108 protein-coding genes and 11 pseudogenes (2 of these 119 only partly in view) are annotated in these 115343 nt (G+C 36.9%); 90 read left to right on the forward strand and 29 right to left on the reverse strand.

The window, feature by feature from the left end; genetic code table 11:
* The 5 genes and pseudogenes from RCG17_RS18330 to RCG17_RS18350 form a co-directional block, all read left to right on the forward strand.
* Positions 1–1068, forward strand: the 3' portion of a protein-coding gene (locus RCG17_RS18330) for an MFS transporter (RefSeq protein ID WP_308171538.1). 219 nt of this gene lie to the left of the window's left edge; only the last 1068 of its 1287 coding nucleotides appear in the window; the start codon falls outside the window, past its left edge; its stop codon occupies positions 1066–1068.
* 179 nt (positions 1069–1247) lie between these two features.
* On the forward strand, positions 1248–2189 hold the full coding sequence (locus tag RCG17_RS18335; RefSeq protein WP_308171539.1) for a DMT family transporter: 942 nt from the start codon (positions 1248–1250) through the stop codon (positions 2187–2189).
* 244 nt (positions 2190–2433) lie between these two features.
* Positions 2434–3381 carry an amidohydrolase family protein gene (locus RCG17_RS18340; RefSeq protein WP_308171540.1) on the forward strand — a complete coding sequence of 316 codons (948 nt, stop codon included), beginning with the start codon at positions 2434–2436 and terminating at the stop codon, positions 3379–3381.
* Between the two features lie 113 nt (positions 3382–3494).
* Positions 3495–4343, forward strand: a complete 849-nt coding sequence (locus RCG17_RS18345) for a DODA-type extradiol aromatic ring-opening family dioxygenase (protein WP_308171541.1) — start codon at positions 3495–3497, stop codon at positions 4341–4343.
* A 127-nt stretch (positions 4344–4470) separates the two neighbouring features.
* Positions 4471–5107 (forward strand): annotated as a pseudogene (locus RCG17_RS18350) (SpoVR family protein); the annotation flags it as partial.
* Between the two features lie 98 nt (positions 5108–5205).
* On the opposite strand, the gene RCG17_RS18355 reads toward RCG17_RS18350, so the two are convergent.
* Positions 5206–6510 carry an ABC transporter substrate-binding protein gene (locus tag RCG17_RS18355; protein ID WP_308171542.1) on the reverse strand — a complete coding sequence of 435 codons (1305 nt, stop codon included), beginning with the start codon at positions 6508–6510 and terminating at the stop codon, positions 5206–5208.
* 239 nt (positions 6511–6749) lie between these two features.
* On the opposite strand from RCG17_RS18355, the gene RCG17_RS18360 reads away from it, so the two are divergent.
* The 18 genes and pseudogenes from RCG17_RS18360 (at position 6750) to RCG17_RS18445 (ending at position 26444) form a co-directional block, all read left to right on the forward strand.
* Positions 6750–8609 (forward strand): sensor histidine kinase, encoded by a 1860-nt coding sequence (locus RCG17_RS18360; protein WP_308171543.1) that lies wholly within the window; start codon positions 6750–6752, stop codon positions 8607–8609.
* Positions 8606–9376: a response regulator transcription factor gene (locus RCG17_RS18365; protein WP_308171544.1), complete on the forward strand. Its 771-nt coding sequence runs from the start codon at positions 8606–8608 to the stop codon at positions 9374–9376. The genes RCG17_RS18360 and RCG17_RS18365 overlap by 4 nt, the downstream gene beginning before the upstream one ends.
* A gap of 203 nt (positions 9377–9579) precedes the next feature.
* Positions 9580–10890 carry an ABC transporter substrate-binding protein gene (locus tag RCG17_RS18370; RefSeq protein ID WP_308171545.1) on the forward strand — a complete coding sequence of 437 codons (1311 nt, stop codon included), beginning with the start codon at positions 9580–9582 and terminating at the stop codon, positions 10888–10890.
* A 234-nt stretch (positions 10891–11124) separates the two neighbouring features.
* Positions 11125–11979: a carbohydrate ABC transporter permease gene (locus RCG17_RS18375; RefSeq protein WP_374120970.1), complete on the forward strand. Its 855-nt coding sequence runs from the start codon at positions 11125–11127 to the stop codon at positions 11977–11979.
* The gene (locus RCG17_RS18380; protein WP_308171547.1) at positions 11979–12815 is read left to right on the forward strand and encodes a carbohydrate ABC transporter permease; all 837 of its coding nucleotides are present in this window, start codon (positions 11979–11981) and stop codon (positions 12813–12815) included. Before RCG17_RS18375 ends, RCG17_RS18380 begins: the two co-directional genes overlap by 1 nt.
* Positions 12816–12958: 143 nt before the next feature.
* On the forward strand, positions 12959–13681 hold the full coding sequence (locus RCG17_RS18385; protein WP_308171548.1) for a ThuA domain-containing protein: 723 nt from the start codon (positions 12959–12961) through the stop codon (positions 13679–13681).
* Positions 13682–13706: 25 nt separating this feature from the next.
* Positions 13707–14779: pseudogene (locus RCG17_RS18390) on the forward strand (Gfo/Idh/MocA family protein).
* 34 nt (positions 14780–14813) lie between these two features.
* Positions 14814–15899 carry a Gfo/Idh/MocA family protein gene (locus RCG17_RS18395; RefSeq protein ID WP_308171549.1) on the forward strand — a complete coding sequence of 362 codons (1086 nt, stop codon included), beginning with the start codon at positions 14814–14816 and terminating at the stop codon, positions 15897–15899.
* A gap of 34 nt (positions 15900–15933) precedes the next feature.
* A pseudogene (locus tag RCG17_RS18400) lies at positions 15934–16903 on the forward strand (sugar phosphate isomerase/epimerase family protein).
* 273 nt (positions 16904–17176) lie between these two features.
* Positions 17177–18847 carry a glycoside hydrolase family 13 protein gene (locus tag RCG17_RS18405; protein WP_308171550.1) on the forward strand — a complete coding sequence of 557 codons (1671 nt, stop codon included), beginning with the start codon at positions 17177–17179 and terminating at the stop codon, positions 18845–18847.
* A gap of 104 nt (positions 18848–18951) precedes the next feature.
* A pseudogene (locus RCG17_RS18410) lies at positions 18952–19919 on the forward strand (ROK family glucokinase).
* Positions 19920–19960: 41 nt separating this feature from the next.
* A pseudogene (locus tag RCG17_RS18415) lies at positions 19961–20113 on the forward strand (stage V sporulation protein R); the annotation flags it as partial.
* Positions 20114–20340: 227 nt separating this feature from the next.
* The gene (locus tag RCG17_RS18420) at positions 20341–21399 is read left to right on the forward strand and encodes a MupG family TIM beta-alpha barrel fold protein (RefSeq protein WP_308171551.1); all 1059 of its coding nucleotides are present in this window, start codon (positions 20341–20343) and stop codon (positions 21397–21399) included.
* Between the two features lie 11 nt (positions 21400–21410).
* Positions 21411–22304 carry an N-acetylmuramic acid 6-phosphate etherase gene (gene murQ, locus RCG17_RS18425; RefSeq protein WP_308171552.1) on the forward strand — a complete coding sequence of 298 codons (894 nt, stop codon included), beginning with the start codon at positions 21411–21413 and terminating at the stop codon, positions 22302–22304.
* Positions 22305–22318: 14 nt separating this feature from the next.
* Positions 22319–23779, forward strand: a complete 1461-nt coding sequence (locus RCG17_RS18430) for a PTS transporter subunit EIIC (protein WP_308171553.1) — start codon at positions 22319–22321, stop codon at positions 23777–23779.
* A 12-nt stretch (positions 23780–23791) separates the two neighbouring features.
* Entirely contained in the window at positions 23792–24652 is an 861-nt protein-coding gene (locus RCG17_RS18435) for a MurR/RpiR family transcriptional regulator (RefSeq protein WP_308171554.1), read from the forward strand.
* A 92-nt stretch (positions 24653–24744) separates the two neighbouring features.
* Positions 24745–25236: a PTS sugar transporter subunit IIA gene (locus RCG17_RS18440; RefSeq protein ID WP_308171555.1), complete on the forward strand. Its 492-nt coding sequence runs from the start codon at positions 24745–24747 to the stop codon at positions 25234–25236.
* 420 nt (positions 25237–25656) lie between these two features.
* A pseudogene (locus tag RCG17_RS18445) lies at positions 25657–26444 on the forward strand (Cof-type HAD-IIB family hydrolase).
* 189 nt (positions 26445–26633) lie between these two features.
* Here RCG17_RS18445 and RCG17_RS18450 read toward each other — a convergent pair.
* Positions 26634–27200, reverse strand: a complete 567-nt coding sequence (locus RCG17_RS18450; protein ID WP_308171556.1) for a Uma2 family endonuclease — start codon at positions 27198–27200, stop codon at positions 26634–26636.
* Positions 27201–27311: 111 nt separating this feature from the next.
* Between RCG17_RS18450 and RCG17_RS18455 the strand changes: the two are divergent.
* From RCG17_RS18455 to RCG17_RS18480, 6 genes and pseudogenes are all read left to right on the forward strand, one after another.
* Positions 27312–27561, forward strand: a pseudogene (locus RCG17_RS18455) (SpoVR family protein); the annotation flags it as partial.
* A gap of 294 nt (positions 27562–27855) precedes the next feature.
* A complete protein-coding gene (locus RCG17_RS18460) occupies positions 27856–28152 on the forward strand; it encodes a rhodanese-like domain-containing protein (RefSeq protein ID WP_308171557.1) in 297 nt (98 codons plus the stop codon).
* 107 nt (positions 28153–28259) lie between these two features.
* Positions 28260–29396: an MBL fold metallo-hydrolase gene (locus RCG17_RS18465; protein ID WP_308171558.1), complete on the forward strand. Its 1137-nt coding sequence runs from the start codon at positions 28260–28262 to the stop codon at positions 29394–29396.
* A gap of 102 nt (positions 29397–29498) precedes the next feature.
* Positions 29499–30275, forward strand: coding sequence for a sulfite exporter TauE/SafE family protein (locus RCG17_RS18470; protein WP_308171559.1), 777 nt, complete (start codon positions 29499–29501; stop codon positions 30273–30275).
* A gap of 393 nt (positions 30276–30668) precedes the next feature.
* On the forward strand, positions 30669–32345 hold the full coding sequence (locus tag RCG17_RS18475; RefSeq protein WP_308171560.1) for a CoA-disulfide reductase: 1677 nt from the start codon (positions 30669–30671) through the stop codon (positions 32343–32345).
* A 32-nt stretch (positions 32346–32377) separates the two neighbouring features.
* Positions 32378–32737 carry a rhodanese-like domain-containing protein gene (locus RCG17_RS18480; RefSeq protein ID WP_308171561.1) on the forward strand — a complete coding sequence of 120 codons (360 nt, stop codon included), beginning with the start codon at positions 32378–32380 and terminating at the stop codon, positions 32735–32737.
* A 777-nt stretch (positions 32738–33514) separates the two neighbouring features.
* Here the strand turns inward: RCG17_RS18480 and RCG17_RS18485 are convergent.
* On the reverse strand, positions 33515–33691 hold the full coding sequence (locus RCG17_RS18485; RefSeq protein WP_308171562.1) for a hypothetical protein: 177 nt from the start codon (positions 33689–33691) through the stop codon (positions 33515–33517).
* Positions 33692–34036: 345 nt separating this feature from the next.
* Here RCG17_RS18485 and RCG17_RS18490 point away from each other — a divergent pair, with 345 nt between their 5' ends.
* From RCG17_RS18490 to RCG17_RS18575, 18 genes and pseudogenes are all read left to right on the forward strand, one after another.
* The gene (locus RCG17_RS18490) at positions 34037–34420 is read left to right on the forward strand and encodes a DUF302 domain-containing protein (RefSeq protein WP_308175883.1); all 384 of its coding nucleotides are present in this window, start codon (positions 34037–34039) and stop codon (positions 34418–34420) included.
* 169 nt (positions 34421–34589) lie between these two features.
* Positions 34590–34916 carry a rhodanese-like domain-containing protein gene (locus tag RCG17_RS18495; RefSeq protein WP_308171563.1) on the forward strand — a complete coding sequence of 109 codons (327 nt, stop codon included), beginning with the start codon at positions 34590–34592 and terminating at the stop codon, positions 34914–34916.
* Between the two features lie 22 nt (positions 34917–34938).
* Positions 34939–35205, forward strand: coding sequence for a metal-sensitive transcriptional regulator (locus RCG17_RS18500; RefSeq protein ID WP_308171564.1), 267 nt, complete (start codon positions 34939–34941; stop codon positions 35203–35205).
* A gap of 77 nt (positions 35206–35282) precedes the next feature.
* Complete coding sequence (locus RCG17_RS18505; RefSeq protein ID WP_308171565.1) at positions 35283–35510, forward strand: sulfurtransferase TusA family protein; 228 nt, start codon at positions 35283–35285, stop codon at positions 35508–35510.
* A gap of 74 nt (positions 35511–35584) precedes the next feature.
* Positions 35585–35695, forward strand: a pseudogene (locus tag RCG17_RS18510) (rhodanese-like domain-containing protein); the annotation flags it as partial.
* A 63-nt stretch (positions 35696–35758) separates the two neighbouring features.
* Positions 35759–36325 (forward strand): sulfurtransferase TusA family protein, encoded by a 567-nt coding sequence (locus tag RCG17_RS18515; RefSeq protein WP_308171566.1) that lies wholly within the window; start codon positions 35759–35761, stop codon positions 36323–36325.
* 19 nt (positions 36326–36344) lie between these two features.
* Positions 36345–36740 carry a DsrE/DsrF/DrsH-like family protein gene (locus RCG17_RS18520; protein WP_308171567.1) on the forward strand — a complete coding sequence of 132 codons (396 nt, stop codon included), beginning with the start codon at positions 36345–36347 and terminating at the stop codon, positions 36738–36740.
* A 152-nt stretch (positions 36741–36892) separates the two neighbouring features.
* Positions 36893–37507, forward strand: a complete 615-nt coding sequence (locus tag RCG17_RS18525; protein WP_308171568.1) for a peroxiredoxin family protein — start codon at positions 36893–36895, stop codon at positions 37505–37507.
* A gap of 322 nt (positions 37508–37829) precedes the next feature.
* Positions 37830–38765, forward strand: a complete 936-nt coding sequence (locus RCG17_RS18530; RefSeq protein ID WP_308171569.1) for a ubiquinol oxidase subunit II — start codon at positions 37830–37832, stop codon at positions 38763–38765.
* A gap of 17 nt (positions 38766–38782) precedes the next feature.
* Positions 38783–40753 (forward strand): cbb3-type cytochrome c oxidase subunit I, encoded by a 1971-nt coding sequence (locus RCG17_RS18535; RefSeq protein ID WP_308171570.1) that lies wholly within the window; start codon positions 38783–38785, stop codon positions 40751–40753.
* A gap of 28 nt (positions 40754–40781) precedes the next feature.
* The gene (cyoC, locus tag RCG17_RS18540; RefSeq protein WP_308171571.1) at positions 40782–41387 is read left to right on the forward strand and encodes a cytochrome o ubiquinol oxidase subunit III; all 606 of its coding nucleotides are present in this window, start codon (positions 40782–40784) and stop codon (positions 41385–41387) included.
* A 1-nt stretch (position 41388) separates the two neighbouring features.
* A complete protein-coding gene (locus RCG17_RS18545) occupies positions 41389–41691 on the forward strand; it encodes a cytochrome o ubiquinol oxidase subunit IV (RefSeq protein WP_308171572.1) in 303 nt (100 codons plus the stop codon).
* A 58-nt stretch (positions 41692–41749) separates the two neighbouring features.
* Positions 41750–42664 carry a heme o synthase gene (locus RCG17_RS18550; RefSeq protein ID WP_308171573.1) on the forward strand — a complete coding sequence of 305 codons (915 nt, stop codon included), beginning with the start codon at positions 41750–41752 and terminating at the stop codon, positions 42662–42664.
* Between the two features lie 13 nt (positions 42665–42677).
* Positions 42678–43613, forward strand: a complete 936-nt coding sequence (locus RCG17_RS18555; protein WP_308171574.1) for a COX15/CtaA family protein — start codon at positions 42678–42680, stop codon at positions 43611–43613.
* A gap of 967 nt (positions 43614–44580) precedes the next feature.
* A complete protein-coding gene (locus tag RCG17_RS18560; RefSeq protein WP_308171575.1) occupies positions 44581–45705 on the forward strand; it encodes a DHA2 family efflux MFS transporter permease subunit in 1125 nt (374 codons plus the stop codon).
* A gap of 2 nt (positions 45706–45707) precedes the next feature.
* The gene (locus tag RCG17_RS18565) at positions 45708–46025 is read left to right on the forward strand and encodes an MFS transporter (protein ID WP_308171576.1); all 318 of its coding nucleotides are present in this window, start codon (positions 45708–45710) and stop codon (positions 46023–46025) included.
* A 182-nt stretch (positions 46026–46207) separates the two neighbouring features.
* Complete coding sequence (cysK, locus tag RCG17_RS18570; RefSeq protein ID WP_308171577.1) at positions 46208–47131, forward strand: cysteine synthase A; 924 nt, start codon at positions 46208–46210, stop codon at positions 47129–47131.
* Between the two features lie 177 nt (positions 47132–47308).
* Positions 47309–48547 carry a YeeE/YedE family protein gene (locus tag RCG17_RS18575; protein ID WP_308171578.1) on the forward strand — a complete coding sequence of 413 codons (1239 nt, stop codon included), beginning with the start codon at positions 47309–47311 and terminating at the stop codon, positions 48545–48547.
* Between the two features lie 54 nt (positions 48548–48601).
* Here the strand turns inward: RCG17_RS18575 and RCG17_RS18580 are convergent, their stop codons facing one another.
* Positions 48602–49363, reverse strand: coding sequence for a SagB/ThcOx family dehydrogenase (locus tag RCG17_RS18580; RefSeq protein ID WP_308171579.1), 762 nt, complete (start codon positions 49361–49363; stop codon positions 48602–48604).
* 397 nt (positions 49364–49760) lie between these two features.
* Here RCG17_RS18580 and RCG17_RS18585 point away from each other — a divergent pair, with 397 nt between their 5' ends.
* Positions 49761–50183 (forward strand): PaaI family thioesterase, encoded by a 423-nt coding sequence (locus RCG17_RS18585; protein WP_308171580.1) that lies wholly within the window; start codon positions 49761–49763, stop codon positions 50181–50183.
* 128 nt (positions 50184–50311) lie between these two features.
* Here the strand turns inward: RCG17_RS18585 and RCG17_RS18590 are convergent, their stop codons facing one another.
* Complete coding sequence (locus RCG17_RS18590) at positions 50312–50764, reverse strand: Lrp/AsnC family transcriptional regulator (protein ID WP_308171581.1); 453 nt, start codon at positions 50762–50764, stop codon at positions 50312–50314.
* A 379-nt stretch (positions 50765–51143) separates the two neighbouring features.
* On the opposite strand from RCG17_RS18590, the gene RCG17_RS18595 reads away from it, so the two are divergent.
* The 5 genes and pseudogenes from RCG17_RS18595 to RCG17_RS18615 all read left to right on the forward strand — a co-directional run bounded on the left by RCG17_RS18595 (position 51144) and on the right by RCG17_RS18615 (position 57257).
* Entirely contained in the window at positions 51144–52283 is a 1140-nt protein-coding gene (locus RCG17_RS18595) for a Leu/Phe/Val dehydrogenase (RefSeq protein WP_308171582.1), read from the forward strand.
* Between the two features lie 32 nt (positions 52284–52315).
* Positions 52316–53384: pseudogene (gene pdhA, locus RCG17_RS18600) on the forward strand (pyruvate dehydrogenase (acetyl-transferring) E1 component subunit alpha).
* A 2-nt stretch (positions 53385–53386) separates the two neighbouring features.
* Positions 53387–54406, forward strand: a complete 1020-nt coding sequence (locus tag RCG17_RS18605) for an alpha-ketoacid dehydrogenase subunit beta (protein WP_308175884.1) — start codon at positions 53387–53389, stop codon at positions 54404–54406.
* A gap of 12 nt (positions 54407–54418) precedes the next feature.
* Positions 54419–55711, forward strand: coding sequence for a dihydrolipoamide acetyltransferase family protein (locus tag RCG17_RS18610; protein WP_308171583.1), 1293 nt, complete (start codon positions 54419–54421; stop codon positions 55709–55711).
* A 175-nt stretch (positions 55712–55886) separates the two neighbouring features.
* Entirely contained in the window at positions 55887–57257 is a 1371-nt protein-coding gene (locus RCG17_RS18615) for an amino acid permease (RefSeq protein WP_308171584.1), read from the forward strand.
* Between the two features lie 112 nt (positions 57258–57369).
* Here the strand turns inward: RCG17_RS18615 and RCG17_RS18620 are convergent, their stop codons facing one another.
* A complete protein-coding gene (locus RCG17_RS18620) occupies positions 57370–58380 on the reverse strand; it encodes a DUF3231 family protein (protein WP_308171585.1) in 1011 nt (336 codons plus the stop codon).
* A 165-nt stretch (positions 58381–58545) separates the two neighbouring features.
* Between RCG17_RS18620 and RCG17_RS18625 the strand changes: the two genes are divergently transcribed.
* From RCG17_RS18625 to RCG17_RS18660, 8 genes are all read left to right on the forward strand, one after another.
* Positions 58546–59235, forward strand: a complete 690-nt coding sequence (locus RCG17_RS18625; protein WP_308171586.1) for a C39 family peptidase — start codon at positions 58546–58548, stop codon at positions 59233–59235.
* A 150-nt stretch (positions 59236–59385) separates the two neighbouring features.
* Positions 59386–60393 carry a biotin/lipoyl-containing protein gene (locus RCG17_RS18630; RefSeq protein ID WP_308171587.1) on the forward strand — a complete coding sequence of 336 codons (1008 nt, stop codon included), beginning with the start codon at positions 59386–59388 and terminating at the stop codon, positions 60391–60393.
* Positions 60393–61103, forward strand: coding sequence for an ABC transporter ATP-binding protein (locus tag RCG17_RS18635; protein WP_308171588.1), 711 nt, complete (start codon positions 60393–60395; stop codon positions 61101–61103). The genes RCG17_RS18630 and RCG17_RS18635 overlap by 1 nt, the downstream gene beginning before the upstream one ends.
* Positions 61072–62247, forward strand: coding sequence for an ABC transporter permease (locus RCG17_RS18640; protein WP_308171589.1), 1176 nt, complete (start codon positions 61072–61074; stop codon positions 62245–62247). The genes RCG17_RS18635 and RCG17_RS18640 overlap by 32 nt, the downstream gene beginning before the upstream one ends.
* Positions 62248–62322: 75 nt before the next feature.
* The gene (locus RCG17_RS18645) at positions 62323–62541 is read left to right on the forward strand and encodes a hypothetical protein (protein ID WP_308171590.1); all 219 of its coding nucleotides are present in this window, start codon (positions 62323–62325) and stop codon (positions 62539–62541) included.
* A 73-nt stretch (positions 62542–62614) separates the two neighbouring features.
* Positions 62615–64015: a S1C family serine protease gene (locus RCG17_RS18650; protein ID WP_308171591.1), complete on the forward strand. Its 1401-nt coding sequence runs from the start codon at positions 62615–62617 to the stop codon at positions 64013–64015.
* A gap of 131 nt (positions 64016–64146) precedes the next feature.
* Positions 64147–65115: an ROK family glucokinase gene (locus tag RCG17_RS18655; RefSeq protein WP_308171592.1), complete on the forward strand. Its 969-nt coding sequence runs from the start codon at positions 64147–64149 to the stop codon at positions 65113–65115.
* Positions 65116–65242: 127 nt separating this feature from the next.
* Positions 65243–65677 (forward strand): cell wall hydrolase, encoded by a 435-nt coding sequence (locus RCG17_RS18660; RefSeq protein WP_308171593.1) that lies wholly within the window; start codon positions 65243–65245, stop codon positions 65675–65677.
* Between the two features lie 89 nt (positions 65678–65766).
* On the opposite strand, the gene RCG17_RS18665 is transcribed toward RCG17_RS18660, so the two are convergent.
* On the reverse strand, positions 65767–67086 hold the full coding sequence (locus RCG17_RS18665) for a sensor histidine kinase (protein WP_308171594.1): 1320 nt from the start codon (positions 67084–67086) through the stop codon (positions 65767–65769).
* Positions 67083–67751: a response regulator transcription factor gene (locus RCG17_RS18670; protein WP_308171595.1), complete on the reverse strand. Its 669-nt coding sequence runs from the start codon at positions 67749–67751 to the stop codon at positions 67083–67085. Before RCG17_RS18670 ends, RCG17_RS18665 begins: the two co-directional genes overlap by 4 nt.
* 281 nt (positions 67752–68032) lie before the next feature.
* On the opposite strand from RCG17_RS18670, the gene RCG17_RS18675 reads away from it, so the two are divergent.
* From RCG17_RS18675 to RCG17_RS18725, 11 genes are all read left to right on the forward strand, one after another.
* Entirely contained in the window at positions 68033–68872 is an 840-nt protein-coding gene (locus RCG17_RS18675; protein WP_308171596.1) for a DUF4405 domain-containing protein, read from the forward strand.
* Between the two features lie 362 nt (positions 68873–69234).
* Positions 69235–69573 (forward strand): hypothetical protein, encoded by a 339-nt coding sequence (locus RCG17_RS18680; RefSeq protein WP_308171597.1) that lies wholly within the window; start codon positions 69235–69237, stop codon positions 69571–69573.
* Positions 69573–70454: an FAD:protein FMN transferase gene (locus RCG17_RS18685; RefSeq protein WP_308171598.1), complete on the forward strand. Its 882-nt coding sequence runs from the start codon at positions 69573–69575 to the stop codon at positions 70452–70454. The genes RCG17_RS18680 and RCG17_RS18685 overlap by 1 nt, the downstream gene beginning before the upstream one ends.
* A gap of 1 nt (position 70455) precedes the next feature.
* A complete protein-coding gene (locus RCG17_RS18690) occupies positions 70456–70983 on the forward strand; it encodes a ferric reductase-like transmembrane domain-containing protein (protein ID WP_308171599.1) in 528 nt (175 codons plus the stop codon).
* Positions 70984–71132: 149 nt separating this feature from the next.
* Positions 71133–72503 (forward strand): sensor histidine kinase, encoded by a 1371-nt coding sequence (locus RCG17_RS18695; protein ID WP_308171600.1) that lies wholly within the window; start codon positions 71133–71135, stop codon positions 72501–72503.
* A complete protein-coding gene (locus tag RCG17_RS18700; RefSeq protein WP_308171601.1) occupies positions 72500–73174 on the forward strand; it encodes a response regulator transcription factor in 675 nt (224 codons plus the stop codon). Before RCG17_RS18695 ends, RCG17_RS18700 begins: the two co-directional genes overlap by 4 nt.
* 9 nt (positions 73175–73183) lie before the next feature.
* A complete protein-coding gene (locus tag RCG17_RS18705; protein ID WP_308171602.1) occupies positions 73184–73432 on the forward strand; it encodes a hypothetical protein in 249 nt (82 codons plus the stop codon).
* Positions 73433–73574: 142 nt separating this feature from the next.
* Positions 73575–73925 carry a hypothetical protein gene (locus tag RCG17_RS18710; protein WP_308171603.1) on the forward strand — a complete coding sequence of 117 codons (351 nt, stop codon included), beginning with the start codon at positions 73575–73577 and terminating at the stop codon, positions 73923–73925.
* Positions 73926–74115: 190 nt separating this feature from the next.
* Positions 74116–74904, forward strand: coding sequence for a hypothetical protein (locus RCG17_RS18715; RefSeq protein WP_308171604.1), 789 nt, complete (start codon positions 74116–74118; stop codon positions 74902–74904).
* A gap of 6 nt (positions 74905–74910) precedes the next feature.
* Positions 74911–75369, forward strand: coding sequence for a hypothetical protein (locus RCG17_RS18720; RefSeq protein WP_308171605.1), 459 nt, complete (start codon positions 74911–74913; stop codon positions 75367–75369).
* Between the two features lie 109 nt (positions 75370–75478).
* A complete protein-coding gene (locus tag RCG17_RS18725) occupies positions 75479–78190 on the forward strand; it encodes an EAL domain-containing protein (protein ID WP_308171606.1) in 2712 nt (903 codons plus the stop codon).
* 161 nt (positions 78191–78351) lie between these two features.
* Here RCG17_RS18725 and RCG17_RS18730 read toward each other — a convergent pair whose 3' ends face one another.
* Together RCG17_RS18730 and RCG17_RS18735 are read right to left on the reverse strand one after the other, a co-directional pair.
* Positions 78352–79638 carry an ATP-binding protein gene (locus RCG17_RS18730; protein ID WP_308171607.1) on the reverse strand — a complete coding sequence of 429 codons (1287 nt, stop codon included), beginning with the start codon at positions 79636–79638 and terminating at the stop codon, positions 78352–78354.
* 159 nt (positions 79639–79797) lie between these two features.
* The gene (locus RCG17_RS18735; protein ID WP_308171608.1) at positions 79798–79935 is read right to left on the reverse strand and encodes a hypothetical protein; all 138 of its coding nucleotides are present in this window, start codon (positions 79933–79935) and stop codon (positions 79798–79800) included.
* Between the two features lie 214 nt (positions 79936–80149).
* Here RCG17_RS18735 and RCG17_RS18740 point away from each other — a divergent pair, with 214 nt between their 5' ends.
* The 3 genes from RCG17_RS18740 to RCG17_RS18750 are packed head-to-tail and all read left to right on the forward strand — an operon-like array spanning position 80150 to position 82015.
* Positions 80150–81064 (forward strand): FTR1 family protein, encoded by a 915-nt coding sequence (locus RCG17_RS18740; RefSeq protein WP_308171609.1) that lies wholly within the window; start codon positions 80150–80152, stop codon positions 81062–81064.
* A 27-nt stretch (positions 81065–81091) separates the two neighbouring features.
* A complete protein-coding gene (locus RCG17_RS18745; protein ID WP_308171610.1) occupies positions 81092–81616 on the forward strand; it encodes an FTR1 family iron permease in 525 nt (174 codons plus the stop codon).
* Positions 81617–81643: 27 nt separating this feature from the next.
* Positions 81644–82015, forward strand: coding sequence for a hypothetical protein (locus RCG17_RS18750; RefSeq protein ID WP_308171611.1), 372 nt, complete (start codon positions 81644–81646; stop codon positions 82013–82015).
* Positions 82016–82070: 55 nt separating this feature from the next.
* Here the strand turns inward: RCG17_RS18750 and RCG17_RS18755 are convergent, their stop codons facing one another.
* Positions 82071–82937, reverse strand: coding sequence for a cation diffusion facilitator family transporter (locus RCG17_RS18755; RefSeq protein WP_308171612.1), 867 nt, complete (start codon positions 82935–82937; stop codon positions 82071–82073).
* Positions 82938–83078: 141 nt separating this feature from the next.
* On the opposite strand from RCG17_RS18755, the gene RCG17_RS18760 reads away from it, so the two are divergent.
* From RCG17_RS18760 to RCG17_RS18770, 3 genes are all read left to right on the forward strand, one after another.
* Positions 83079–83897 carry a 5'-nucleotidase, lipoprotein e(P4) family gene (locus tag RCG17_RS18760; RefSeq protein ID WP_308171613.1) on the forward strand — a complete coding sequence of 273 codons (819 nt, stop codon included), beginning with the start codon at positions 83079–83081 and terminating at the stop codon, positions 83895–83897.
* 1006 nt (positions 83898–84903) lie between these two features.
* Positions 84904–85791, forward strand: coding sequence for a permease (locus RCG17_RS18765; RefSeq protein WP_374120971.1), 888 nt, complete (start codon positions 84904–84906; stop codon positions 85789–85791).
* A gap of 10 nt (positions 85792–85801) precedes the next feature.
* Positions 85802–86698, forward strand: coding sequence for a TIGR03943 family putative permease subunit (locus RCG17_RS18770; RefSeq protein WP_308171615.1), 897 nt, complete (start codon positions 85802–85804; stop codon positions 86696–86698).
* Between the two features lie 97 nt (positions 86699–86795).
* Here RCG17_RS18770 and RCG17_RS18775 read toward each other — a convergent pair whose 3' ends face one another.
* From RCG17_RS18775 to RCG17_RS18790, 4 genes are all read right to left on the reverse strand, one after another.
* Positions 86796–87158: a cytochrome-c oxidase gene (locus RCG17_RS18775; protein ID WP_308171616.1), complete on the reverse strand. Its 363-nt coding sequence runs from the start codon at positions 87156–87158 to the stop codon at positions 86796–86798.
* A 136-nt stretch (positions 87159–87294) separates the two neighbouring features.
* The gene (locus tag RCG17_RS18780; RefSeq protein WP_308171617.1) at positions 87295–88551 is read right to left on the reverse strand and encodes a DUF445 domain-containing protein; all 1257 of its coding nucleotides are present in this window, start codon (positions 88549–88551) and stop codon (positions 87295–87297) included.
* Between the two features lie 281 nt (positions 88552–88832).
* On the reverse strand, positions 88833–89324 hold the full coding sequence (locus RCG17_RS18785) for a DUF3939 domain-containing protein (RefSeq protein ID WP_308171618.1): 492 nt from the start codon (positions 89322–89324) through the stop codon (positions 88833–88835).
* Between the two features lie 171 nt (positions 89325–89495).
* Entirely contained in the window at positions 89496–89795 is a 300-nt protein-coding gene (locus RCG17_RS18790; RefSeq protein WP_308171619.1) for a HesB/YadR/YfhF family protein, read from the reverse strand.
* Positions 89796–90063: 268 nt separating this feature from the next.
* On the opposite strand from RCG17_RS18790, the gene RCG17_RS18795 reads away from it, so the two are divergent.
* A complete protein-coding gene (locus RCG17_RS18795) occupies positions 90064–90405 on the forward strand; it encodes a hypothetical protein (RefSeq protein ID WP_308171620.1) in 342 nt (113 codons plus the stop codon).
* A gap of 68 nt (positions 90406–90473) precedes the next feature.
* Here RCG17_RS18795 and RCG17_RS18800 read toward each other — a convergent pair whose 3' ends face one another.
* The 4 genes from RCG17_RS18800 to RCG17_RS18815 all read right to left on the reverse strand — a co-directional run bounded on the left by RCG17_RS18800 (position 90474) and on the right by RCG17_RS18815 (position 95455).
* The gene (locus RCG17_RS18800) at positions 90474–91826 is read right to left on the reverse strand and encodes a hemolysin family protein (RefSeq protein WP_308171621.1); all 1353 of its coding nucleotides are present in this window, start codon (positions 91824–91826) and stop codon (positions 90474–90476) included.
* A 274-nt stretch (positions 91827–92100) separates the two neighbouring features.
* Positions 92101–93417: a hemolysin family protein gene (locus RCG17_RS18805; RefSeq protein WP_308171622.1), complete on the reverse strand. Its 1317-nt coding sequence runs from the start codon at positions 93415–93417 to the stop codon at positions 92101–92103.
* 178 nt (positions 93418–93595) lie between these two features.
* On the reverse strand, positions 93596–94186 hold the full coding sequence (locus RCG17_RS18810) for a GNAT family N-acetyltransferase (protein ID WP_308171623.1): 591 nt from the start codon (positions 94184–94186) through the stop codon (positions 93596–93598).
* Positions 94187–94312: 126 nt separating this feature from the next.
* Positions 94313–95455: a histidine kinase N-terminal domain-containing protein gene (locus RCG17_RS18815; protein WP_308171624.1), complete on the reverse strand. Its 1143-nt coding sequence runs from the start codon at positions 95453–95455 to the stop codon at positions 94313–94315.
* A gap of 360 nt (positions 95456–95815) precedes the next feature.
* Between RCG17_RS18815 and RCG17_RS18820 the strand changes: the two genes are divergently transcribed.
* The 4 genes and pseudogenes from RCG17_RS18820 (at position 95816) to iadA (ending at position 99489) form a co-directional block, all read left to right on the forward strand.
* Positions 95816–96040 (forward strand): FeoA family protein, encoded by a 225-nt coding sequence (locus RCG17_RS18820; RefSeq protein WP_308171625.1) that lies wholly within the window; start codon positions 95816–95818, stop codon positions 96038–96040.
* Positions 96040–98042: pseudogene (feoB, locus tag RCG17_RS18825) on the forward strand (ferrous iron transport protein B). The gene RCG17_RS18820 and the pseudogene feoB overlap by 1 nt, the downstream one beginning before the upstream one ends.
* A 20-nt stretch (positions 98043–98062) precedes the next feature.
* Positions 98063–98236 (forward strand): FeoB-associated Cys-rich membrane protein, encoded by a 174-nt coding sequence (locus RCG17_RS18830; RefSeq protein ID WP_308171626.1) that lies wholly within the window; start codon positions 98063–98065, stop codon positions 98234–98236.
* A 77-nt stretch (positions 98237–98313) separates the two neighbouring features.
* A complete protein-coding gene (iadA, locus tag RCG17_RS18835; protein WP_308171627.1) occupies positions 98314–99489 on the forward strand; it encodes a beta-aspartyl-peptidase in 1176 nt (391 codons plus the stop codon).
* A gap of 13 nt (positions 99490–99502) precedes the next feature.
* On the opposite strand, the gene RCG17_RS18840 is transcribed toward iadA, so the two are convergent.
* Positions 99503–100123, reverse strand: a complete 621-nt coding sequence (locus RCG17_RS18840) for an NAD(P)-dependent oxidoreductase (RefSeq protein WP_308171628.1) — start codon at positions 100121–100123, stop codon at positions 99503–99505.
* A gap of 313 nt (positions 100124–100436) precedes the next feature.
* Positions 100437–100640, reverse strand: a complete 204-nt coding sequence (locus RCG17_RS18845; RefSeq protein ID WP_308171629.1) for an alpha/beta-type small acid-soluble spore protein — start codon at positions 100638–100640, stop codon at positions 100437–100439.
* Positions 100641–100990: 350 nt separating this feature from the next.
* Between RCG17_RS18845 and RCG17_RS18850 the strand changes: the two genes are divergently transcribed.
* Positions 100991–101233: a hypothetical protein gene (locus tag RCG17_RS18850; protein ID WP_308171630.1), complete on the forward strand. Its 243-nt coding sequence runs from the start codon at positions 100991–100993 to the stop codon at positions 101231–101233.
* Between the two features lie 38 nt (positions 101234–101271).
* On the opposite strand, the gene RCG17_RS18855 is transcribed toward RCG17_RS18850, so the two are convergent.
* The 7 genes and pseudogenes from RCG17_RS18855 to RCG17_RS18885 all read right to left on the reverse strand — a co-directional run bounded on the left by RCG17_RS18855 (position 101272) and on the right by RCG17_RS18885 (position 108806).
* Complete coding sequence (locus RCG17_RS18855; protein ID WP_308171631.1) at positions 101272–102384, reverse strand: ABC transporter ATP-binding protein; 1113 nt, start codon at positions 102382–102384, stop codon at positions 101272–101274.
* 109 nt (positions 102385–102493) lie between these two features.
* The gene (locus RCG17_RS18860; RefSeq protein ID WP_308171632.1) at positions 102494–103429 is read right to left on the reverse strand and encodes a PucR family transcriptional regulator; all 936 of its coding nucleotides are present in this window, start codon (positions 103427–103429) and stop codon (positions 102494–102496) included.
* 111 nt (positions 103430–103540) lie between these two features.
* A complete protein-coding gene (locus RCG17_RS18865) occupies positions 103541–103729 on the reverse strand; it encodes a hypothetical protein (RefSeq protein WP_308171633.1) in 189 nt (62 codons plus the stop codon).
* A gap of 29 nt (positions 103730–103758) precedes the next feature.
* A complete protein-coding gene (locus tag RCG17_RS18870) occupies positions 103759–104970 on the reverse strand; it encodes a YheC/YheD family endospore coat-associated protein (RefSeq protein ID WP_308171634.1) in 1212 nt (403 codons plus the stop codon).
* Positions 104967–106332 (reverse strand): annotated as a pseudogene (locus tag RCG17_RS18875) (YheC/YheD family protein). The gene RCG17_RS18870 and the pseudogene RCG17_RS18875 overlap by 4 nt, the downstream one beginning before the upstream one ends.
* On the reverse strand, positions 106310–107413 hold the full coding sequence (locus RCG17_RS18880; RefSeq protein WP_308171635.1) for a YheC/YheD family endospore coat-associated protein: 1104 nt from the start codon (positions 107411–107413) through the stop codon (positions 106310–106312). The pseudogene RCG17_RS18875 and the gene RCG17_RS18880 overlap by 23 nt, the downstream one beginning before the upstream one ends.
* A gap of 4 nt (positions 107414–107417) precedes the next feature.
* The gene (locus RCG17_RS18885; protein WP_308171636.1) at positions 107418–108806 is read right to left on the reverse strand and encodes a YheC/YheD family endospore coat-associated protein; all 1389 of its coding nucleotides are present in this window, start codon (positions 108804–108806) and stop codon (positions 107418–107420) included.
* Between the two features lie 191 nt (positions 108807–108997).
* Between RCG17_RS18885 and RCG17_RS18890 the strand changes: the two genes are divergently transcribed.
* The 4 genes from RCG17_RS18890 (at position 108998) to RCG17_RS18905 (ending at position 112987) form a co-directional block, all read left to right on the forward strand.
* Positions 108998–109351, forward strand: a complete 354-nt coding sequence (locus RCG17_RS18890; RefSeq protein ID WP_308171637.1) for a YlbF/YmcA family competence regulator — start codon at positions 108998–109000, stop codon at positions 109349–109351.
* 210 nt (positions 109352–109561) lie between these two features.
* Entirely contained in the window at positions 109562–110431 is an 870-nt protein-coding gene (locus RCG17_RS18895) for a Cof-type HAD-IIB family hydrolase (RefSeq protein WP_308171638.1), read from the forward strand.
* Positions 110432–110563: 132 nt separating this feature from the next.
* Positions 110564–112075, forward strand: coding sequence for a coproporphyrinogen III oxidase (locus tag RCG17_RS18900; protein ID WP_308171639.1), 1512 nt, complete (start codon positions 110564–110566; stop codon positions 112073–112075).
* A 120-nt stretch (positions 112076–112195) separates the two neighbouring features.
* Positions 112196–112987: an enoyl-CoA hydratase gene (locus RCG17_RS18905; RefSeq protein ID WP_308171640.1), complete on the forward strand. Its 792-nt coding sequence runs from the start codon at positions 112196–112198 to the stop codon at positions 112985–112987.
* 57 nt (positions 112988–113044) lie between these two features.
* On the opposite strand, the gene RCG17_RS18910 is transcribed toward RCG17_RS18905, so the two are convergent.
* On the reverse strand, positions 113045–113230 hold the full coding sequence (locus RCG17_RS18910) for a YhzD family protein (protein WP_308171641.1): 186 nt from the start codon (positions 113228–113230) through the stop codon (positions 113045–113047).
* Between the two features lie 307 nt (positions 113231–113537).
* On the opposite strand from RCG17_RS18910, the gene RCG17_RS18915 reads away from it, so the two are divergent.
* A complete protein-coding gene (locus RCG17_RS18915) occupies positions 113538–114752 on the forward strand; it encodes a metallophosphoesterase family protein (protein WP_308171642.1) in 1215 nt (404 codons plus the stop codon).
* A gap of 18 nt (positions 114753–114770) precedes the next feature.
* Positions 114771–115343: the 5' end (the start) of an AAA family ATPase gene (locus tag RCG17_RS18920; protein ID WP_308171643.1), read on the forward strand. 2436 nt of this gene lie beyond the right edge of the window; 573 of the gene's 3009 nt are visible here — the first part of the coding sequence; its start codon is at positions 114771–114773; its stop codon lies beyond the right edge, outside the window.

Below are 115343 nucleotides of genomic sequence, written 5' to 3' on the forward strand. Positions count from 1 at the left end.
CTTTTCTCTTATGGGGTCGGTTACTTTTTCTGGGGATGGTTAACAGACCGTTTCGGACCTAAACGCTGTGGTGTAGTCGGCTTAATCCTTTGGGCAATTAGTACGGGATTGGCTGCCATTTCTCCAAATTTTACGGCATTGTTCATCTCGCGCTGTATATTAGGATTATCCGAAGCATTCTTATGGCCAGTTTCGAATTCTTTAACTGCCAGGTGGTTCCCTCAAAGTGAGCGTGGTCGGGCGAAGTCAATTTGGATAAACGGAGTAAGTATTGGAGCAGGAATTTCAGGGTTTGTGGTTTTGGGATTGCTTCAATTGACTACATGGAGAGGTATTTTCTGGGTTTTAACAGGACTTGCTATATTGGTTTGTTTACCTATGATTCTTATTTTGGTAAAGGATGATCCTGAAAAGGATAGCAGAGTTTCTGAAGAAGAGTTAAAACATATAAAGAGTGAGCCTGTACACATAAACGGAAAAGAATCGAATGATAAGCCGGCATTACTAACGAATAGCTATTGGTTAATTGTTGTTTCATTTACTGCCACTACTCTTGGTGTTTATGGATTAGGAACATGGTTCCCAAGTTATTTAAATAAATTCATGCATTTCAGCCCAGGCAGTACCAGTGTTATTATGTTATTTGCATGGGGTGCAGCGATGCTCTTAACATTTTGGGTAGGTTCTCGAATAGATAAAACAAAAAAGAAAGCAGTTTGGAATATCGTTGGTTTTACAGGTGCCGCAATCGTCCTTGTTTTAACACTTTTCGGTCTTTCAGCTGTAGCAGACGCTATAATGGTGGGTGCAGCTGTTGCTCTAATACAAGGTTTTACAACCCCTATTGGCCAAGGATTAATTCATAGTATCTCAAAAACTGATAATATCGGTATGGATACTGGGGTAATGAGCGGATTTTCTAATATCATTGCTGCATTTGGCCCAACTATAATGGGAGCATTAATAACCGTTGGCCATGGAACTTACATTTATTCGTTTGCATTTTTGATCATTGTATTCCTGATTTCTGCAGTATGTGGAGTCATTCTTAAGAAGCGAGGGTATTAATGAATTGTACCTATCGGCGAAAGTTTTCATTGGAGATAAAATGAAATCTTATTTAAGTTAAGAAGAATCCACAATCCCCTCTTAAAGGACCGGTTTCGAGACTTTGGAGGGGATTTGCTATTATAAAGAATTAGAAAAATGGTTATTCAAAAATATTTCAAGGAAAGGAGGGAGTAAGAATGGGAGTAACGCTGGCTATAGTTGCTTTATTGTTATTTTCTTCTAATACAATATTGACCAAGTTAGCTTCAGCCAGATTGAATATGAATGTAGGTTTTTTAATTTCTGTGTGGGTGAATGTTCTTTTTGCACTAGTACTATTTCTAATACAAATGATTTTTATTAAAGATGAACACTTTCAGTGGCACACCAAGGGATTTTTGTTGTTTTTAATAGCTGGTTTTTTTAGTACCTTTATGGGACGCTGGTTTTTCTTTGAAACCATTGATAAGTTAGGACCAGCACGTGCAAGCGCATTTCAGGTAAGTAATCCTATGTTTACAACTATTATTGCATGGATGTTTATGGGGGAAAAATTAAGTTGGATGGATTTAGTTTCAGTTGCATTTATTCTACTTGGCTTATTCTTAGTTTCTTTTCGTGGACAGAGTTCCGTAGAAAAAGAAATTGCATCAAGTGAAGAGAACTTAATAACAGAACCTTCAAGAGGAATGCCAGTTAATTGGCTGATAAAGTCAGGAATACTTCTCGCCTTTTTAAGTTCACTTTCCTATGCCATTGGGAATGTTCTAAGAGGAGCAGCCATTAAAGACTGGAATGAACCTATTTTAGGAGGAATCTTTGGGGCAGCGTTGGGTTTAGTGCTTTTTACAATAACAAATAAAAGTTCTCATCATTTTTTGGCTCACGTTAAAAATTCGGATAAAAAAGGTGTATTATTTTACGCTGCATGCGGGATCGCTTCTATTTCAGCGCAAATCTCCGTGATTGCGTCAATGAGATATATGCCAATTTCGATAGCAAATTTGATTACCATGTCTACACCGGTTATTGTAACTCCCGTCAGTTTTTTCCTCTTTAAAAATCAAGAAGGGATTTCCATCCGCACGATAATTGGGATTATTTTAGTACTTCTTGGTATTTGTTTTATTATTCTTTAAATTTATTTGTCATCGTGTGGAGTTAGGCTGGAAACGGAGATCAATTGGGAATGCATGATATATATGATTATATATAGGTTTATCAACAAATTCATATTAGTAAAATATTTTTGATAAAAGTATAATTTTTTATAAGAATAATTATGGGAATATTCTGTTAAATGACATTGGAAATTCAAAGCCTAAACTTTAAAAATTCGTAATTCCATAGTGAACCAGAATATTTAAAAGGAGAGCGTTTGTATTGTTTGATTTACATACACACTTTATTCCACCAGAAGTGTTACTTTGGGTTAAGGATAATCAACATTTTGTTCATGCAAAATGGGAAAGAAAAGCTCCAGACAAGGCAGAGTTTCTGACAATTAATAACAAATGGGGTTTTGAGCTGAAGGAGACCTTTATCAATACAGGATTATATCTGGAAGAACAAGAGAAAGCAGGTGTCTCACATTCTCTGGTCTCACCAATTCCTCAGCTCTTCATGTATGACTTCCCAGAAGAAGTTACAAGTGAGCTTACAGAAGTCTACAATCGTTCAATAGCAAATTGGGTTGAAGAAAATGGAGCTAGATTATCAGCATTAGCTACGATTTCATTACAAACTCCTAGTCAAGCTGCAAATGAGTTAAACCGTGCAATGAATTTAGGATTAAAAGGGGCGATAATCGGCCCTGGAATAGGTCAACATATGCTGTCAGACAGCTTTTTCCAACCATTTTTCGAAGAGGCAAACAGGTTAAAGGCAATTATTTTTATACACCCGTTATTATGTGAAGATCGCCGCTTGAAAAGGAGAATGATGCCTAATTTGATTGGTGTTCCTTGGGAAACAACTGTTTGTGCAACAGATATCCTATTAAGTGGGATGATTGACAAATATCCATATGTCAAAATTTTATTTGCTCATGGAGGAGGATTCCTACCATATCAAATCGGTCGGTTAGATAAGGGACATGAGCAATGGAACCTGGTTTCTTCCAATTTACAAGCCCCGCCTTCCGAATATTTAAGACGCTTTTGGTATGATACCGTTCTCTGGAATCAGGATAGTGTAGACTTTCTAATAAAAACTGTCGGTGAAGATCGTGTCGTTGCAGGGTCGGATTATCCATTTGATTTATGTGTATGGCCTCCAAAAGAGATAAATAAGCAAGGGGCTCATTCTTTACTGGATTATGCATTGAGGTAATTATGAAAAAAGTCAATTTTCATCACTTGGAAGAAAACCAATCCTATAAATGGAAAAAGAAAAGACTAATTTAATAAAAAAATTATGAATCTCAAAAAACGGAGGAATCTTTTATGTCGATTGAATTAAGCATGCTCGTACCTCACGCTCCAAGTCTTTGCCATAAGGATCAAGTACCGGATTTTCAACAAGACATCGTTGCCGGGTATAAAGAAGTTACTAAGGAAATAGCTGAAATAAAACCAGATGTGATTGTACTAGTTTCTTGTCATTGGCCGTCTACTTTTGCCCATTACGTTGATTGTAATCCCATTCACAAAGGTCTGCTGACTGCACAGGAAGCTCCAGATATGATTACAGATGTTCCATATTATTATCCTGGCGATGAAGATTTGGCAAAGAAATTAGTCGAAGCTGGAAAAGCGGCCAATATTCCTGTAGAAGGGGTATATGGCGGTCATTTCGAGTGGGATTATGGTACAGTTGTACCTTTACGGTACCTCGTCCCAAATGAAGATATACCTGTTATCAACCTATCTGTTACGTTAGCTGCTAATATTGAAGAAACCTATAAATGGGGCCAAGTTATCGCTAAGGTCCTACAAGAAACAGAGAAGAAGGCAGTTTTCGTTTCAAGCGGGGCTTTATCCCATAACTTAGTCCGTGGAAGACACAATATGCCAACTCTTTCTGAACATGCCCTAAATAAACAGTTTGTAGATTTCATTATGAATAAAAATTATAAAGCTGCATACCAAATGCTTCCTCAATTTTCAAGTGTAGCTAAAGTGGAATCAGGCGGACGGCATGTAGCAATGCTTTTAGGGGTAATAGACGAAGATTGTACTCCTGTGTATTATGCAGACGGACAATCATCAGGCAGCTGGAATCCGCTTATTTCCTTTTGGAAAAAGAAGGTTTCCAGTTTACAAGAAACAGCTGATCAAGAATATGTAAAATAAATTTTATACTTTTATTTTTGCGTCAAGCAGAAATTGCTGTTAAGTGTGATGGGAAGAGTATACATTTAAATATTTATAAACATTAAGGCAATGGGATAACGTTTGTAAATGTGAACCGCCTTGGTGAAACGAAGGCTGGGCATCCTATTGGCATCAGCGCATCTTACGGGAAATGGATTTAACCAGTGGTGAAGCGATTGAATTTGCCAAATTAAATGCCGGAGTTGTGCAGCCATCAAAAACGGGAATTAATCCTTATTATCCTGGAATTAAAATTTATGAGGATATTGAAGAACGATACAATAATCCTGATGAAGAAATGAAGCGGAGAGGTGTTCAGCATGGCTCCTGGCCGAGAAAAAATCTTTGAGGTTCGTGAAATTGAGTCGGATATTTCATTCCTACGCAATTATTTAACAAAAGACCTTGTCATGCGGGAAGATATGTATCTTTTCCAAAAACAGGGCAGGGACTATAAGGTTGTGGATAAAGAGTGGGAGAATGTCCGAGACCAGTTGGTGAATATGCGTGTCAACGGGGGGTTCCCGTATATTACCGTCAATGACGGAGACTATTTGAAAAACGGTGAGCTTTACTTGAAGCATTGGTATGAAGGCGTCGAACTAGATGTAAAATATTTAGAAAAAGTATTGCCGTATATTCATCAGCTGTGGGGCCGGCCTGTTCATATGGAGACAATGATCGAGGAGAGGAAAATGCTGTTTACGTATGATGGGAAGAGTGTGCATCGGAAATATTTATAGGACAGGAATGGGCAGTAAGACCTTAATGGTTTACTGCCCTTTTTCTGTACTGATCGCACTACTGTAATCAATGGTCTAAGAGTTTTATTGTCATAGTCTTATTTTTTCAATTTTGCCCAGCTATCATCCATTGCTCTCATCGTTGCTTCTTTCGTAGCTTTTCCAGCAATATAGGTTTGTAGTTCTGCAGCAAATTCTTGAGATGCGCCATCCGGGTATTTCATGAATTGCCAAGGAAATGTTTTACCTTCTTTTAAGTATTTGATAATTTCAGCACCTAATGGACCAATATCCTCTTCTTTGATCGGCACCGTTTTGAAAGCGGGAATATATTTAAAGTCCTTTACCATAGCTGCTTTTCCTTCATTAGAAGAGACCATCCAATTTAAAAAGTCTTTAGCTGCTGACTTTTCTTCTTTCGGAGCTTTATTATAAATCACCCAGCTGCTTGGTACATCTACAGGTAATTTATCGGAAACAGCTGGATCATTACTAAGAGGGATTGGAAGGATACCAACGTCCATATTTGGTGCAAGATTATCGAGCATTGGTTGAATCCAGTCTCCTTGCTGGATCATTGCTGTTTTTCCTTGGGCAAATTGAGTAATTTCAGTATTATAATCAGTTGTTAGCGGACTGTTGATACCATATTGAATAGTTAAGTCTAAAAGCTTGAAGAATTGTTCAAATTGCGGATTTCCTTCAAATTTTTGGGTCCCGTCGTTTAATCCTTTTATAAAGACATCAGGATCCTTTTGCATTCCAACTGGAATATTCAGGCCATGATTCGCCAAGACCCACCATTCCGCATATCCTGTTGAAAAAGCTGTAATACCAGCGGTTTGCAGCTTTTTAGCCGTTTCTTCTAATTGAGAGAATGTTTTTGGCAATTCGCTAATACCTGCTTTTTTAAATAAGTCTTTATTGTAAATAAAACCGTATCCCTCAAGATTTACAGGCTGTCCGTATACTTTTCCATTAATAGTCATTGGTTTTAAGGCATTTGGATAGGCATTCTTTACCCATGGCTGATCGGACAAGTCTTCCAATTTATTTTTCCACATTGCAACATTTTGATATCCCTCACTTGTGAAGATATCTGGAGCAGTTCCTGAAGCAAACTTGGCTTTTAGTGCGGCAGCAAAATCAGCCCCTCCGCCAACTGTTTGAAGATCAAATGTGACATTAGGGTGTTCTTTTGTATATGTATCTGTCAATTTTTTTAACTGGTCAGCAATTTCAACTTTCCCTTGAAAGATGCTGACGACAACTTTCTTAATTTTTTTACTCGTGCTTTTGACGGTATCGGAAGTGTTGCCATTGTTTGAACAAGCTGTAGCAAGTAAAAGTGATGTAATGAAAACACTCGATAGGATAGAAAGCCTTTTTATATTTAAAGTCATCTGTTTCCCTCCAAATGGATATTCGTAACAGAAAGGTTATGAGGACAAGTTTTAAAGATCGTGCCTAATAGAATGGTACTAAAAAAATGATCCTGAAAACAGTGGCAACATTTGCAAAGGTGTATTTTATTTACCTTGGCATCATTGGGAAAGCGGTAAAAAAATCTTAGTAAAAGGAGGGATTCAGATTATGTTACAATGAAAACTGGATTGCGAATCTATTAATAGAGATAAGGGGGATGGTTAGTTTAATTAAACTAACCAGGATGATTATGGGATGGAGTATCCGTAAAAAATTAATTATCTTTTTAATGCTTGTAACTATTCTCCCTTTTGGCTTTTCCATCGCCATTACTTATTATCAAACGACGAAGTCACTTAATGAGCAATTTGTTTCAAAAAACTATGACTTAATTGTAAAAGGAAAAGATGATATCACTGCTTATTTACAAAGTGTTGCAATGATGACGACGGGACTTTATCGGTACACACCCTTTATGAATGTCATGAGTAAAGGTGTATCCCAAGATTTAATCAATAATCAGGAAGAAATACGAAGAATGTTGATTTACTTATATAATACACGGCCTGAAATAGAACAATTGCATCTATATATTGACTATGGTCATGATTCTTTTACCAACTATCATTCTACATTAAGCGGACGTGGAACGTACGATAATGTCTTGTCACAACCTTATTATGCAAAATTAATACATTCCAAAAACTTGACGGCAATCGAACCGCCTCATGAAATATACAGCTATAATCATTTGTCCTTTATTCCCGAATCAGAGAAGACAGATGTGCTGAGCTTTCATAATATCATCCGGGATATTCCTTCAGATCAATTTTTAGGTTTTTTTTCTATTGATATAAACCTTTCAAGATTAAAAGGTATTGCTGAACGATTGTATACGAAAAATGAAGAAGATTTTTACATTATGAATCAAAATGGAGTTATTGTCTATTCATCTAACAAGAAACTAATTGGTACGAAGAATAAAGATAAGTGGTTGCAAAAAGTGAAACAACAATCTTCTTTAAACAAAAGCTTAACTTGGAAGGATAATAAATTCTCCGGTGTGATTATTCATGAAAAATTCTCTGACTCAGATCCTCTTAAGGGTTGGTATATAGTTGAACGAATTCCTTATAATGTTCTCTACCAAAGTGCAAGAAAAACCGCTTTTATTAATATTTTAATTGGTCTTGTCACAATTGTTATTGTTGTTTTTGCCACCATGTTTGTTTCTTTAAAGTTAACCGCACCAATTAAAATATTGATTGCAAATATGAAAAGGGTAGAAAAAGGAGAGTTTCAGGCGGACTTTGAAACATTAGGGAACGATGAATTCGGAATGTTGGGCAGGCACTTTCAATTAATGATTGCAAAAATCAATGAATTGATCGAGAAAGAGTATAAACTGGAAATTGAAAATAAATCAACACAATTAAAAGTATTGCAATCACAAGTTAATCCGCATTTCCTTTATAATGCGTTCCAATCGATCGGGACTTTGGCATTAAAGCATAAAGCAGTTCAAGTCTATTCTTTGTTAACTTCTTTATCGAGAATGATGCGTTACAGCATGAATATGAATGAAGACATTGTACCGTTATCAAAAGAAGTTGAGCATGTAAAATCTTATTTAGCCTTACAAAAACAGCGGTTTTCAGAGAACTTTGAGTATGAACTGAATATCAACGCTGAAGCAGAAAATATTCAGGTACCTAAAATGATTTTACAGCCGCTAGTAGAAAATTGTTTTAAGCATGGGTTTGATCAAAAAGAGGAGAAATCCCATATTCTTATAAAAGCTCATTTACTTGAGAGTAATATGGTCTGTATAGAAGTAAGTGATAATGGAATAGGGGTTAACGATCAACAGTTAAGAAGGATTCAAGAAGAACTATTGGGAGGGAGTACTAAAAACGTGACGGAAAGAAAAACCATCGGATTGAAAAATATTTATGACCGCCTGCAAATTTACTACCATCATAAAGCGGAAATGATCGTAAATAGCACGGAAAATGGCGGGTTTACGGTTATCATCAATCTGCCAATGGCCGTAAGCAAGGAGGATGAGCAATCATGAAAGCAGTCATTGTTGATGATGAACGGCATGTACGGGAAGGAATTAGATTGCTCGGTGAATGGGATCGATTTGGCATTGAACAAATATATGAGGCAGGAAATGGCGAAGAAGCTATTCAGCTTATTCAACAATATAGGCCGGAAATCATCTTTTCAGATATGAAAATGCCAAAAATGGACGGTACCCAGCTTTTAGAGTGGATTAAAGAAAATTACCCGGACAGTAAAACAGTGGTAGTCACCGGTTACGATGACTACCATTACATGCGAAAAGCGATTAATTTTGGAAGTTTTGACTATCTCTTAAAGCCTGTTGATCCCGAGAGTTTAAATCAAACATTGGCAAAGGCAGTAAAAGAGTGGGAAACAGAAGAAGCAAGGAGAATAACAACCAAAAGCAGCCCACAATCAAACGATGAAATGACGCCTGTATACCACTCAATAGCTGATATAGAAAAATACCTTCAAGATCATTATGACCGAGAAGTTAAGCTGCAGGAAATTGCAGACGTCTTTTTCTTGAGCAGAGAATATATATCCAGGAAATTCAAGCAGGAATTTGGAGAAAATATTTCAGATTATATAGTGAAAATTCGAATGCAAAAAGCAAAATCCCTGTTAAAAAACAGTGAGTTAAAAATTTATGAGATTGCCAACATGATTGGATATCAAGATGATAAGTATTTTCGTAAAGTATTTAAAAAAGTCGAAGGGATTACCCCAAATGAATTCCGATCAAGCTATCAAAATAACAATATAAAATCTTAGAAATCGACCGGACAACACCGGCCTTTTATTTTTTTATCAACATGTTCTAACCAAACGGACATTACCAGAGTAATTTTAAAACGCTTACACTGTTCAATATTTTCCACCCTATATGTCAATGTAAGCAGTTTCAAAATTTCTACTATTCTTTAAAATAAAGGTGTAGTCACTCAGAAAACTATTATAAAAAGGGAGATAAACAAATGGCTAACTTTAAGAATTTGGCAAAAAAATCAACTGTTGCCGGAATTGCAACCGCTTTAACGTTATCGCTAGCTGCATGTAGTGGAGGAAGTTCAACGAAAAGTGCATCAAGTTCTAATTCACCCCTAAAAATCATTATTACGAATGGTAAAGGTGAAATTGACAGCCAGTTTAAACAAGCTGCCAAAGACTTTATGAAAGCAAACCCAAAGATTCAAGTTGAGGTTGATTCCATTGCTGTTGGGGATTCCTTGAATATTTTTGATAAACTTACAGCCTCTGGAAAAACGCCTACATTAGCAATGTTTTCTCCATATGATGCCTTGCATAAGTACAAAGATGTTGGAATAGATCTTTCTAAAGAAAAATGGAATTCAGAAACAACAGACGCACTTAAAAACTCAAGCGGTCAAGTTATTGGTTTTCCATTTGCGGTCGAAGGTATGGGGTTAGTATATAACCAAAGTGTAGTAGAAAAAGCAACAGGAGGAAACTTTGACCCATTCTCTATCAACACACAGGATAAATTAAAGGGCCTTCTTGACAAGATTAAAGCATCTGGCGTTCAGTATCCGGTTGCTTACCAGACAGAAACTTGGTCAGTTGCCAATCACTACAGCTCACTATTCTTAGATCAGACCAAAAACCCTGATTCTATTCTGAATAAACTAAAGGCTGGAAAATTGGATCTTACAAAAAATGCCGATTGGAATGGTTATTATAATACGATGGAAATATTGGCTTCAAAAGATTACAACAAGTTCGGTGATCGCCCGCTTGGCCAATACTATGATGCAGCACACGTAGCAGTTGGTAAAGGGGATTCAGCCATCCTGTTCAATGGTGACTGGGCTTATGATTCATTACATGCAGTTGCTGGCGCTAACTTCGGATTTATGCCAGTTCCAGTCGATAACAATGCCAATAACCCGCTAAATAATAAAATTGCAGTTGGTCCAACACAGGTATTTGTAGTCAATAAAAAAGCCACTGCAGAGCAGCAGAAAGCAGCAGAAAAATTCTTCAATTGGCTTGTATATGAAAAAGCAGGACAAGACTTTGTTGTAAATAAAGCGCAAATCATTTCTGCTTTCAAAAATAATCCAAACAAGGTAACGAATCCGCTTGGAGTTGCCATCAGTAATGCAATTACAGCAGGTAAGACAATGCCATTTAGCACCAACTATGTCAATACCGGAGATTGGACTACTATTCTTGGACCTGAGGTTCAAAAGTATATTGCAAAACAATCAACAAAAGCTGACTTAGCAAAAGCATTTGAATCTTACTATACAAGTCATAAAAATTAATAGAATCACTGGGAAACCACTGATGTGGGCGAGTTGTGGTATCTCGCCCACTTGTTTTTAACAAATAAAGTACAACCGGCCTCTTATTGGTCCCTAGGACCTTGCCTTCCGCAAGTTAACCTTATCATAAGATAGGATGTGAAAAAAATGATTCCCCAAAAGATTGATGGGATTAGCTTAAATGCTGAATCCGCCAAAGAAGTGATAAAGAAAAGAAAAATAGACCTTTCCAAAATGGGAAATTCAATTTTATTTATGGGGCCTACCACCATATTTTTTGCGATTACCATTCTGATCCCATTTATATACGGCATTTATTTAACACTGAATAAAATGGATACCCCGGCAGACCCTATGGTGTTTGCAGGAATTTCGAATTACGTAAGTGCAGTCCAAGATACTCAATTCTGGAGCTCACTTTGGTTAACACTTAAGTTTGTACTGGCAACTGTATTCTTTGTCAATCTTGTTGGATTTGGGTTAGCTTATCTGGTCACTTCGGGTATTAAGATTCAAAACTCTATGAGAACAGCCTATTTTACCCCGAATTTGATCGGTGGATTAGTACTTGGGTATATTTGGCAATTTGTGTTTGTGCAATCGTTGCCAGCGATTGGAGCAAAGTTGGGGATTTCATGGCTGAAGCTCGGTTGGCTGGGGGATCCGCATATGGCCTTTTGGGCATTGGTTCTCGTTACGATCTGGCAAACATCCGGTTATATGATGATTATTTTTATTGCAGGATTAATCAGTATTCCAAAAGATATTATCGAAGCCGCAACAATTGATGGCGCAGGTCCTTTTCGCAGACTGATCAATGTGACTCTTCCTTTAATGGTACCTTCTTTTGTCGTAACTGTCTTCTTGTCTTTAAAAAATGCCTTTATGGTATATGACTTGAATTTCTCACTTACAAACGGAGGCCCATACAACAGCACACAAATGGTTTCTATGCATGTAGTAAATAAAGCTTTTGTCGAGGCTAATTATGGTACAGGACAAGCTGAGGCAATTATTTTATTTGTCATTGTTGCGATCGTCACCGGATTTCAGGTTTATACCAGTAAGAAAATGGAGGTTGAAGCATAATGAGTACACGAAGAATGGCTGCTTCCACTCTTGCATATGTCATTTCCATTATTGCATTGATTTGTTTTGTATTCCCCTTTCTTCTTCTTATCATCAATTCATTCAAAAGCAATGGGGAGATCCTAACAAGTCCGTTTTCATTGCCGCAGCATTGGAATTTCTCCCATTTTGCCGACGTTATTAATAAAATGAATTTCATGGTTACATTTAGAAACTCGTTTCTTATTACGATGATAAGCAGCCTTTTGATTGTGTTTTTCTCTGCAATGGCCGCTTATCATATGGTCAGAAAACCATCTAAATACAATAAAATATTCTTTACTATTTTGGTAGCTTCCATGGTTATTCCATTTCAATCTTTGATGATTCCTCTAATCTCCATTTATGGAGGAAAACTTCATTTGATTGATACGATTCCCATTCCTCTATTGATTATGTTTTATATCGGTTTTGGAAGTGCCCTTTCGATCTTTATGTATCATGGATTTATGAAAACAGTGCCTGCTGAGATTGAAGAGGCGGCCAGAATTGACGGCTGTAATACCATCCAGACTTTTTTCTTAATCGTTTTTCCTATGCTAAAGCCGATTACAGTAACGATTACAATCCTAAATGTTTTATGGATCTGGAATGATTACTTGCTTCCTTCACTTGTGTTAAATAATGAAAACGTCTATACAATGCCGGTTAAAATGAAAGTATTTAACGGAACTTATATGAACAACTGGGAACTGTTGATTCCTGCCATTCTTTTAACCGTCATTCCAATTTTGATTATGTACATGATTGGTCAGAAATCGATCATTAATGGTGTGATGCAGGGTTCCATAAAATAATTAAGATCAAGGTTTTTCACTCAAACCCTAGGAATCAAGAGTAAATTTACTAAATAAAATTATAGGGGCAATTGCCCCTATTTTTATAACGATCAAATCGACCATATATACGATCTTAAATAAATAAAAGGAGTGAATGGTTAATGTTAAAAGTAACTGTATGGAATGAAAATCGTCATGAACAAAAAAGTCCGGTAGTCAGAGAGATCTATCCGAAGGGAATTCACGGTACGATTGCTGAGTTCCTTAACCTAGAAGGAATTGAAACAAGAACCGCCACATTGGACGAACCGGAGCATGGATTAACGGATGAGGTACTGGATCATTCGGATGTATTAATATGGTGGGGGCATCTTGCCCACGGTGAGGTAAAAGATGAAATCGTCAAAAAGGTTCAAAAGCGTGTATTGGATGGAATGGGATTGATTGTTCTTCACTCGGGACATTTTTCAAAAATCTTTAAGACATTGATGGGTACAAGCTGTGATTTAAAATGGCGGGAAGCAGGTGAAAAAGAACGGCTTTGGGTAGTTAGTCCAAGCCATCCGATCGTCGAAGGAATCTCTGAATATATTGAACTAGAAAATGAGGAAATGTACGGGGAGCACTTCGATATTCCTCAGCCTGATGAGCTTATTTTTACCAGCTGGTTTGAAGGCGGAGATGTATTCAGAAGCGGCTGTACATATAAACGAGGAAATGGAAAAGTATTTTATTTCCGCCCGGGGCATGAAACCTATCCAACTTACCATAACAAGCAAATTCAGCAGGTGATTATCAATGCAGTGAAATGGGCTGAGCCCGTCAAACGTGAACGTCCTGTTTATGGGAATTCCCAACCGTTAGAAACGATTAAAGGGTTATAAAGGAAAGTTCGGAAGGAGACAGAAAATGGACACTAAAACATATAACTTAGTCATTGTTGGTTACGGGGGCATGGGGAGCTATCATGCGAAGCTGCTAAAAGAAAACGAAAATATTAATGTAACAGGTACGTTTGATATTTTAGAAGAAAGAAGAGCAGCTTCATTGGCAGATGGATACCAGGCATATGAAAGTTTGTCCGATGTTTTATCCGATGACGATGTTGATTTTGTTCTCATTGCCACCCCTAACGATGTGCATAAAGAAATTGCAATCGCTGCGTTACAAGCAAAAAAACATGTGGTTTGTGAAAACCGGTTACCATCTACAGCGAAGAGTTAATCGATATCATGAAGACAGCAAAATTAAATGACCGAAAGTTTATTGTGCACCAAAACCGCAGATGGGATGAGGACTTTCTGACAATAAAAAGAATATATAATGAACGCATGATCGGAGATGTTTTTCATATTGAATCACGAGTCCAAGGTGCAAATGGTATTCCCGGGGACTGGCGTCATCTGAAAGCTCCGGGCGGGGGGATGCTGTTGGACTGGGGTGTTCATTTATTGGACCAACTCTTATTTATGGTTGATAGCAAGATTACGAGTGTTTATGCCAATTTAAGTTATATATTGGGTGATGAAGTAGATGATGGCTTCCAGGTAAACATTTCGTTTGAAAATGGCTGCACTTCTTTAATTGAAGTAGGAACAACAAATTTTATTCAACTTCCAAGATGGTATGTAAAAGGAACAAGAGGAACAGCAGTAATCAATGATTGGGAAATCAACGGAAAAGTCGTGACTCAAAATCTGGGCGAGAATATAGAAGCACCTAAGGCAATTCGAGCCGGGCAGGGACTGACGAAGACGATGGCTCCACCATCTGAAAATGCTGTCACTGAGTCCTCTTTACCAAAGGCCGAAGAAATGAAAGAAAGCTTCTATGAAAATGTAGTTTCAGTAGTTGAAGGAAAAGCAGAACCAATCGTAAAAAATGATGAAGTCTTACGTGTCTTGGAATTGATTGAAACCATTTTTAAATCAGCAGAAATGAATGAAGTGATAAAAGACTTTGATGGGGTAAGAAGTATATAACACAAATAAAAGTTAAAGTTGGGAGGAGTATTAGATGGCAAAGAAATTACGTGTAGGAATCATTGGGTGTGGAGGAATTGCAAATGGTAAGCATATGCCAAGTCTGGCAAAGTTAACACAGGTTGAAATGGTAGCTTTCTGTGATATTGAAGTGGAGCGGGCAGAAGAGGCAGCATTGAAATATGGTACAGAGGGTGCGACAATTCATGCGGATTACAAAGAACTCTTAAAAGACAAAACAATTGATGTCGTTCATGTTTGTACCCCAAATGATTCCCATGCAGATATTACGGTCGCAGCTTTGGAAGCAGACAAGCATGTGATGTGTGAAAAGCCAATGGCCAAAACGGCTGAAGACGCAAAAAGAATGGTAGAAGCTGCGAAACGGACAGGAAAGAAGCTAACCATTGGTTATCAAAACCGTTTTCGTACAGACAGCCAGTATTTACATAAAGTTTGTGAACTTGGTGACCTTGGAGACATCTATTTAGCCAAAGCCCATGCCATTCGCCGCCGTGCCGTTCCTACTTGGGGCGTATTCCTTGACGAAGAAAAGCAAGGTGGAGGTCCGTTAATTGATATCGGAACGCATGCATTAGATTTAACACTCTGGATGATGAATAATTACAAGCCAAAAGCCGTGCTGGGGAGTACATTCCATAAACTCGGGAAAAAGAAGGATGCCGCAAATGCTTGGGGACCTTGGGATCCAGAAAAGTTTAAGGTAGAGGATTCTGCATTTGGCTATATTACGATGCAAAACGGTGCAACCATCATTCTTGAATCCAGTTGGGCTATCAATATGCTTCAAACGGGCGAAGCAAAATGTACGTTGTGCGGGACAGAAGGCGGAGCCGATATGTGGGATGGCCTCCGTGTCAATGGAGAGAATTTCAGTAAATTATACACGAATCACATTGACCTGGACGCAAAGGGTGTCGATTTTTATGATGGAGAAACAGAAAGTGCAGCAGATTTAGAAGCGAGATTATGGATTGAATCCATTTTAAACAATACGGAACCAGTAGTTAAACCGGAGGAAGCTTTAGTGGTTACTGAAATTTTGGAGGCAATCTATAAGTCGGCTCAAACGGGCGAAGCTGTTTATTTTAATGACTAAATAGGTAATCCATACAAAGAGAGGAGATATTTTGATGAAACTAGGCGTTTTTACCGTTTTATTTGCAGACAAATCATTTGAAGAAATGCTTGATTCAGTGAAAGCAGCAGGTCTTCATGCGGTTGAAATCGGAACAGGCGGATATCCGGGAAACAATCATTGTGACCTGGATGCGCTTTTAGAAAATGAAGGCTTACGTAAAGAATATCTGCAAAAAATTGAGGAACGGGATTTAATGATTAGCGCATTCAGCTGTCACGGCAACCCGATTTCACCTAATGCAGCATTTGCAAAACAATCTCACGAAACCCTGTTAAAAACGATTCAATTGGCTTCATTAATGAATGTCCCAGTTGTTAATTGCTTTTCCTGGAACTGCAGGAGATCATGAAGGAGCAAAGTATCCAAACTGGCCTGTAACACCATGGCCAAATGAATACGGTGATGTTCTGAAATGGCAATGGGAGCAAAAGTTGATTCCATATTGGAAAGAAGTCGGTCAATTTGCAAAAGAAAATAACGTAAAAATTGGGCTGGAACTGCATGGAGGATTCTTGGTTCACACGCCTTATACGCTATTGAAACTTCGAACGGAAACATGTGATGCAATTGGGGCAAACCTCGACCCAAGTCATCTATGGTGGCAAGGAATTAATCCAGTGGCAGCCATCAAAATTTTAGCGAAAGAAAATGCTATCCATCATTTCCATGCAAAAGATACTTATATTGATCAGGAAAATGTGAATATGTATGGATTAACCGATATGCAGCCATATGGTGAAGTGCGTACGCGTGCGTGGACATTCCGCTCCGTAGGGTGTGGGCATAGTGTACAAGAATGGTCGGATATGATGAGTGCCTTACGCACCTACGGGTATGATTATGTAGTAAGCATTGAACATGAGGATCCTTTAATGTCTATCAATGAAGGCTTTAATCGGGCAGTAACCAACCTAAAGACTGTATTGATTGAAGAATCACCTTTACAAATGTGGTGGATCTAAGGAAAAACGTCATATAGTGCTTCTACAATAGGCTGTTGCATTGATCAACCATTAGGAGGTATTTCAGTTTTAACAATACAATGGTAGCTAAATTTTCTAATTCTCATTGACATCGGTTAATACACAAATATTTCAGTTAGGATATGAATCAGCAAGATGTCTAATTGAGGAAATAAAAGATCCATCTGCTTTCAATAAGAGTATTATTATCCCAACGATTATTGTGGAGAGAGTCAATTCTTCTCTTTGATAAAAATAAACAAGGAGATTATTATGAATAAAAAGTGGTGGAAAGAAAGTGTCGTCTATCAAGTCTATCCACGCAGTTTCATGGATAGCAACGGAGACGGAATCGGGGACTTAAAAGGCATTACTTCAAAACTAGATTACTTAAAAGAATTGGGAATCGATGTTATTTGGATTTGTCCGACGTACAAATCCCCAAATGATGATAATGGCTATGATATTTCGGATTATCAGGATATCATGGACGAATTTGGGACAATGAAGGACTTTGATGAATTACTAGTAGAAGTCCATAAGCGCGGTATGAAGTTAATATTGGATTTGGTCATCAACCATACAAGCGATGAACATGCTTGGTTTATTGAATCTCGTTCCTCTAAAGATCATCCAAAACGGGATTGGTATATTTGGCGCAACGGTAAAGATGGAAAGGAACCAAACAACTGGGAATCGATTTTTAGTGGTTCAGCTTGGAAATACGATGAAGAAACAGACCAATATTTTATGCACTTATTTTCGGAGCGTCAGCCTGATTTGAATTGGGAAAATCCTAATGTAAGAAATGCTTTATATGAAATGGTGAATTGGTGGCTTGAAAAGGGGATTGATGGTTTTCGTGTGGATGCTATTTCCCATATCAAAAAGGAACCGGGATTCCCAGATATGCCAAACCCTGAGAATTTAGATTATGTCCCGTGTTTCCCGAAAATGATGAATGTTGAGGGCATTGATGAATTCTTGTCTGAATTCTCCCAAAAAACGATTAAGAACTATGATATTATGACGGTTGGGGAAGCAAATGGCGTCGGACTTGATGATGCGGATAAGTGGGTTGGTGAAGAAAACGGGTATTTCAATATGATTTTTCAATTTGAATTTTTGGGTCTTTGGGAAAAGGACGGGGAAGGAACCATTGATGTCCCTGCGTTAAAGAAGAATTTAACAAAATGGCAAAAAGGTTTAGAGGGCAAAGGATGGAATGCTTTATTTATTGAAAACCATGACCAGCCGCGGAGAGTTTCAAGTTGGGGAAATGACCAGGAATATTGGAAGGAAAGCGCAAAAATGCTGGGAGCTTTGTATTTCTTCATGAAGGGCACACCATTTATTTATCAAGGCCAGGAAATTGGCATGACAAATGTTAAATTCCCATCTATTGAAGATTACAATGATGTGGGAATGATAAATTACTATCATATTGAAAAGGCAAAAGGACGCCCCCATGAAGAGATTATGGAAGTGATTTGGAACCAGGGTCGGGACAATTCCCGCACACCCATGCAATGGGATTCAACAAACATGGGAGGCTTTACAACGGCAGACCAAACATGGCTTAGTGTAAATCCAAATTATACCGAAATAAATGTAAAAAACCAATTGAACGATTCTGCTTCTATTTACCATTTTTATAAAAAAATGATTCACTTAAGAAAAGACAATCCTGTGTTTGTTTACGGCACTTATGAATTGTTACTGGCCAACCATCCTAGACTATTTGTTTATTCTAGAAAATTAGGCAGGAAAACAGCGATTGTCATTAATAACTTCAGTGAAAAACTAACTAGATTTAGAGTTCCGGTCAGTGTGTCCTATTCTGCTTCAGAACTTGTTCTAAATAATTATGATACAGCAGAACAGAAGTTGCGAAAGGAATTTACGCTTAAGCCTTATGAAACAAGGGTATATTTATTGAGATAAAGGGGCATATTGCCCTTTTTCTATACATAGAAGAAATATTATTTTTAATAATTAAAAGGGAAAGAAAGGTCTTTCTTGTATTTTTAAAAATTGGAGTGAGCGTAATGAAAAAATTAATTGGAATAGATTTAGGCGGTACCACGGTGAAATTTGCCACTTTAACAGAAGAGGGTGAGATTCAACAAAAGTGGAGCATTGAGACAAATACTCAAAATGAAGGGAAACATATCGTTCCAAACATAATTGAATCGATCAATCATCACATAAACTTATATAGTCTGTCACGAAATGATATTTTAGGAATCGGTATGGGTTCTCCTGGATCGGTTGATCGTGAAAAAGGGACTGTTATCGGAGCGTATAATTTAAATTGGAGAACCTTACAGCCGGTAAAAGAACTGATTGAAGCCGGAACGGGTATACCATTTTACATGGATAATGATGCCAATGTAGCAGCTTTGGGAGAAGCATGGAAAGGTGCGGGGAAGGAGGGGCTAATGTAGTCTTTGTTACACTTGGAACAGGTGTTGGCGGCGGGGTAATTGCCGAAGGAAATTTACTCCATGGAGTGATAGGAGCAGCAGGGGAAATTGGACATATTGTTGTTGATCCGAATGGATATCAATGTACTTGTGGAAATCATGGTTGCCTTGAGACAGTCGCCAGTGCAACAGGCGTTGTCCGCCTAGCCAGGGATATATCTGAACAATTTGCAGATGAATCAGAATTAAAATGGTTAATTGACGATGGGCAAGAAGTTACTTCGAAAATTGTGTTTGACCACGCAAAACGAGGAGATCGGCTGGCTGGTATTGTTGTAGATAAAGTTTATTTTTATTTGGGATTGGCTTGCGGAAATATCGCCAATGTTTTAAACCCGGAAGCCATTGTCATTGGTGGTGGAGTGTCAGCTGCCGGTGATATGCTGTTAAAAGGAGTAGAAAAATACTTTCATAAGTTTACTTTTCCACAAATAAGAACAAGCACGAAAGTAAAACTGGCCCAATTAGGAAATGTAGCAGGAGTAATTGGAGCAGCATCGTTGGTAAAACACTTGAGAAATAAAAGATAAATTAAAAAAAGTTAATTGAACAATAACCACCTTGGCAGAACGAAGGCTGGGAATTGGATGTGAAATACTTGGAAAAGGTATTGCCATATATTCATCAGATGTGGGGCCGGCCTGTTCATATGGAGACAATGATTGAAGAGAGGAAAATGCTGTTTACTTATGATGGGAAGAGTGTGCATCGGAAATATTTATAAATTGAAAGGCAGTAGAACCAGTTTTGGTTTTGCTGTTTTTTTGTCATTCGAGGATCCTATATCAAGAAAAAAGAGACATAACCAGGGTAGGTTATGTTCCTTCTAGGATCATTTATTTTTCTTGCTAATAATGAAATGGAATTTCTTTATTTAATATTTTTTATTTAAATTATTGAAAAACCATTTCATAAATAATATAATGAATGTGTTGAAAGAGGTGATGACAATTGCTTGGTTTTTCTATATTCCTTAATGATGAATGGGCACAGGAAAAAGAGGATTATGTTGAGAAAATGGCGGGGATTGGGTTTGAAGGTGTGTTTAGTTCTTTGCACATTCCAGAGGATGATCCTTCAAAGTACAGTGAACGTTTAAAATCGTTGCTAGACGTTGTGAAAAAAAGCCAATTAAAACTAATGATAGATATTTCAGGAAATGCTTTAAAGAATATTGGACTATCATTGGATTATCCTCAACAGATTGTTGAAAGCGGTATTTCCGGCTTGAGAATGGACTACGGTGTTGAAATGAAGACAATCGCAAACCTTTCCAACTATATAACCGTCGGTTTGAATGCGAGTACACTAACAGAAGATGATTACGCTGAGCTCGCAAAAAATCAAGCGGATTTTGAACATATTCAGGCTTTGCATAACTATTATCCAAGACCGAACACTGGGTTAGATGAAATGTGGTTTCTTAAAAAAAATCGCTGGTTAAAAAGTAAGAAAATGAGGATCGGTGCTTTTGTGCCTGGTGATGGAAAGTTGCGCTTGCCTTTATTTGAAACGCTTCCGACGCTGGAAATTCATCGCTATCAAAACCCGTTATTTTCATCTTTGTCCCTTTTAAGAGACTTTATGGTCGATGATGTTTACATCGGTGATTTGGGAATAACCAACCAAACTTTTGATCAATTTTTTGAATATCTTTGTCATCAAACTATCCTGCTGCATGCAGCATCCATAAATGAAAAGTATGATTCTTATATCTATAATGATCATCAAAATCGGAAAGATGTCTCGAGAGATGTTGTTCGTAGTGAAAAATCTAGGATGTTCAATCAGACTCAAGATATTCAGCCTGATAACACGGTGATTAGAAAGAGAGGAAGCATAACAATCGATAACAATCGTTACCCAAGGTATAAAGGTGAACTGCACCTTGTTAAGGATGAACTGCCATCTGACGAAAAAGTGAATGTGATTGGGGAGATAGCTGAAAAAGATGTGCCGTTACTTCATTATATTGAAGCAGGTACAAAATTTAAGATTGATAGAATCTGAGGAGAGAAATGATGAAATTAAATAAGCTTACGACAGAACAGCGCAACGAAAGAACAATGAATTTAGACACTTTGCCAACAATTGAAGTCTTAAAATTAATGAATGACGAGGATCAGAGCGTACCATCTATTGTAAGAAAAGAATTGCCTCAAATAGAGAAAGTTGTTGAAGCGGTGAAACGATCATTTCAATGCGGCGGGCACTTGATTTATATTGGGGCCGGTACGAGTGGGCGCCTGGGCGTTTTGGATGCTGCTGAGTGTGTTCCGACATTTAGTGCCGATCCTTCAATGGTACAGGGATTAATTGCAGGAGGAGAAAAGGCAATGACTGTAGCTGTTGAAGGCGCTGAGGATTCCATTCAATTAGGTGAAGAGGACTTGAAAAGGATTCAATTAACTGAAAAGGACACCATACTTGGGATTGCGGCCAGTGGCAGAACGCCATATGTGATTGGTGCTTTAGATTATGCAAAAAAAATAGGCGCTACTACAGCGAGTCTTTCCTGCAATAAGGATTCGGAAATTAGCAAGCACGCAGATATCCCTATTGAAGTACCAGTAGGCCCTGAAATTTTAACAGGGTCAACAAGACTCAAGTCAGGAACTGCTCAAAAATTAGTGTTGAACATGATTTCTACTGCGTCCATGATAGGGATTGGGAAAGTTTATAAGAATTTAATGGTGGATGTAAAGCCAACAAATGATAAATTAGTAGAACGTTCAAAATCCATTATCATGCAGGCTACTGAATGCAGCTATGAAAAGGCTGATCAAGCCTTTCATGAAGCTAATAAAAACGTTAAATTAGCAATCGTGATGGTTTTAACCAATCTTTCCAAAGAAGAAGCACAGCAGAAATTAGATTTAGCAAAGGGTTTCATCAGAAATATCATTTCACTTTAGGGGGAAAGATCAAAATGTCTGAAACTAAAGAACAAAGGTTGGCTAGAGAAATCTATGAGAATGTCGGCGGATTGAGTAATGTCAAAAAGATTATTCACTGCATGACCAGGGTTCGTATGACGATTAAAGATGATCACAAAGTCAACGTGGATGCGCTGAAAGCGGTTGATGGTGTTTTAGGTGTCGTTGAAGATGAAACATTACAGGTTATTGTTGGACCTGGTATTGTAAATAAAGTGGCGAATATCATGGTTTCGGAAGTCGGCGTTAAGTTGGGAGAAGCCTTTCCGGAGCAATCTGATAAAAGCGGAAGAACTTTGACGGACCGAGAAATTGTTGAAGCAAAAGCAGCTGAAGTAAAAGCAAAAGAAAAGGCAAAACATAATAACAGTACCGCCTTCAAACGAGTTTTGAAATCAATTTCAAATATCTTTGTTCCACTCATTCCAGCCTTTGTGGGAGCAGGGATTATTGGCGGGATTGCCGCTATTTTTTCCAATCTGTTGACAGCTGGAAGTATCGGCCATGAATGGGCTTCAATTATTACAACACTAAATATTATTAAAAACGGGATTTTTGCTTACTTAGTGATTTATGTTGGAATTAACAGTGCGAACGAGTTCGGTGCAACTCCGGGTTTAGGCGGTATTATTGGTGCTGCCACACTTTTAACAGGAATGGACCCTAAGGCTCCGATTATGAATATTTTTAACGGAACTGCATTATCGGCTGGTCAGGGTGGTATTATTGGGGTTATTTTTGCCGTATGGATTTTAGCACTTGTTGAAAAAAGATTGCACAAGATTATTCCGAATGCAATAGATATTATCGTTACACCAACCATCGCATTATTGGTTGTTGGACTATTTACCATCTTTATTGTCATGCCTATTGCTGGTGTTGTGTCAGGTGCACTGGTAGGGTCGATTACATGGGTATTAAATGTAGGCGGTGCTTTTTCAGGATTCATCCTGGGGCTTTTCTTCCTGCCAATGGTCATGTTCGGTTTACACCAAATTTTGACACCGATTCATATTGAAATGATTAATAAAATGGGTTATACGCCTCTTCTACCTATTTTGGCAATGGCGGGTGCAGGTCAAGTTGGTGCAGCTTTTGCGTTATGGGTAAAGTGCAGAAAAAATAAAAAGTTAGTGCAATTAATTAAAGGTGCCTTACCTGTTGGGATTCTTGGAATTGGTGAACCATTGATCTATGGTGTTACACTGCCATTAGGACGTCCTTTCATTACTGCATGCGTCGGCGGTGGGATTGGCGGTGCAGTCATAGGTGGGATTGGAAATATCGGTGCTATCGCGATTGGTCCAAGTGGAATTCCATTAATTCCACTGATTGCAAATGGACATTGGCTGGGATACGTCTTCGGCTTACTTGCCGCATATGTCGGGGGATTTATTGCGACATTCTTCTTTGGTATTCCAAAGGATGTTCAAAAAGAAACTAATGCAAACTAGTTGGTGATCGTTGTGGAAGAAAATATCATTCTTGGCATTAAATCAAAATTAAATAATCTTTCAAAAACAGAAAAAAAGATCGGCGAATTTATTCTCAACCATTCTGTAGAAATAGTTAATGACAATACTAGTGAATTAGCTAAAAAAGCAGGGGTAAGCCCTGCTACAATTGTTCGGTTTTGCCGTTCAATTGGGCTATCCGGCTTTTCCCAGCTAAAAGTCCGATTGTATGCAGATGCTTCCAGTGTGGATGAGAAACTATTTACCGATATCAATCCAGATGAAGATGTGGCATTGATTGCTGAAAAACTGGCACTTCGGTTCAATCAATCTATTTCACAAACTGTTCATATTTTGGATACCAAACGTATTGAAGAAATTGCTGATATCATGGAACATTGCTCAACGATTTATGTATACGGATTAGGTGCTTCACATGTTGTTGCAGATGACTTTACACAAAAGTTTACACGAATTGGCAAACTTGTGATCAATACGTTAGACCATCACCTATTAAGTTCTTCATTAATTAGTGCAGAAGAACATTGTATGTTTTTTGCCATATCGAATTCAGGTGAAACGAATGAAGCCATTAAATTGGCACAAATTGCTAAACAGAAAAGGGTCTATACGGTTGGCATTACGCAAAATGAGAACAGTACTTTAGCCAAATTGGTTGATTTTCCGGTCATTCATCATGGCGGTGAGGCGGTTATGCTGAGAAGTGCGGCAACAACCTCCTTGATTTCGCAATTATTTACCATTGATGTCTTATATTATGCTTATGTCAATAAACATGCTAAAGAAATATTAAACATGTTAAAAGAGTCAAAAATCAATATCCATACCTTTTTCCATAAAGAGAACGGTTAAGGGTCCTTTAAAAACGATTAAAAGTGGGAATGTTTTAGGCCAAATATGTGCTAATTGGGCTTAATAATATTTTTAATGAAAGGGGTTATCGAATGTTTCATCTTTTTCAAAATAAAGAAGTGGCTGTTCCAGATTATCATTTATATATGCCGGTTACAGGAAAGCTGATCGAACTATCTGACGTGAATGATCAAGTATTTTCCACTAAAATGATGGGCGAAGGTTTTGCCGTAAACCCGACGAATGGCAATATTGTGAGCCCTGTTTCGGGAAAAATCATAAGTATTTTTGAAACAAAGCATGCCATGGGCATAAAGATGGTGAACGGTCTTGAAGTATTGGTTCACTTAGGAATTGATACTGTAGAACTGAAAGGAGCACCCTTTGAGGTATACGCAAAAGAGGGACAAACCATTAAAGGCGGCGAAAAATTAGCCAAAATGGACCTAACCCAATTAGAATTAGCAAAAAAGGAAAATACTGTTATCGTTGTCTTCACAAATTCCGACCGCCTCAAAGGGTTAAGTATTGATAAACAAGCGGATGACTTTGAGAGAGGCGAAATCATTGGTGAAGTAAAATAGTGTTTCTTTCAGTGGGAGATAGAAAACCGGGCAAAAAACCGCCCGGTCCTTTTTATGCCGTTATGACAACTGCCAATGAACATGACCATGGTTACTAGATTACGAGTATTTTGACCGCATGGTTACTTTTTTCTTTTAAGACTACGAAAAAAAGCTATAGTTCGGGAAAATTATAACATTAAGCTACCTGGGCATACATCTGTTTTATAGAATCAAATGGTGTTGATTGGTACGCCACAAAACGTTGGAAATTATTTTGTCTAATAAGGGTCCAACCACAAGCCCTTTTAAAAAAATTTCTTTTACAATAGTTTTCATAACTCGACAGATGAAGGGAGGATAAGAATGAAATATTTGCTATTAGCAACTGATTTAGATGGCACTTTATTGAATGATGAAAAACAAATTGACTTAGAAACGATGGAAGCAATTCAGGAATTTCGCGGAAAGGAGGAAAAGTCATAGTGTGCACGGGACGTTCCCCTCTGTCCGCTACATGGATTGCAAAAACAATTGGGTTAAAGGATGAACCAATTATTGCTTACAATGGTGCGATCATCCTCGGGGAAAATGGTCAGGTAGTTGAAAGAAATATTTTTTCCGTTGAAACACTCCTACAATTTTGGAAAATATGTAAGGAAGCAGGCTGTTATGCCCATTTTTATGAAGGGGACACTCTATTGGTTCCTGAGGAAAATAAGTGGAATAACAATTGGGTGAAAAATAATATACCTCTCTTTGAAAATTCAGGATGGAAAATTGAAAGTTATAATTGGTATCGAAAACAATGCGAAGTGAAGCTTGTTGAGGATTTTTATGATTTTTTTCAAAACAGGCTTCCTAAAATCTCAAAGATAGCGGTATTCCATGAAGGAAATGCACTTTATAATTTTTCAGAAAAACTAAGCAAACGGATGAAACATTTGGAAATAAGCAGCAGTTCTGATTATCGCAATTTGGAAATAGCCCCAAAAGGTGTAACAAAGGCATCCGCATTAATGAAGCTACTGGAAAAACAAGGGATTTTATTAACACAAGCTGCAGCAATAGGAGATAACTTTAATGATTATCTAATGCTTTCTTATGCGGGCTTAGGAATAGCAATGGGCAATGCTCCGGTAAAGGTTAAGGAAATCGCAGATATAGTAACAGATACTAATAACAATCGAGGAATGGCATTAGCAATTCGACGGTTTTTGTTAGCATAAGATTTTTTAAATCCTGAATGTATGGATGACGTAGGAATATTAACTGTAGGAAAAAGGCTGTTATAGGAGGAAAATGGTGTTTACGTATGATGGCAGGGGGTGTATCGGAAATATTAATAAAAAAATGGCAGTGAAACCTATTTGGGTTTTACTGCTTCTTTTATGCAATACATGATGAATAAAGAAAGATTAGGAAAAAATAGCGCTCATCATAATTTCAAATTCGGGGAAAATATGAGAGTGAAATACATCCTCTTCATTGAAAATACTTGGGGTCTCATAAATACCGTTTTTATCAAGGATATATTGCTCCACAATTTTCTCATTAGGGTAAATTAATAAATACTCTTTTACTCCATGTCTTTGATATTGGTTCATTTTCTCAATACGGTCTCTTCGCCAAGTGGAAGGAGAAAGGACTTCTACGATAAGATCTGGAGCGCCTTTGCATCCTCTATCAACTAATTTCCTTTCGTCGCATACTACGCTGATATCAGGCTGTACGACCTGGTATTCCTCATCATCTTCTGCAGCAGATAATCTAACGTCAAAAGGAGCAGTATATACCTCGCATGTTTTCCCTTTAAAAAATGTATATAGCTCACCCGTAAGTTGGGTCACAATTCGTTGATGTTGTCGTGATGGTGTAGCTTGCATATAGGGTATACCATCAATAATCTCATAGCGTGGCTCATCAGGCCATGTTAGATATTCAGTATATGTTACTTTCTTAGGATGAGGTTGATTAATACTCATATGAGGCACCTCCTAAGTTATCCTTATTTTAACACTTTTTCTTAAAAAATACAGCTGATCATATTTTATGCCGTTAAATTTTAAAACTATTTCAATGGACCGCCTCAGCAGAACGAAGGCTGTTCGTATTGGCATCAACGGATTTTAAGGGAGTTGGATTTAACAAGCAGCGAAGCGATTGAATTTGCGAAATTAAATGCCGGGGTGATGCAGCCTTCGAGGATTGGTATCAATCCATAGTCGGATATTCCGTTCTTGCGCAATTATTTAACTAAGGATCTTGTGATGAGAAAAGATATTTATCTGTTCCAAAAAAAAGGGCAGGGATTATAAAATTGTTGATAAAGAATGGGAGAATGTCTTCTTGCCGAAAGAGATAAAAAATAGTTGACATTATACCCGTATGGGTATAATATATTGCTTGTCAGTGTTATTCCTTTTATTTAAAGGGAGGGCGAAATGAATGAATCAGGGAAAAGCACGTAGAAGAAATAATGCAATTTTGTTGATTAAAAGTCGATAAAAGGGTTGACACCCTCTTTTATTTTTATTTATATTATACCCTATAGGGTAATGTACTTAGGCTATAAAGTAACAAACGTAAAAGGCGGCATGAGTGCTTGGTCTTAATGAAAAGTATTGGGAGGAAAATACAATGAGAGCAATAACTGCAAAAGAAGTAGAAGATTTATTAAATGAAGGAAAAAAATTAAATATCATCGATGTTCGTGAAGTAGCTGAAGTAGCAGCCGGTAAAATCCCAGGTGCTGTAAATATTCCATTAGGATTAGTGGAATATCGCATGAATGAATTAGATAAATCAAAAGAGTATATCATGGTTTGCCGTTCCGGAGGCAGAAGCGGCCGTGCAACTCAATTCCTTGAAAGCTATGGGTTTAACGTGATTAACATGACAGGCGGAATGCTTGCATGGGAAGGTAAAGTAATATAAATTTTCTGATTCAACAAATACCAAACTATTAATCAATTAAAGAATTTTCTTAGGGGAATTATCAAACATATTTTTTTAAGTAAAATTATACTATCGGGGGTAAATTCATGGATTTAAAAGTAATAACTGCAGAGCAATTAGCAGAAAAAGTAGTGAATAAAGATAGCTTGTTTATTTTGGATGTACGGAATGAAAGTGATTTTAATGATTGGAAAGTAGAAGGGGAAAACTTTACTTACTTGAATGTTCCCTATTTTGAATTAATTGATGGAATTGAACCTATTGCTGATCAGGTTCCACAAAATCAAGATGTGGTGATCATTTGTGCAAAAGGCGGCTCTTCCGTTTTTGTTGGAGAACAACTTGTTGAAGCTGGATTTAATAACATTTACACCTTAGAAGACGGAATGAAGGCATGGAGTGAGCACTTAGAAAAAGTTAAAATTTATGAGGATGATCAGATAAAAGTATTCCAATTTATCCGTGTAGGTAAAGGTTGCCTCTCCTATATGGTCGTATCGGAAGATGAAGCATTAATTGTTGATGCTGCTCGTTTTCTTGATGTTTACATCGAAGCGGCTCAACAAGAAGGCGCAAAAATCACTCACATTGTAGATTCTCATTTGCATGCTGATCACATCTCAGGTGGTAAAATGCTTGCGGAAAAAACAGGTGCTAAATACTATTTAATGAAGAGTGAAGGTGCTGTATTCGACTTCGAGCCTTTGGAAAACTACAAAAAGATTGAGTACAATCAAGTTCAACTGGAAGTCTTAGCAGTAAAAACTCCTGGGCATACCCCAGGCAGTGTGTCATTCCTTGTAAATGATAAGCTATTATTTTCAGGGGATACAATTTTTATAAGCGGCTTAGGACGGCCTGACCTTGGAAATAAGGTACGTGAATGGGCTAATGATTTATATCATACTGTTCATAGTAAAATTTCAGATATCGCAGATGATGTGATTGTTCTGCCTGGACATTACGCTGATTTGGATAGTGAAATAAACGCTGACCGTTTTATTGGTGATTCTCTTGGAAATATCAGAAAACGGAATGAAAAGATGTTTACAACTCCAAAAGATGAATTTTTAAATCGGGTTGAAAAATCGGCAAGCTCTGTTAAACCGCCTAATTTTGAAGAAATTGTTGGCATTAACCGTGGAACTCAAAAAGCAGATACGGATAAAATGCAAGAACTGGAAATAGGTCCAAACCGTTGTGCCGTTCATCATGCTGAATAATAGAGAAAAGCAAAAGAAAAATCGGTTAGGTGTTAAGTACTAAAAGCTTGACTGACAAATAGGGGAACTGATCTAGGTTCCCTTTTCTAAAAAGGGGGCAATATGGACATTCATTTTGTTATTACAATTCTCCTCATTGGTTTTATAGGCTCATTTATTTCAGGAATGTTAGGTATTGGGGGAGCAATCATTAACTTCCCTATGTTGTTATATATTCCAGTGATGCTGGGAGTAGGACATTTTACAGCACATGAAGTATCTGGTATAACCGCCATTCAGGTTTTCTTTGCAACCATTGGCGGTGTTCTGGCTTACCGTAAAGGCGGATTTTTAAACAAAACCCTTATTGCCTACATGGGTGTCAGTATTTTAATTGGAAGTTTCATTGGAGGATTTGGCTCTACTCATATGTCGGAAAGCGGAATTAATATTGTTTATGGAATTCTTGCGTTAATAGCCGTTATTATGATGTTTGTTCCAAGAAAAGGAATTGATGATGTTCCTTTGGAACAAGTTAAGTTTAACAAATGGCTGGCAGCGTTATTCGCCTTCATTGTAGGAATCGGAGCAGGTATTGTCGGGGCAGGAGGGGCATTCTTATTGGTTCCAATCATGCTGGTTGTGTTAAAAATTCCAACAAGGATGACGATTGCTTCATCTTTGGCCATAACACTTATTTCATCGATCGGAGCTGTTTCTGGAAAAATTGCAACAGGGCAAGTATCAATTTTGCCTTCACTCATTATGGTCGTTGCCAGTTTAATTGCTTCACCAATAGGAGCAAATGCCGGTAAAAAAGTGAATACCAAAGTGTTACAAGTCATTATGGGAATGTTAATTTTAGTAACGGCAGTGAAAACATGGATGACCATTTTATAACTTAAATGTCTTAAAATGCTAATGTAGATTGTTGGGTTTTTGCAACAATCTACTTTTTTATTTCCTGCTGATAAAACATATTTAGAAATATATTTTGAACACAATGAAAAACCAGAGTTTTTTCTTTTGCTTAACAAGAACTTAAATGCTGTTGCAAAATTATAGAAAAAATACATTTAGCATAGAACGGCAGTGAGACGTATTGGTTTTTGCTGCCTCTTATTATGCTTCAATTGTGAATAAAATGTGAACCTAACAAAAAGAGGCTTTACATTTTTTAAAAATATTCTATAATACCCATATAGGTATTAAACCCACTAGGGTATACACATGGTGATGAAAAGTATAAAGGTTAATGACTCATATAAATAAAACAAATCTGGAGGGAAAAACATGACACAGAAAATAATCATTGTAGGTGGCGTAGCAGGCGGAGCAACAGCTGCAGCAAGATTAAGAAGAATTAGTGAAGATGTAGAAATTATCCTTGTAGAACGTGGAGAAAATATTTCATTTGCCAATTGTGGACTGCCTTACTATATCGGAGAAACAATTAAGGATAGAAGCAAACTATTAGTTCAAACGGTTAAAGGCATGTCAGAACGGTTTAACCTTGATATTCGCAATTTAAGTGAAGTATTAAGTATTAATTCGGAAAATAAAACGATCACAATCAAGAATTTAAAAAATGGAGAAGTGTACAAAGAGACATATGACAAATTATTATTATCACCTGGAGCAAGACCCATTGTTCCTCCGATTCCAGGTTTAATTGAAAGCCAGTCATTATTTACGTTAAGAAATATTCCAGATACGGATAAAATTAAAAACTATGTGGATACGAAAAATCCTAAGAAAGCTGTTGTCATTGGCGGGGGGTTTATTGGGATTGAAATGGCTGAAAACTTAGTGGATCGTGGAATTGAAGTGACACTCATTGAAAAGGGAAATCAGATCATGGCGCCTATCGATATTGAAATGGCAAGCATCCTCCACACCCATCTAAAAGAAAAAGGTGTGAAGTTATTATTAGAAAATGGTGTTGAAGCATTTGCTAACCAAGGTAAAAAGATAATCCTTTCTGATGGAAAAGAGATAGAAACAGACATGACGATTCTTTCAATCGGAGTTAGACCGGAAAACGAATTAGCCAAAACGGCAGGACTTAAATTGGGTGAACGTGGCGGGATTATTGTGAATGAATATCTACAAACATCCAACGAAGATATTTATGCTGTAGGAGATGCGGTTGAAGTTGTTGATTATATTAACGGTACAAAAGCGATGATCCCGCTTGCCGGACCAGCTAACCGCCAAGGTCGTATTGCCGCTAATAATATGATGGGTAAAAAAGAAAAGTACCAGGGAACAATGGGTACTTCAATCGCCAAAGTATTTAATTTAACTGTTGCAGCTACAGGAAATAATGAAAAAACATTAAAACGTTTAGGTGTGAAATATGAGGTAGTCCATATTCATCCAAGTTCACATGCAGGATACTATCCTGGTGCTGCACCAATTTCATTGAAACTAATTTTTGATAAAGAAACTGGAAAAATCTACGGAGCACAAGCAGTCGGGGCTGACGGTGCCGATAAGCGCATTGACGTAATCGCCACAGCTATTAAAGGCGGATTAACAGTAGAAGATTTAACTAATTTGGAATTATCGTATGCACCTCCATATTCATCAGCTAAAGATCCAGTCAATATGGCAGGGTATGTGGCCACAAATATTTTGGAAGGTGAATTAGAGCATGTCCAATGGCATGAAATTGATAAAATCATTGAAGAAGGCGGATTATTAATTGACGTTCGCGAACAAGTGGAACGTGAATTCGGTTTTATCGAAGGCTCAATCAATATCTCCTTAAATCAGCTAAGAAATCGATTAGAAGAACTTCCAAAGGATCAAACCATTTATGTAAGCTGCCAAGTGGGGCTGCGAGGATATTTAGCCAGCCGAATTCTAAAAAACAATGGATATAACGTAAAAAACGTTGATGGTGGCTGGAAAACGTATTCTTCTGTGTGCGGAAGTAATATAAATAAAAAAGTTGAAAGTAAATAAAATTTACTTATATTTAAGGATGGTGTTTTATAGTGAGTACAGCAAATATAGTAATTATTATACTTTTGCTTGGATTTTTGATATGGCGATTCCTCCCTGTTAAAGGGGTACGAAACATCTCGACAGCTGAATTGAAAGGTGAACTTGGCAACAAGGACGTACAATATATTGATGTTCGTACACCAGGAGAATTTAAAGGCAATTCCATTAAAGGATTTAAAAATATTCCTCTTGATCAATTGTCTAGCAAAGCATCTTCTTTATCAAAAGAAAAGGCAGTTGTTGTTATTTGCCAAAGCGGAATGAGAAGTGCTCGGGCCGCAAAGATTCTTAAAGGCTTAGACTTTAAAAACATAACAAATGTAAAAGGCGGTATGAGCGCCTGGCGATAAGGAATTAAAAGGAATAATAACCAACAGTAGATAAATAAAGGAGAATAAGAATGAAGATTACTGATGAAGCACGCGATGTATTATTTGAAGTGCTTAAGGAAAACAATAAAAGTGGAATTCGTATTTATTTTGCCGGCTTTGGCTGAGGTGGTCCAAATATTGGACTGGCTCTGGATGAGCCGCAATCAGAAGATAAAGTAGTTTTTATTAACAAAATTCAAGTTTCGTTTGATCCTGATCTTGAAGACTATACAAAGGATTTTACACTTGAGTATGATAAATATAGAGAAGGTTTAGTCCTGTTAGGAAATAATGGCGGCTGTTAACACCCCAGGTCATCGGTTGAAAGTTAAATAAAAGATTTTCAAAAGGAGCATGATCATTTTGATCATGCTCTTACGCTATTCATGTTTTTCGCATCTTGACACAATATAGCCTGCTCCTTCTTCTAGTTGAATGTCTAGAAATATGCTGCAGTTGAAGATTAAGTCAAAGGAATATAAGTTTGTTTTATTTAAAAAAAGCATGATCTAGGTCATGCTTTTTTATTTTTGGGATATGTTAAAGGACATTGTTGATTTTTCAAGACTGTTGATTGGAGCGGAAATCAACAGCCAAATTGAACACAACTGATTTTAAGTATTCCAGGGTCAATAAGGATTTATAAAAGGAAAAATATTGTCGGTACTGTATTGGCATGGAAAAATGAATTAGAAAAATAATAGTTCTGAAAGGAGGAGATAAAAATAAAGGTAGCTGTTTCGGCTACCTTCTAATTTATAAACGAGTATTGCTTTCAATATATGCCTCAAAAGCTGGATGAAATTCTTTTTGATAATGATCATCCGGACATGACTTAATGACGATGCCTTTTAAAGCATTTGAACGGTGTGTTTCTAATATTTTATTGCATATAGGACAATGTTCAATAAATAGTTTTTTTAAAATATTCATACCCAGTCTCCTATTCCATTAATTCCTATAGTTGTACTATGAATTATACATGAATATTATAAATTCGCAATAGCTATCAGTCATTTTCATATTATGGAGGATAAGAAATAATGGTGAAAATTAGACTTTTATTTCCGACTACGACTAAGTAAATAAGAATATTGATTCGGAAGTTATTCATAGTATTCAAAAACAGTCGGATAAAAATGTAAAGAAATTGTTTCAAAAAAAATAAGGAAGATATGATGGACCGAATTCGGAAATTAGATTATGAATGGGATACTGAATGAGTTATAGAATGGAAAATTTTTTGAGTAAAATGAATGTGGGAAGGAATGGATGATTATGTTTGATTATACGGTTGTTACGAATCAAAATATAGCAGATGCGATCCAAAGGCTTGAGGGCAGTTTAAAAAAAGAGGGATTTGGCGTTTTGTGGCAATTCGATATAAAAGAAAAACTGCAGGAAAAAGGTTTAGATTTTCGTAAAGAGTTTAAAGTGCTAGAGGTATGTAACCCTGATGAAGCTCAAAGGGTTTTAAATGAAAACGAAATGGCGGGATATTTCTTGCCTTGTAAGATCGTTGTTTACGAAAGTAACGGAGAAACGAAAATCGGAATGCCTAGACCAACAGCGCTTATTAGTCTTTTAAATGATGAAAAGTTAAAACAATTTGCCAAGGATATCGAAGACCGATTAATAAGTTGTATAGAAAGTAGTATATGAAACAAAAAATGAATTAAATCTTTAAAAGTAAAATGAGCATCAGGAAAATGATGCTCATTTTACTTTTTTAAAAACCGAAGATAGTGTAAAAATAACCATTTGACACTATACCATATAGGGTATAATATAGAGCTTATCAAAATGATTAGATGCATTGTTGGAGGCTTGAATGACATTAGTAATATTAAGTATAATACTTATAATATATAGTTTGTATAAAAGATATTTTCCTGTTTGTGGAGTGCAAAATTATACTTTAACTGACATTGAATTGGATGTCATAAAAGTCATCGATGTTAGAGATTTTAACGAATCTTATAAAAATCCGATTAAAGGTGCTGTAAATATTCCTCTTGTCTATCTTAAAAGAAATTTAAATGAAATTTCGGCTCGTAAAGTACATGTTATTGGATCTAACAAAATTGATAAAAATGTTGCGATTCGCTTTTTAAGACAAAAAGGTTTTTATGTTAAGGGATATACCATAATGAACTAAAACAATATTAAGGAGGTAATTTATGAATTATAATGATCAAATTAAAAACAGAGTAAAACGTATTGAAGGACAGGTTAGAGGGATCTTAAGAATGATGGAAGAAAATAAAGACTGTAAAGAAGTCATTACCCAGTTATCTGCAGCAAGAACTGCCATTGATCGCACTATTGGGGTTATCGTTAGTTCTAATTTAGTGGAGTGTGTTCAAAAAGCAAATGACGACCAAAAAGAAAAGAGCATGGAAGAATTAGTAAAAGGTGCTGTAGATTTGTTAGTTAAAAGCCGATAAAAAAGGGTTGACACCCTCTTTTATTTTGATTAACATTATACCTGTAGGGGTAAAGGTAAAAAAGGAGGAATACAACGATGAATATTGCTAAAGTTTTAGATGCAAAAGGTTTAACATGCCCAATGCCAATTGTGAAGACAAAAAAAGCAATGAATGAACTTGAATCTGGTCAAATTCTAGAAATCCATACAACAGATAAAGGTGCAAAAAATGATCTTCCTGCTTGGGCAAAATCAGGAGGCCATGAGTTAGTATATTTCGAAGAAGAAGAAGGTCTTTTGAAATTTTGGATTAAAAAAGGGTAATTTTTTTAGGTTATTGTATACCTGTACGTGTATGTGTATTATAAAAACAACAAATGTATAAGGAGACTAAAAAATGCCGTTCCGGAGGCAGAAGCGGCCGTGCAACTCAATTCCTTGAAAGCTATGGGTTTAATGAGATTAACATGACCGGTGGAATGCTTGCTTGGGAAGGCAAAGTGGAATAATTTTGATTGACTTTAAGAATACCCGTAAAGGTATTTAGAAATAGGAGGTTTTTAACAATCATCATGGAAGCAAATGTAATTTTAGATGCAAAAGGTTTAGCATGCCCAATGCCTATTGTGAAAACAAAAAAGGCGATGAATAATCTTGAGGCTGGACAAGTATTGGAAGTTCAAGCAACAGATAAAGGCTCAAAAGCAGATATAAAAGCGTGGGCTGAAAGCACAGGGCATCAATATATAGGAACACTTGAAGAAGATGGAGTGCTGAAGCATTACCTTCGTAAATCTTCTAATGATGAGATAAAAGAAAACAAGCATCCTAATATCATTAATAATGAAGAATTGGAAAAAAAGCTGGAAGGTAATGAAAACATCGTTTTACTTGACGTAAGAGAAGCTGCAGAATATGCCTTTAACCATATTCCAAATGCGATCTCGATTCCTTTAGGCGACTTGGAGAGGAGAATGGGCGAACTAAGCAAAGAAAATCAAATCTTTGTTGTTTGCCGTACTGGTAACCGCAGCGACCTGGCTGCACAAAAGTTAGCTGATAACGGATTTACAAATGTCGTAAATGTTATGCCGGGAATGAGTCAATGGACAGGAAAAGCAATTGGAATTAATAACTAAAAATCAGGGGGAATTAACAATGAATAAAAAGGTAGCAATTATTGCAAGTAATGGTGGATTATTTGATGCATATAAGGTATTTAATATCGCAACGGCTGCTGCAGCAACAGATCAAGAAGTAGCTATTTTCTTTACTTTCGAAGGGTTAAATTTAATTCATAAGGAAGCAAACAAACAACTTTCTATGCCAGAAGGAAAAGAGCACTTTGCAGAAGGATTTGCAAAAGCAAATGTGCCTTCAATTCCGGAATTATTGGAAATGGCACAAGAAATGGGCGTTAAATTTATCGGATGCCAAATGACAATGGACGTAATGGGCTTAGAAAAAGAAGACTTTGTAGATGGAATTGAAGTTGGTGGAGCTGTAACCTTTTTAGACTTTGCAAAAGATGCAGATGTCACTTTAACTTTTTAATAAAATTTTTAATTGCAAGTCGATTAGGCACCAAAAGCTCGACTGGCAAATAGGGGAACCGATTCAGGTTCTCTTTTTTTCTATCATAATATGTTCACTTTTCTTAATCGTACCTTAACATTGGTTTTTAATAATAGGATAAGAAATGATATTTGCGCAATGAAGAAAGGGCACTTGAAGTGAAAAAAGTTAATCCAATTGTTATATTAATCATCTTTCCATTTGTGTTATTAATTGGTCTAGTCAGTTGGGCTATATATGAAAATCAATCTAAAACTGAAACAAAAAGTCAACTTGAAAAGCCTTCTATATCAGCAATTGCAAAGGATGCGGAGAAAAAGTTTGGTATCCAAAAAGGAAATGTGGCTCCTGATTTTGATTTGGCAACAATAAATGGAGAACAGACTAAACTATCTAATTATAGAGGAAAAAAGGTTATATTAAACTTGTGGGCATCATGGTGCCCACCTTGTAAAGCAGAAATGCCAAATATAGAGAAGTTTTATAAAGAAAATAAAGATCAAGATGTCATTGTACTCGCCGTAAATTTAACAACAGCAGAGAAAAATAAGAATGATGTCCAGCAATTTATAAAAGACCAAGGTTTAACATTTCCTGTTCTATTAGATGAACAAGGGAAGGTAGGGAATATGTATCAAACTTTTACAATTCCAACCAGCTATATTATTAATACAAAAGGTATTGTACAACAAAAATTTGTAGGTCCAATGAGTGAAGAGATAATTAAAAAACTGTCTCTAAAATAAATTAAAAACTTTGTATTAATTTCAGGAAATACAGACATTGGATATCGCTACCGATAGTTTCCGTATGAAAATTATTCATTACGGTAAATTATCGGTTTTTTTGTGAGAAAAATCTTCTATTTCAATGACTAAAATCAATTGAATGATAAAATCACGAATGAAATAATGAACACTTTGTGACAATCGTGTGAAAATCATTCTCACAATTGTAGTATTTAAGTATAATAATGATACCTACAAGGGTAGCATATATATTCGTTTTTCACTATTATCATGTTGTTTATAATGAAAAAACATTTTAGAACAAAGGGGGGAATTTAAGGTGGGAAATTGGATTCGGTATGTTAAATTTTCTGTCTTAGCTTTATTGGGTATGGTGCTTTTAGCTGGCTGTGACAGTAGCAAGTATATTGTTTTAAGCCCAAAAGGACCTGTTGGAAAACAAGAATTAGATTTAATTATTATTTCTGTGGTTTTGTGTGCAATTGTTATTATTCCTGTATTAGGTATCTTTGTTTATATGGCTGTACGTTATCGTGATAAGCCCGACAACAAAGCTCCATATAAACCTGAATGGGATCATAGCAATGTACTAGAGATCATTTGGTGGGGAATTCCGATTGTTATCGTTGCAATCCTTGGGGTTTTCACCGCTAAAACCACTATTAATCTAACAAAACCACCTGTAAAGGATGTAAAACCGATTGTAGTTCAAGTAACTTCAATGGATTGGAAATGGATGTTTACATATCCAGACAAAAACATTGCAACTGTTAACTATGCAGAAATCCCTGCAGGTGTACCAGTTCAATTTATTTTAACCTCTGATGCACCAATGAACTCCTTCTGGGTTCCGCAACTAGGAGGTATGGAATACACCATGCCAGGTATGTCAATGGGGTTATGGCTTCAAGCCGATAAAGTTGGCCAATATTTTGGTGCTGGAGCAAACTTCACTGGTAAAGGATTTGCACATATGAATTTCCGAGTAAAAGCAGTGAAACAATCTGATTTTAATAAATGGGCCGAGAGCGTTAAGAAAAATGCGCCACAGTTAACATCTGCTGGTTATAAAGATTTATCTAAGCCTGGTCTTGAAAAAGAGTTAAGCTTTTCTTCTTACCCAAATGGATTGTTTGAAAGCATTGTAAATAAAAATGGCGGTAACTATTATAACCACATGAATCACATGGGTGACAGCAAATCAATGTCAGGTATGAAAATGACTGGCATGAGTATGGATAATCAAAATAAATAAACAGGAGGAAATAATCGATGTCACATACGAGCTTTTTTGTCACAGGCGATCCAATGATTTATGGCGCAGATGTTTCCATCGTTTTGGCAACTGTTGCCATTATCTTTGCCCTCACCTATTTTAAAAAGTGGGGTTGGCTATGGCGCGAATGGATTACAACTGTTGATCATAAGAAAATTGGAATTATGTATCTTCTATCTTCATTAGTTATGCTTTTTCGCGGTGGAGTAGACGCAATCTTGATGCGACTCCAGCTTGCTGTGCCAAACAATCATTTTTTAGCATCTGAACACTATAATGAAATTTTCACAACACATGGAACCATTATGATCTTGTTTATGGCCATGCCGTTTATGTTTGCTTTATTTAACATGGTTGTTCCATTGCAAATTGGAGCACGGGATGTTGCTTATCCAATGTTGAATGCTGTTAGTTTCTGGCTGTTCTTCATTGGAGCCATGCTCTTTAATATATCATTTGTTATTGGCGGATCAGCAAGCGCTGGCTGGCTTTCTTATCCCCCTCTTTCAGAAAATCAATTTAGTCCGGGTCCAGGTCAAAACTTCTGGATTTGGGGAATTCAGATTTCCGGGATTGGTAGTTTAGCAACCGGAATCAACTTTGTTGTCACGATTTTAAAAATGCGCACACCTTCGATGCGCTTAAAAGATATGCCTTTATTTTCATGGTCTGTATTATCTTCTTCTATCGCGATTTTAGGTGTTTTCCCAATCTTGACAGCTACCTTGGCAATGTTGACAATTGACCGTTTACTTGGTGGTCACTTCTTCACTATGGATGCCGGTGGTAACCCAATGATGTGGGTGAACTTGATATGGATGTGGGGTCACCCTGAAGTTTATATTGTTGTATTACCAGCATTTGGTGCTTTCTCTGAGGTTGTTGCAACCTTCTCGAAAAAGCGCATCTTTGGTTATACCTCAATGGTATTCTCGATGATTGCCATTAGTGTCGTTTCTTATTTCACATGGGTGCACCACTTCTTTACCATGGGTGCCGGTGCGGATGTAAATATCGTCTTTGCCATTTGTACAATGATTATCGCTATTCCGACAGGTGCAAAGGTATTTAACTGGTTGTTTACGATGTACCGTGGCCGAATTAGGGTTACACAGCCAATGTTATGGTTCTATGCATTTGTTCCGATCTTCCTTGTTGGTGGAGCAACTGGTGTCATGCTTGCTGCAGCACCTGCAGACTATCAATACCATAATAGTTATTTTCTTATCGCCCACTTCCACCAAGTATTAATCGGTGGTGTTGTGTTTGGTTATTTAGCAGGTTTGTATTATTGGTGGCCAAAGCTTTTCGGATTTAAGTTAAATGACCGTTTAGGAAAATGGGCATTCTGGTTATGGCAAATTGGTTTCTATGTATGCTTTATGCCGCAATATGCCCTTGGTTTCATGGGAATGACTCGACGCATTTATACCTATAACGACACAATGGGATGGGATATGGGTTGGGCCCCGCTTAACTTTATCTCAACAATTGGTGCCTTCTTAATGGGTATCGGCTTTATTTTCCAAGCATGGCAAATTATTTATAGCATTAAACACGGTGAACGTGATGTAACCGGTGATGCTTGGGATGCACGTACATTAGAGTGGTCAATTCCATCCCCTCCACCGGTATACAACTTTGCTATTTTACCTGTTGTAAATGACCGTGATGCATGGTGGTATCAAAAACAAGCAATCGCTAACGGTGAATATAAAGAAGAACCAGTTCAGTACGAGCCGATTCACATGCCAAAAAATACTGGTATACCTTTTATCATGTCCATCTTCTGGTTTATCGCCGGGTTTGGCTTTACATTTGAATGGAATTGGATGGGGATTGTTGGATTAATTGGTGTTGCAGTTACATTATTCGTTCGTTCATTCCAATATGACACGGATTATTATATTCCTGTGGACGAAATCGAACGAACTGAAAAGGCATTAAGAAATCGTACTGCGATTTAACAAACTGCAAATTAAGGAGGTTGTAAACATGCAACAAGGCGTTTCTGCACATGTTTCTGACCACGATCATGGTCATGTTGACCAGGAAGGGTTAAAAATTCTCGGCTTTTGGATTTTCCTTGTAACCGACTGTCTTTTATTTGCTACATTGTTTGCTACGTATGCTGTTTTGCATTCACACACAAATGGTGGATTTACTGGCAAGGAGTTCAATGTCCCTGGTTTTATCACAGAAACATTTTTACTATTAATTAGTTCATTTACAAGCGGCCTCGCCGTTTTACAAATGCATAGAGGGAACAAAAAAGGCCTGATAGGCTGGTTGATTATTACTCTTATTTTAGGTGCGGCGTTTGTCGGGCTGGAAATTAACGAATTTAAAGATATGGCTGCTGAAGGTGCTACCCTTCAAAGCAGTGCCTTTCTTACAGCATTTTTCACTCTTGTTGGTACACACGGACTTCACGTTTCCTTTGGGATCCTGTGGATGATCGGATTGGTTGTTCAGCTTTCTAAAAAAGGAATTACTTCCGTTACCAAACGTAAAATTTCGATTATCAGTTTATACTGGCACTTCTTAGATGCTGTTTGGATTTTCATCTTTACAGTCGTTTATCTTATGGGGGTGATGTAACATGCACGAACAACAACATGGTTCAATCAAAGCTTATGTAACAGGTTTTATTTTCTCGATTGTTTTGACAATCATCCCGCTCGTTTTAGTATTAAATCATATGTTAGCAAAAACAGCACTACTTGTTAGTATTTTGCTCGCGGCTGTGCTGCAATTTGTCATCCAGCTCTTCTTCTTTATGCATATTCGTGACGGGGAAGGACCTAGATATAATGTTGCCGCTTTAATATTAGGACTTGTTTTTGTTTTAACAATTGTTGTTGGAGCCATTTGGATTATGTCGTTTAATTCAACTGTTCAATAAAAATAAGTAAATTCGGAGCGTCCAGGTGACGTTGACGTAAAAAAGGAGTGTGGGTTGTATGTCAGCTATTCATGAAATTCGGCAGGTTTCCCCCTCCCGATTAAATCGCTTGACCCAAACAGTTTCAGCCTATATAGAGGTTACAAAACCAAAAATTTTGATTATGCTTACTTTTACTTCCCTTTGTGCTGCATTTGTTGCAGCCAAGGGAATTCCTTCTGTATCCGTGATGTTTGCCATGCTTTTAAGTGCGTCATTATCCGCAGGAGGATCAGCTGCCATAAACATGTGGTATGATCGGGACATTGACGTCATGATGGAACGAACAGCAAAGCGCCCGATTCCTGCAGGACTGATTGAACCCTCCGCAGTTTTATGGTTTGGTATCTTTTTAGGCATTCTATCTGTGACTGTTGCATTTACCTTTGTAAATCCTCTAACGGGTTGGTTAAATGCCATTGGGTATTTCTATTATGCTGTCGTTTATACGATGTGGTTAAAACGTCGAACACCTTTAAATATTGTGATTGGCGGTGGAGCAGGTGCTTTCCCAATTTTGATCGGCTGGGCTTCCGTTACGGGTGGCTTGAGTGCTACTGCATGGCTAATGTTTATGGTGGTTTTTTTATGGACCCCACCACATTCATGGGCACTAGCTTTGTATAAGAATGATGAATATACGAAGGCTGGAATTCCGATGATGCCAGTGGTAAAAGGTCCTCACTCAACCAAAATTCAAAGTCTTTTTTATATGATACTATTATTTATCTGTTCTCTAATTCTATCTGTAAATGGAGATTTTAATTATTTTTATCTGGGTGGTGCCCTGATATTTAATAGCAGCCTTTTTTACTGCACATGGAAAATGTGGAAAGAGGATGATCAACAATTTATTTGGGCAAAACGAACGTTCATTTGTTCTTTATTTTATATTTTAGGAATGTTTTCTGCCATGGTAGCAGGAACCTTTTAGAGGGTGTGTGAATATGCGACTTTTTAAGCTTTCTATTGTTGCGGCAACCACGATTTTTTTGGTGAATATTCTTGGGTTTATTGATACAATGACCAATTCAGCCATGGGGTGTGGTCCTGGGTATCCTCTTTGTAATGGAAGTATATTTCCTAACTTCTCGGATTACCATTCTGTAATTGAATATACCCATCGAATGGTAGTAGGCCTTGCAAGTGTTTTATTATTTACTGTTTCTGCCCTGGCATGGGTTCGATATAGGTCACCCAAAGTGAAATGGCTTGTTGCTTTTGCAGTTTTAGGAATTCTTGGTGAATCGACTCTTGGCGCGTTGACAGTGATCATTTCACTTTCGCCATTGCTTTTAGCAGCTCATCTTGGATTGGCTCTTATTTCTTTTTCAGCTTTAGTCAATATTGCCTATGTAATCTATCAGGAAGAAAAGAATATTCGATTTGAACAAAAACTGCCTGCTTCTTTCTCTATTTTTTCCTGGTTTACGTTTATATTCTTATATGCTGCCACTTATTTTGGAGGATATGTAGCCAAAACTGGGTCAGGTGGAGCTTTTCGGGGATTTCCTATTCCTACAGAAACATTATCTGAAGCTGGGGCTTCCTTTTGGGTAGATGTGATTCACCGTTCGTTTGCCCTCATTTTAATTATCCTTTTTGGTATTCTGATTTTAGTGACTAAGAAAATGCAGAATGTCAGGAAGGACCTGTACCGTTTAAGTCAAATTGGTTTTCTATTCATTCTGCTTCAGGGGTTAAGCGGAGCACTTTTGATTTATACCCATTTAAGTTTGGGTGCCGTTTTAATGCATGTTTCAATCCTATCCTTGCTTGTTGGTACGCTAAGTATTATCTGTATCCAAAGCTTAATTAAGTCGGGGGAAAAGCAAAAGGATTCTGAAATAACTTTGTCTAATAAGAAGCTAGCAAACTGGTAGGCTACGAATTCAATACCACATAGCAAGGAATATAAACCATAAAAATAATAAGGGAGTGGAAAAATGAACTTTGGACTTTATTCAATAGTTGGTTTGTTTGTGGCTGCAATGATTGTATCTTTCGTTATGGTTGGTAAAATGATGAAAGAGTAAAAAAATGGTTCAAAATAATGCTAAAAGTAGATTGTTGATTATATTTCAACAATCTATTTTTATAAACTGGATATCTTATCCCACAATTACTCAGCGAAAAAGGTATAGCCCTCATAACGATGAGAACTTATACCTTCATCCTAGGTAAAAAACTCTGTTAATTGAAGCGGTAAATCAACAGCAAATTTTAGACACACAATCTACATTTAAGGGCTTTTTTCAGTTCCCTCGCCAACAGATCCACCTATTTTTCCTTGAAACTGAATCCCATGATGTGATTTCACACCATAAATATCAACGGAAGAGCGTGCCGTTTAGCGTAAACACATCAACTAGTGATCGTGTTTGGAAACCTAAAACCAAAATCCAGACCAATAGCCATAAAGAAGTTATGCTAAAAGTAATTAAACCAAAGATTGTTTTCATTACTTTTTCACCTCAGCGATTTTTAAAGATGTTCCATTGTAAAGACGAATATAATAGGGGATAATCAAATCCCATCGCCTTTTCTTTAGTTTCTACTTTAAACGCATTGATTATGACATTGGTATGAATTTATTTGGTCATAAGATACGTTAATAGAAACACATAAAGAGCACGAAAAAGTTGGAAACTCCGCTTTTGCTTAACCGAAACTTAATATTGATGTGGCAATATTAAAAGTAGGATTAATGAGGGAGAAATCAAAAATGATTTTATAGTAAAATTCTGTAAATTATCAGTTGGCTTTATATATATATACCCAATGTAGTATAATAAAGCTAAAAGAGCGATAAAAAATTAAATCTTTCAATAGATATGAAGGGGGATTAACTTGAACTCTTCAGGTTCGACTAAATTAATAACCAGAAATCATTGGTACGCCGTAGCTACTGTCTGTATAGGTGCTTTTATGGCAGCACTAGATGCAAGCATTATCAATGTTGCTTTGCCGAATTTGGAACAGCAATTTCACACCCAAATGAATGAAATAGAGTGGGTGAGCTTAGCTTATTTGTTATCACTTGCGTCAACTATTTTGATATTCGGAAGACTTGCCGATATGTTTGGCCGCCGCTGGCTTTATACAATTGGCTTCATCATATTTTCCTTTAGTTCATTATTCTGCGGACTAGCTCCAACACTTTCCATCTTAATTGTATGCCGAATCCTCCAAGGTATTGGGGCAGCTTTGCTGCAGGCGAACAGTGTCTCGATTATCACTTTTGCTTCTCCAAAAAACGATCTTGGGAAAGCGATTGGATTTCAAGCGAGTGCACAAGGAATTGGTCTAAGTTTGGGGCCAGTAGTCGGTGGCGTATTGCTATCCTTTGTTAGCTGGAAATGGCTGTTTTTTATTAATCTGCCAGTGGGGGTCATTGGTACTGTTTTAGGAATCATATTCTTACCAAAAGACCCTGTTGTAGATAAACGGAAGAAATTTGACTATGTTGGTGTTCTTCTGCTTATACCTTCCATTATTACAATTATTTATGTATTAAATATGGGTTTAAAATTAGGCTGGGGATCTAACCTAATGATCATATGTTATGTTATCGCAATAGCATCTTCCTTTTTGTTTATTAAATATGAAAGCAAGAAAACTGAGCCATTAGTGGATTTATCTCTATTTAAACATCAGCCTTTTACCATGGGGAATATAACCGGTATTATGTCTTTCATTGTTATGTATGCTGTACTTCTGCTCACTCCTTATTATTTAGATCAAGTAAAGCATCTTCAAGTTTTACAAGCAGGTATTGTTATTACAGCTGTACCAATAGGAATGACGATATCAACACCTATTTCCGGAATAATGTCAGACCATCGCGGTCCTGCCATTCCATCCATTATAGGTCTTTCCATGGCAACTGCAGGCGCTCTAATATTGTCATTTATTGATTTTACAGGGACGTACATTCTAACTTGTGTAGGACTTTTGCTTATTGGGCCGGGATAGGTATGTTTACTCCGCCAAATAATAGCCATGTGATGGGGAATGTACCAAAACGTGCTTTGGGAGTTGCTGGCGGAATACTTAATATGTCTCGAACGTTAGGTATGAGCTTAGGGATTACACTTGGAGGATTATCTTACCAATTCTTTTTACAGCTTTACGGAAATATTCATTTCAATCATTTAGTGTATACGTTTAGATCCGCTTATTTTTTAGTAGCTGTTTTTTCTTTCCTCACCCTTATTATTACTTCGAAAAATTATAAAAATGAGCTTAAAAACATGGATGACTATTCGTCTAATGAAGTGGGACTGAATAGATAAAAAAGAAGAGGTTAAAAATATGTCTATTCAACAGGAATAGGCGTTTTTTTTGGGCTGTATTTTAAAATGCTGCTTTAATTTTATTATGGTTATATTTCCTCCTTGAGACCAAGAATTTGAAACCCCAGAAATCATAACTTATAATTCATATAGTAATAAATTGATTAGAACGGAGAATTAGCATGAAATTATACCATTCAATTTTGGACCTTATTGGTCATACTCCTATAGTAAAGTTAAATCATTTGCCAGACCCTAATGGGGCTTCTGTCTATATTAAATTGGAATCCTTTAATCCTGGAGGAAGTGTTAAAGATCGTGCTGCTTTTAACATGATTAAGCAAGCAGAAGAAACTGGGAAAATTACTCCTGGTAAAACTGTTATTATTGAACCAACTTCGGGCAACACGGGAATTGGTTTAGCCATGGTTTGTGCCAGCAAGAACTATCGTTGTATTATTACAATGCCTAATAATGCAACAGAAGAAAGAGTGAAAATATTAAAAGCATATGGTGCAGAAGTTTATTTAACTCCAGCGAAGGATGGCATGTCTGGAGCCATTGAAAAAGCCTATCAAATTGCCGAAAAGATTCCTGATAACTTTATCCCAATGCAATTTGAAAATCCAGCCAATGCAGATGCGCATCGTGATACTACCGCAATCGAAATTTATGAATCATTTCAAGGGGATTTAGCTGCTTTTATTTGTACGGCAGGTACAGGCGGTACTGTAACTGGTACTGGAGAAGTGTTAAAAGAAAAAATTCCAGACCTAAAGATTTATGTTGTTGAGCCGGCGGGCTCGCCTGTTTTATCCGGAGGTCGTCCTGGTCCTCATAAAATTCCAGGTACGGGTCCTGGATTTATTCCTAAATTATTAAATCAATCTATTTATGATGAGATTTTATTGATTCAAGATCAAGATGCGCAGAACATAGCTCGCCGCCTTGCAGCAGAAGAAGGGATTTTAGTTGGTGCTTCTGGTGCAGCATCCATCTATTATGCTTTAGAAATTGCCAAGAAACTGCCTCCGCATGCAAAGGTCTTAGGATTGGCACCAGACACCGGTGAACGTTATTTATCATCTGATTTATTTCCAATGTAAAAAGGTAATGGTAAAAAAGCTACTTTGGTAGCTTTTTTTACGTTTACAGTGGGGAAAATGACAATAATCAGCCTCATGGATTGAGAATAATGAAAAAAATAAATCCTTGTATGCCAATCGGAATAATAGTATAATTTTGTATATCTCGTAAGGATTTAAACAAAAGGGGTGGTTTTCATGGCAATGACAGAATCTCAAATAAGAAATTTAGACACACATATCGATGCAGGCAAGGATGCAAAAAAACGAAAAACAAACCTTCCTTTAACCGTTATCTCATTAGCAATCTTTGTGTTAGGTTTCTTTTTCTTAGGTCAGACTGTGTCATATACGCAAGCTTTTCTATTCTTGGTAACAGGTGTTATGGGCTTAACGCTTTATCATGCGCATTTTGGTTTTACAAGCTCTTTCCGCCATCTGATTGTTTCAGGTCGGGGGATCGGTATTCGTGCACAAATGATTATGTTTATTATTGCTAATCTATTATTTTTACCAGTATTGCTGCAGGGAAGTATTCTCGGACATCAAGTTACTGGGAATGTAAGCCAAGTGGGACTATCGGTCCTTGCCGGTTCAATTATATTTGGTATTGGAATGCAGTTAGGGGATGGCTGTGCGTCTGGTACTTTATATCACGCAGGCGGAGGAGACATTCGCGGAATTTTAACCATAATAGGTTTCATTGTGGGCTCTGTTATTGGATCGAAAGATTTTTCATGGTGGATGTCTACACCAAATATCGGGCCAGTTTCGTTCATCCAATCCTTTGGTGCATTTGGCGGTGTTCTTGTAAGTTTCATTTTAATAGCAATCTTATTTTTCATTGTATATACCGTTGAAAAACGTCGCTATGGCAAAGTTGAACCTTTGTTTGGAAAAGGTCAGTTTAAATGGGAAACTGTCATTAAAGGACCATGGTCCTGGGTTGCTGGAGGATTCGTACTTGCTGTAGGAAACTTTATTCTATTGCTTGTCTCAGGCAAGCCATGGGGAGTAACATCCGCATTTGCCTTATGGGGCGCTAAAGCTGCTCAAACATTTGGGGTTCATGTAGAAAACTGGGGTTATTGGCAAGCGCCTGCTAAAGCAGCTGATTTGCATGCGAGTTTGTTTCATAACCTCGAAACAACTGATAATATTGCACTTATGGTAGGAGCACTGCTTGCTGCAGCATTGGCAGGTAAGTTTCCTAAACGCTATTTTCAAAACATCCCAATTCAAATGATTATCGGTGTGTTAGTAGGGGGAGTATTGATGGGCTACGGTGCCCGGATCGCATTTGGATGTAATATTGGAGCGTATTTTTCCGGTATATCCTCCTTTAGCTTACATGGCTGGGAATGGTTTGTAGGAGCTATGATTGGAAGTTACATCGGGATCGCACTTCGTCCTGTATGTAAATTGAAAAATAAATAATGATTAAAAAATACAAAACAGACTGAGGTCTGCTTTGTATTTTTTTTGATTTTATCATTTTCGTTTTTTTCCAACGGCGCCAAGGTATAGCACAAACTCTTCCTCTCCGTCTAAATCTAATACCTCATCGATTAACTTTTGATCATAAATACCAATAGCACAAGCTCCTGCTCCGATAGATTCACTTGCTAAATAAAGGTTTTGGCATACATGGCCAACATCGATGAGGATTTTTTTATGTGCTGAAATATCATATTTCCATTCGGAGCGGTATGGAACGGTACTCCAAGCAAAAACCACGGCCGCCTTTTTCGCAAAATTAGGAACAAAAGGCTGGTCTAACGTAATGGCATCTATGTGTTGATCAATGTCATCCAAATCAAGCATAAATAAAAGCTGGTGATCTACTGGCAGATACCTGTATACTCCTTTTTGTATGCCATCCACTCGCGTAATAAATAAATATGTTTCAAACGTATGTGTTGCACCACTGCAAGGTACAGTTCTTAATGTAAGTCCAGCCTTATTAGTACCAGTAATCCCTTGAGTAGCCCATAAAAGATAGGATAACTCCGTAAGACTTAAACATTCTTCGGAGTAGAACCTTGTGCTTCTCCTATCCTTAATGCATTCATAAATGTTTTGTCTTTTTACAACGTCCTCACTAACTTTTGGAAGGTTAATAATTGGCGATATAGAGGTATATGGTTTAACAATTGGAGGCTTTGGAAGCCCCTTGATTTTATCTGTTTTAATATTTTTAAATTCAAGAAAATTGGACTTTAAAAAATTTCTTTGCTGAACGTATCTCGACATGGTTAGTCCTCCTATGATGTTTCTGCATTCATCAATTATATTCTGTATCATAATTTTATCTGTGATTTATTTCACAAAGTATGTAGGACTAAATGATAATAGTTACATTTCCACATAACGATTCAAATACAGTTGTGGAGAAAAGTGATATTGAATTTTTTATGACAAGTAGTATAAACAGCTTTCCCTCCATTCTCCCTCCACTTTTGGAAACTACATTAAGATTTTTGTATAAAGATATTGACATAGTGTTAAGCTGATATTATTCTATTTCTATATAACATTATTTACTCAGCCGTGTGGATATCGTTATAAAAATTTTGTTATATAATCATTGGTGGTTAGAAGAATTTTTTCTTGTAATATGTAGATAAATTTTTTGAGGGGATTTGGGTAAATGGAGAGTAAAAATGAAAAATTTAATCTAATGAGAATCATTACACACGGAGAGCAGCCGCCAAATTGCGATGAAACTTTACAGATAAAAGCAACCTATGCTCACAATGGCTTAGCGCGCGGTATATGGAGAGTTGACGAAAAATTCATAAATGGAATTGGTGTTGCGATGGGAGGATTTGTTTCCTCGGCAGCTGACATTATGATGGCATATGCAATTGCTTCTAAGCTAGAAGCTAGACAAACATTTACTTCGATTGATTTACACACGACTTTTCATCGGCCGGTTATGCTTGGAGAAGCTATGGTAGAGGCTAAGGTTGAAAGGATGGGAAAGAAAACAGCATATGTAATCGCAGATTTATATCAAAATAAGAAAAAGGCGGCCAGTGTTGTTTCTTCAGTTATGATTCTGAATGATTAAATGATGAGACGAAAAAAATGGATCATGTATAGGCATGATCCATTTTTAATGCCGCCACAAAATGAATCTTGAAAGACAGCCAAGCATTGGAAAATCTATGCTTGCCCTTTTATATTAAGTCTTTGCGTTTATCCTTTCTCATTGGGATGAGGCGTAATGCATCGAAAAGGGACAGGTGATGATAAAACAATAGATGTATTAACATTTCCGTAAGGAGTTAGCTTATCGATAAGATTACTCAAATGACTCATTCCTGTTACGGCAGCCTTAAGTAAATAGCTAACAGAACCTGTTAATCGATGACACTCGATAATATCAGGATCCTTCATAATCCATTGCTCAAACTCAGTATAGGAAATTATCTTGATTTCACTCAGTTGAATGAAAACGATTACATTTCTGCCAATTGCTTTTGGACATATTCGTGCACTGAATCCTTCAATAATTCCCTTCTCCTGCAGACGTTTTAGACGTTCAGTAATACTTGGACGACTAAGTGATAATTTCTTTGATAACTCACTTAAGGTAATACGCCCGTCCAATTGAAGAAGTTCAAGAAGATGAATATCTATTTGATCCATTAAATGTTCTCCTTTTAAAATGAAGGTAAATTCCGAAAAACTTATGCAAAATAGAATGCTTAACCCTTAAAACTTATACATTTTGATATTTTTTTTTATTTTATTATATCTTATCATAGTATTAACGAAAACATAATTTTTGAAATTATCAAACAAATCAAAAATTATGATGTAAAAAAATGAGGGTAACGGGTTACTATTGACGCCTTTACCGAAAATGAAGTCCGCGATTAAGAAAGTGTCATAGGAGCAAAGACAAATACGTCATTATTATTTCAGTAAAATGAATGCATACTTCTTGATGCGTTTCAAAAAGGGTAAGAAAGGCTTTTTTGTAAGCGGTTACCACTATATTCACAGTGATGATGGAGGAATTAAAATGAATTTGATGAAGCAATCTGAGCAAAATACAGAATCAATTATGGATAAAATGCATGAACATGAGCAACTTGTTTTTTGCAATGATCCTGCAACAGGGTTAAAAGCAATTATCGCCATTCATAGTACAACATTGGGTCCGGCATTGGGAGGCTGCCGCATGCGGCCGTATCGCACAATGGATGAGGCTTTGGAAGATGTACTTCGTTTATCAAAAGGCATGGCATATAAATGTGCCGCTGCAGATGTTGACTTTGGTGGAGGAAAAGCGGTGATCATTGGTGATCCTTTGACGGATAAAACACCCGCAATGTTTAGAGCCTTCGGCCAGTTTGTAGAATCTTTAAACGGTCGTTTTTATACAGGAACTGATATGGGGACGTCAATGGATGACTTTATCCATGCCTCAAAAGAGTCCAATTGTATTGTAGGAATTCCAGAAAGCTTCGGAGGTGGCGGTGACTCATCCATCCCGACTGCGCTTGGAGTCATTTACGGTTTAAAAGCTACGAATAAAGTCGTTTTTGGCACAGAAGATTTTTCAGGTAAAACCTTCACCATTCAAGGTCTTGGAAAAGTAGGTTTCAAAGTAGCAGAGCAATTGCTGGAAGCTGGTGCAGATTTATATGTAAGTGATATCAATGAAGAGGCCGTTGCGGCCATTCAAGAAAGAGCAAAACAATTAGGCAGTATTGCAAGGGTAATAAGCGGTAATGAAGTTTATTCCGTGGTGGCAGACGTATTTGTTCCATGTGCCTTTGGAGGAATTATTAACGATGAAACAATCGAACAGTTAAAAGTAAAAGCAGTGGTTGGATCGGCTAACAATCAGCTTTTTTTGGAAAAACATGGTGAATCACTGAAACAAAAAGAAATTTTATATGCTCCAGATTATATTGTAAACGCAGGCGGTTTAATTCAAGTAGCAGATGAACTGTATGGCTACAATAAAGAACGTGTGTTATCAAAAACAAGATCCATTTACACTTCTTTATTGGAAGTATACAGACAGGCAGAGTTGGATGACATTACAACAATTCAAGCTGCTAACCGTCTTTGTGAAAAACGTATGGAAGACCGCAAGAGGCAAAATAGCTTTTTCACTCATGCAAAGCGTCCTAAATGGGATATTCGTAAATAATAATGAAATTTCTAAGAGTATGGGGTGATTAGATGGAAACAAAATTTCCAATATATCAAATCGTCGATGAAAATGGTCAATTAATAAATGAACAGTACAAAGAGGAAATAACAGAAGATCTTGTAAAAAGTTTCTATAATAACATGGTTCGTATTCGTACTTTTGATCGCAAGGCCATTAGTTTGCAGCGTCAAGGAAGGCTGGGGACATACGCCCCGTTTGAGGGGCAGGAAGCTTCTCAAGTGGGGAGCGCACTAGCGCTCGAAAAAGATGATTGGGTGTTTCCAACCTACCGAGACCACGGTGCCACATTAACATTTGGTGCCAGCATGGCTCGTACGTATTTATATTGGAAAGGACGTGTAGAGGGATGTGTTCCTGAAAATGGGAAAAAGATATTTCCTCCTGCCGTTCCCATTGCAACTCAAATCCCTCATGCAGCAGGGGCTGCCTTGGCGGAAAAAAGAAAAGGAACAAAAAACGCCGCGATTGCTTATTTTGGCGACGGAGCTACATCAGAGGGCGATTTTCATGAAGGACTGAACTTTGCCAGTGTGTTTCAAGCACCGGCTGATCTTCTTTAACCAAAATAACGGCTTTGCCATTTCACTGCCGATTGAAAAGCAAATGAATTCCAAAACCATCGCACAAAAGGCACTAGCTTATGATATGCCAGGTGTCCGTGTTGATGGAAACGATATATTTGCTGTTTATTTTCAAACAAAAGAAGCGCTTGGACGTGCACGTAATGGAGAAGGCCCCACTCTGATTGAAGCACTAACATGGAGATATGGTGCCCATACAACGGCAGATGACCCGACTAAATACCGAAATCAGTCAGACAGCGACATCATTCGAGAAAAACGGGATCCGCTTCTTCGTGTGGAGCGTTATATGAAGTTAAACGGCTACTGGGACGAGGAATGGGTAACGAAAATCAAAGAAGAAACCGCAAGTGAAGTGGAACAGGCAGTTAAAGACATGGAAAGCTTTCCAAAACCGAATGTCAATGATTTATTCGATTATGTATTTGAAACGCCAACTTGGACCATAGCCAAACAAAAAGAACAGTATCTTCAATTAATCGGGAGGGATTCTTAATGATGATAACTATGGAAAAACCGTTAGATGACTATACCACAAAGACAAACCAGTTAACACTTATTCAAGCTATAAATGATGGTTTGCGAACGATGTTAAAAGAGGATGAACGAGTCATTTTGCTTGGAGAAGATATCGGTAGAAACGGGGGAGTATTCAGGGCTACAGAAGGGCTGCAAGAACAATTTGGGGAGGATCGAGTTATTGATACGCCGCTGAGTGAAGCGGGGATTATCGGAACATCTGTCGGAATGGCGGTCAATGGATTTAAACCTGTAGCGGAAATACAGTTTCTCGGTTTTATCTATCCGGCATATGAACAGATCATGACACATGTATCACGCATTCGTATGCGGACGATGGGGAGCTATACGGTTCCAATGGTAATCCGTGCACCATACGGTGCTGGGATACGTTCTCCAGAAGTTCACTCAGATAGTGTCGAAGCGTTGTTTACACATATGCCTGGGATTAAGGTTGTATGCCCTTCTTCTGCCTACGATGCAAAAGGTCTGTTAATAGCAGCAATCGAAGACCCGGACCCCGTCTTATTTTTAGAGTCCATGAGAATTTATCGTGCGAATCGTGATGAGGTACCAGAAGGAAAATACATCGTTGAAATCGGAAAAGGGAAAAAGCTTAAAGAGGGGAATGACGTTACAGTAATTGCATGGGGAGCGATGGTTTCGGTAGCCATGAAAGCGGTAGAACAGGCAGAAATGCAAGGCATTACTTGTGATGTTATTGATTTGCGTACCCTTTATCCAATCGATAAAGACATTCTCAGCGAATCCGTTCAAAAAACAGGACGTGCGGTTATTGTTCATGAAGCCCATGAAACAGGCGGTGTGGGAAATGACATTGTTTCAATTATTAATGATACATCCTTTCTGTATATGAAATCACCGATTGAGCGTGTTACAGGATTTGATGTACCGGTTCCATTCTTTGCACTAGAAGAACATTATTTGCCAACACCTCAGCGTGTATTGAAAGCCATCGAAAAAGTTGTGCATTTTTAGGAGGGAAAGACATTGGTTGAAGTAAAACTACATGATATTGGTGAAGGAATGACTGAGGGAGAAATCATCCACTATTTTGTCAAGGTGGGGGATGTGGTCAAGGTGGATCAGCCTCTATTAGAAGTGCAAACAGATAAAATGGTAGCAGAGCTCCCTTCTCCATCCTCAGGCAAGGTGAAGGAAATTGTTGTTGACCATGGTACCACAGTATCTGTTGGTACAACGCTTCTAGTATTGGAAACAGAAAAGGAAAAGGTCGTAGAACTAGCGGTGGAAAAACAAATGGAAAAGGTCGATTTTAAACAGGCAGTTTCAACAACAACACAGCACCAACAAACAGCTATTGCCGAGCAAAAAAATGAAAAAAAATTCATCATTGCAGCACCTTATACGAGAAAAATTGCACGTGAATTTCAAGTTGATATTAATGAAATTACAGGTACGGGTACAAACGGACGCATCACAGTAAAAGATATATACGAATTCGTTAAAAAACGTGATGGGTTTCCATCTTCTGAGGAAACAAAGGGGATTGCTGCAAAAATGATCGTAGAAGAAACAGAACCAAAGCAAGAGATTCTAAAGCAAGAAGTACCGAATGTGAATGAAACAAATGTAGAAATTGTTCCGTTTAGAGGGCGCCGGAAGCAAATTGCAAAGAAAATGACCCAATCACTTTATACGATTCCGCATGTGACCCATTTTGAAGAGGTAGATTTAACCGAGCTGCTGGCATATCGAAGCGAGTTAAAAGGAATGGATATCAATATTTCCGCTGTTGCCTTCTTTATTAAAGCAATCGTCGTGGCATTGAAACAATTTCCTGTATTCAATGCAAAACTTGATGAAGTAAACGAAGTAATTCGTTTAGAAAAAGAATATAACATTGGAATTGCTACTGATACAGAACAGGGTTTAATTGTGCCTATCATTCATCATGCTGATCAATTAACTGTTCGCCAAATTAATGATAAATTAAAAGAATTAACGAAAAAATCTCAAGAGGACAAACTGACGTCAACTGATTTGAAAGGAGGTACATTTACAATAAGTAACGTGGGTCCTTTAGGAAGTATCGGAGCTACACCAATTATTAATCATCCGGAAACAGGGTTAATCGCATTTCATAAGACAAAAAAAATGCCAGTTGTCGTGGAAAACGATGAAATTGCGATTCGATCGATAATGACATTATCGATGGCTTTTGACCATCGCGTGGCGGACGGTGCCACGGCAGTTTCTTTTACGAACCGCTTTAAACAATTAATTGAGAACCCAAGTTTATGGCCAATCGAACTAGTATGACAACCTATAATGCCATTAAACTCCTATAACAATGAAGTGATGTGATTTGTAAGCGTTTTCTATTTGGGGTTATCTTAGTTGAACAATGTTCGTATTCTGCAAAATAACTAGTAATAGTTCATTTTTATCTCGGCTTTCTCGTGGACCAGTTCGTAGAATGAAGGAGGAAAAGGGTATGAAATCTGCATCACTGCAAAAAAAATTATTGCCTAGACATATTAGTTTGATGGCAATGGGAGGGGCAATAGGCACAGGAATCTTTAAAGGAAGTGCTGAAACAGTATCGATAGCAGGACCAGGAATTATCTTCACTTATTTGTTTGCAGGACTATTGCTTCTTGTTGTTATGGGAGCTATAGCAGAAATGGCAATTGTTTATCCGGGCACTAATATGAAAGGTTTTGTTCAGAAAGCATTCGGTAAGAGGGTCTCATTCGTTGTAGGCTGGTATTATTGTTTCATGTGGCTGGCTGTATGTGTCATTGAGATTGTCGTAGCAGGAAGTTTCTTACAATATTGGCTTCCAGCTATTCCGCTTTGGGAATTAAGTTTAGGCTGTGCAGCATTGGTCATTGGTATTAACCTGATGAATGTAAAAAATTATGGGGAGTTTGAATTTTGGTTTGCCGGAATTAAAATTGTCATGATTATGGTGTTTATTGTGTTGGGGGCATGTATTTTATTTGGAATCATCCCAAGCGATAAATCCAACTACCTGCAAAATTTTACACGTCATGGAGGCTTTTTGCCGAATGGGTGGATGTCGATATTTTCAGCATTGATCATCGTGATGTTTTCGTATGGAGGTTCCGAACTAATAGGACTAACTGTACCAGAAGTAAAAGATGCAGAGCGTATTTTACCAAAAGTCATTAAAAGTTTTATTTTGAGAATCGTTTTATTTTACACATTGCCAATTATTATTATTTGTGGCTTAATTCCCTGGAATGAAGTTAGTCACCAAGCAAGCCCCTTTGTCCAGGTATTATCAATGTCCGGCCTTCAGGGCGCAGCTCATATCATGAACTTTATATTAATTACAGCTGTTTTATCTGCAGCCAACTCTGGTATATATGGTTGTACACGAATGCTACATTCTTTAGCGGTAGAAGGAGAAGCTCCAAAATCTTTCTCATATGTAACGAAAAAAGGTGTTCCAATATATAGTTTAATTTTAACTGCAGTTGTTATATTAGGGGGATCATTGGTCGCTTTTGTTGCACAGGATAAGGTCTTTCTCTTGTTAATGGCAGTTCCTGGTTTTGTTGTATCAGTGGTTTGGATCAGTATTTGTTTAGCACAATTAAAGCTTCGTAAAGCCTATCCAATAGAGCCAAGCTTTAAATTGCGAGGATTCCCCTATGTTACAGCAACTGCTGCTGCTGCATTAACTATTTTAGTAGTAATATTTATGTTAAATGAACAGAATAGAGTGAGCATTATTACTTGTCTTGTTGTTTTAGCTTTATTATTTATTATTTCCATCTTTAAATTTAAAAATGAAGATGTAAAGGTTACTAAAATAGAAGAAGAGAATATCGTATAGTTTTATTCAAATATATAAAAAAAGGCAACAAGGTTTGATATTAGTAAACTGCTTTCGGCACCGAAAAGGGCCCCACTTTTAGTGAATCGTGGGGCTTTGTTCTAAGTTAGTCCTAGCTTAACAATTCATTTCTATTTGTTGCAAGTGGTGGCTGTTCAAGCCATTTATTTTCAACCACGATATCAAATGTATCCTTTGCATATTGCATGACTTCTAATAAGACTTTGCAATATTGTGCAGTAAGGTCAACTCTCATTGACAATGACATTGCGTGTGAAATTAAGCTGATATCAATAGCATTCAGTGCATTAATCATGGAAAAAATCAACTTATCAGAAAAAGGAGAAATAGTGGAAGCAGTAACCTCCATTCCTACAGGGACGGTACCTAGAAGGTCTTCCTCCATAAGTAAATTATTGAAAAAGCTGATTTGTTTTTCGCTTATTGTTTTTCCTGCAAGAACATGGTTTTTTAGTTTTTTATTTTTTACCACTTGAGCAAATCCGAGCATTAATAGAACAGAAAAGTAATTTCGCTCAATGTTAAAAAAAACTTCTGAAAGTTCAATTGCATTCAATGGGCGTTTCTTTCCAAAAACATCATTGATAAATGAATTCTTTTGGACAAATTCAATTTCTTTGGGATAGTTCATTTTGGGTGGACGGTCATAAATGCCTTTGGATAGCATCAACTTTACTGCTTTACCAAACATTTCTGTTGTTTTATGACTGCATTCGGTAAAAAAATCCAGAACGTCCAGTCGAACGTTGTTAGAGGCAACGAAGCCAAAATTAATCATGCCAAGTCGATTCATCATATAAAGATAACTAAGGGAAAACACATCATGAAATAGCTGTGGAGCCGCTAAATTGATATCACTATTGGTAAAACCTTTAGGAACGGGAAAATTCTCTTTAAGAAACACTTCATTTATTTTATCTATTCTCCCTTTAGAAATTTCCAAAGCTTCTTTTGCCAGTGGAATAATTTCTTCATCTTGAAGGTGATGCAAAAAATACGAAAGAAAGCAAATATTCATACTCTCTTGCATAAAAGTCCCCCAAAGTCCGCCAATTTCCGTACATGTCAGTTCGATATTTACTGACTTTTTCTGTGGCTTCAATTCACGATCTCTCCTTAAAATCCATTTAGAATAGTTTCCCCAATAATTTTAATTTGTTTCAAATGTAAATTAGCTAGTACTTGATTTAGTATGCCATTTATTACATTTCATTTTTCATTCGGATTCGGAAAAAATATAATTACTGATGATACGGAGGAGATAAATTTGAAAAAATTATCCGTAATCGGTATTATCGTCGTTTTAGTTTTAACTGTTGAAATTTCATTCAAAATGAAACAAGTTAAAGCTGATACGTCTGGCAAGATTCTAAACGCACCCCTTATCAATCAAAACCCTGAGTTACGAAGGGGATGCGAAGTGACTTCATTAGCGATGATGTTGCAGTATGCAGGGGTTAACGCTGAGAAAATGACTCTTGCTTCCCAGGTTCGAAAAGACACAACATCACATAGATATATGAATGGAACAGTTCATTTCGGTAATCCAAACACTGGATTTGTTGGGGATATGTATTCTTTTAACCGCCCAGGATACGGTGTTTATCATGGACCCATTAAAGCATTAGCAGACCAATATTTAACTGGTAGAGTAGTAGATTTATCAGGTTGTTCATTTGAAACAATTTATCAATATTTGAACAATGGGAAGCCTGTATGGGTGATCAATAATGTCATGTTTGATGCAGTTCCTTCGCAGTTTTGGCTCTCCTGGCAAACCCCCATCGGCCCGATTAGAATTACAATGAAAGAGCATAGCGTCCTTGTTACAGGATATGACCCAAACTATATCTATTTTAATGACCCGTTAGCGAATATAAAAAATAGAAAAGTTCCCATTTCTAGTTTTAAAAGGGGTTGGGAACAAATGGGAAACCAAGCCATTTCATATAGATAAAAGCAGCCATTCGGCTGCTCTTTCTTTGTGTACATTATTATTTTCAGGAAACTTTCAGCTTTCTTTCAAGCTCAATTCAGGTTGCAGATGCAAGATAAGGACATGGAAATTATAAGAGCTTTTACTACTAATAAATAAGGAGAAGGAAAAATGAAAAAGTGGATTTTTATTATAATTGGTGTTCTTGTTATTGGAATCGGCGGTTTCGAAGTTTATGCTACAAAAACGAACAACAATAATCAACAGTCTGTTATCCAGAATCGAACAGCCACTGTTCAAAAAGGGAAATTTGAAGTGAATGTGAGCGGAACCGGTACCGTTCAGCCTGTAACCTCTGAGGATATTAAGTCAACCATTAACAATAATGAAATTGATGAAGTATTAGTCTCAGCTGGAGAATCGGTCACAAGTGGGGAAAAATTAATCACTTTTACTGATGGCAGTGATCCAATTACGGCACCTGCTGATGGAATTATTACAACACTTGCAGTTTCGGCTGGTGAAAAAGTTCAAACTGGTGAAGTGGTCGCACATTTAACAAACTACAGTACGTTTAAAACAGTTGCCTCTATCGATGAACTGGATATTCCAAAAATTCAAGTTGGACAAACTGCAACAATCAAGGTTAGTGCCCTTTCAGATCTGACTTTTACAGGAAAAGTAACTGGGATTGCTAATGAAGGAACTTCAACAAATGGAGTATCATCGTTTGATGTAGATATTTCGATCGATAATCCGCAAAATTTAAAAGTAGGTATGAGTACGGAAACAAGCATTTTGACTGCAAGTAAGGATAATGCTCTTTATGTCCCGCTTAATGCTGTCCATACGATGAATGGAGAAAAATTCGTTCTAGTATCTTCGGCTAATGCAAGCCAAACACAATCGCAAAGCCAAGGACAAGGCCAGCCATCCAATAGAGTTACGGTCAAAACAGGACTTGCGAATGATGATTATGTAGAAATCACTGAAGGTTTAACAGAAGGGCAAGTAGTAAACTTGCCAAACCTTACTTCAAGCAGCTCAACTAGTACAAATGGAAACAACAAAGGCATGTTTGGCGGGATGGGTGGCGCTCCAATAGGCGGCGGAATGTCTGGAGGCATGGGACGCAGCAACTCCGCAAGTTCAAATGCCAGCGGAGGTGCTAGTAAGTAATGAGCACACCGATGATTCAAATTTCGAATTTAATGAAGTCCTATGAACTTGGAGGTGATACCGTTCACGCGTTGAACGATGTCTCCCTCGACATTGACAAAGGTGAATTTTTAGCCATTATTGGACCGTCGGGTTCGGGAAAGTCTACATTAATGAATATGCTTGGCTGCCTCGATCGGCCGGATGCTGGGGAGTATCTTCTTGACGGAAAAGAAATTGGCAAGATGAATGACAATCACTTAGCAACCATTCGTAATCAAAAGATTGGCTTTATTTTTCAAAACTTTAATTTACTCACGAAACTTACCGCACAGGAAAACGTTGAATTGCCGCTTATATATAGTGGGATATCTGCAAAAGAGCGTAAGGAATTAGCACTTGAATCACTGACAAAAGTAGGATTAAAGGAACGGGCCGGCCATATACCAACCCAGCTTTCAGGCGGACAGCAGCAAAGGGTGGCAATTGCACGGGCCCTTGTTGGAAACCCTGCCATCCTGTTAGCCGATGAGCCAACAGGAGCACTGGATACAAAAACAAGTACGGAAATTATGCAGCTAATGAAAGGTTTAAATGAATTAGGCCACACGATCATCGTCATCACACATGATTTATCCATTGCAAAACAAGCGAAGAGAATGGTTCGTATCCAAGACGGACAACTGTTTGAGAATGAGGGTGAACGAATTGGCAATCTTACAATCAATTAAAATGGGCATGCGCAGTATAAAGGGGAATAAACTGCGATCTGTCCTGACGATGCTGGGAATAATCATTGGTGTTTCCTCTGTTATTGTACTTGTTTCGATTGCACAAGGTTCAACCTCCAATGTAACCAGCCAAATCAATAATCTAGGAACGAATCTAATTACCATTAATACATTTGGTACAGATCTTTCCTTGACCGAAGATAAAATTAATAAGCTTGAAGACAAAGATGGTGTTAAAGCAATCTCACCTGTTGTTTCCGGGAGGGTAACCGTTAAAAAAGATAAAACCTCTTCACAGACTACCCTGACTGGGACCAATGCTGCCTATGAGACTGTCCGAAATACGAAGGTCACAAGCGGGCGTTTTCTAACGGATCTAGATGTGGAATATCGCCAAAAAATAGCCGTCATTGGAGCAACAACAGCTGAAACTCTTTTTGGAACAGAAAGTCCTGTCGGACAATACATTCAACTTGATGGCAATTCTTTTAAAGTGGTTGGCGTTCTTGCCTCGAAAGGAAGTTCAATGGGGCAAAGTGGTGATGATGTTGTCATCGTTCCATTAAGTACAGCTGAACGTTTAACGAAAACAACAAGTATCAATCAAGTTTATCTGCAAGGAAAAAGTGGACAGAATATGGATTTTGTCATGGCTGAAGTCGAAAATGCAATGGCCAGTATGTATCCTAATCAAACGGATAACTACAGTGTAAACAATCAGCAGGATTTAATGAGTACTATGAGTTCCGTTTCTAATACGATGACAATGATGCTTGGGGGAATTGCCAGTATCTCTCTATTAGTGGGCGGTATTGGGATCATGAATATAATGCTTGTGTCCGTATCTGAACGTACGAAAGAAATTGGGATCCGAAAAGCGATTGGTGCAAAAAGGCGTGATATATTGTGGCAATTCCTCATTGAATCGGTTGTTTTAAGCGCAATGGGCGGTATAATTGGTATTTTACTAGGACTAGGCCTAGGGAAGATTTTAGGCTCTACTTTGAGTATGACAGTCACTTTTTCAAACACTGTCGTGATATCCTCATTCTTGTTCTCGCTTATTGTTGGGGTTGTGTTTGGGGTATTCCCAGCCAATAAAGCATCAAAATTAAATCCAATTCAAGCGTTACGCTATGAATAAAGCGGTTCGCTCTTGCGGCCGCTTTTTTTAAAATTAAACCTAGCAGGAATTATTATTCATAAAGGAGCGTTAAGAATGCGTTTATTATTGATCGAAGAAAATCTTCCTTTGTGGGATTCGATCATTCAGCTTTTGGCAGATGAACTTGATGATGCCCAAGCTTCCGTCGATAGGTCAAAGATACTGGTTCTTTTTCTAACAGAAAAAGATTTATTTGAGGACCGGGAGGAGCTTAAAGCTGGAGGAAAGGATGAAATTTCTTTGTCCGTTTATAGTTTGTTAAGAAACTCTTAATATTTATTCGATATAGTTATGTCATAGAAAACAATTTACCTAAGAACTTTATAATAGACGAGGAGTGAACCTGATGGACTTTAATAACGATTCAGAAAACCAAAATTCACCATATACATCGGAAAATACAGAGGAAGGCGCATTAATTAACCAAGGCAGCCAGAATGAGGATGTTAATTTCTCACGTTATGAGAATAGTGCGGGAAAACAGAAGAGCGGAGGAAGAGGCGGGCTAAGAGTCATTCTCTCAACGATCACCGCAGGAGTGGTTGGTTCAGCCATAACATTAGCCGTTCTCCCACATACAGATTATTTTAACAATATTTCAAATGGAAATAACGGAACAGCTACCCAGCAATCTACGACAGCCTCGGTCGTAAAAACAGTGTCTGCAAAACCATCTACTTCCTCTGGAACAGATTCCATTGCGGATACGGTGGATAAAGTCTCAAAAACCATTGTAGGCATTGAAAATTATCAACAGCAAAATAAAAGTTCAAATAACTTTTTTGGAAACAATGGGAGTTCTGATAATTCGAGTGGTTCGAACAGCTTTGGCAGCTATGGAAACAATGGTGATTATAGTTTCGGGAATAGCTCGCAGTCAGTGGAAACAGGCTCAGGATCAGGGGTTATTTTCCAGAAAAATTCTGATGGAGCCTATATTGTAACAAATAACCACGTTGTCGAGGGTGCAACAAAACTAGAAATCTCACTTTATGATGGCCAAAAAACAACAGCAACAGTAGTTGGCACAGATGCATTAACAGATCTTGCCGTTTTAAAGATTGATCCAAAATATGTAACTGATACAGCGGAGTTCGGGGACTCTTCCACATTACGTTCCGGAGATCAAGTATATGCAATCGGAAATCCGCTAGGGCTGGATTTATCAAGAACGGTTACGCAGGGAATCGTGAGTGCTACTAATCGATCGATTGCTGTTAATACTTCAGCAGGAGATTGGGAAACAAATGTAATTCAAACAGATGCTGCGATCAACCCTGGAAATAGCGGTGGTGCATTGATTAATACGCAGGGACAGGTTATTGGGATCAATAGCTTAAAGATTTCTGAGAGTGGGGTTGAAGGGTTAGGATTTGCAATCCCTAGTAATGATTTTATTCCAATCGTAAACCAGTTAATTAAAAGTGGAAAAGTAGAGCGCCCATACTTGGGTGTGGGTTTGGCGGATTTAAGTGAAGTTCCTCAGGCATATTTGGCTGACCTGCCCAACAATGTTCAAAGTGGAGTCATGATCACTCAAGTTCAGCAACAATCAGCAGCAGCAAATAGTGGATTAGAGCAAAAAGATGTGATTGTTTCCATGAATGGAACATCAATTGGCAGTTCGACCGATTTAAGAAAATATTTATATACAAAAGTAAAAAATGGTGACACAGTAAAATTCGGTATTTATCGAAATGGTAAGCAAATGAATATCAATGTAAAGCTTACCTCTCAAACAAATTAGGGCTAACGAAAAGGCATGAGCCTGGTACAATAGATACCAAGGACATGCCTTTTCCTTTTTTGAAATAACCAGCATTTTGTAAAATAGAATAGTAAGAACTGAAAGCATATTGATTGAAGGTGGAAAAAAGAATGAAAAAACTAATTGGCATTGATTTAGGCGGTACTTCTGTGAAATTTGCGATATTGACTCCTGATGGGGAGATTCTGCAAAAGTGGAGTATCGATACTGATATTCAAAATGATGGTGAGAAAATCGTTCCCAATATTATTGATTCGATTAATCACCACCTGGACTTATATGGATTTACAGCTAAAAATTTTTGGGGTATTGGAATGGGTTCACCTGGAATTGTGGACCGCCAAAAAGGGACTGTCATCGGAGCATATAATCTAAATTGGCGGACATTGCAGCCAGTAAAACAACTAATTGAAGCCGGGACAAATCTCCCGTTTTATATTGATAATGATGCAAATGTGGCTGCACTAGGAGAAGGTTGGAAGGGTGCGGGGGAAGGCGGAGCAAATGTTGTCTTTGTCACACTTGGAACTGGTGTTGGCGGTGGTGTTATTGCAGAAGGAAAATTAATACATGGCAAGTCTGGAGCGGCGGGAGAAATTGGTCATATCGTAGTAGAACCTAATGGATATCCGTGTACATGTGGAAATCATGGCTGTCTCGAGACGGTGGCCAGTGCAACCGGTGTTGTCCGATTGGCCCAGGATATTGCAGTAGAATTTACAGGTGACTCTCAATTAAAGCAGCTAATTGATGGCGGGCAAGAGGTAACTTCTAAAATTGTATTTGATCATGCAAAGCAGGGGGATCAATTGGCCCTAGCGGTAGTTGATAAGTTTTACTTCTATTTAGGATTAGCTTGTGGAAATATTGCGAATATCTTAAACCCCGAAGCTATTGTTATTGGCGGGGGAGTATCAGCCGCAGGAGATATGCTGTTAAAAGGAGTAGGAAAATACTTAAATAAGTTTGCCTTTCCACAAGTAAGAACAAGCACAAAAATAAAGCTTGCCCAATTAGGAAATGATGCAGGTGTAATAGGTGCAGCATCCTTAGCCATCCTATCTTCGGAATCAAAATGAACTTGGCAGTTTGAGTAAGCTTCCTATTTTTTTGATTAATTCTGGGATTAACTTTTTTATTCCAAAACCGAACCGTTTAACATAATGTAGGCTTTTTAACATAACATTTAAAGCGGAGGTGAAATGGATGCCGAGAGCAAAGTATAGATCATCGGATGTCGCGCTGATGGCAAGGATGATGAGAGCGGAAGCCGAAGGTGAAGGACAGATGGGAATGTTGCTTGTAGGGAATGTAATCGTTAATCGTGTTAAAGCCGATTGTTTAGACTTTAAAGGACTACGGACAATTCCGCAAGTAATTTTTCAAGTACAAGGTGGGAATTATTCATTTGAAGCTGTTCAAAAGGGTAATGTGTTTTACCAAGCTGCGAGAGGTGTTGAGAAAAGATTAGCAAAACAAACTCTCGACTACTGGAGGCATTCTCCAGCTAAACATTCCTTATGGTATTTCAATCCTCATGCTCCATGCCCGCCAACATGGTACGATCAGCCAGCTTCAGGGCAATATAAACAGCATTGTTATTATGAGCCGAAAGAATGTCCCAGTGCATATAGCTGGTGATAAAATAAAACAACATAAATAGAATCCCTCTTGTGCAGAAGGTATGAAAGAACCTACTGCATCGGAGGGATTTATTTTTAGGATTAAACTTATTTCTTTGGGTAACAAATGGTAAAGCAGACCTGCCCATTTTGATTTTCTACCTTAATACTTCCATGATAAAAATGAACAATTTTTTGAGAGATACTTAAACCGAGCCCGAAATTTCCTTTATCTCCTTTATAAAGGGATTTGAAGATTTGATTTAAATCTTTTTTAGAAATTAATGGGCCATCATTCTTTATTTCGATCATCCAGGATGACCCAGTATCTTTTAGGGAAACTTGAATTAGATTCTTTGCATATCTAAGCTGATTTTCTAAAATATTTTCAATAGAAACCCGGATACGATCCGAGTTTCCTAATATTACGGCTTGTTTTGATTCAATATTTAAGTCCCATGAAATATCTGCATTCACTGCCTGAAAATTAGCGATTAGATAAGGTAATAATTTATTGAGATAGACATCTTCTTTTTCTTTGTCATTATCTAAAACATAATCAAGCGTATTTAAATACAAAACTTGTTTAATCTTTTTCTCAAGACGGACAGCTTCATTTTTAATAACCGCTGCAGGTTCTTCGGCAGAATCTTCATACATTCCATCAATAATTGCTTGGGCGTAGCTCATGATGACCATTACTGGTGTTTTTAGATCATGAGAGATACTTTGAAGGAATTTTTTTTCTTCTTCATCAGCTAATTTTAATGATTCTTTCATTTCTTTCATCGCTATCGCTAATCGTCCAATTTCATCCTCACTTTTTAAATCAAGGTCGTGATCCCACTCTTTATTAGCGATTCGTTTTGTATAGCCCTCTAACTGTTTTAGTGGTTTAGCAATATTATTTGCAATAACCTTAGACAAAGGTAAACTTAAAAGAATGACCAAGACTCCAATCAGGAGAATTTGAGGTAAACTTTCATTTTTATCCATGATTTGATAGGAAATTAAATATGATTGACCAGTTACTTTACTAATTTCAATCAAATAAGTCATATTATTAATGTTTTTCTTAAGACTTTGATCAGTTTTACCTGTTATGAAACTACTCATTGTGATCATTAAAGACGTATCCTCATGTTCATCGTCATGACTAATAAAACCGATTTGCCCAGTCTTTTTATCAAAAACAAAATTAAACGTATGCTGGTGTTTAGCAAATCCGATTATGTCTGTATCAATCTGCTTTCCTTTGACAGAATTCAATACAAGCTGATGCGTAAGCTGCAGACCATGCACGGCTTTATCTTCATTCATACGATTAATAATAAACGTGAATGCAAGGGAAACAACCAGTACAATGATGGTAATGATCACCGATATGATGAACCAAATTCTCATTGTAAGTGATTTAAATTTCATCATTTTACGACCAATTTATAGCCAAACCCGTAGACGGTTTCAAGGTTTATCCTGGCTAATTTCTTTCTTAATCTTCTTATCGTGTCATCTACAACTCGGTCAGATCCGAAATAATTATCGCCCCATACTTTTTCGAGGATTTGCTCCCTTGACACGACCGTATTACCGTTTTCAATAAAATAAAGCAGCAGGGTAAATTCTTTATTGGTTAGAATAATTTCCTGGCCATCATCAAAAACTGTTCGCTGCTTTCGGTCAACAAGATAGTCTTCTAAATGGAAATCAGCGGAAGGTTCTTCTTTATTGTTGTGCAAACGTTGGATGATTTTATTTGTTCGAATGACTAACTCTCTTGGCAAAAAGGGTTTTGATAAATAATCATCACTGCCTAATTCCAGCCCTACTACCCGATCCAGTTCTTGGTTCCTTGCTGACATAAAAATGACGGGCGTTTCTTGGTTATACTCTTTTATTGCTTTAATTAATTGATACCCATCAATATCCGGTAGCATAATATCTAATATCCAAAGGTCAGGCAAGTCTTGAACTTTCTGAAGAGCAGGTTCACCTTCAAGGAAGGATACAACTTTGTAGCCTTCCTTTTCTAAATATTTTTTAAGTAATTGATTAAGATGTTCTTCATCTTCAACCAAATAGATTGTCGCCATGTTCACACCACCATATATAATTAATCTTGAAAATACAATCAGACTCATTAGTTCCAATAATCAGTATAATACGTGGAGTCAATTGTACAAAAGGTTTTGGACATTTGAACTCCTCCTAATCTTTCTATGCAAGAGTATAAAGAAGAAATACCGTGGAATTATCGTTGAATTATGTGAAAAATATGGGTTTATCTATCACATACTTTTCACACATTTCTACGATAATTCCTCGGAAATTGCTCGCTATACTTCCAAATAGAAAGCAACAAGGAGGAATTTAAGTGAAAAAGAATTATACAAAAATTGTACTAGATTTGGTGATGGCAATCACATTTGTGTTACTAATGAACCCTAGAGTATTGGATGGCTTACCGTTTCATGAAATAGCAGGTTTGATTATTGGAGTAGCGATTCTTGTACACATCGGATTGAACTTCCGATGGGTGATCAATACTACCAAAAAGATTTTTGATTCCAAACTACCTAATAAAACACGATTCAGTTTTCTATTAAATATACTACTGTTAATTTCAATGGCTACCGTAATTGTAACTGGAATATTGATTTCGAGGGTGGTTCTTCCAAGTCTTGCTGTCCAAGGAAATCATTCAATTCGTGGTCTCCACAGTTTTTCTGCTGACGCAACACTTGCATTAGTTGGTTTGCATATTGGGGTACATTGGCAATGGATCGTGAGTATTCATAAAAGAGCATTTAAATCGAGGGAAGGTAAACTTAGGAAAGGTGTAATTGCATCCGTAGTTCTTTCTCTTGCCATATTAGTAGGCGGAATTCAATGGTTTGCTTCCACATCTACTCCTAGTAAAGGCGATTTCAATCCAAAACAAATGCAGCAATTCGGGCAGTCAACTAATAATGTGAATACCGGGAATGTAACAAATAGTACTCAACAAGGTCCACCTAACGGCGATTTTCGTGAAGGAAAATTTGATGGAAGAGGTGGACATGAAGATCATGGCGGTAGCAGCAGTCCATTTCTTGTCATTCTGAACTATTTTGGCATCTGGGCAGTGATCATCATTCCTACCTATTTTCTGGAAAAAAGAATCTTAAGGAATAAGCGAAAAACGAACCATGTACAACTTCAAGATTCAAAATAAAAAATTCACTTTAGAGGCGCATGAAATTTTCATGCGCCTACACAATTTTATTTATAAATATCATTTAAAAAAACTGGTTAACACATTTTTTTCACACATTTCCACGATAATTCTTCGGAAATTCATCATTATACTCATGAATATAGAAAGAACAAGTTGAAAAATAATCAGTTTGATTGATCAACTGAAAGGAGCATATAAAATGAAACCAATAGTAACTCTCAGGAAACTTTCAGCTTACCTTCAAACTTAATTCAGGTTGGAGGTGCAGAATACAGGCATGAGGTTTAGAACCGAAGGATAATGAAAAAAAGTATATATTTACGATAATTTACAAATTAGAATCGAAAGGAGTCCTTATAATGGAGAAAAAGAGTTTTACCCCTTGGGGAGTAAGTTTTGCCAGCCTAGCACTTGTTGCTGGTATGGTGGGATACCTTGGATTTACAAATAAAACTAGTTTGAGTAAATCCAATCAAACGATCGCATCAACTCAAAAGTCAAATCAACAAACACCTAGCCAAAATGGAGGTAACCAGAATACCTCAGGGAGCTCAGCTGATGATAATGGAGGAGCTTTTAGCTTTGATAACAATCAATCAACCTTTGATAATGGAAGTTCGGGACAGGACAATAATCAGTTTTCAGGTGGCGGCTTTGGCCATCACGGTGGATTTGACACAACTACAGGGGGGACCTGATGATGTATAAATATAATTTCAATTCAATGAGCACGATGGTACAAATATCAATCAATCAAGAAATGTTTGCGAATGATCTCATGCCTGTCTATAAACTATTTGCAGCTGTTGAAGATACATGCAGCCGCTTTAAAGAGGAAAGTGAATTATCCAGGTTAAATCAACGAGTTGGGAAAGAAGTCGAAGTATCTGATGATCTATTTAACATTCTAAAAGAAGCACTGAGATTTTATAAAGAAACGAATGGAATTTTTAATCCTGGAATCTTGTCGGCAATTGAAGACAGTGGTTATACCAAATCCATTGAATATATCAAAGGGAAAGAATTGGGAGCATCCTCCCATTCAGCCCCGGAGATTAGTAAGATTCAGCCTTATCAATTGAACGAAGAAAAACAGACAGTTATCCTGCAAACTAGAATTGATTTAGGTGGGATCGCAAAGGGCTGGGTGATAGACTGCGCAGCGGATCTATTATCAAAACAAGGCTATGGTTTTATTAATGTCGGCGGTGATATCCGGATTTTTGGAATTTTACCAAGACCGTTAAATATCGGGATTGAAGACCCATTCGATCCATCAAACATGCTATCTTCCATACAAGTTTCCCAAGGAGCAGTGGCAACTTCCACATCGATGAAAAGAAGATGGAAGATGAATGGAAAGAATAAGCATCATCTAATCGATACTACAACGGGAGAACCGTCTACAAGCTCGATTCTTTCTTCAACTGTTACAGCTCCCACAGCCGTTGAAGCGGATGTACTGGCAAAAGTCACTCTTTTATTGGGAGAAGAGGATGGAAAATTCTGGTTATCTAGCAAAAGAATTAAAGCAGTTATCATAAATGAAGGGAAAGAAATTTGGAGAGGAAGCGAATAAGATGGAAACATTTGAATGGTATGCAATTCGAGCAACAGGAACAGTAGCATATTTATTATTATATATGGCAGTATTATCTGGACTTTTTTCAGCAGTTCAGAAGAAACAAAAAAAGAAAATCAACAATATCCTAAATCTTCATGAATCACTTTCAGATTGGGCATTAATTCTTACCTGCGGACACTTAGGAGTTTTGTTGATAGATTCCTACTTCCCATTTAAACTATCCCAAATCCTGATTCCATTTAGCAGCAGCTATGAGACTGTTTCAATGGCACTAGGGACAATTGCCACTTACTTCTTAATTATGACGATCGTTACATCAAAATTCCGTAAGAAAATTGGCTATCAAAGGTGGCAAAAACTTCACGCCCTTAATCCGCTTCTCTATATCTGTGTAACATTCCATGGTTTAATGAGTGGTTCTGACTTTTCTGGTCCAGTTATAGCTGCTATTAATATTGCACCAGTTATTGTTATGGGGGGAATGATACTCTCAAGTAAGAAAAAAGTGAGTGAAGCACATTAAAGCACATATTCGGAAAGTTGGAAACAGGGAACTTAGAACTAATCATTCCCAAAGGGTACTTAAAATAATGTTTTCAATACTTTCCAAACTTTCTCCATACTTTCCTGATAGAATGAAATTAGAATTTATCGGAATTAAGGAGCAGCAATATGAAGGGAATTAACATCTTAAACCGTATTTCGATTAAGCTTGGATTATTGTTCAGCGGTGTTTTTCTAATACTACTTTTGATTTTAGGTACTATTTTATATGGGGTATTTACCAATTTATTTGTTGATTTTGTAAGCAGCGATCTCATCGATCAGGGAAGTAATCACTCTAAGGTCCTGGATAATGATTTTAGCAAAAAAATGATTGGCCATGTGGTGTCGATGGATCAAAACGGATCGACCCAAATCGTAATAACCGATGAAAATCAAAAAATTCTTGGTTCTACGGTTCCCCTGGATGCCGAGATGAAAAAACATCTTTTGAAAAGTAAAAAAGAGATTGTCATTAGTGACTGGAAAAAGGATAAATACATTAGTACAATTACAACGATTCCTAACAAGGGGTATGTTTATATGTTTTATCGGACAAATGTTTTAAGAGAAACGGTGTCCGTATTAAAAAGCCTTATTCTTGTTACTGGCATTGGAACAGTATTTATAGGTTTCGGCACCATTGGTTTCCTTTCAAGAAAAATTACTCAACCGCTTGTAATCATGAAGGAAGCGACAAATCAATTAGCAAAGGGTCAGTACAGGCAGGAAATCCCTTCTAAAGGTAATGATGAAATTGCTCAATTAGCCAGTTCTATTCAGCAATTGGGTGAACAATTGCAATACTTTGAGGATACGAGGAATGAATTTTTGTCTGCAGTTTCACATGAACTGCGGACACCATTAACCTACATAAAAGGCTATAGCGATGTCCTTAGTAAAGGAATCATTAAGAGTAAAGAAGAACAAACAGAATATCTAGCCATCATTAATAGAGAAACGAAACGAATTTCATTTTTGGTAAATGATTTATTTGAAATGAGCAAACTTCAAGCGGGGAAGTTTCAGCTGCAAAAAGAGTTGGCAAATGTTAATTTGATTGCCGAAAAAGTTGCTTCCAGTCTTAGACCTGCACTTGTAAAAAAAGGACTGGAGTTAATCCTAACTTTTTCTGAAAAAGTGCCTCCTATCCTGATAGATGTACAAAGAATGGAACAGGTTGTCTATAACCTTGTGGAAAATGCGATTAAATATACAGACAATGGTTTTATTAAGATTCGTTCTTTTTTAGAAAATGAGTTTGTTGTTATTGAAATTTGTGATACTGGTATGGGAATTCCAAAGGAAGAAATATCAAAAATTTGGGATCGGTTTTATCGAATTGAAAAGTCCAGAGCCCGAAAAACAGGTGGAACAGGGCTGGGCTTATATATAGCCAAACAAATTATTGAATCCCATCATGGTCAGATCAAGATTAGTAGTGTAGAAAACCAGGGATCCACATTTTTGATTTATTTGCCAAGGGAGTTGAAAGAATGAACAAGATTTTAATCGTAGATGATGAAAGGGAAATGAGACAGCTATTACGGATTTATCTGCAGCAAGAAAATTACCTAATCGAAGAAGCACAAAATGGTAAAGAAGCCTACGAACAGATCTTAAATAATGATTTTGATTTAGTGATTCTCGATGTAATGATGCCGATTATGGATGGGTGGGAAACAATCGAACGAGTCAGAAAGGTTTCAAGCGTTCCGATTATTTTATTAACTGCCAAATCAGCAGTAGAAGATAAGGTACTTGGATTGACAACAGGTGCAGATGATTATCTTGTGAAACCTTTCGATGATGCGGAATTGCTGGCCCGAGTGAAAGCACTGCTAAGGAGGACTCAAAAAGCTAGCACGAATAATGATGTTTTAAAATATAAAGGGATCATTTTGAATAAAATAGCTCGGAGCGTAATGTACCAAGAATTCGTTATAAATTTAACACAGACAGAATTTGACCTACTTGAGGTACTGATCGAGCATAAAGGGAATGCATTAACCAGAGATCATTTGGTCGACTTAATTTGGGGGATTGATTTCATGGGTGAGGATCGCACAATTGATTCCCATATTAAAAATCTTAGGGAAAAATTAAATGCTTATGGAATTGAAAAAACATTCATCAAAACGATCTGGGGTATTGGATATAAAGTGGAATAGGTGAAAACAATGAAACGGTTATTAGCTGCCATTTTTTTTATGATATTAATTTTCCATGGGCTCTCATTTCTTTTGTTTGTAATCAAAATGATGTGGTTTCCCTCAAGTATGATGGGAATGATGATGGGGCGGCAAATGATGTATCGTCACATGTATTATTGGTTTAGTCAAACTTTTTGGCTGTCCATCTTGCTTGCAGGCGTCATGATCCTTATTTGGCTTATTCGAACAAACATGAATAAACCTTCAAACAAATAGGTAAAAATCGATACCTGGATAAAAGAAAATTTGAAGAAAATATGACGTTTTAATTAATACATGATCCTCCATATTTTCTACATAGTTTCATTCTATAGTAAAACTGTAGAATAGAATATCGATGAGAAACGGAGTGAGAAAAATGAAGAAGAATTTGCTGACAGGGTTAATAGCAGTTGGTCTCATTACAGCTGGCGGAACTGGGTTCGTAATGGCAAAGGCACAGGAACAAACTCAAGATCCTGTATATTTCATGCAGCAGAATATGGGGCAAGGCAATATGACACAAATGATGAAGACAACCAATACCAAGCAGCTTGAGCAAGATTCAAGTAACGGCTTTGAGCAAATGCTCCCATATATGAAGAAGATGCACCCGAATTTAAGCGATGAACAATTAAAGGCTCTTTATGAACAAATGCACGGTCCGAATGGTGCCTGCAGCAATGCTAATGGACAAGGAATGATGGGGACAAAAAATACAAATCTTTAAGGAAAAGCCGGATTATCCGGCTTTTTTTTTTCGCATTAAAACTTCTAAAAGGACAAATTTTATACATCAAAAAAACAAAGTTAAATTGGTCACTTTTTATTTTTTTCTGTTATTATTTAGAAACTTTTCCAGGTAGTTGGGGAAACTAAAGTAAATCTTTATTACACCTAATGGGGGATTTTTCTTCATAATGGAAAACTATTCGAATGATAATACGGCAAGAAGATATTCTGCACACGTCAGTATACTTGGCACCACTCAGCTTCATTTAAGGAATCCCTTTATTATCGCTTGGTGGTCTGCTGCATTCCCCGGTTTTGGGCATTGGCTCTTGTCGAAACATCTTCGTGGATTTGTTTTATTTGGCTGGGAAGTGATAGTAAATATGAATGCCCATATTAATTTAGCAATGGTTTATTCCTTTCAAGGAAAAATTGAATTAGCTAAAGATGTTTTAAACACTAGATGGTTGTTGATTTATATTCCAGTCTATATCTTTGCGATTTGGGACAGTTATCGGACAACCGTTGATATAAATAAAATTTCTATTCTCGCAAACCATGAAAATCATCGTATTAATTCCTTTAGTTTAGGTGCAATGGAAATTAACTATTTGGATCGAAGAAAACCTTCACTTGCGACTATCTGGTCATTATTTGTTCCTGGTTTAGGACAACTCTACCTTCACAGAATTATTACTGCTTTTTTCATTATTATCTGGGTAATGGTGTTTGCGTATTACTCACGTGGTTTAGAAGCTATTTCTCTCCTTTTTCTTGGGAAAATTCAACAAGCAACAGCAGTTTTGAACAGTGAGTGGTTATTATTTTTTCCTTCGATTTATGGATTTGCGGTATTTGATGCATACGAAAATACAATTGAAAACAATAAGCTATTTAAAAAGGAACAAAATATCTTTTTAATGGAAAACTATCAATCCCCTCATTTCAGAGTGAAAAAGGGTACGAAAGTAGAGTGAGAATTGATGCAGGTATTTTCAACTTTTGAAAATACAGGTTTTATAGAAATAGCCATATCGATTTTGGAAAAAAGTGGAATATCAAAAGAAAATATCTTTGCTGTACCCCTTGATAATCGGACAGATGAAAGAAGTTTAAATGATACGATTCATCATTCCGATGGTATTTCCCTCATGGATCTCGGGGCAGCACTAGCAACTGCGTTTGCGGTCATCGGGGCAAGCATCGGGTTTATGTTAGCATGGGGCCCGATTTATTGGGGAATAATCGGAGCGAGTATTGGACTCTTGTTAGGCATGGGAATCAAAGTATTTATCTACAAAATTGTAAAAAAAGGAAAAAGACATTCACGAGGAAAACAAGCAGAAGTCATTCTTATTATTGAATGCGATGAAAAGGAAGCGGGAATGGTACAAAACATCCTTTGGGAACAATATGCTTTAGGGGTTGCAAAAGTAAGGTGATTTTTAGTACAAAGGGGATTTTGACAATTTAAAAAATGTGTAACTTTAGACCTAGATTTAAAACCTAAACCCCATTAAAATAAAGAAGAGAACACTACGGGGGTGGACTATGGAAGATTCTCAAATATTGAATAGGAGTAAATTTACCCTTTTTAATGATATAGAAAGCAAAAGTGTAGAAATTTGGCCTAATAGAGAAAATGAACCCCTAGGCAAAACTGATATGCTTGATTATCCTTATTATCAAACATTAGTAACAGCCATTGATCAACAATCTGCAACAGCTATTTTTGATTTTGAAAGAATTAATTCAGCAATAAACAGTGAAGCAATTTTGTTAATAACAGATAAAGAAGGATCTATTATCTATCTAAATGACAATTGTTGTAAAAATATTGGTTATAAACATGAAGAGATCATTGGAAAACATACAAGAATATTTAAAACAGGATTACACTCCAATAAGTTTTATCATGATTTATGGGAGACATTGCTAGCTGGTGAAATATGGAAGGGTGAAATGACTGCTAAAAGGAAAGACGGCTCAATCGTTTGGAACTTTCTAACCATTTTCCCTCTTTTTGATAACGACAATCAACCCTATCAATTTCTAACACTGCGGACAGACATAACGAAACAAAAACAAATGGAAACTAGAGTCGCGCGAAGGGACAAACAATTAAATGCTATTATTCAAAATACAAACGATGCGATTGGCAGTATGGATGAAAACGGTCAGATTACATTTTTGAATACTGGTTTTGAAAAACATTTAGGATACTCACTGCAGGAGAGTATCGGTAAGAATATTTTTGACTATATTGCTGAAGAACATTTACTAAAAACAAGAAATACTTTTGAGGCCCTTGTAAAGAGCCCTGGTAAATCCATCCGTACAGAAATAAAAGTAAAAAATAAAAGAGGAAATTATATTTGGCTTGAGTTTTTTGCCACCAATTATTTAAAAGACCCCTTACTAAATGGAATTATTTTTACATCAAAAGACATCACAAGGTCTAAAAAAATTGCCGAAGAAATGAAGCGGATGGCTTACTTTGATAATTTAACCGGCCTGCCAAATCGAAGATATTTAGAAAATCAACTACGAAAAGAAGTTCTTCGTGCAAAGGGGAATAAAACATCCTTTGCTTTATTGTTAGTCGATCTTGATGAATTTAGATATGTAAACAACTCTTTTGGGCACAGTGTTGGAGATAAACTTTTAGAGGATTTTTCTGCAAGACTGCAAGAAACGTATACACAAGATGATGTTATACTTTGCAGACTTGGCGGAGATGAATTTATTATTCTTTTATCCAATGTTTTTAGTCTTGAAGAAATAAATAAACATGCGAGCAATTTAATTACTCTGATTAACGATAAGCCCTTTAACGTTAGAGGGAATGATTTTTTTATTACGATAAGTGTTGGAGTAAGTGTTTACCCATATTCTGGGGAAAGTATGGACCTATTATTGAAAAATGCTGATATGGCAATGTACCGTGCCAAAGGCAATGGTAAGAACCAATATCAGGTTTTCTCACCTACGATGAATTTATTTACATACAAGCAATTTACGTTAAGAAATGATTCAAAAAAAGCACTTACAAATAATGAATTCAACATCTTTTATCAGCCTCGTTTTAACCCGATCACAAATGATCTTACCTGGGCGGAAGCGCTCATTCGTTGGAACCATCCCAGATGGGGACTGGTGTCACCAGATGAATTTATTTCTATGGCTGAAGAATCCGGGTTGATTGTTCAAATTGGAGCGTGGATGCTCAACAAGGTTTGTCAGCAATTGGAAAATTGGCAAATGGAAGGGTTACCAATCAGAAAAGTTTCGATAAATTTATCCTCCTTAGAATTGCTGCAATCAAATTTTATTGAAATGGTTTCATCCGTCTTAAAGAAAAATAATCTTGATCCTAAGTGGATTGAATTTGAAATCACTGAAAGAATGATTATTGATAAAGAGGAAAAGGCACTAAAAACAATAACCAACCTAAAAAAATTAGGTATTTCTCTTGCACTTGATGACTTTGGAACCGGGTACTCGGCTATCAATTACTTATGGAAACTTCCTTGTGATATCATCAAAATCGATAAAAGCTTGATTAAAGAAATGCAGGTCAAAAGTGCAAGCTATGAAGTGGTCGCAGCAATCATTACCTTATGCAAAAAGTTAAAGAAAAAAGTTGTAGCTGAAGGGGTTGAAACCAATGAACAGTTAGAATTGTTAAAAGAATTAGCTTGCGAAGAAATTCAAGGCTATTTGTTTAGCAGACCAGTGAGAGAACAGAAATTTGCTCAATATTTAAAACAAGGAAAATGGGTTCCTGAAAATAAATTAATTTCCACTTATGAAAATAAAAGGCAATATTTTCGTGTTCCTTTAACCTATCCATTAGAAGCTGATATGACAATTGAACGGATTGGAATGAAAGCGCTGAATATTGGAAGCACGAAGGTGCTAATTGAAGATATTGGACCAGGGGGATTACGATTTATTTCCTCCATCAACCTGCCTAAAAAAGAGGACATTATTCTTCGTTTTACCACTGAAATTTTTTTAGGCACCTTCCAAATCAACGGTCATATCGTTTGGTCCAGTGAATTGGATGATAATGTTTTTCAATATGGTGTGAAATTTAACATTGATGAAATACGCAGAGAAAGTTTAATAAAAATCTTAAACAATCTGCAAGTTAAACTGAAGGATAAAAATATTCTTACGAGTGGTCGTTTCATTTCAGAAGAAAAAACTTCTTATATTAAAAAGCAATTAAAGGGGAATTTTCCTAAACCAAACAAATAAGAATGTAAAAGAAACAAGTCTACCTAAGAAGACTTGTTTCTTTAGCTAATAGGAAAATGCAACTACGCCTCTGTCTTCACCCTTAGGGGCTCGGCGAGTTTTCTTTATCTAAACTATGCATCCGTTTTCGTCTTAAAGGGGTTGCCAATCGGCGAGTGATCTTAAGACCTTAGTATAAAGTTCTTTTTGGGAAAATATAAGCTAAAGGTTGTACCTATGCCTTTTTTGGACTCGACTTCAATCTTTCCGCCCAGTGATTCGGTTATTTTATAGGCAACAGCAATTCCTAATCCAGTGCCATTGTCTTTTCCTGAATGAAGCGGCTGTCCTAAATGGGATGATACTTCCGCTGAAAGCCCTGGCCCATTATCCTCTATTAGAATATAAAATTGATCAATTAATTCGTGCAGAAAAACACCTACTCTTCCGCCAGGTCCACATGCTTCTACACCATTCTTAATAAGATTCAAAAGAGCAAATCTTAATAGGGTATAATCTTTAATCATGATATCATTTTCCGCCGTTGATAAAAACTGCAGTTCCACATTATTTAGTGATGCAAAAGGATTGATCATTTGGACTGTCTCTTGGATCATTTTTGTTAATTGAATGGAATTCTGGTCATTGTGCATTGGATCCATAACCGTCATATAATCTTTTAACGAATGCTCTGCCTGATTTAATTCATTCAAAGCCTGGGTAATATAAAAGGATTGGCCAGGGGAGAGGCTGGAGTCATCCTTCATCTGATTTAATGATTGTTTTGATGATAAAATTGGCGAAAATATTTGTTGCGAAATATAAACCAATAAGTGATTAATGGCATGGCTTTTTTCAAATTGAATTACTTTTGTACTCATTTCTTCCATCTCTTTAAGGGAGGTTTGCAAATACAATACCATCCAAAAAGTTATATAATTAAAAATACAGAAAATGATCCAAAGAAAAAGCTCATGTTTTGTAAAAGTATATCCATCCAGCAAATGCGTTTCAAATACGAAAAAGAAAAAGGAGAGGGTCAGACATAAATAAGTAAAGAACACTTGCTTATTTTTCCTCCACTTATCGTAACGAGGAAGAATTAAGGCAAAGATTAACAGCGTAAAGAAAGGTATACCTAGACCTTCTACATACACTCCTTGACCGCCAAGCAGAAACCGATAAACCATCATTACGGCGGTTAAAATTAAGCCTGTGGAAAAACCCCCATAAAAAAAGCTAACAATTAAAGGAATGAAACGAAAATCTAAATGTAATTCCTTTGCAAATGTTAAAGGAAAGGTCATACAAATTATAATGGAAAGTCCGCAAAGAAGACCCAAAATTTGTTTTTGGATTTTTTTTTGCCCAAATTTTTTTCGAAAAAAAGATTGGTATAAGAGCATGGGAAATAAAATACATACCATTTGTAGAAGCCAAATTCCCAACGAAGCGGGATTAACAATCATAAAAAGCATCCTCCAAAAAAATAACGTTCTTATGTATTTTACATCCCTAAGAATAGAAGTTCCATTTTTATAAACTAAATTTTGCTTAAATGAGTTTATTTATTGAATTAATTGTAACAAAGTTTAATTTGATTGAAAGAGTGAAAACATAAATTTTAATCATTCATTCAGCTTATTAGAGTCCGTCTTTTCTGATTGCTCTAAAATTTTTTTGATCTCACCTTCGTCACCTTTGGCATTAATAATTTCAAAAATTTGATTTAATCCTTGGCTTGTATTTTCATCTTCATTTTTCATCTTAAACCTCCAAAAACCTTTTTTTATAGGATGCTCAGTCTTTAGTTATATATGTATAGATCAGTTCGTATAAGGGGCATTACTTAAGAGGAAAATGTATGGCAAAAGTTAAAAAAAATCTAATTGACAATCATTATCATTGCAAATTAAAATAAATTTATAAATGATATTGAAAATCATTATCAATTAAAATGGGATGAAAAGGAATGATCTTATGGTGAAAACCTTATTTATTACACTAACTATTGTTCTATTAACCATAGGATGTATTGTACATAGTTCTGCATTTGCTGCCAGTAATTCCAAGGGTGATTTGAAGAAAGCAGAGGAATCCATAGATAAAGCAATCGAATACACTTCGAATGGAAATTTAACAGATGCAAAGAAAGCTTATGACCAATACGACAAAACCTGGCGGGAAATTGAGGGCGGCATCAAAGGTGATTCCGTTGCCGCCTATCGGGATATTGAGTTAAACATGGGGAAGGTTGTCTATGCTTTTACTCTAAAAAAACCTGATCTAGTACTAGATGCTCTAAACAATTTAAAAGCAGTAAACAAAAAGTTTATGAATGGAGGTTATCCTAAAGAGGTAGAGATGAAACAAGAGGACATTTCGTTAGATGATTTTATCCTCTTACTTCAGCAAACGAAAAAGAAGATTGCCTTGCATGAACAGGCTCAAGCACTTCAAGGTATAAAACAAGCGAGCGATAGCTGGCTAAGTGTAGAAGGGACGGTCGTGGCACAATCGTCGGTCGTTTATAGTGATTCTGAAAGAGACTTAGTTACAGTGCAGGCGATGCTTGCGGCAAATCCCCCAAATTATGAGAAGGCTGAAAAGACTATTAATAATATGATAAATTATTTAACCCCTTTGGCGGGTAAATCTGAATACACCTTCTGGGATGCGGCAATGATCCTCATTCGCGAGGGTTTGGAAGCTTTGTTAGTTGTTATTGCACTCTTATCATTTGTAAAAAAATCTGGAAGAAAAGGGAATGGTTGGATTTGGTCAGGGGTTTTAAGCGGACTTGGGGTTAGTATTATTCTTGCCTTCATCGTTAAATTTGTTATTTCCTCCGGAGCCTTTGGAAATAACAATACGCTTATTGCCGGTTGGACCTGAGTTTTTGCAGCAGCGATGCTATTGTATATGAGCTACTGGCTTCATAGTCAATCCAATATTGCCGATTGGAATCGATATATTCGGGAGAAAAGTCAAAATGCCTTATCAACTGGCAAACTAGTTTCATTGGGTGCCCTTGCTTTTCTGGCTGTATTTCGCGAAGGGACAGAAACAGTTTTATTTTATATCGGTATGGCCAGTCAAATTAAAATTCAATCATTATTAATCGGCTTTTTAATTGGAGCAGGGCTCCTTGGGATTTTGGCCTATTTAATGATTTTTGTAGGACTAAAATTACCAATGCGGCCTTTCTTTATGGTATCAAGTATTATTGTTTTTTATCTTTGTATTAAGTTTACTGGAATGGGAATCCACAGTTTACAGTTGGCAGGCTTAATCCCAACTACCAGTGCAGACAAGGTACCAAGTATAGACTTTTTCGCTCTTTATCCATCGTGGGAAAGTGTAATACCGCAGCTGTTATTAATTATTGCAGCAGTTACGATCGTGTTCATTAAAAATGTGAATAGCAAAAAAATTTTAAACCATTAAAACAAATAGAAGGAAGGATATACATTTATGAAAAAAATAGCAGCATTGTTTTTCTCTTTTGCTCTTATTAGTGTTTTTATACTATCCGGCTGTGGGGCGAATAATAAAGTTTCGGACGGAGTTAATAAAATGCTTGATACAACAGGACAGCTGTCAAAAGCAATTGATAGTGGCGACCAAGCTAAAGTAAAAGAAATTGGACCAAAATTAGAAGATCAGTGGTCATCTTTTGAAGATGAAGTGAAGAAAGATAATAAACCACTTTATGATAAAGTAGAAAAATATTTGGATCCGACGATTGCGGGAATGGAAGCTTCACCTCTTGATAAAGAGGCTTTAAGTTCGTTAAATAATAAACTAACAGATGCACTGAAAGAATTGGCTTCGAAAACCAAATAAGGATTGCTGCAAAAGGGCCGACCACTTGCGGGAGGCCCTTTTAATTTAGGCTGTGTTAATACGGTTCAACGTGAACATGCACGATTGTATTTTTGTGTTCTTTTATTGTATTTTTTTCAATTTCTTCACTAATATGATGGCTCTCAATTACATTTAAATAGGGGTCAACAACAACTGTAGTTTCAACAAAGGTTTTATTCCCAAAAGTTCGCGCCTTCAGATCCGTTACCTTAATAACTCCTTTTGTATCTTCGATCGTTTTCCGAATAGGCTCTAGTTTTTCAATCTTAAAACCATCTGTTAAAGTAAGCGATGTTTCTTTGAAAATATCAAAAGCTGTTTTACAAATTATCATACCAACAATAATTGCTGTAAATGTATCTAACCAATAAACACCCATTTTTGAACCAATAATCCCGATAAAGGTACCCACACTAACAAGCGCATCAGATTTATTGTCCTGTGCAGCGGCAGAAAGTGCAGAGCTTGAAAGGGCTTTGGCTAACTTTCGGTTATAGCGGTAAACAAAGTACATAACAGTTGCACAAAATAGTGCTGTCCAGGCGGTTAGCATATCAGGATGTGTTTTCTTGGAAATAACGATGTCCAGCCCTGCTTCATAAATAATTTGAATGCCCACAGCTGCCATGATAAATGAGGCAATCATTGAGGAAATATACTCAGCACGAGAGTGTCCGTACAAATGATCCTCGTCTGGCGGTTTTCTCGATATTTTCAAACCAATTAGGACCGCAATTGATGAAACAACGTCCGTTACATTATTAAAACCATCTGCCTTTAATGCCTCGGAATCCCCTTTGTATGCCACAAATAGTTTTATCAGGGAAAGAATAACATATGCAAAGATACTAAGCAGTGCGCCTCTTTCAGCAAGTTTAATTTCTTTGGCCCTATCCATCATTGTTCACCACCTAAATGGATTCAACTTTATTTTAACAAATTTTTGTATTTACAGAAAATAGTTAAGCGGTTAGAACCTTAGCTATAAAAAAATGTAGATGTAGCATACTAACCTTTAGATGAATGAAGGGAGTACCAAGGGATGAAAAAATTATCAGTAACGCTATTGATATCTTTCCTGTCGTTTTCCATTTTTAATTATCACGCAGCGGCAAGTCCAATTTTTGCGCCTGCAGAAAAGCAGCAGGATCCAAATACGATGTCGGTTTTATGGTATCAAACATCGGGTGAGGCTAAAGCATTATACTACCAAGGCTATACAATTGGGAAATGGAGACTAGATGAGATCTTGGCAAAGAGACCTCAAAATATGGTCTTAAAGCCTGCAATTGTACTTGATATTGATGAAACTATTCTTGATAACAGTCCATGTTTAGCGTTAAACGTAAAAACTGGTAAAGCCTTCCCTGCAAATTGGAATGAATGGGTCAATCAAGCAATAGCAAAACCTGTTCCAGGTGCAATTAAGTTCTTAAAGTATGCAAACTCAAAGGGCATCGAGATCTACTATATATCGAATCGAAATGAGAATCAGAAGAAAGCAACAATCCGTAACTTGAAACAAGTTGGAGCACCAATGGCAGATTCAAAACATGTTCTATTGCAGCAAATAGACGAAAAAGGAAAAGAAACAAGGAGGATGAAGGTAGCCAGAACAAATGATATTATCTTATTATTTGGCGATAACCTTGGAGATTTCAGTGGTTTTGATCATTTGACTCCTTCTCAAAGAGTCCAAGCTGTAGAAAAACGGAAAGAAGATTTTGGGAAGAAACTAATTGTTTTTCCAAACCCTATGTATGGTGATTGGGAAGGGGCCATCTATCATTATGATGTAAATAAAACAGATGCCCAAAAAGCAAAGTTAAGAAAAGAAAGTTTACAACCATTTCAACCATAAAAAACGAACAGAAAGCTGCAAATGGAGCTCAGGCTGTCGAAAAATCAGCAGCCTATCATTTTATTCAATTATTTTAATGATTTACTGCGTTAATATGATATAACAGTATTGCGTATAGGCTAAGTCTGTTGATGGGCGCTCCAGGCACTTCGCTTTCCGCGGGCGTGCCGGGGAGCCTCCTCGGCGCGAAAAGCGTCTGTGGGGTCTCCCCAGCCCCGTACTCCCGCAGGAGTCTTCGTGCCTTCCGCGCCAATCAACGAGTGTTTTCAATAAAGTCCTTCAGCTCAACTAATAAATCAAAAAAGTGGTGAAAACAGTATTTAAGCCAAAAGATTATAACCAAATTGAATATGAATTTAAATCTATTTATAGTTGACCATCTTTCAAGTTTGATAAATATATTGATTTTTCGTTTCTTCTTGAAAAGCTCCTTTTTTATTACAGCGATGATAATTTACGCCCTGCCGATTACGGGGATTAAGGATTGCAAGTGAACAGGCTCTTCTTACTACACCTTGCTAAAACATAAAAAAGATTGCAGCACACGTAGCAAAGTTAGATAAAAAAGTGTGTTGCAATACAATTGGTTGATTTGCCTCCCTGTTGATTTGGAGCGGAGGGCATTCGACTCCTGCGGGATGAAGAGGTCACTGGAGACCCCACAGGCGCCAAAGCGCCGAGGAGGCTCCAGGACCTCCCCGCGGAAAGCGAGTGCCCGGAGAGGAAATCAACAGACCCATTTACAGGAAATATCCAAAAAATTTAGTATTTAAATTCTGGTAAAATAAAAAAGTGCTGAGAAAATACCCCTTTCTCGACACTGAGCTGCAGATGCAGCTTTTTGTTTTTTGCTTTGGAAGTTTGTTAATAGTTTTGTCACAAACATGGCGTATGATAGAGAATGTGTTTTCTATTTGCATCTGCCACTTATGGAAAATGAAAACATACCAAATTCATATAACTTTTGATATGATAGAAGTTGTTTTTATAAAAACCAATTGTGTTCATCACAGGAGGGACTTTCATGGATCGCTTATTACAATTAAATACGATTTTTATAAGTATTGTTATCGAAGCATTCCCTTTTATTGTATTAGGGGCTTTTATTTCTGCGCTAATTGAAGTTTTCGTTTCCGAAAATACCCTGCTTCGTATACTGCCAAAAAATAGATTTTTATCTGTTATCGCAGCCAGCTTAATGGGTGTATTATTTCCCGGATGTGAATGTGGAATTGTTCCTATCGCATCACGCTTAATAAAAAAAGGACTCGCCCCTCATGCGGCAATTTCCTTTATGCTTTCAGGTCCGATTATCAATCCTATTGTTTTATTTGCTACATTTATTGCATTCGGTGACAGCTGGAAGATGGTTTGGTACAGAGCAGGATTAGCAATCGGCGTATCAATTTTAGTTGGGATCGTACTATCTTTTGTGATAAAGGATAATCAACTAAAAGAAAATAATGAAATACATGTTCATGACCATTCTCACCAGAATAATAGACAAAAATTAATGAGCGTTCTTAACCATACTATTGACGAATTTTTCAGCATGGGAAAATACGTTGTGCTGGGTTCAATTATTGCGTCTGCCATGCAAGTTTATGTACCAACACGGATATTAACAACACTGGGCGGTACGCATGCAACTGCTGTTTTGGTTATGATGGCTTTAGCTTTTATCTTATCCGTTTGTTCGGAAGCAGATGCATTTGTAGCAGCATCTTTTCGTAATTTTTTTCCTCAAACATCAATCGTATCCTTCTTGGTGTTTGGTAATATGGTAGACATTAAAAACTTATTGATGATGTTTGGGTCTTTTAAACCAAAATTTGTTGTTCTTTTAGTTTCCCTAATTTCTTCATTTGTATTCATTGGTTCACTTCTTTTGTAAAGGATGTGTGATGATGTATAAAGTCCTTATTTTATTACTTACTACAAACTTGTTTTTTATGCTGCACGCTACAGGAAACATTTCAAAATATATAAACATGAAATATAGTTTCTTATCTGCGAGCATGATCGTGATTTTACTCTTACTTACCATTGTCGAGGGAATTAAATTATGGTTTTCGGGAGGAAAGAAAGAGGAACATCACGATTGCGATTGTAATCACGAACATCATGAGCATGAACATGAACACCATCATGATCATGGAAAAAAGAAGCAATCTACCGGGAAAAAGATAAAAAAATTCTTGGCTTACACTGTCGTGTTAATTCCCGCTGTAACAGGGGTTGTTTTGCCCGTAGCAACGCTGGATTCACAGTTAGTGGATGCAAAGGGATTTTCATTTCCAACGTTAGAAGACGGCAGTGACCAGTACGGAACACACCAAGTTCTAAATCCTGATATGAGTAAATTCATGAACCAAGCTGATTTTGAAGATTTGGTCAGAAAAGAGTCTAAGGCATATATTCCAAAAAATAATATTACTTTAACAGATGAAGATTATTTAGTCGGGTTAGAAGTGCTTTATAATTTTGCTGGGGCTTATGCTGGAAAAACTCTTACCATGAAAGGCTTTACTTACAATGGCCCAGGAGAACAATCTAACCAACTATTTTTACTACGATTTGGGATTATTCACTGTGTTGCAGACTCGGGAGCTTTTGGCTTGATGATTCAATTCCCAAACAATATTCATATCCCGAATGACCAATGGTATCAGGTCACAGGAACATTGGATACAGTTTATTATCCACAAATGAAAACTAAAATACCTGTTTTAAAAGTGACGAGTTACAAAACCATTCCAAAGCCGAATGACCCTTATGTTTACAGAAACAGTTTAAATTAAGCATAGTATCTTTATAAATTCAAAAGCTATCTTCCAATTTGAGAAGATAGCTTTTTTAACAGGGAAAGAAAATATAAATTCAAATAAGATCATTAAGCTATTTTACATTTCTAAAAATATTGATAGCAAACAGAATGACACCAAGGACTGTCAAGACTCCACCTGTGGCAATAATGGGAGTTGCCCAACTGGATCCGGTTAAAAAGAATGCAAGGGAAATCATCATTACAGGGAGCCCAATATTATGCAGCCAAAAGTGAAACTTTGCCAAAGTAGTTTCTGCTGCAGCTGGATAAACGGCATATACCAAACCGGCAAGTGCCAATGAAGCCCAGCCTAAAAGATTAACGTGAGCATGGACTGGAGAAAGCATCGGGTTTTCCGTCATAGACATATACATTCCAAGTAAAACACCAATGACGAAATACACAGATGAAATCTTAATTAACCTAGCACCCATCAAAAGACCTCCTTTTTAATAAAAAAAGTACTTACAGTACTAAATATGAGGAGATGGATGAAAAAAGAACCCCGTTTTAAAGGGGACAGGCTAGCAAATTTTAAATAAAAAAGCTGTCCGAAGACAGCCTGGTCTGTTAAAAAATGATTCTTATACTAACCAATATAAGCCCAATTAAAAAGCCGCAAATCGCTCCATTTACTCGAATCCACTGAAGATCTTTACCAACATTCGTTTCAAGCATTTCAATTAGCGTTTTATCATCAAGCTTTTCAAGATTTTCTCCGACTAATTTTCCAATCTTCGAATGGTTCTCTTCAACTAAGTTATAAGCTTGCATTTGCAGCCAATTCTCAATTTGATTGATTTTGTCAGTATCTTTTTTTAGACGATCCAATGTATTCGTTAGAAAAGGAAGGACATAGTTATCAAAAAAGTCTGGTGCTTGTACAAAGTCTAAAGCCTTATGCTTCATGTTAGTAAGAAATTCAAGTATTTTTTGTTCCGGCTGCCACTTTGCAACCGCCTCTGAAATCCAGCCTTCTAATTCCCCAATGAATTTTTCATCCGTTTTTAAACTTTGGAGTTTCGTTTGAATATTCCACAAGAGTGTAAGTCTGTTTTGGTTGGAAGGATCACGGAAACTGTCTACGCCTTTTTGAATGAGAGATTGAATTATATTTCCAAGCTTTTCTTCGTTTACAAGATTGCTGAATGATTTCAAAGCAAATTGCATGAAACCGTCCGCTTTTATGTTCTCAATCGAATCTACAGCCATTCTGCCTAATCTATTTTTGGTAGATTCTTGGTTTGCCCAGTGGTGGATTTGATCTAAAATGTAGTCTAAAGCTCTTGCGTCATATCCTCGTTCTGAGATTTGATCAATAAGATTTGGCAGTATCGATCTTAAATCTATTTTTTGTATTAGGTTTTTTAGTTCTTTTTCAATCAGGGCTGCAAGCTGGTTAAGATTAATGTATTCAATGGCACTTTGGACCAATCGAATACAGGTTTTTTTAACACCCACTAAGTTTACCTCCTTTTCAACTATAGGAAGTAAAACTTGTGTGAATTTTACAGTGCTGATTTTCTCTTTTATACTTTCTTTCGTCAGCCAATCATTCTCAAGCATAGAGATGATTTTTTGTGTAATTTTGGATCGATTTTTTGGCAAAAGGGCAGTATGTGGAATTGGTATACCCATGGGATGCCGAAATAAAGCGGTGACGGCAAACCAGTCAGCTAGACCACCAACTAGACCTGCCTCAAATCCACCCTGCAAAATGATTCCCCATAATGAATCTTGAAAAGCCATGGTACCAATAAAACCAACTGCCATAACAGTAAGAGATATTGTGGCTAAGTGCTTTGTACTTTTTGAACGCTTTGACATGCTCTTTTCTCATCCTTTAAATGTAATTCTAAAGTTATTATCTGGAGTTAAGTTTCAAGGTAGTAAGATTTTCTAAAAATAGTAACAGGTAATTATAAACAATAAAAGAAAAAAAGTCCATATAGTTTTCATTAACAATTATATAAAAAACTGAACTATATTTTGGCCAAACTTTAGGATATCAAATCATGAGGAGGTTTACATTATTGGTCTCATCGCTAAAGTAAGTTGTAAATTCTAAAGAAGCGCAATCGAAAAAAGTGAAGAACGGGATTGGTTCTTCACTTTTTGGTCGTTTTGATATCGGGTTTAACATGTGATATCATTCCATCTAAATCAGTCAAGTAAAATTGTGTTTGGGGTTCGGTCTTACATAGATTTTTTTGCATTAATTCAAAGTAGTTAATTCTCTTTAGCGGATCGTAGGGAAGAACTGGGAACGCTTTATTCTCTTTCACATATTGATCTACGGCCTTTTGAACTACATCCACTTCATAGGCAATCAATTTTTCATTTTCAGTAAATAAATCATATGTCTCTTTTGACATATAAAATTTTTCGGATGGCAGCCCTCCAAGAATATGTGCAAGTTGATTGAAATCAATCTCATTGTCTTCCTTAACAAGGATTGTCCGATAAACCCCTTTTGGTAATTGATCTGTAAAGGTTCGTATCGCCTTACGGACTTGCTCTACTGTTAAATCAATAATTGGATAGTTATGGGGTTGATTTGTTTTGATTTTCTGGTGCTTGAAAAAATTAAAAGTCTTCATGTTTAAAGTTTAACCTCCATTCTATGTACTAGCTAAACAAATCCATGAAGTAATTCTTAATACTCGTCCTATATTATTATAACATATACTTATTATATTACTTTAAATATTCGGATTATATGTTCCCGAAAAAAACCCCGCAGCATACAGCAGCGGGGGGCTTATCCTATTTTAATTCATAATCGGTTCCTTAAATGAAATTTGCAATTCATTTGCTTTATCTATAGATAAACATGTTTCAATATCATTGAAAAACCAAGTATCGTTTTCTTCGTAATAAAAGGTAACTCCATTTATTTCTTTTAAATATTTTGCGTTTGTTGGCGCTTCTATTGAAAAACCAAGACTGTATCCTTTATGCTTTTCTCCAAAACCAGCGTATTGTGGAAACATTCGAATACTGTATGGCTTCTCAAACTCAAATTCTTTTGCAAACCAGGAATAAGCTTTTTCATCAATTGAAATCATCATATTTACACCAACCTTTTTTATGGTTATTAATAAATGGAATGGAGTAGGGATAAAGTATAAATAATATCCCTGTTACAAATAGGGTAAACGTTTTTATTTATTATTCATAGTGATAATCCTCACACCAAGCCACCAAAAAAAGATTTGTAAAAAAATTTTCAAAAATTTGATTAAAAATTGCCCTATTTTATAAATCTTCTTAATTTGTAACATATTCGCTCTCTTAATAGTGTTAAAATGAAATAACTAACCAAAAGGAGTTTTTGCAATGGAACAGAAGCTTGAAAAACTAACAGACAATGTAAATGACATAAAAAATTTAATTCATACATTTAACAAAACATTAGAAAATATCGAAAACAGACTCGCTCAATTGGAGAAGGTTGACAGCATTGAACATCGTGTTGCGGTGAATCAAATTGACTTGTCTGATATTAAAGAAGCTCTTGATTGGATTGAAGGTGTTCAATCTTCCATTGTTAAAGAAATTCAACAGGTAAAAGGGCAGGGTAACAATCAGGAGATCCAGCAAATCAATCGCCGCCTTGATTCACACCTGGTCAAATTAGCCAAAGCTGAAGAAGAAATTATTATATTAAAATCAAAATAGGGAACAAAAAAAGACCATTTCTAGCTAAAGAAATGGTCTTTGTTATTATTGTTTTGCATGTTCTTCGATTAAGAAAGTACTTCTGACTCAGAAATTGGAATGTTAGGGATTGCTTCTTCTTCTACATTACTTTTTTTTATAATTTCAATATATTTAATATGGTGTTCTTCCATCTCAATGATTTTAAATGTATATGCCCCGTTGGAAATGGTGTCGCCTTCTTTTGCTTCGTATTCTTCCGTCAAGATCCAGCCACCAATTGTATCGATATCTTCATCATTAATTTCTGTTCCAAGTAAGTCATTTACTTCACTAACGAGTAATTTCGAATCAACAATATAATGATTTTCTTTTATTTTTCGAATCATTGGAATCTCATCCATATCAAATTCATCGCGGATTTCACCGACTATTTCTTCCAAGATATCTTCAACTGTTACAAGCCCCGATGTTCCTCCATATTCGTCCATTAGAACGGCCATATGGACACGATCCTTTTGCATTTTAACTAGCAAGTCATGGATTGGAATGGTTTCGATCACTCTAATAATTGGACGAGTGAATTTTTCTAAGGTTTGATAAGGTAACTTTTCGTTCCCGATAAGGGCAGTCATAATTTCCTTAATATTAACAAGACCGATAATATGGTCCTTATCACCATCAATTATCGGATATCTTGTGAATTTTTCCTCTTGCAGCACTTTTAAAAATGTATCTAAAGTATCATCTTTTGATAAGGAGACAATTTCCGTTCTCGGTACCATAATTTCTTTAGCAATCCTGTTGTCAAATTCAAAAATTTTATTTACATACTTAAACTCAGATTGGTTTATCTCGCCACTTTTAAAGCTTTCTGACAGGATAATGCGAAGTTCTTCTTCCGTATGGGCAATTTCATTTTCAGAAACAGGTTTTAAACCAAAAATACTGGTAGTAATTCTTGCAGAACCGTTAAGCACCCAGATAAACGGATACATAACTTTATAGAAAAGAATGAGCGGCCGAACTACAACCAGTGTGATCCTCTCGGCTTTTTGAATCGCAAATGTTTTGGGAGTTAATTCCCCAATAACAACATGGATAAATGTAATAGCAGCAAAGGCAATAGCAATTGCCAGAACATGTGCCATGCTTTCTGGAAGATTGATAAATTCAAACAGTGGGCGAAAAATTCGCTCGAGTGTTGATTCTCCTAACCATCCTAATCCAAGAGCAGTTATCGTAATTCCAAGTTGACAGGCTGAAAGGTATTCATCCAAGTTAGAAATTACTTTTTTAGCAGAAACTGCTTTAGAGCTTCCTTCTTCAATTAACTGGTCAACCCTTGAACTTCTTATCCTAATAATCGCAAACTCAGATGCGACAAAAAAGGCTGTCAAAGCAATTAAAATGGCTATATAAACCAAGTTAAATATGTCCAAATAAGTCCCTTATCCCGCTTGATGCGAGAAAGGAGTCCACCTCCCGGTAAAACAATCATCTAGTTTTCTCTTAATCTCGTAAATGGATAATATAAGGTTCACCGCATCGATAAACTGTTTTATTATACCACCTCAACAATTTAAAATTAACAATAATTATAAAGAATGTAAAGCATACAGTCAAACGTTGTAGTTTTGTTACAGGTTATTACCAACATTTTATGGGTATTTATCAGTATTATTCCTAAATGTTCAACAAAAAACGTCTCCCGTTTTAGGAGACGCTGTTATTTACTTCCGTTATTTTTCTAACTTCGATATACATGATATGATGCCCTTCGTTTTCCTTAATTTCAAAGGAAAAACCTTCGCTTTCAATGATGTCTCCTTTTTGTACATCGAATTTCTTAGCTAAAAACCATCCGCCGATTGTATCAAGTTCATCCTCTTCAATCGTCGTTCCCAACAGATCATTTACCTCTTCAATAAGTACTTTTCCATCAAGTATGTAATGTCCTTCTCCCTTTTTTTGAATAAGTGGGAGTTCATCCGTATCAAACTCATCTCGAATTTCACCGACAATTTCCTCAAGAATGTCTTCAACTGTTACAATACCAGCTGTGCCTCCGTATTCATCCGATAATACAGCCAGGTGGGATCTGCTTTTTTGAAGCTTTAATAATAATTCTTGAATAGGAATGGTTTCAATGACATGCATCACTGGCTTTAAGTAAGGGACCAATGGAGCATCTTCAACACATTTTTGTTCAATACAATCTCTTAAGACCTCTTTAATGTTTACAATACCTAAAATATTATCTTTATCCCCATCAATCACCGGATACCTCGTATATCCTTCTTCTCTGATCGTTTCCAAAATTTCTTTCATGGTTGCATCCTTTGCAAATGTCACAATTTCTGTACGAGGCACCATTATTTCCTTGGCAATGCGATTATCAAATTCAAAAATTTTATTTACGTAGCGGTATTCGGACTGATTGATCTCCCCGCTTTTATAACTTTCAGAGAGAATCAAACGCAGTTCTTCCTCTGAGAGGACGATTTCTTGGTCTGAGACAGGCTTTAGTCCAAAAAGTCCCGTGACCAGTCTTGCAGATCGATTTAGCACCCAAATAAACGGGTACATCACGCGATGAAACAAAATAAGCGGTGGTGCAACAATAAGAATAATGTTTTCTGCCTTTTGAATGGCAAATGTTTTTGGTGCTAGTTCCCCAAGAACAACATTAAAAAAAGTGATTAATAAAAAGGCCAGAATAAAAGAAACAACTTGTTCGATTGACAATGGCATATCAGTTTTTTCGAATAGCGGGTCCAATATTTCTCGAATGGTAGGCTCACCCAGCCATCCTAGAATTAAAGATATAATCGTAATCCCTACTTGTGTAGCCGATAAGTATCCGTCTAGATTGGATAAAACCTTTTTTGCTGCTTCCGCTTGAGTATTACCCTCTGAAAGTAATTGATCAATTCTAGTTGTTCGAACCCTAATCATAGCAAATTCAGATGTAACAAAAAATGCAGTAAAGGCGATAAGAATTGCGATAATAAATAAATTCATTAGGACCATTTTACTCCTTACTAATGTAAGGCTGTCACCTCCACAGACAGTTTCCCTATTTTTATTATTCCCTAAATTATATTTCCTACTTAACTATAGGATTTTATTGAAAAGTACAAATAAACACGAAAAAAGCCGCCAAGAGGCCAGCAAGTTTTTGAATATTTGATATCAATACAACTTAATTTTATCGCTTTACATTGGAAAAATCAAAAATTTTGTTATGTGGGCCCTGTACCTGGGGCCAATTGCGGGCAAGCATACTATACAAAAACAAATCGTGGTAATGACCTAATAAGTATTCTCCATCTCTAATTTTCCCCTCTAAAACAAAGCCAAGTTTCTCGGGAATGGCACGGCTCTTTAGATTATTCACTCCGCAGCGGATTTCTACCCGATTTAACCCAAGGTATGAAAATGTGTAGTTTAAAATGGATTGTACTGTTCTTGACATAATCCCATGTCCCTCGGCCTTTTTTGCAAGGAAATACCCTACATTTGTAAACTTATTAAACCAATCAATTTGGTGTAATCCAATTGAGCCAACTAGCTCTCCACGATAAAAAATGCCAAGATTACAACTGTGATTTTCAGAAAACTGTTGCTGCCAAAGCGAGATGAGGGATTGGGAATCAATAGGCGTTCTAATATTTTCAACCCAAGGAAGCCATTTTCGCAAATGGACACGGTTTTCTTCTACTAATTGAAAAAACTTATGGGAATCCTTTGGTTTAAATAAACGAAGTTCTATTTCGGGATCGACTTTTAATTTTAACATGGTTTTTACTCCCAAATAATGATTTTCACTGCTTTTTAGTTTAATTTATGTTTAAACAGATGTATTTGGAAGATTGGTCAAATAAAAAAAGATAAAACCGAACAATACAGATGTGCGGTTTTATCTTTAAACTAATTCTTCTGGTTTAACAGCTATTGGAAGTTTGATCGTAAATGTTGTTTTCTTAGGATTGGAATCACAGGTTAGTTCACCTTTATGTTTTTCAATGATTTCTTTGCAGACAAATAACCCAAGGCCTGTACCAAGTTTCTTAGTGGTAAAGAATGGTTCAAAAATGGTCTTTCGTAATTCTTCCGGTATCATTGGACCATTATTTGAGATATCAATATATATATAATTTTCATTTTCACAATAACTTTTTATGTCAACGATCGGATTTAAATTTGGGTGATGTCCCAATTCATCGATCGCATTAAAAATAATATTAATCAAAACCTGCCGTATTTCGTCAGCATATCCGTATAGGGGAGTATCGTCACATAACTCCTTAAGGATTTTTACTTTCCCGTCCAGGATACTTGGATAAAGGAAGTTTAATACCTCTTCAATTAATTGATTAAGACCAAAGAACATTTTCTCCTTGCCGATTAATTCTTTTTTTGAAAGGAGCAGGAATTGGGAGATGCGAAAGTTTAATTGATCTAATTCGCTTGAAATAATATCCAGGTATTTCATGTCAGGATGATCAGCTTTTAGTAATTGGATAAATCCATTTATTGATGTAAGTGGATTACGGAATTCGTGGATAAAGCTGGATGTCATTTGGCCGAGAAGTGTTAATCGATCCTGGTGTGTTGAATCAATAAACTTTGTTTTTTCTTCTATAATTTTATTTTGGGATTCAGCATAATGAGAAATGGCATAGAACAGAAACTTATCAAAAATGCAATTAATTTTGTTTATCGCCTCTTGCAAGTCATCCCACTCTAAGCCGACTTTACTTAAGGAACTGAAAAAGATAGTCCGACCTAAATTAACATTATAAACAAATTCCCCCATATTAATATCCGCTTTTACTCTTTCTTCTGCGATATGAATTGCAATTTTATGGACAATTTTTAATAATTCCGTGTTGGAGATCGTAAAACTATCAATGATAACATCAAATAATTCTTCTCCGTTTTTTTGCACTTCTTCTTTATATGGGTCAAGATCTGAAATAATAACTGTCTTATGCCACTCTCGTAATAAATCATCTCGATGTTTTTGTAAAAAAAACATGATTTGTGATTTTGTATCTGTCTGCATATTTCTTCCTCCCATTAAAATAAAAAGCTGCATTAAATCAAATAATTCGCTGACAAGTTTCAATATCCTTTAATTATAAGAGAAATTTACACTAATTACATTGTTTTTATATTTTTTTACAAAAAAATTCCGACAATTCCAGCGAAAAAGATTGTTTAAAATACAGCGTTTTCCTTGTTTATACAATAATTAAGCATCTATTTCAAATTATTGTCACAATATTAGAGTGTCGAACAATAAGATTTAATGGTAAAATATCGTTATAAAAGATAATCATTCTCAATTGAGGAATTGAGAGTGAAAATAATTCACTTACAAATGATAATTGTTATCAATTAAAAATTAAAGGGTGATAGATACATGATTGCTAAATTAAAAACAGGAGAAAAAGCCAAGATAATTGACTTATCACATGTTAGTCGCCTTGTACAAAGACGCTTACTGGATCTTGGCTTTACTGAAGGATCAGAAGTATCCATCAAATCTGCAATGCCATTTGGCGGTCCGATTATGATTGAGTCATGTGGACAATGTATTGGAATTCGCCGCAAAGAAGCAAATCAAATTGAAGTGGAGAGGTTATAATGGAGATTGCTCTAATCGGCAACCCCAATACTGGGAAAACCTCATTGTTTAATAATTTAACTGGTTCCTATGAGTATGTAGGAAATTGGAGCGGCGTTACTGTTGAAAAAAAGGTTGGGGTCTTTAAAAACAATATAGGAAGATTAATAGATCTACCAGGGGTATATACACTCAATCCATTGTCAAAGGATGAAAGTGTTGTAACTTCTTTCTTTTTGAATGATCCCATTGATCAACTGCTTAATATCTTGGATGCATCGCAATTAGAACGTAATCTACATTTAACCCTACAACTGCTTGAATTCCAAAGACCTGTGCTGATTGGATTGAATATGATTGATGTTGCCCGCAGCCGAGGAATCAATATTGATGTTCCAAAACTTTCTCGAATTTTGGGAGTTCCTGTTGTCCCTGTAGTTGCTCGTAATGGGAAAGGGTGCGACCAACTAATCCAAGTTATTTCAAACAAAAAGGGTCAGGTAATTGATAAAAGTTTAATTCATTATGGAGCGGAAGTTGAAGAAACAATTGATCAATTATCGAGAGAAATTAACGAAAAAACAAATCATTCATCAAGATGGCTTGCTGTTCAATGGCTGGAGGGTAATCAGTATGTAAAACAATATCTCCTTCAATTAGTAGAAGCTAAAAGGCTAGACGATCTCTACTTAAATTTAGAAGCGAGGCTAAGTCAGCAGTTAAAAGGGAAAACGGTTTCGCAATATGTTTACCTGAAAAGAAAAGAAAAGATTGATCAAATCGTTTTGGAGACAGTCAATAGAAATCATGCAAAAGTTCCATTAACTGAAAAGATTGATATGATTGTAACCAATAAATATTTGGGGATGCCAATCTTCTTATTGCTTATGTACTTTATGTTTATGTTAACTTTCGATTGGCTTGGGACACCACTTTCTGATGTATTGGACAAGTTTTTTACAGGCCCTCTGACAAACGGAGTGGAGAAGGTGCTTAGTGTGGCCCATTCATCAGCATTTATCCATGACCTGATTGTTAATGGTCTAATCGCTGGTGTTGGCGGTGTCCTCGTGTTCATCCCACAAATTTTCATATTATTTTTCTTTATCTCCTTGTTAGAGGATTCCGGTTATATGGCACGCGTTGCCTTGGTCATGGATCGTTTAATGGAATCAGTCGGACTTAATGGGAAGGCTTTTATACCAATGATTATTGGGTTTGGCTGTAATGTGCCAGGTATTATGGCAGCCCGTACAATTGAAACCTCAAGAGAAAGGCTATTGACGATTTTATTGACACCGCTTATGTCTTGTTCCGCAAGGCTGCCAGTTTATGCTTTATTTGTTGGAGGCTTTTTTGTTGGAAATAAGGCATTGATCGTTTTAAGCCTTTATGTATTGGGAATTGTTGTAGCATTAATTTTAGCTAAAGTTTTTTCTTCAACTTTGTTTAAGTCAGAAACCTCATTATTTGTGATTGAACTGCCGCCATATCGCCTGCCGCAAGTTCAGTCATTATGGAGAAGTACTTGGGATAAGGGGAAAGGCTTCATCCGAAAAGCAGGTACCTTTATTTTTGCAGGTTCTGTATTCATTTGGCTTTTAGCCTATGCGGGTCTGGGTGGTTTAAAGGTTGACATGGACCACAGCTATTTAGCTGCAATCGGAAATGTAATTGCCCCGCTGCTAAAACCGATTGGATTTGGAACATGGCAGGCTGCAGCTTCATTAATTACCGCTTTTTAGCAAAGGAATCCATCATTTCGACAATGAATATTATTTATTTTGTCCCTAAGGGCGGGAGCTTACAAGGAATTCTTTCCCATTACTATACTCCGCTTGCGGCCTATAGCTTCATGGTCTTTATCTTGTTATATATCCCATGTCTAGCGACAACAGCAACGATTTATAAGGAAACTTTATCTAAAAAATGGACAGCCTTTTCAATTATCTACGCCCTTGCTATAGCTTACCTATTAGCCATTGTTATTTATCAAGGTGGCCATTTAATTGGACTGGTATAAAACAAATCGAGGTGGGTCCCATGATTGCTAACATTGTGATTGGCGCAGTAATTTTCGGTTATGCTGCATATGCCCTTGTCCGATATATCAATAAATCTAAAAAAGGAAAATGTGCTGCATGTTCAGATCATGAATCATTTTCAAGTCCATGTTGTAGCTCGAATCATAATAAATCAAAAAACACTGTTGTCTAATCGGGCAGCAGTGTTTTTTTGTGTGAAATAGATTATGATAATTATGCTCTTTAAAAGACCTCAAGGGGGATATATAATTGTTGACTTTAATTAAAAATGGAGAAATTTGTGCTCCCCAATATTTAGGGAAAAAGGATTTGTTAATTGTTGATTCTAAAATTGGATACATAGCTGACGAAATAAATAAACCCGATCAGTTTGTTGATATGAAAGTAATCAATGCTGAAGGTAAATATATTGTGCCTGGATTTATTGACTCACATGTACATATTACTGGCGGAGGTGGGGAAGGAAGCTACCGAACTAGAACACCGGAACTAAAACTAACCGATGCGACACTTGCAGGAGTCACAACAATTGTGGGTGTAATCGGAACAGATGGAACAACCCGAACCATGTCCAATCTTATTGCCAAGGCACGAGCACTTGAGGAAGAAGGAATTACTTGTTATGTTCATACTGGTTCTTATCAGGTTCCACTAAAAACGTTAACAGGTACAATTGAGGATGACATCATCTTGATTGATAAGATTATTGGTGCGGGAGAAGTGGCGATTGCCGATCATCGCTCGTCACAGCCAACTGCTGAAGAAATGGCAAAAATCGCTTCAGCCTCCAGAATTGGCGGTCTTCTATCGGGGAAAGCAGGGATTGTGAATATTCACGTTGGCGATAGCTATGACCATTTGAAAATCATTGAAAAAGTCGTAGCAGAAACAGACATCCCTATTAGGCAGTTTTATCCGACTCACATTAATCGAAATCCACATCTGTTTGAACAAGGGATTAAATTTGCTAAGAGAGGCGGGTATGTCGATTTTACAACCAGCACCATTCCGAAATTTTTAGAGGAAGGGGAGGTAAAGTGCAGCATTGCGTTAAAATCAATGCTTGATCAAGGTGTTGATATATCGCAAATAACCTTTACCTCTGATGGTCAAGCAAGTCTACCTGACTTTAATGAGTTTGGTGAATTAGTCGGATTGAAAATCGGTAAAGTCTCGACTTTGTATCAAGAAGTGTATGATGCGATCATGTCAGAAGGCATCCCTCCCGAAATTGCTTTAAGAGTGATTACCCAAAATCCTGCCTCTATCTTAAAATTATCCCAAAAGGGAATGGTAAAAGAGGGAAAAGATGCGGACTTGGTTTTATTAAATAAAGTTGATTTTACGATCGACACGGTTATTGCCCTTGGAAAGGTAATGGTTGAAAACGGAACTGCCATTGTAAAGGGAACATTTGAGGATTAACAAAAAGTCTGCCTCAATAGGTTATGCCAACACGTGATCCGATAAATTCTTGATTTTCAAGTTGTAAATAGGTAAAGTCGGCAGTGTCATAAACAGAAATGGAAGAAGGTCTTTCAGGCAGAAAATTTTTCTCGTATCGATAAGTTCCCATTCTTTCTCCTGTAGGTAAATAGGTTGGACAGACAACCGTCCAATCAAGGCCTGAACTTTTTAAATGCAAATAAGCTTTTAAATGCTCCTCGGCATCTTTTGTTGTTTTTCGTTTTGACTCGGCAGATTGAAACCGATAAAGAGCGGGATTGGAGCGGGCCTGCAAAATGCCGGCAGTACCTATGGTAATAATTCTTGAAATGGCATTAATCTTCATATGATGAATAATCATTGGCATCGATTCTGAAAGTGTAGCTGTGCCATCGGTATTTAATGCACTAATGACGGCATTAGAACCATTGATTGCTTTTGACAAATCTTTCTCATTTAAAACATTTCCTTCCATAATTTTAAGGTTTGGATGTGTAATACTTACTTTACTTTTGTCTCGAACGAGTATCTGAACAAAATGGTTATTGGATAATGCATTTTCCAGTATAATGGAACCAACTCTGCCAGTGGCTCCTAAAAGGGATATATTCACAAAAAGGTCACTCCATTGTCACGATATTGGAATTTTTTCTATCTGAAAAAATTGTAAATTTATGCTAATTTATATGTAAGTACTCTAAAATGAGGTGGGGATAATGGATATTTCAGTTGTACTAGCCATTGGAAGTCTTTTGATTCTTGCTTATTATACCGTATATATGATCGCGAAAGCATAGCTTTAGAATAAAAGGCTGTGTGAAAGGAAATCAACAGTCAAGTTTAACACAGCAATTTAAAATAAATGATGAGAGCCCCTTCTTTAATGGAAGGGGCTCAGCCATTTTATTCAGTTGAGATTTAAATAATTAACGTTGGAATCCGCCAAGTTGAGATTCAGCCATTGAAACAAGGCGCTTAGTAATTTCTCCTCCAACAGATCCGTTTGCACGAGAAGTAGTGTCTCCACCTAATTGAACTCCGAATTCTGAAGCAATTTCATACTTCATTTGATCAAGTGCTTGTTGAACGCCTGGTACTAAAAGTTGATTAGAGTTGTTGTTACTTGCCATAATTGAATAACACTCCTCTTTATAATTTTGGGGTTAGTATGGAATTGAACCACGTATGGAATAATACACCCATTGCCACCATGGCCTAACCCATATTATCAATGTTTAAAAATAACTTTGATAAATCTTTAATTATGAGAGAAACAATTTTTTAAAAGTATGGCTATAGCTCAAAACTCAGGTTGATTTCTTGTGGTGAAACTTTAACTTGCTTTGTAATGTCTATTATGTAACAAACAAAAAGGCTTATTCTTTTTTGAACTTGGTAATTTATACCTTAGGATCCGATTTACATACAGGAAAAGGATTAACATAAACTATAATCAATCTTTGAAAAAGGGTGAGAACCTATGTCAATATGTCCATTATGTAACGGTCTAAGAGCAATTAAGATTATATGTGAGCGTTGTGGGAATGAAATGAATGATCGTGGAAAAGTAATGGATTATTACGATGATTATAGTCCTTATATGGATATTGATCTAATGAAAATGGAGGATGGATACCCTGATTCATATTCCCAGCATCAGTGTCCCCACTTATATAGCTGTTTAAACTGTTTAAAGGATGAAATTATTTTAATAAAAGAATAACCTCGTTTCGTGACGAGGTTATTCCTACCGTGAATAGATTATTTTTCGTTAGCTGGGCGAATTCGAAATTCTGTTTCAGGATCAAAGAAATGCGACTTATTCATATCAAAAGCAAGGGCGAGTATTTCACCAGGGTTAATATGTGTGCGGGCATCCAGGCGAGCGACAAAATCTTGGCCGTCAACACTTGAATAAACCATTGTTTCTGCACCTAATAATTCAGAAACATCAACCTTAGCTGAAATTTTTGTACCTTCAGATGACTCAATAAAGATTGGCTCATCATGAATGTCTTCTGGACGTACACCCATTACGATTTCTTTTCCAACGTAACCTTGATCACGAAGGTATTTCATTTTTCCTTCAGGAACTGCAATGGAGACATTTCCAATTGTAAATTTGCCATCAGCAAGTTTTCCTTTAAAGAAGTTCATAGCTGGTGAACCAATAAAGCCGCCAACAAAGATATTTTCAGGTTTTTCATAAACTTCTTTAGGAGCACCAATTTGCTGAATGATTCCGTCCTTCATAACGACAAGGCGGGTGGCCATTGTCATTGCTTCCGTTTGGTCATGTGTTACGTAAATGGTCGTTGTTTGCAGTCGACGATGAAGTTTGGCAATTTCTGCACGCATCGCTACACGAAGTTTTGCGTCAAGATTGGAAAGCGGTTCATCCATTAAGAATACCTTTGCATCTCGGACAATGGCACGTCCTAATGCAACACGCTGCCGCTGTCCGCCTGATAATGCTTTTGGCTTACGGCTTAGGTAAGCCTCAAGGCCAAGGATTTTTGCTGCTTCTTTTACCCGACGATCAATTTCATCCTTTGGAAACTTGCGAAGCTTAAGTCCAAATGCCATGTTATCGTAGACAGTCATATGTGGATAGAGAGCATAGTTCTGGAAAACCATTGCGATATCGCGATCTTTAGGTGCAACATCGTTGACCCTTTTTCCATCAATAAAAAAATCACCTTTAGAGATATCTTCAAGTCCTGCAATCATCCGTAATGTCGTTGATTTTCCACAGCCAGAAGGTCCGACAAACACGATGAATTCTTTATCCTCAATATGCAAGTTAAAATCTTCTACAGCAGTTACTTTGTTATCATAGATTTTATAAATATGTTCCAGTGCCAATTCTGCCATTTTTGCTGCCTCCATTACGTTTATTTATTAGTTTAAGTTTATCAGTTGAAAGCGTTTTACAATATGGACAGAGTGCACAAATATTCCAGTCCCATTTTTGGGCACATTGTTAATGAGAATCCTCTAATTCGAATATCAGACAAGCTAAAAAAACAGTAAAGGCACTGTAAAAATCCTTCAATTGAATTCCTGTTTTATCAGTGAATTTATCAATACGATATTGCAGCGTATTTCGATGAACATATAACTTCTTAGCTGTTAAACTGGCATTTAAATTATTTTCAAGGAACGATTTAATCGTAGCAAATATTTCGCTGTCTTCCTGAAATACATCAGCAAAAGTTTTGGATAACTTTTGTTTGACTTGATCTGGGATATAATGAGCTGCAAAAAAAGGAAATACTCGTTCAAAAGAAAATACGGTTCCTGTTCCAAGGAGGTTTTGAGCGAATATAAAAAATTCTTTTTCCTCTTGAAAGACCTTAGATAAATGATTATTAAAAAGGTATTGTTTGCCATAGTAAAAGGTTACTTTTAAAAAAAAGTCGCTTTCTAACGTTTGAACTAATGAAATAAACTCCTTTTCTGTCAGAGAAATGGATTTTCGCTGAGATTTTTCAATAACAATTCCGTTGTTGGCACTTTCCCAAATAATCAGCACATCATCTGAAAAAAAGCCCCTTAAGGCTGATTCAAATTCTACTGTTTCGACCTGTTTACCATTTAGTTGGAATTGGATCATCCGAATGTTTGCCCCGGGTCCATCCACAGGTGGCATCCCATTCAAAAATAAAAAATCGTACCAAACTAATTCCTGTGGGGACAATGGGGTAGATTCCATCCTGTTGGAATAAGGTTCATAATATTCGTAGATTGTTTTTAGCAGTTCTAATTCCCGTTCACTTAAATCAGTTTTTGGAATACCGATCCACTGATTATTAGCTCGGTCACAGAAAAAAGCTAAATGCGATTGGGATAAAGCTTGTGATGGTTTGTCTTGAAAAACAACAGCGTTGGGAAACAAAGTAAGTAATTTTGTCAACATAAACATTTCTCCATAAACAATTATTCCTTATATTATAGCAAAAAAGAATAAAAAAAGCTGAACCATCGAAGGTTTTACACCTTACTGGTTCAGCCAATTCGTAAACGAATTTTAATCCAGTTTTTTTGGAGGAAGCTCCGCATGGAAATCATGTGCTTCTTCAATATTTTTTGCGCCCTCACGATTATGAACAGAACCTCCGGATAAGCCTTCATTCATCATTCTGTCGATATCCATAAAGGCTTTATCCCTGCCTTCGTATAATGAATCATTTAGGATCTTTGCCTTGTTCTTCTCCATCCTGCCACTCCTTTTCTCCTGATTTAAATTTATTCTGTGGTATTTGCTTGTTTTTCATGCGCAGGAGGAAAATTCGTGAGTTGAAAGAATAATTTGCAGAGCTGTTCAATTTTCTTTTGCTCTATTTCGGCTTCATCAAAACTCATTGGTTTTGAGTTTACTTCATAGATAAAATAATCTCCGTTTGTACTAATCCCAGCATCAATGGAAAACTCCCCGAAAAAACCATACTTACTCGTTAATGAATCCCCAATTATATTGACTGCACGATCAATAAACCGATCTAGTTCATCCGTATGAAAAAGCTGATAGGGGAGCAACTTGCCTCCATTTGGGATGTGTGTGGTGATGTCCTGAATACCTGCTTGCCTGACTCCCACTCCTGTGACGATATATCGATCTTTCCCGGCATGTGCTAAAATCCTGAAATCAAATTTTTTTCCTTCATGCATTAAGGATTGTACTTCTTCTTGGACAAGGTATTGTTTACTAAGAAGATCATTCTCCCACTGCTTCCAAAAGTCTGCAAATGCAGGATATGTTTCTTTTGTTTTCATACCTTCTATACGTATCTGTGGGTCAAGAAAAGAAAGACGTAAAATACCTTTTCCTTTTGCTGATTGAGAAGGTTTTAAATAAACAGATGGATATAGTTGTAAGAAGTAATAAAAAGTCTGTGGATCAGTGATAAGCTCTGTTTTAGGTATGGAGTGTTTTAGATCTTGGTTATTCTGCAAAACCTTATAAAGTTCAAATTTATGAAGAAAACAGGGATTAAAAAATGGAATTTTTTTTAGTTTTAAAATCGAAAAAAACGTTTGATATCGGTCTTCTTCTTCCACTTTTCGAAACGGAATCCGATTATAGACAATATCAGGGTAAGGTGCTTTTATTTTTTTCCATTGCTGTTGATCAGGTAAATACATGTACCCACTGATAAAATCTTTATGAGCATCATCAGGGGTAAAAATGTAGCTGATCCCGCCTTGCAAAAGTATTTGTTTTTGCAGCTTGATAAACAAAGCACTATTACCCGCTATTGTTCCATCTGCTTTTCTTGCTGTAATGATACCAATGAACGGACCCGCATGTTGGTTTTCTAAATTTACATGAAAGGCCGAAGAAGAATCGCTTATCGTCTCTTGAAAGGGAAGAGACCTGTTATCCCCGCCAAAAGTTACATCTCGTTTCATACTCGTATGGTACCAAGATCCATCGGCATCGTTATAGAAGAGCTTCATTTAAATAATTCCTCAGGGTACATAATCGACTGTTCTGTAAGAAAAATCGCAAAAGCCATTGACAGTTTTCGAGTTAATAGATCGAATTCCTTCAATTCAGGATGCTTAAAAATGGATCTTCCTGGTTTAGAGTTTGCTTCAAACAGCCAGATATCACCGTTTCGGTCGATCCCTAAATCAAAGCCAATTTCGCCGATAACCCCTTCCATATTTTTTTCTAATGCTTTACTAAGATCAAGTGCAGCTGCATTAAGTTTTTCTTTATATTGCGCACTTTCCTCGTTGGAGAAAATCTCTTCAACTGTTTTGATTTCGCCGCCGCTGCGAATATGTGTTGTCACACTGCCAGCCCCTGGCAATTTTTGCAGCGATTGCTGTTACTTTCCATTCGCCTTTGTCATCTTTATTGGTATGAACTCGAAAATCCATAATGCGCTGATCATATCGTAGTAAATGGATTCCCTGTTGAACGATGATTTTATCTAATTTGTGTTTGGAAAAGACAGTCTTGAATAAGTTCTCAAGACTTGTGAATTTGCGGAGTCGATTAACGCTTTCAACATCTCTATATCGGCAAAAATAATCATTATTGTGTTTATCGAAAATAATTTGGTGAACCCCGAGACCAAGACTGCCATTAATCGGCTTTAAAATGGTGTGGCCATAATCGGACAACATTCGTTCGATTAATGAAAAAGAGGAAAATGGGTGCGTCTCGGGCAAATACCTTGTTACTGCTGGTTCTTGCAGCAATCTTTCATAGATATCAAGCTTATTGAAAAAACCTGGGTTGTACCATGGTATTAAATAATCTTTTTGCAGGCGTTCTTTTACTGTTATTAAGGAAGGATTACGCTCACTTTTTCGATTGGGAAGCCGATCATAGATGACATTTGGGAATGGAACATCAAACACCTTCCATTCATTTTCGTGATAGAAAAAACCTCTTATAAGTCCCTGTTCCCAATCAATATGCTGCTCACCAAAAACAAATGGGAGGACTCCCACTGTTCTTTTTACCGAAAGTAGTTTTGAGAAAAATCTAGAACGTTCTCCGATTGGCCGAAAGGGAAAAGTGGTAAACCCTGAAGTAAAAATCCCAATTAATGGTCCAATATACATGGTTTGGTTTTCAAAAAATAAATGTAAAGGAAAATTGAAATTAGGAAAATGGATAACCTCGCTAATCTTTTTACTAATGGTAATCCGAGACTTTCCTTCTGGAATGCTGATAAATTCTACCTCCATTGACTTGGAACCAAACGCAATCCTTTTTAATGAACGGCCTTCAATGAGATGTGACGGACAAGCAACAACTAATCGATCGTCTTTGGTAACTTCAATGAGATAACGTTTTCGCATAAAAGACCTTCCTTTCATTAACATCGGATTCGGTTCTAAGCTTCCCATAAAGTAGTGGTGCTAAGTATAACGTTTCTGCTAATTCTGGTTTCGTACTTAAGACCACTTTTCTCCCAGGCTTTGAATTTACATCAAGGATCCATAGGGAGCCATTTTTCGCTAAACCAATATCAAGGCCGATCTCAAATAAAGGCATAAACATTTTTTCTAATACATCAGTCAAGTTCGTTATAATGTAGTTAAGTTCATTGAATAAAAAATCTTTTGTTTGAGCAGTTAGGGTTAAAACCCAAGAATCAAAATCACTGACAGTTCCTCCTGCACTTAAATTGGATAAAAGCCCGCCAGTTGTGCCTGTTCGAATTCCTTTTCCACGATCTGTCCATTTACCGGTTTCATTTTTTTGTAGTAATATTCTGATATCGAAAGGCTGCAATTCATTATTTGATAATTCTAGATACGGTTGAACTAGATATTTCCGCTGCTTGATCAGAAGCTTTAACCATTGCAGCAATTTTTTTTCGTTTGGAAAGATGCGTGATATGATCTGTTTTTGTTTTTCCGTTTTGACATGATAATTTTTTTGTTGTTTTTTTAAATAATAAATGCCATAGCCTTGGGAACCATTAATGGGTTTAAGAATAAGTTTTTTATGTTTTTCTAATTCCGATAGCACAATCCCTTCATTGGTGACCAATTGGGAAACCGGCAAATAAGGAGATAAGATTGAAGTTTTTAGTGATTCGTAGAGTTCAAGTTTATTTGGTAACCCATACCCGAGGAATGTAATGTCATCCCTGCTTTTAAGCCAAGAGACAATTGGCATACATTGCTTTGAGTGTTCATCTTCACCGTAAAAACAGCGGTCATAAAGGAGAGCTGGAAGCGGACGTTCATCTTCTTCCCATATACCTTTGCCAGGATGATATTTTTTTCCCTTTACCATGTGTGTAATTGGGTTAATATTCGAAGGGAGAAAACGAAAACATTCCATCCCATAGGCATCAGCGCGCTTTGCTATTTCGGTTATATACCCATGTTCACTTTCCATGTTCAGGGACATAATCCCAAATGTAATCATAGGATCATTCCTCCATTTCCAATACCCCATCAAGAGCCAGTTTCGTGCAAAATTGAATAATGGCCTTTGCTGAAGGTCTAATTTTTGTCAGGCTGTCTTCGAAGTTTTTCGAGGGTTTTGAATTAACCTCAATAATCCAAGGCATGCCTGAATTGTCGATGCCAATATCTATTCCAAGTTCTCCGGTAATACCATTTGTATTACGACTGATAATTTCGGCTGCATGAATGGCAAGTTCTTTCATCAGGGCAATTAATTGAACTGCTGTATCCTTTTTGAAAAATGAAGTAAGTACTACCAAGGGCTTCATTATTTTTCCACCCTTTGCAAGGTTGGAGACAAATTGCTGTTCCGCAGAAATACGTGCCACAAGAGAAGTTACGTCCCATAAGTTTCGTTGATTTTTATGAACAAGTATGCGAAAGTCCATCGTTTTATCCACAAAATTGATGAGTGGAATTCCTTGCTGGATAATATAAATTCTATTATGAAGATAAGGTTTTAATCGATAAAACACATCGTTTTTAAAATATTCCTTGATTGGATGATTTTGTTGGGGAGTCTTGGAGGTCTGAATAATAATGTGTTCGTCCTCTTTCACTAACTTCATAATGTTTCGCCCTTGACTGCCATGTACAGGTTTAATAAAAATAGATTCGTATTGTTCGATAAACTCATAAAAATTTTCCTGAGAAAGTAAGCGGGTCTCAGGCATAAAAGGGTGAATACTGTCTTCCTGCATTAATTGCTGATACACTTCCCATTTAGACAAAAAACGATCATTAAACATCGGAATGGAAAATTGTTCAAGGACATTCCTAAAGGTTGTAAATAATCGTGTTTGTTCACTTCGTCGGGAGTGGATGCGATTATAAACGACATCAGGAAGAGGAAGATTTGCGGAAACCCATTTATTATCATCAAAATAATACCCATTCACACTTTCGGCTGAAAAATCCTGATAATGAAAAACATAAAAAAATCCGCCAGCGTTCGTTACGAACTGATTCAGTTCTTTGCAGAAGGTGTGAATCGAGCCAAAATTCGGTTCTTGATCTTCATGAATAGCTGGAATCTCGGTGACCAATCCAATAATTGGTCCGATGTATAGCATTTCGGTTGCTTGAATATACTTAACCAAAAATTTGTGATGCTGAAAAACTCTTGATAATTCGTTTAGGAACTTTTCGTTGAGATGAATTTCATCGTGGGGCACATTTGCAATCTCAGTAACTTTTACTTTTGATATTCTTTTTCCAAAACAAACGTGTAATTTTTGTTTTGGATTTATCCCTAAACGTTTGATTAAACGATTGGACATACAAATTTGTCTCTCAGAAATGTCTTCTATCCCAATGGGAACGAGTTTAATTGAGGCCAAATTATCTGACATAACCACTCCCTCATTTTCTTGGCTAATATGAATATAAATAGGCATTTGCTGGTATAGTATCGTATGTCAAGGGATGGGTGGGTGTGAGTACAGTTAACGAAATCTAGGCAATCGAGAACCTTCTCGCAATTGTGCGCATAGTTTGGTATAGTCTAATGGTATTGTATTGTTATTTTAAAGGAGTGGTAAGAATGGCAGTAAATTTAAATGATGCCGCTTATGAACTTGAGAAAGTGCTTCGTCAAACGGATGAGTATAAACAATTGGCACAAGCCTATGCGGAAGTAAATGCAGACCCTACTACAAAAGGTATGTTTGATAATTTCCGTCAAATTCAAATGAACTTACAGCAAAAACAAATGATGGGGCAAGAGATTACCCAACAAGAAGTGGAACAGGCACAAAAAACAGTCGCACTTGTACAGCAGAATCCAAAAATCTCAAAACTAATGCAAGCGGAACAACGAATGGGCATGGTCATCGGAGAATTAAACAAAGTAATCATGAAACCGCTAGAAGACCTATACGGAGTTCCTCAATTTTAAGAAATAAAAGAAGCTTTCGGCAACATGGCCGAAAGCTTCTTTTATTTCTTACGTCCTGTCTGTCTACCCCATTTTAGCTGCTCACAAGTGTATATTCTCAGTAAATTTTTCCAAATTCTCTATTTTGTCCAACTGAACGCAATGTTCTATATCGACAGATACATTCATAAAAGTGAATAAAGATATTTCACCAAGACAGGGGGCAAAAGGATGATTTATCGCTTACTGGCGTTAAATATTGATGGAACCGCACTTCAATCAAACGGAAGACTCCATAAATCAACAAAAGAGGCCGTGGAATATGTCCAGCAAAAGGGGATAATTGTAACACTCGTAACCTCTCGGAGCTTTCCTTCCGCTAAAAAGGTAGCACGAGCATTGAAAATAAAAACACCAATTGTTACACACCAAGGTTCCTATATTGCCAGCTTACAAGAGAAACCTATTTATGTAAAAAGATTAAATGAAGAAATAACCTATGATATTGTCAGTTTCTTAGAAGTATTACCATGCCAAATCCGTTTGGTACATGAGCAATTTTCCCTGGCAAATAAATTCAAGTTGAATAATAATTTATTAGCACGTACTGTTTTTACATCCGGAGATCCAGTTCTCTACTCACAACAGTTTGTCAGCTCCTTAACCGATCATTTACATGGCCAGCCTGTAACACCGCCAAAAATCGAAGTTTATTTTGAAGATAAGAAAGATCTGGAAGATACCAAAATTGCACTAGGTAAAATGTTTACCGAAATTGAAATTATCGAATTGGACCCATTACGATTGGATATTGTTCCAACAGGCGGTTCTAAGTTAGACGGGTTAGCCTACTTGGGAAGCCAGCTTGGAATTGCTCTACATGAGATGGTGGCAATTGGAGATGGAATGGATGATATTCCGATGATTGAAGCAGCCGGCCTTGGGGTTGCGATGGGAAATGCCGAATACCCTGTAAAAAGAGCAGCGGACTGGATCACTAGATCCGAAAATGAACAAGGAGTAGCCTACATGGTGAAGGAGCATTTCCGAAAACAGCAGCCTATTGAGTTTTTACGAAAAATGAAAATCATAAAGAAATGAACAGGAGATATCACGAGCTTTGCTTGTGATATCTTTTTTGGGTTAATGGAAAGCAGTAATGATTACCATGTATTGACCTTGATTAAGCGATTCTGTACACTTAAAGAAGTCTATTTTAGTGTGGTGATAATTTTGAAAATTTCTGTTTTAGGATTAGAGGATGAACGTTTTATGCGTCCGTTAACATTGATTGCCAATTTGTTTTTTGAAGAAACTCAGATTTGTAAAACGATTGATCCTGAATCTGAACTTACAATTTATTTTAAGTTGTCTATAGATGAGAAAATTTTTGTGAAAGTCGAACTTGCTGATAAAGCTGGAAAAACCCTTTCAGCTGAATACGAAAAAGAAATACTTGCATCAGGTTCCGAGAAGGAAAAATTTAAGGAAATTAAAAGTGCCGTATCGCATGTTTATTTGACAGTTTTACAGGACTGGACGGGAATGATTCAAAAGTGGGGAATTCTAACGGGAGTTCGTCCGACGAAGTTGCTTCATAAGAGAGTCCGTGAAGGTGTATCGGTTGAAACTGCCCACCAGCAATTAAAGGCCGATTATTTAATTACAGATGAAAAGATCGATTTAATGCAGCGAATTGTCGAGCGGCAGCTTGCGGTAGTACCAGATCTTTACTCACTAAAAAAGGAAGTAAGCATTTATATTGGGATTCCTTTTTGCCCAACAAAATGTGCGTATTGTACTTTCCCTGCCTATGCGATTAATGGGCGGCAAGGATCGGTTGATTCTTTTCTCGGCGGACTCCATTATGAGATGAGGAAAGTTGGCCAGTGGTTAAAAGAAAAGGGTGTTCGCATCACAACGGTGTACTATGGCGGCGGAACGCCTACCAGTATAACTGCAGAAGAGATGGACATGCTTTACGAAGAAATGTACCAAACATTCCCCGATGTGGACAAAATCCGTGAAATTACCGTTGAAGCAGGACGCCCTGATACGATAACACCAGAAAAACTGGAGATATTGAAAAAGTGGAAAATCGATCGTATCAGCATAAACCCGCAATCCTATATCCAGGAAACCTTAAAGGCAATCGGGCGCCATCACACCGTGACCGAAACAATTGATAAATATCATTTAGCCCGTTCAATGGGGATGAATAACATCAATATGGATTTAATTATTGGCTTACCTGGTGAAGGAGTGCCTGAATTTGACTATTCGCTGGCAGAAACGGAAAAGTTGCTGCCTGAATCGTTGACGGTTCATACGTTATCGTTTAAACGGGCTTCAGAAATGACGCAGAATAAGGAAAAGTATAAGGTTGCCGATCGCACTCAAGTGGAAGAAATGATGAATTTGGCTGAGGTGTGGACAAGAGACCATGGTTATGACCCATATTATCTATATCGTCAAAAAAATATCCTTGGAAATCTTGAAAACGTAGGATATTCTCTGCCAAACCAAGAGAGCATTTACAACATCATGATTATGGAAGAAATGCAAACGATTATTGGGCTTGGCTGCGGTGCAGCCAGTAAGTTCATTCATCCAGAAACGGGGAAAATTACCCACTTTGCTAACCCGAAGGATCCAAAATCCTATAATAATGGTTTTGAGGCATACACAAATGAAAAAATCAAAATTCTTGATGAATTATTTTCAGAACAATCATCCCCTTTGTGAAAAGGGGGTTTTTTACGACCTCTTTTGTGAAATAATTTCCAATATTTCGTTAATAATTGTTTCGATTCTGTCCAATTCCATTTATAATTAGAATAGGTGTGATTTAAGGAGGGGGTTCTGTTGTTAATAAACAGTGTAACAGATAAAGTGATTATTAAGGTTAGTAATCGCGTTGCAACCGTAGAGATGAACAGACCGGAAAATCTTAATGCCCTGGATATGGAAATGCTTAAAGTATTAGTCTATAGGCTAAAAGAAATTAGCGAGTCCGATGACATTGATATTGTAGTGTTAACAGGAAATGGAAGGGCTTTCTCATCAGGCGGGGATATTAACTGGCTGAACTCACAAAGAACAGAAAATGAATTTACTGCATTTATGGACTGTATTAATGAATTAAGCATGACTCTATATGGCATGCCGAAACTGACCATTTGTGCCATTTCTGGTGCTGCGGCAGGACTTGGACTCAGTTTAGCGTTGGCAACAGATTATATTATCGCTGATAAGTCCAGTAAATTTGCGATGAACTTTATTGGAATCGGTTTAATCCCTGATGGAGGAGGACATTTCTTCTTAGAAAAAAGAATCGGGGAAACGAAAGCAAAACAACTTATTTGGGAAGGCAGAAAATATGGGGTGGAAGAAGCGCTTAAAATCGGTTTGATACAAGAAATAGCAGAATCCGGGCTTCAGGAGGCTTTAGATGCACTTATAACCGATTGGTTGAGTCGTCCGACGCAAGCCATGATCCGAACGAAAAAGATCTTAGCGGAAAAGAATCGGCCGCAATTGTTAAAGGTTCTGGAACTCGAGAAATATGGGCAATTTAAAATGAGGGAAACACTTGACCATCAAGAAGGGATTCAAGCATTCCTTGAAAAAAGAAAACCGAAGTTCAATGGTAAATAATCAAACTCCCCCTTAGACGATATCTAGGGGGTTACTTTTTGTGGGTGCGTCCACTTTTTATGTGTGAAAAAGGAGAAGTTTTCCACTTGACGATGTACAACGGTGAGTCTTTGCTGTTAAACTTTTCTCAGATAGCAGTTTAAATCCAACCTCTTTGGCAACTTCATCATTTTTGGCTTGAAAGGTTTCATCCAGAAGTTTCTCTCCATTTGCTTCAAAAGCAGTTAATTTATATGTTTTCATATTTTTACCCTCTTTTACATCATAATGTTACCAATATTTTTACATAACCATTAATATTTTTCAATAATTTGAATCCTACGATTATGGTCCATGCAATATTTGGTGCAAAGGTATACAGGGGCGGTGTCCTAATGTACGGAAAATCGAACTCCTTTAATGATATAAAAAAAGCATTGCAGCTTAAATAAACATAAAAGGTCTAATTCTGAAAATAGAATTAGATCTTTTTTTACATAATTTCTCTAAGAACGTGCATTCGCTTTTTTGAAATGTTAAAATAAAGAAAAAGATCTTGAGAGGAATAATCATGAAAAAGGTTACGTTTATTCATGGGGCTGATTTGCATTTAGATAGTCCGATGGTAGGTCTGAAGCATTTACCAGAGAACATTTTTAAAAGAATAAGGGAGAGTACATTTGTTGCTTTTAAAAAGCTGATAAATTCTGCGCTCGAAAAGAAAGTTGACTTTGTGGTCCTGGCAGGAGATTTATTTGACGGTGAGGATCGAAGCCTCAGGGCTCAAAGCAGGCTTCGGGCCGAAATGCAAAGGCTGAAGGAAAACGACATTCCCGTTTATATTGTACATGGAAATCATGATCATTTAAGCGGCACATGGGTGAATCTGGACATGCCAAATAATGTTCATGTTTTTTCAGATGATGTGGAAGTCAAAACACTAATAATAAAGACCGGTATTACAGTAAACTTATATGGCTTTAGCTACTCAAGAAGGCATATTTATGATCGGAAAATTGATAACTACTTTAAACAAGATGATGCTGATTTCCACATTGGAATTCTTCATGGAAATGAGGCTGGGAGTAATGAACACAGTAATTATGCTCCATTTTATTTGAAAGACTTGCTGGACAAACAATTTGATTATTGGGCACTTGGCCATATACATAAGCGAACCATTTTATCTGAACATCCTCCTGTTTTGTATCCAGGCAATACACAGGGACGGAATAAAAAAGAGACTGGAATGAAGGGTTTTTACCATGTATCACTTAATGAATTTGGTACAGACCTTACGTTTATCGAATCCTCGGATGTTATTTGGGATGAAACCGTTATTGATGCCGAAGGAGCACAGAGCTTCCAGGAGGTTTACCAATTATGCCAAACCTCCATCAGTCAATATCGACAAAAAACTAAAGGGACATTATTAACCCTATTTTTGAAAAACGTCCATTTACAAGATGATAACGAAAGGAATGTTTTAGAGGGAGAACTATTGGAGCTGCTTCAGGAAGAGGAACGGCAAGAAGATTCGTTTGTATGGATTGTGGACCTATCGATTAGTGAAAATCTTTTTATTGATAAAGATCGTTTAAAGAATGAGAGCGAATTTTATCGAGAGTTGTTTGAAACAGCGGAGCTTGGTCATCCTGAACGCTCTTTGACATTGTTATATGATCATCCTTTAGGGAGAAAGTATCTTACTTCCCTAACTGAAGAGGAAAAGAAGCATTTATTGGAGAAAGCTGAGAAAATGCTAATTAGATTTCTTAACCAATAAAAGAAAGGAGGTTATACCTTGAAGATCATAAGTATGCATATTTATGGCTTTGGACAATTGGAAAATGTCAAAATTGAGAATTTAGCTGACTTTCAAGTCTTTTATGGGGAAAATGAAGCAGGTAAATCGACGATTATGGCATTCATTCATGGAATTTTATTCGGATTTCCAACAAAGCAGCAAACAGAATATCGTTACGAACCAAAACACAGCAGCAAATATGGCGGTAATATAAAAATTTTTTCTGAGGATAAGGGGTTTGTCCTTATTGAACGGGTGAAAGGAAAAACAGCTGCCGGAGATGTGTCTGTAACCTGTGAAAATGGTGTCATTGGCAGCGAAGAACTTCTGCAAGAACTGTTGCTGCATGTAGACAAGGGATTATACCAAGCCATCTTTTCGTTTAATCTAAATGGACTGCAAAATATCCATCAGATGAAAGGAGAAGAGATTGGGAAGTTTTTATTTTCAGCCGGTATGTTAGGAACAGATCGCTTGGCACAGGCGGAAGGCGGGCTGCAAAAAGGGTTGGATGCCCGATTTAAACCTGGCGGAAAAAAGCCGCTGATAAATGAAAAATTACAAGAACTA

It is taken from the genome of Neobacillus sp. PS3-12, assembly GCF_030915385.1.
GTDB lineage: Bacteria > Bacillota > Bacilli > Bacillales > Cytobacillaceae > JAEVLT01.

Bases quoted from the DNA above. Each gene is read 5' to 3' on its own strand.
- RCG17_RS18635 (WP_308171588.1), top strand. From the start codon at position 60,393: ATGAGCACACCGATGATTCAAATTTCGAATTTAATGAAGTCCTATGAA.
- RCG17_RS18365 (WP_308171544.1), top strand. From the start codon at position 8,606: ATGAAAGCAGTCATTGTTGATGATGAACGGCATGTACGGGAAGGAATT.
- RCG17_RS18755 (WP_308171612.1), bottom strand. From the start codon at position 82,937: ATGATGGATAGGGCCAAAGAAATTAAACTTGCTGAAAGAGGCGCACTG.
- RCG17_RS18815 (WP_308171624.1), bottom strand. From the start codon at position 95,455: ATGCAGACAGATACAAAATCACAAATCATGTTTTTTTTACAAAAACAT.
- RCG17_RS18495 (WP_308171563.1), top strand. From the start codon at position 34,590: ATGACATTAGTAATATTAAGTATAATACTTATAATATATAGTTTGTAT.
- RCG17_RS18740 (WP_308171609.1), top strand. From the start codon at position 80,150: ATGGTGAAAACCTTATTTATTACACTAACTATTGTTCTATTAACCATA.
- RCG17_RS18845 (WP_308171629.1), bottom strand. From the start codon at position 100,640: ATGGCAAGTAACAACAACTCTAATCAACTTTTAGTACCAGGCGTTCAA.
- RCG17_RS18695 (WP_308171600.1), top strand. From the start codon at position 71,133: ATGAAGGGAATTAACATCTTAAACCGTATTTCGATTAAGCTTGGATTA.
- RCG17_RS18645 (WP_308171590.1), top strand. From the start codon at position 62,323: ATGCGTTTATTATTGATCGAAGAAAATCTTCCTTTGTGGGATTCGATC.
- RCG17_RS18465 (WP_308171558.1), top strand. From the start codon at position 28,260: ATGGATTTAAAAGTAATAACTGCAGAGCAATTAGCAGAAAAAGTAGTG.
- RCG17_RS18535 (WP_308171570.1), top strand. From the start codon at position 38,783: ATGTCACATACGAGCTTTTTTGTCACAGGCGATCCAATGATTTATGGC.
- RCG17_RS18705 (WP_308171602.1), top strand. From the start codon at position 73,184: ATGAAACGGTTATTAGCTGCCATTTTTTTTATGATATTAATTTTCCAT.
- RCG17_RS18370 (WP_308171545.1), top strand. From the start codon at position 9,580: ATGGCTAACTTTAAGAATTTGGCAAAAAAATCAACTGTTGCCGGAATT.
- RCG17_RS18405 (WP_308171550.1), top strand. From the start codon at position 17,177: ATGAATAAAAAGTGGTGGAAAGAAAGTGTCGTCTATCAAGTCTATCCA.
- RCG17_RS18895 (WP_308171638.1), top strand. From the start codon at position 109,562: ATGATTTATCGCTTACTGGCGTTAAATATTGATGGAACCGCACTTCAA.
- RCG17_RS18460 (WP_308171557.1), top strand. From the start codon at position 27,856: ATGAGAGCAATAACTGCAAAAGAAGTAGAAGATTTATTAAATGAAGGA.
- RCG17_RS18745 (WP_308171610.1), top strand. From the start codon at position 81,092: ATGAGCTACTGGCTTCATAGTCAATCCAATATTGCCGATTGGAATCGA.
- RCG17_RS18685 (WP_308171598.1), top strand. From the start codon at position 69,573: ATGATGTATAAATATAATTTCAATTCAATGAGCACGATGGTACAAATA.
- RCG17_RS18375 (WP_374120970.1), top strand. From the start codon at position 11,125: ATGGGAAATTCAATTTTATTTATGGGGCCTACCACCATATTTTTTGCG.
- RCG17_RS18490 (WP_308175883.1), top strand. From the start codon at position 34,037: ATGTTTGATTATACGGTTGTTACGAATCAAAATATAGCAGATGCGATC.
- RCG17_RS18790 (WP_308171619.1), bottom strand. From the start codon at position 89,795: ATGATGATTTCAATTGATGAAAAAGCTTATTCCTGGTTTGCAAAAGAA.
- RCG17_RS18770 (WP_308171615.1), top strand. From the start codon at position 85,802: ATGATGTATAAAGTCCTTATTTTATTACTTACTACAAACTTGTTTTTT.
- RCG17_RS18700 (WP_308171601.1), top strand. From the start codon at position 72,500: ATGAACAAGATTTTAATCGTAGATGATGAAAGGGAAATGAGACAGCTA.
- RCG17_RS18580 (WP_308171579.1), bottom strand. From the start codon at position 49,363: ATGTCGAGATACGTTCAGCAAAGAAATTTTTTAAAGTCCAATTTTCTT.
- murQ (WP_308171552.1), top strand. From the start codon at position 21,411: ATGAAATTAAATAAGCTTACGACAGAACAGCGCAACGAAAGAACAATG.
- RCG17_RS18715 (WP_308171604.1), top strand. From the start codon at position 74,116: ATGGAAAACTATTCGAATGATAATACGGCAAGAAGATATTCTGCACAC.
- RCG17_RS18860 (WP_308171632.1), bottom strand. From the start codon at position 103,429: ATGTTGACAAAATTACTTACTTTGTTTCCCAACGCTGTTGTTTTTCAA.
- RCG17_RS18450 (WP_308171556.1), bottom strand. From the start codon at position 27,200: ATGAGTATTAATCAACCTCATCCTAAGAAAGTAACATATACTGAATAT.
- RCG17_RS18820 (WP_308171625.1), top strand. From the start codon at position 95,816: ATGATTGCTAAATTAAAAACAGGAGAAAAAGCCAAGATAATTGACTTA.
- RCG17_RS18710 (WP_308171603.1), top strand. From the start codon at position 73,575: ATGAAGAAGAATTTGCTGACAGGGTTAATAGCAGTTGGTCTCATTACA.
- RCG17_RS18575 (WP_308171578.1), top strand. From the start codon at position 47,309: ATGGCAATGACAGAATCTCAAATAAGAAATTTAGACACACATATCGAT.
- RCG17_RS18735 (WP_308171608.1), bottom strand. From the start codon at position 79,935: ATGAAAAATGAAGATGAAAATACAAGCCAAGGATTAAATCAAATTTTT.
- cysK (WP_308171577.1), top strand. From the start codon at position 46,208: ATGAAATTATACCATTCAATTTTGGACCTTATTGGTCATACTCCTATA.
- RCG17_RS18615 (WP_308171584.1), top strand. From the start codon at position 55,887: ATGAAATCTGCATCACTGCAAAAAAAATTATTGCCTAGACATATTAGT.
- RCG17_RS18655 (WP_308171592.1), top strand. From the start codon at position 64,147: ATGAAAAAACTAATTGGCATTGATTTAGGCGGTACTTCTGTGAAATTT.
- RCG17_RS18670 (WP_308171595.1), bottom strand. From the start codon at position 67,751: ATGGCGACAATCTATTTGGTTGAAGATGAAGAACATCTTAATCAATTA.
- RCG17_RS18880 (WP_308171635.1), bottom strand. From the start codon at position 107,413: ATGATTACATTTGGGATTATGTCCCTGAACATGGAAAGTGAACATGGG.
- RCG17_RS18690 (WP_308171599.1), top strand. From the start codon at position 70,456: ATGGAAACATTTGAATGGTATGCAATTCGAGCAACAGGAACAGTAGCA.
- RCG17_RS18485 (WP_308171562.1), bottom strand. From the start codon at position 33,691: ATGAATATTTTAAAAAAACTATTTATTGAACATTGTCCTATATGCAAT.
- RCG17_RS18360 (WP_308171543.1), top strand. From the start codon at position 6,750: ATGGTTAGTTTAATTAAACTAACCAGGATGATTATGGGATGGAGTATC.
- RCG17_RS18680 (WP_308171597.1), top strand. From the start codon at position 69,235: ATGGAGAAAAAGAGTTTTACCCCTTGGGGAGTAAGTTTTGCCAGCCTA.
- RCG17_RS18470 (WP_308171559.1), top strand. From the start codon at position 29,499: ATGGACATTCATTTTGTTATTACAATTCTCCTCATTGGTTTTATAGGC.
- RCG17_RS18780 (WP_308171617.1), bottom strand. From the start codon at position 88,551: ATGTCAAAGCGTTCAAAAAGTACAAAGCACTTAGCCACAATATCTCTT.
- RCG17_RS18550 (WP_308171573.1), top strand. From the start codon at position 41,750: ATGTCAGCTATTCATGAAATTCGGCAGGTTTCCCCCTCCCGATTAAAT.
- RCG17_RS18885 (WP_308171636.1), bottom strand. From the start codon at position 108,806: ATGTCAGATAATTTGGCCTCAATTAAACTCGTTCCCATTGGGATAGAA.
- RCG17_RS18605 (WP_308175884.1), top strand. From the start codon at position 53,387: ATGATAACTATGGAAAAACCGTTAGATGACTATACCACAAAGACAAAC.
- RCG17_RS18590 (WP_308171581.1), bottom strand. From the start codon at position 50,764: ATGGATCAAATAGATATTCATCTTCTTGAACTTCTTCAATTGGACGGG.
- RCG17_RS18830 (WP_308171626.1), top strand. From the start codon at position 98,063: ATGATTGCTAACATTGTGATTGGCGCAGTAATTTTCGGTTATGCTGCA.
- RCG17_RS18855 (WP_308171631.1), bottom strand. From the start codon at position 102,384: ATGGCAGAATTGGCACTGGAACATATTTATAAAATCTATGATAACAAA.
- RCG17_RS18725 (WP_308171606.1), top strand. From the start codon at position 75,479: ATGGAAGATTCTCAAATATTGAATAGGAGTAAATTTACCCTTTTTAAT.
- RCG17_RS18775 (WP_308171616.1), bottom strand. From the start codon at position 87,158: ATGGGTGCTAGGTTAATTAAGATTTCATCTGTGTATTTCGTCATTGGT.
- RCG17_RS18545 (WP_308171572.1), top strand. From the start codon at position 41,389: ATGCACGAACAACAACATGGTTCAATCAAAGCTTATGTAACAGGTTTT.
- RCG17_RS18380 (WP_308171547.1), top strand. From the start codon at position 11,979: ATGAGTACACGAAGAATGGCTGCTTCCACTCTTGCATATGTCATTTCC.
- RCG17_RS18890 (WP_308171637.1), top strand. From the start codon at position 108,998: ATGGCAGTAAATTTAAATGATGCCGCTTATGAACTTGAGAAAGTGCTT.
- RCG17_RS18750 (WP_308171611.1), top strand. From the start codon at position 81,644: ATGAAAAAAATAGCAGCATTGTTTTTCTCTTTTGCTCTTATTAGTGTT.
- RCG17_RS18345 (WP_308171541.1), top strand. From the start codon at position 3,495: ATGTCGATTGAATTAAGCATGCTCGTACCTCACGCTCCAAGTCTTTGC.
- RCG17_RS18355 (WP_308171542.1), bottom strand. From the start codon at position 6,510: ATGACTTTAAATATAAAAAGGCTTTCTATCCTATCGAGTGTTTTCATT.
- RCG17_RS18585 (WP_308171580.1), top strand. From the start codon at position 49,761: ATGGAGAGTAAAAATGAAAAATTTAATCTAATGAGAATCATTACACAC.
- RCG17_RS18730 (WP_308171607.1), bottom strand. From the start codon at position 79,638: ATGATTGTTAATCCCGCTTCGTTGGGAATTTGGCTTCTACAAATGGTA.
- RCG17_RS18665 (WP_308171594.1), bottom strand. From the start codon at position 67,086: ATGATGAAATTTAAATCACTTACAATGAGAATTTGGTTCATCATATCG.
- cyoC (WP_308171571.1), top strand. From the start codon at position 40,782: ATGCAACAAGGCGTTTCTGCACATGTTTCTGACCACGATCATGGTCAT.
- RCG17_RS18395 (WP_308171549.1), top strand. From the start codon at position 14,814: ATGGCAAAGAAATTACGTGTAGGAATCATTGGGTGTGGAGGAATTGCA.
- RCG17_RS18865 (WP_308171633.1), bottom strand. From the start codon at position 103,729: ATGGAGAAGAACAAGGCAAAGATCCTAAATGATTCATTATACGAAGGC.
- RCG17_RS18650 (WP_308171591.1), top strand. From the start codon at position 62,615: ATGGACTTTAATAACGATTCAGAAAACCAAAATTCACCATATACATCG.
- RCG17_RS18335 (WP_308171539.1), top strand. From the start codon at position 1,248: ATGGGAGTAACGCTGGCTATAGTTGCTTTATTGTTATTTTCTTCTAAT.
- RCG17_RS18475 (WP_308171560.1), top strand. From the start codon at position 30,669: ATGACACAGAAAATAATCATTGTAGGTGGCGTAGCAGGCGGAGCAACA.
- RCG17_RS18515 (WP_308171566.1), top strand. From the start codon at position 35,759: ATGGAAGCAAATGTAATTTTAGATGCAAAAGGTTTAGCATGCCCAATG.
- RCG17_RS18795 (WP_308171620.1), top strand. From the start codon at position 90,064: ATGGAACAGAAGCTTGAAAAACTAACAGACAATGTAAATGACATAAAA.
- RCG17_RS18910 (WP_308171641.1), bottom strand. From the start codon at position 113,230: ATGAAAACATATAAATTAACTGCTTTTGAAGCAAATGGAGAGAAACTT.
- RCG17_RS18520 (WP_308171567.1), top strand. From the start codon at position 36,345: ATGAATAAAAAGGTAGCAATTATTGCAAGTAATGGTGGATTATTTGAT.
- RCG17_RS18555 (WP_308171574.1), top strand. From the start codon at position 42,678: ATGCGACTTTTTAAGCTTTCTATTGTTGCGGCAACCACGATTTTTTTG.
- RCG17_RS18720 (WP_308171605.1), top strand. From the start codon at position 74,911: ATGCAGGTATTTTCAACTTTTGAAAATACAGGTTTTATAGAAATAGCC.
- RCG17_RS18630 (WP_308171587.1), top strand. From the start codon at position 59,386: ATGAAAAAGTGGATTTTTATTATAATTGGTGTTCTTGTTATTGGAATC.
- RCG17_RS18760 (WP_308171613.1), top strand. From the start codon at position 83,079: ATGAAAAAATTATCAGTAACGCTATTGATATCTTTCCTGTCGTTTTCC.
- RCG17_RS18595 (WP_308171582.1), top strand. From the start codon at position 51,144: ATGAATTTGATGAAGCAATCTGAGCAAAATACAGAATCAATTATGGAT.
- RCG17_RS18915 (WP_308171642.1), top strand. From the start codon at position 113,538: ATGAAAAAGGTTACGTTTATTCATGGGGCTGATTTGCATTTAGATAGT.
- RCG17_RS18440 (WP_308171555.1), top strand. From the start codon at position 24,745: ATGTTTCATCTTTTTCAAAATAAAGAAGTGGCTGTTCCAGATTATCAT.
- RCG17_RS18660 (WP_308171593.1), top strand. From the start codon at position 65,243: ATGCCGAGAGCAAAGTATAGATCATCGGATGTCGCGCTGATGGCAAGG.
- RCG17_RS18500 (WP_308171564.1), top strand. From the start codon at position 34,939: ATGAATTATAATGATCAAATTAAAAACAGAGTAAAACGTATTGAAGGA.
- RCG17_RS18565 (WP_308171576.1), top strand. From the start codon at position 45,708: ATGTTTACTCCGCCAAATAATAGCCATGTGATGGGGAATGTACCAAAA.
- RCG17_RS18385 (WP_308171548.1), top strand. From the start codon at position 12,959: ATGTTAAAAGTAACTGTATGGAATGAAAATCGTCATGAACAAAAAAGT.
- RCG17_RS18805 (WP_308171622.1), bottom strand. From the start codon at position 93,417: ATGGTCCTAATGAATTTATTTATTATCGCAATTCTTATCGCCTTTACT.
- RCG17_RS18850 (WP_308171630.1), top strand. From the start codon at position 100,991: ATGTCAATATGTCCATTATGTAACGGTCTAAGAGCAATTAAGATTATA.
- RCG17_RS18785 (WP_308171618.1), bottom strand. From the start codon at position 89,324: ATGAAGACTTTTAATTTTTTCAAGCACCAGAAAATCAAAACAAATCAA.
- RCG17_RS18870 (WP_308171634.1), bottom strand. From the start codon at position 104,970: ATGAAGCTCTTCTATAACGATGCCGATGGATCTTGGTACCATACGAGT.
- RCG17_RS18430 (WP_308171553.1), top strand. From the start codon at position 22,319: ATGTCTGAAACTAAAGAACAAAGGTTGGCTAGAGAAATCTATGAGAAT.
- RCG17_RS18810 (WP_308171623.1), bottom strand. From the start codon at position 94,186: ATGTTAAAATTAAAAGTCGATCCCGAAATAGAACTTCGTTTATTTAAA.
- RCG17_RS18505 (WP_308171565.1), top strand. From the start codon at position 35,283: ATGAATATTGCTAAAGTTTTAGATGCAAAAGGTTTAACATGCCCAATG.